A 115343-nucleotide genomic window follows, 5' to 3' on the forward strand; every position below is an offset into this window, starting at 1 on the left:
TTAACATTTTATCCGGTTGAGAAATTTTTTTAGCAAAATTAGGCACCTCTTTTTATTTAATTAGTTTCAATGTGGCATGACATCGTCTTTTAGATTGCCAGACAATCACGCTTTTCATGTAATCCTTATAAATTTTAACATCTTTCCGCTTATTTTACAAAAAAATCTGAGATAAGTGCTATAATGAAGTGGAAAATACGGAAATATAGGGGGATTATGATGGCAAAAAACTATGCGTTAATATGGGATTTAGATTCTATTTATTCAGGCGGAAGTGGCTCTGAAGCTCTGGCTAATGCGCTTTCTGACACAACAAAAGATATCGCGTCATTTAAACAAGCAGTCCAGGATTGGCCGATTCCAGAAAATAACGAGGCGGTCAGTGAATTTTTACTTTTAATCAATCGAAATGCAGAAATCACAAAACAACTGATGAACGCAGCGGCTTTTCTGGAATGTTTATCCTCGGCCGACACGCGTGATTTGAAGGCTGTCGAATTGACCGGTGGCGTATACCAACAATTGGCAGAATTAGAAACTATTGAAAACGAGTGGCATGAGAAATTCGCCTTAATTCCAGACGTTCTATGGGCTTCACTGCTTGCAGAAAACGGCTTGAGCGAAATCGCCTTTGTATTGAATGAAGCGCGCGAAAATCGCAAAGAAAAAAGGAACACGGGAAGAAGAGGCCGTGATTAATGCATTGAATGTGGACGGTTACCGTGGCTGGTCCGATCATTATGATACAGTCGTAGCAACGATTCGTGTCCCTGTTGTCGTCGATGGCGAGGAAAAATTAGTCTCCGCTGGTCAAGCCTTGAACTTATTGAGCCATCCTGATCGTGCCGTTCGTGTCGCTGTATTTGAAGCGTATGGTAAAGCTTGGCAGGAAAAATCACAACTATTCAGCGATACATTGAATCATCTAGCAGGTTTCCGTCTCGCCGTTTATCGGACGCGTAACTGGGACAATGTTCTCGCGGAACCACTTGCAATCAATCGTCTAGACGAGAAAACATTGGCAACGATGTGGAACGTCATCGAAAAACATAAAGCAACGTTCGTTTCATTCTTGAATCGCAAAGCACAACTATTCGGCATCGACAAATTAAGTTTTCATGATGTCTTTGCACCCCTGACACTTGATTCTGAGCCGAAAAAATATACGTACCAAGAAGGCGCAGATTTCATTCTGACGCAATTTGCTAAATTCAGCCCAAAAATGGCTAGTTTTGCGAAACATGCATTTGAACAGCAATGGATTGAGGCAGAAGATCGTGATAATAAGCGGCCTGGTGGCTTCTGTACCGATATTCCACTGGAGAAAGAAAGCCGGATTTTCATGACGTATGACGGCGCTCCTGGAACAGTCGCAACACTAGCACACGAACTGGGCCACGCTTTCCACTCGCACGTTATCCGCGATGAACCTTTCGAAAATACGAATTATGCGATGAACGTAGCTGAAACCGCGTCAACTTTTGCTGAAATGATTATCGCGGACGCTTCCGTTAAAGAAGCCGCTACAAAAGAAGAAAAGATCATTCTATTAGAAGATAAAATCGGACGCAGCATCGCCTTTTTCATGGACATACGCGCTCGTTTCTTATTCGAAACACGTTTTTACGAAGCTCGCAAAGAAGGTCTTGTTTCTGCGGATCGCCTAAATACATTAATGGAAGATGCGCAACGAGAAGCCTTCCAAGATGCATTATCCGAGTACCACCCACAATTCTGGTCTTCCAAATTACATTTTTATATTGCCGACGTGCCGTTTTACAACTTCCCATACACATTTGGCTATTTGTTCTCATTAGGCATTTATCACCAGGCACTCGCAGAAGGAAGCGGCTACGAAGACAAGTACATCGCCTTATTGCAAGACACTGGCGCCATGACAACCGAACAACTCGCTCAAAAACATCTAGGTATCGATTTAACAAAACCCGATTTCTGGGAAGGCGCGCTGGAAATTGCGGTTGGTGACGTCGAAGAATTCCTGAATTTAACAAATGATTTAGTATGACAGCAACGCCCGCTAATCACAAAGCGGGCGTTTTTTCATGACAATTGTTCTACCATTTTCACAACACAAGACGACGAATTCTTTGCCGCTGTCACTAAAAACTCATCAAAAGAAACACTAGCCTCACTATCCGCCACGTCTGAAAGCGCTCGGATAATCAAAAACGGCACGTTAAACTGATGCGCCACCTGTGCAATCGCGCAAGCTTCCATTTCCACCGCTTTTACCTCTGGGAAGAAAGTCGTAATCAATTCCCGTTGATCTGGCCGGTGGATAAAAGAATCCGTCGTCACCACAAGCCCGTAGACCGCCTTGTTCCCCTCTGAGAAGTTTTCTTGGTAGATTTGCTGTGCCAAGCGCATCGCCTCTTCATCGCCCTGATAGAGTGCCGGCATTTGAGGTACTTGCCCGTATGTATAACCAAAAGCCGTTGCATCCACATCCCCATACGCCAAATGATCTGAAATAATCACATCTCCAACTTCCAATTCCGCACCGATACCTCCAGCTGAGCCTGTATTAATGATTAACGAAATATCATAATGATCGCATAAAAGCGTCGTCGATAAGGCCGCATTTACTTTCCCAATGCCAGATTTCAACAAGACAATCTCCTTTCCAACCAACATTCCTGTATAGAAAACAGCTCCTGCTATCGTCGTTTCCTCCAGTCCAACCATCTGTTCCCGTAAAATTGTCACTTCTTCTTCCATTGCACCGATAATTGCTATTTTCCCCATTTCCTATCATTCCTTCCCTTTAAAAAAACTGCGTTCGAAGTGGATAAACCATCCGAAACACAGTCTTATCAGTTTCTTTTATCATTCGTTTTGAGTACTTCTACTTTTGTCGGTTGCCATCCAGCTCCATCGACCCAAGTAACATATACTCGGAAAGCTTTATCTGGATCAGATTTTGTTGAAATCGTTCCAATTGATTGTGTTGCAGGCTCTTCACCGCGACCGACATACCAAATCGTCATGTCACCATTATCAATACCTGTCGCCTCAGAAAATGCGTTCACTTTCTCATCCCAATCCTGACTATCCATTTCATAAGAGTTCACGTGATCGCCTTTTTGTTCCGTCCCAACAGCTTTCCAATCTTTTGTAATGACTTCTGACACATTAGGATCATCGCTGGTCTCCGTCGTTTGCTCTTTCGGTTTCTCGGTGTCCTTCGCTTTCGAGTCATCCTTCTTCGCTTCATCCGCCTTTTGCGTTTGTTCCGTTTTAGGCTTTGTTTCTACTTTATCCGCCGAATCATCAGCTGTTAAAAAAAAAAACAAGCCATAAAACACCAACAATTGCCAAACTCATCAGTATGATTAAAACGTTCAAAGTGATACTCGTTCTTTTATGTTTACTATTTTGCTCAGAGCGTGATGCTTCCACATGATTTTGGGCACTGCGTCGCTGCTCTTCCTTTTGTGTTTTCTTGTCCATATATGCCACCACCTTACCTAGGTCAGCGAAGCGAGAACGGCTTATCTTCGTCGTTAAAGGCTCCGTTCCAGTGCTCACGTACACAAGTACGCTCCGCACCTGGTACTCGCCTTTGCCTAGAATATAAGCCGTTCTCGCTTCGCTGAGGTTTTGCGTTATTTTCTTGTACTGCGTTTGTTTAAGTTTTTATTTCGGCCCATCTTCGGCGCTAAAGGTTCCGTTCCAGTTTTCGCGTACGCAAGTACGCTTCCGCACCTGGTACTCGCCTTTGCCTAGAATATGAACCGTTCTCGCTTCGCTGAGGTTTTGTATTTATTCATTCCAGCATATTATGCGCTGATTTTTGTGATTTTGACGTTCATTTCGCCGCCTGGTGTTTGAATCGATACTTCGTCGCCTTCTTTGCAGCCTAGTAGGGCTTTGGCGATTGGTGAGTCATTGGAAATAAGGCCTTCGAACGGATCTGCTTCCGCGCTTCCTACGATGGTGTAGCTTTCTTCGTCTCCGTTTGGAAGTTCTTTGAAAGTAACGGTGTTTCCAAGTGCTACTTCACCGCTCGTGGCGCTGGCATCAATGATTTGCGCGCTACGAATCATGTTTTCAAGTGTTGTAATGCGGCCCTCTACGAAAGCTTGCTCGTCTTTTGCGGAATCGTACTCGGAGTTTTCCGAAAGATCGCCGAAGCTACGGGCAATTTTAATACGTTCTACTACTTCTTTACGTTTGACAGTTTTTAAATCGTTTAGTTCATTTTCTAATTTCGCTTTACCTTCTAATGTCATTGGAAATACTTTTTCTGTAGCCAAATTCTTTCTCTCCTTCATCTTTATGTTATTTGAAAAGCACGGAAGTTTGTTCTTTTCCGCGCCTCAACATGTATTTACTTTACGCCTGAAAGATTAACACGTTTCTCAGGGAATGTCCAGCAAATTTTTGTCCAATAGTGAAATTTTATCTTAATTCGCATGTAATTACAAGTCGTAGCGTCGCATTATCGGTTCATTTCGAGTATTGTCGCTACTTTTGTCGTCATTAAATCAATGGCAACCTTGTTCTCGCCGCCTTCTGGGATGATAATGTCGGCATATTTTTTCGTGGGTTCGATAAACTTCTGATACATCGGCTTCACCACGCCCAAATACTGTTCAATCACCGATTCCATTGTCCGGCCGCGTTCATTCACATCACGTACCATCCGTCGCAAAATCCGGATATCATCGTCTGTATCAACATAAACCTTGATATCCATTAGGTCACGCAACTTCGGATCTTCCAAAATTAGAATTCCTTCTAAAATGATGACTTCTTTCGGTTCTTGGTGAATAATCTCGCTAGAACGTGTATAAAGTTCATAATCATACACCGGTTTATCGATTGGCTCATAGCGCAATAATTGCTTGATATGACGAATCAAAAGGTCTGTGTCAAAGGCCAAGGGATGGTCATAATTCGTTTTTAAACGCTCCTCAAAAGCCATTTCTGCTTGATCTTTATAGTAAAAATCTTGCTCCAACATCAAAATCGAATGTCCTGTAAAATGATCGTAAATTGCCTTACTCACACTCGTTTTCCCCGAACCACTACCGCCCGTCACGCCCACTACTATCGGCTTTTTCTTCGTCACTTTGCGCCTTCCTTTCTGCGACTAATCGCAAGGCCATCCCCTAAAGGAACGGTCGTCGTAATGAAATCTGGATTTTGCAAAAGCCAATCATTGAATTCCCGCATTTTTCTAGAAACGCGTTGCTTCTGCTGTGCTCGCGGCGAGTCATGTAACGCCAATCCTTTGAAAAGCACATTATCGCTGTAGATCACGCCACCCGGAGCCAATTTGTCGATGTAGACGTTGAAAAATTTAGCGTATTGGGCTTTTGCAGCATCGATGAAAATCGCGTCAAAATTCTCCTTTTCTAGCACAATCGAGCTATCTTCCAAGGCATCCATGAGGAGAACCTCAATCCGGTCCTCTGCGCCAAATGTGTGGACATTGTGCCAAGCTCGGTCATAACGCACTTCATCGCGCTCCATTGTGACAATATGTACATCAGGCAACGCATCTGCCATCCGTAATGCCGAATAACCAATCGCTGTTCCAATTTCCAAAATTCGCTTCGGCTGTTGAATTTGCATAATTTGTAACATAAAATGCATCGAGTCCACTTCCATAATCGGTACTTCGTGTTCCGCTGCATAAGCTTCCAATTCCATGAAGAACGGCTTGCGCTCTGGAATATGTGAAAGCAAATAATTATGAATTAACGTATCGTTCACTGCTCTAATTCCCCTTTAACAGACCAATGATAAGCGCCTGTTCTCAGCCTTCAAGGCCAAAAACAAACGCTTATCGTGTCTATTTATTGATTATTTGTAATATGTTCTTCTTTTAAGTTATTATGCTCTTCTAAACGTTTTGGAAAAATAAACCTGCCCTGTTTTTGTATTCGCTAAGAAGTAAAGATACTCCGTTTTTTCTGGATGCAATGTGGCTTCCATCGATGTTTCTCCACTATTTGAAATCGGGCCTGGTGGCAAGCCTTTATTTTTGTACGTATTGTACGGCGAATCCACTTTTAAATCTTCATACATCGTACGCGATTTATGTTTACCGAGCGCATAAAGCACTGTTGGATCCGTCTGTAGCGGCATGCTTTCTTTCAAGCGATTATAAAAAACACTTGAAATTTTGCTACGATCGACATTTGCCGTTGCTTCTTTTTCAATGAGGGAGGACATCGTTAAGAAATGATGCACCGACATTTTTTTGTTTCGTGAGTTCCGGCTTGTATTTGGCGATATTGGCATCTGTCGCTTTGACCATGTCGCTTACCATCGCTTTAATATCCGTTTTGCCTGTAAATTCATACGTTGCCGGGTATAGATAACCTTCTAGCGGATGCTTGATATTAGCCGCTAACACGTCTCTTGTAACCGTATCTGGATAGGCCGTCATCAATTCATTAACAAACGCTTTATCATCCATTACTTTTAAAATATCTGCTTTTTTCAATTCAGGTTTATAAGCTACCATTCGATCCGCGATTTGATCTAAGGAGTACCCTTCTGGAATCACAAGTCTGGATGGAGCAATCACTTGACCTTTTTTCAATTCATTGACAACTTGCTCAACAGTCATCGATGGACTCAATTTATATTTTCCCGCTTTTAAGTTCGTCTCATTTTTATATTTCACATAGTACGTAAAAATCATACTACTATTAATCACGTTATTTTCTTGAAGAATATCGCCAATTTCCGATACCTTAGAGCCTTTAGGAATATCTACAATAATCGATTCCTTGCTCGATGCATTGACAGCTTGGAGTTGCGAATCCACATAGAAGTAGCCCCCGACAGTCAACACAACCAGTACCGCGGCAACACTTGAAATAATAATCGTGATCATTTTGCTTTTGGATTTTTTCATATCTAAACCTCTTTCATTCGTCTATGCAAAACATTTCCCTATCTATTATAACGGTAATCACTACCATAGTTCAACCACATTCGGCAAAAAATATAAATTCGTGACGTTTTCGACAAATTTAGTTATACTAAGGAAGCATCGTTAAACGGTTCAATCCAAACGAAAGAAGGCTATCTATGTTACATTCCATTATTGAAGCCCTGCAAAATTTCGTCATGACCTTAATCGACCTATTCGGACACTGGGGCATCTTCTGGGCGATGGTCATCGAAAGCGTCTGTATCCCGCTTCCAAGCGAAGTTGTCATGCTATTCGGTGGTTTCATGGCCGAAGCAGGCGACCTGAACTTCTGGCTCGTCGTTATAGCAGGCATCGCAGGAAACCTCGTTGGCTCCCTAATCGCCTACTACATCGGCAAATTTGGCGGCCGAGCCCTCGTTTTAAAATTTGGAAAATACATCTTTCTAAATGTCGGGCATCTGGACCTAGCCGAAAATTGGTTTCAAAAATACGGCGCATCCGCAGTGTTCTTCGGCCGCATCCTGCCCGTCATCCGAACTTTCATATCACTACCAGCCGGCATTGCAAACATGAACATTTGGAAATTTGTCACGTATACGATCTTAGGCTGCATCCCTTGGAATATTTTCCTAACCTACTTAGGCTACAAACTGGGGGCCAATTGGAGCGTGGTCGAACAATATACCCGCCCTATTAGCTATGCCATGCTAGCTCTTCTAGTGGTAATTGTTGTGTGCTTAATCGTGAAGATAGTAAAAAAAACGCAAACCAACGGCATAAAAGAAGAAGCTGGGAATTAGGCACTTAATTGCGCTAACTCCCAGCTTCTTTCGTTTAATCGACAAATTGTACTTCATAAGCAAAACCAGGTTCTTCGAACTAACACCAAACGATGCTATGAAATCGCAGAACCTCAGAGGGCGTAAAAATGCGTAGATGCTAGGCAAAGTCGAGTACCGAAGCGGAACGTACTTTCGTACGTGAGCATCGGAGCACAGACTTTAACGACGCAGATGCGCGTTTTTACGCCCTCTGAAAGATTTATTCGGCGTCTTCGTCTTCTAGGAATGTCGCTAGTACTTCTTCGATCATATCCCATTCTTCTTCTGTTTCCACAGGTTTTAACTCGCCTTGTGTGCCATCTTCGTTTTCAATGAAAGAAGACGCTTGTAATTCGATTTCTTCCTCGTCTTCTGCGCTTTCTGGATAATAAAGGACGTAAGATTTCTCAAACTCATCGGAATTGAACGAGAATAGGACTGCGTAAAGCTCCTCGTTACCGTCTTCGTCTACTACTGTGATATGTTCGTGATCATGTTCATGATTTTCTGTCATAATGGACACCTCTTTTAATTAATTATTTGAATCTAAATAAGACTGCAATATCATAACCGCTGCAAGCTTATCAATGACTTTCTTACGCTTCTTACGGCTAACATCAGCTTCAAGCAACGTCCGTTCCGCTGCAGCAGTGGTCAATCGCTCATCCCATAAAACTACAGGTATTCCAGTGCGATTTTCCAATACTTCCGCATACTTTTCAGATGCTTCTGCACGTTCACCGACCGTATTATTCATATTTTTTGGCCAACCTACTACAATTTTTGTAACATTGTACTCTGCTGCGAGCTCTTTCACGCGATCGTAGCCAAATTGCTTCGCGCGTTCGTTTATCGTGATTGTCTCAATGCCCTGTGCGGTCCAGCCTAGCTCATCACTAATGGCTACACCAACAGTCACCGAGCCAACGTCTAATCCCATTGTTCTCATTTGTCACCAATCTTATTGTTTTTTAGGTACGCCTTTACTAATTCTTCGATAATCTCATCGCGCTCTAGACGGCGGATCAAATTACGAGCATCGTTATGGCGCGGAATATAAGCTGGATCACCAGAGAGCAAATAACCAACAATCTGATTAATCGGGTTATATCCTTTTTCTTCTAGGGCAACATATACTTTCTCCATCAGAATTTTGACATCTTCTTCAATCGAATCGTCGCCAAAACTATAAAACATTGTTTTATCAGAAGCCATTTTGATCAGCACCTCTTTCCCATTGTTATCGCTATTGTCCACATTTCATTTTACACTAAGTCGCGAAAAATAACAAAGAAGATGCTAGACCAATTGTTTAAAGTTTTTTGTTGTCTAATCCTACCATGACTTGTAACGGTAAACGTTAGCGGAGCCAGAAATGATTAATTCCTAGACAAAAGTCTACACCGGAGCGGAGCTTTTAACGACGGAAGTGACCGTTTCTCGCTTCACTGAGCGATTTATTGTTGAAGGGAAACCCATTCTGTTGCATACGCAAGTGCATCTGCTAGTTTTTCTGGGTCTTTTCCGCCTGCTTGGGCTGTGTCTGGGCGTCCGCCACCGTTTCCACCGCAACGTGTCGCGATTTCTTTTAGTAATTTACCTGCGTGGTACCCTTCTTTAATAAGGTCTTCAGAGACAGCTGAGATGAGGCTTACTTTATCGTCATGGGCTGCGCCAAGAACTAAAATGCCGCTTGCTTTTGTTTCTTTCCAGTTGTCCATATATTGGCGTAACTGATTCATGTCTTTCGCGTTTACTTGTTTCGCGATGACTGCTACGCCACCAATATCTTCTGGATTGCTGAAAATATCTGCGCTTGCTGCATTTGCTAGTTTTGAAAGTAGAGATTCGTTTTCGCGTTTTATTTCGCGCATTTCTTGATGCAATTGTTCTACTTTTTGTGGTGCTTCTTTTGGTGTCGTTTTAAGCAAGTGCGCTGTTTCTTTTAGGTAGTGTTCTTGTTGGTTCAGGAAACGGTATGCGGACTCGCCAGTGACTGCTTCAATACGGCGTGTTCCTGCTCCAATGCCGCTTTCGGAAATGATGTTGAAAAGTCCAATTTCGGAGGTGTTGCCTACGTGCAGACCTCCACAAAGTTCGATGCTGTAATCACCGATGCGGACAACGCGTACGACATCGCCGTATTTTTCGCCAAATAGAGCCATCGCGCCAAGTTCTTTCGCTTCTTTGATTGGCATTTCTTTGATATCTACTGCGAGTTGTTCCCAGATTTTGCGGTTAACGATGTGTTCCATTTTTTGCAATTCTGCGTCTGTAATTTGGCCAAAATGAGAGAAGTCAAAACGCAAGCGATTCGGTTCTACGAGCGAGCCGGCTTGGTTGACGTGATCGCCCAGTACGTCTTTTAACGCGCGGTGTAGTAAATGGGTTGCTGTGTGATTTTTCACGACACCGTAGCGGGAAGCTTTGTCTACTTCAAGCGTCACGTGATCGCCTTTGTTTAGACTACCCTCTTCGATACGCACTTCATGGATGTTTTGCTTGTTTGGTGTTTTTTGGACGTTCAATACTGCTGCGCTAAAACCAGATTTCTTAATCGTTCCTTGATCCGCGATTTGACCGCCACTTTCAGCGTAGAACGGTGTTTCTTTAAAAATCACTTGGACTTTATCGCCGCGTGATGCGCTTTCTGCTAAGCCACCGGATTTGATAATATAGAGAACTTCAGTTGCGACAGTCGTTGTTTCATAGCCTAAAAATGCACTTTTTTCAGTCAGGCTTGTTAAAAGCTCGGTTTGGACGCTCATGGATTTAACGTCAGCGCGCGCATTACGAGCACGATCGCGTTGTTTCGTCATTTCTGCTTCAAAGCCAGCGTGATCGACTGTTAAACCATTATCTTCCGCGTATTCTTCGGTCAGCTCCACCGGGAATCCGAATGTATCGTATAATTTGAAAATATCGGCACCGTTCATTTGACCAGAATCTTTTGCTGCCGCCATCATCTCTTCTAGAATCGCCAAACCTTCATTTAGCGTCTCATGGAAGCGCTCTTCTTCGGTGCGCACGATTTTTTTGAATGAATTCGGTTTGTTTTTCTACTTCTGGATAGTAGCTATTCATGATTTTGCCGACTACTGGCACAAGTTTATACATGAACGGCTCGTTGATATTTAAGTTTTTAGCGTAACGAACGGCACGGCGCAGCAAACGACGCAACACGTAGCCGCGGCCTTCGTTGGATGGTAAGGCACTATCACCGATTGCAAAAGCTACTGTACGCACATGGTCAGCGATAACTTTGAATGCTGTATCTGTTGCTGGATCTTGACCATATTTTTCACCAGAAATCGCCTCTACTTCGCGAATGATTGGCATGAATAGGTCTGTTTCGAAGTTCGTAGGCGCGTCTTGAATGATCGAAACCATCCGCTCCAAGCCCATCCCTGTATCAATGTTTTTCTTTGGAAGTGGTGTGTAGGTGCCATCTGCGTTGTGATTGAATTGCGAGAATACTAAGTTCCAAATTTCCAAATAGCGCTCGTTTTCGCCGCCTGGATAGAGTTCTGGATCTGTCGCATCGTTGCCATAAGCCTCCCCACGGTCGTAAAAAAATCTCGCTATCAGGACCACTTGGACCTTCGCCGATATCCCAGAAATTGTCCTCAATCGGCACAATATGATCGTCTGTCAAGCCAACTTTTTCCTTCCAAATCGTCTTCGCTTCTTCGTCTTCTGGATAAACCGTTACGTATAATTTATCAGGGTCAAAGCCAATCCATTGCGGACTCGTCAAAAATTCCCAAGCCCAAACAATCGCTTCTTCTTTAAAATATTCGCCTATTGAAAAATTACCCAGCATTTCGAAAAATGTGTGATGGCGCGCTGTTTTACCAACGTTTTCGATATCGTTTGTGCGGATTGATTTTTGTGCATTGGTAATACGTGGGTTGTCCGGAATCACGCTACCGTCGAAATATTTTTTCAATGTCGCAACACCACTATTAATCCATAGCAAAGATGCATCATTAATCGGCACGAGCGGCGCACTTGGCTCCACTTTATGGCCTTTTTCCTGGAAAAAATCAAGGAACATTTGTCTTACTTCAGCACTTGTTAGTTGTTTCATTTTATTTCCTCCTTTTTGGTTAGCGCGAGTATGAATACAAAACAAAAAGCCTCATATCATCTCGCAATACAGGGACGAATATGTTCGCGGTACCACCCTGTTTGCAATGATATAAGACTTGATCATTACCTCTTTAGAATCCTTAACGCGGGATAAGACGAAAAATAGTCGTAATGTGAGGTAGCACAGAAATCGCTGTCTCGTTTATGTTCTTCCAGCCATAGGAACATTTCTCTTGCAAACGGGCGTGTTTCTTTAAACTCACACTTATTTTTAGTTGTATGATACTTGAAATTATAAAGGATATAGTGGCTTATTGTCAAACTTTATTGAATGGACTTTATACAGCCATACGTTTTATAATGGGTGTATGATAAAAAATAGGGAGAGAAGATGATGAAATTGACGAAATATTGGATTGGTGTGGCTTCTTTGGACCATGTCGAATTAGGCGTGGAAGGTGGATTTTCTCAGTTGTGTCATGGGAAAGAAGCTCCGCTGAAACGGATGAAACCAGGGGATTGGTTGATTTATTATAGTCCGAAACAGGAACTTGATAGCGACGCGAAGTGCCAGTGTTTTACTGCGATTGGGCGTGTGAAGGGCGCGGATATTTATCCATTTGCGATGAGTGAGGCATTTGTGCCCTATCGTAAAGATATTGATTTTTTCCCTGATGCAAAACAAGTGCCTTTACATGCTATAACGCATCTAGAAGCGTGGCAAAAGTATCGTTCTTCTTTGCGTTATGGGCATTTTGAAATCGATAAGGATTTCTTTTTAGTAATTGCGGAGCGGATGGGTTTGCCGATGAAATATGAAACTTCGAAGGGTGTGATGAATGATGGTGAGTGATGTTTTGGTTGTGATTGATTTGCAAAACGGGGTGCATTCGGTGGATTATCCGTTAGCAAATTTGGAGCGTGTGTTGGATGGTGTGAATCAGCGGATTGCGATGTATCGGGATGCAGGGAAACCGGTGATTTTTGTTCAGCATGTGGATGAGGCATTGGTGATTGGAAATGATGCGTGGGCGTTGATGCCGGAATTGGATTGTCGACATGATGATATTTATGTGAATAAGACGCATGCGAATTCGTTTTTTAAGACGGAATTGCCGGCGATTCTTGCTAGTTTAGATGTGGAGAAGATTGAGTTTTGCGGCGCGCAGACGGAATATTGTGTGGATACGACGGTTCGATTTGCGCATGGATTGGGATTTGACAGCTATATGGTGCGCGGATTGCATACGACGGCGGATAGTGATTTGATGGATGCGGAAACGATTATGGCGCATCATGAGTCGCTTTGGGATAAGAGATTTTTGACATTTTTGTGATTAAAAATAAGCCCAATCAGATTCACGAAAGAATCTGATTGGGCTTATTTTATTTACTACCCTTAGACTGTTACCATTTGCTCTTTTACATCAAACTTACCGTTTTTCATCGTGATTTTCACATCGGAAACTTTCGCGATTTCTGGGTCATGCGTTACCATGACAACGCACTTCCCTTCTTTGTGCGCCAAGTCTTGGAATAGCGTCACGACTTCTTTACTCGTGCGTTCGTCGAGATTTCCTGTGGGTTCATCTGCTACGATTAACTCGGTTTCGCAACATAGGGCGCGGGCGATCGATACGCGTTGTTGTTGTCCTCCGCTTAATGTGAGGACTTTTTGGCGTGCCATTTTTTCGTCAATGCCGACTTTTGCGAGCATGTCGAGTGCGAATTGGCGCTTGTCTTTTTGATCTACATGCGTGATTTCCATTGCGGTTGTCACGTTTTGAAGTGCTGTCATGTAAGTCAGTAGGTTATAACTTTGGAACACGATGGAAACGTATTGATTGCGATATTTGTTGAGACCTATTTTTTTCAAGGACAGGCCTTTGTAGAAAATATCGCCGTCTTTTTGTGAATCTAGACCACCAGCGAGGGACAGGAAAGTGGTTTTTCCTGATCCCGAGCTGCCAACGACGGTGTAGAAAACGCCAGTCGCGAAGGTGTAGTTTATTTTATCGAGAATTGGATTATCATTTTGGTGGTAGGAATAGCTTACATCTGAGAATTCGAGAATTTTTGTCATAAAGGTCACGCTCCTATTCTTGTTTTGTTAAGATTGTTTTCGGATTCATACGTAAAATTAGGATGGATGGGAGTAATACGGAGATGAAGGCTATACCAACGCCGATACCGCCCATTTTCAACATATCTTCAAGGCTGACTTGGATATCCAGTGATTTGATTTCTGCTGTGTTGGATGTTAGGGATGAACCGAATCCTTGACCTGGTCCGCCGCCATTTCCGCCTGGCCCACCTTGGTTGCTCGTTGTGGATGTCGATTCGGATGCTGTTGCGTTTTGTTGGGTTAGTAGCTGGTTTCCAACGACTTGTGCTACGTAATGACTGCTCACCGCGGCAATTCCGAATGATAGCACCGCCACCACTAAAATTTCCACGAGGAACTGGCCGATTAGTTTGGAGCGTTTTTCACCGATGGCTAGTAACACGCCCATTTCGTATTTACGTTCGCGAATTTGCATCATAACAAGTAATGCCAAGATAAGTGCTCCCGCAATGGTTACGATATAGACAACGTTTTTCGAGAACGAAGCTACGTTGTTGATAGGTCCGATCATTTGTTGGTACGTCGCGTCATTGGCATCTAATTTGAATGTATCCCAATCCACCGCGCTTACTTTTTTAGCTTCTTTTTCAAAAGCCGTAATGTTTTCTGCGTCATCCATGAAGTAAACCGCGGAATCGACTGTGTCTTTTGCATCGCTGCCTTTGATTGTATTGGCAACTGTATATGGTACGTAAATTGTGTTATAAGGATTTAAGAATGAGAAATTCGCTGCTGCGTCACTTCCTGAATCGCTTGTTTTATAAATACCTTTGATTGTTAATTCTACAGTTGTAGCTTCGTCGCTGGATTGGATTTTAATTTTGTCCCCAACTTTAAGGTCATTGGCTTCTGCTAATGTTTTTTCGATCATGACAACGTTTTTACCGACGTCGCTTGCTGTAATGGCTTTCCCAGATACGAGTTTGTCAGTACCTGCTTTGAATGTCGTTGCTGTCGCGGAATCGAGTACGCCGGAAACTGTTAAGTCTGCTTGAACCATTTGCGGACGGCTAGAGTCGCTGCTATCATCTGCTGGTGCTTTATCGCCTGTTGTCGTTGTTGATGTGGAATCATCTGATTGTGATGTATCGCTCGATGATTTAATTGGATCAAAACCGGATGCTAATGCTTGGGTGTTTGAATAGAGATTGTAACCTGATACGTGATCAAGTGTGGCTAGCTTCTTCGCTGCTGCCACGGATACTGGTGTAGATTCAAACATTTTTGGTTTACTGCTAGTCGTGCTACTGCTTGATGATGAAGATTCTGTTTGCTGCGACTTCATTTGTTTTTCGCGGTCAACGCTTAAGGTCACGTCCCCACCTAGTTCTTGTCTTGCTAGCTCGCTTGCTTTATTTGCCGCGGATTGGATGGTGAATCCGGAAAGAATAAGTACGCACACGATTGTAAAAATAAATAATTGCAAAATGGTTCTTCCTTTTCTTGCTTTCATGCTCAGTAATGCTCGTTTGATAAAATTCATATCGTTTCCTCCATTTCGTCTTGCTCTTTCTATAGATTAGCCTTAAGTTATGAAAAAGTTGTGAACAAACTGTGTGCGGTATTTTAAACTTTTGCTAAAAACATTATTTAACTTGATTTTGTTATGAATATAGTCTAATTTTAAGGGAGAGCTTTAATGAGAGAGAGGCAAAAACGATGAAATTATTAATGATAGAAGATAACGTCAGTGTTTGTACGATGATTGAGATGTTTTTTATGAAGGAAAAGATAGACGCCACGTTTGTGCATGATGGTTTGGAAGGTTTTGAGACATTTGGTAAGGAAGATTGGGATATCGTGATTATCGATTTGATGTTGCCGGGAATGGATGGCATGACGATTTGCCATAAAATTCGTGAGACGAGCGATGTGCCAATTATTATTTTGACGGCGAAGGAATCGGAGTCAGATCAGGTTCTGGGACTTGAAATTGGTGCGGACGATTATGTGACGAAGCCGTTTAGTCCACTCACGTTGATGGCGCGGATCAAGGCTGTGACACGTCGCAAAGGGCAAAACGCTGATGCGACAAAACCTGCGGACGACGATATTTTAGAAACGAAATATTTCAAAATTAGTAAAAAAACTAGGGAAATGTATTTTGAGGGGCGGTTACTCGAGGCTTTGACGCCGAAGGAATTTGATTTGTTATACTTCTTGATGCAGCATCCACGCCAGGTTTTTTCGCGAGAACAGTTATTAGAACAGGTTTGGGGTTACCAATTTTATGGAGATGAGCGTACGGTGGACGTGCATATCAAACGATTGCGGCAGAAAATCGCGACCGAAGACCACCCGTTTCTTCATACCATATGGGGCGTCGGCTATAAATTCGATGAAACGGAATGATACGTATGAAATTTAAATACTTTTATCAGCTTTTTTTGACACAGTTTATTATTTTGTTTATCGCCTGTTTGATGATTGGGTTGCTGATTTCGCATTTTATGAAGGATTATTTGTATGAAGCGCAAGTTTCTGATTTGACGGCGTATGGGGAAGAAATTTCGAAAGATGTGCAAAACATGTCTAGCCATGAAACTGGAAATCCTGTTTTGCAGACGTATCAGCAGATTTTAGGCGTGAAGAATATCCATTACGTGATTTTCGATGACACAGCTGCGATTATATATCCGCAAACGCATCGCCCGCTTCCCCCCGATTTCCATTTAAAAACGGACGAATGGAAGGAGTTGCAGGAAGGCAAGACAGTTTCGACATTGGTGGATACGCGCTTTACTGACCAATTGACGCGCGTGAGTATTCCGATTGAAAAAAATGGCGAATTTGCCGGTGGAATCATGCTCACCTCACCAATTAGTGGCACCGAGAAAGTCATCGGCAAAATTAATTGGTACGTTTTCTACACGATTCTCATTTCGATTACGATCGCCCTGATTTTGAGCGCGATTATTGCAAAACTACAAGTGAACCGCTTCCGCAAGCTAAGTTCGGCGACGAAAGAAGTCATTAAGGGCAATTATAGTGTGCGTTTGAAGGAAAGTTCAATCGATGAGATTGGCGCGCTGGCCGGTGATTTTAACAAGATGACGCAGACGCTGGAAGAATCCGCGATTGAGATTGAGCGCCAAGAAAAGCGCCGCCGCCAGTTTATCGCCGATGTTTCCCATGAAATGCGGACGCCACTCACGACGATTAGCGGTTTGACAGAAGGTTTAGTCAACGATATTATTCCAAAAAGCGAGACAGATCGCTGTATTGCGTTGATTGATACCGAGGCACGGCGCTTGGCAAGGCTTGTGAATGAGAATCTCGATTATGAGCGTATTCGTTCGAATCAGATTCAGCTGCATAAAACGACTTTCGCCGCACATGAATTTTTAGATATTATCAAGGATCAACTGCAACTAACCGCGGAAGATAAAGGCGATAGGATTATTGTTGATACGCGAGAATCCGTTCAAATTTTTGCAGACTACGACCGATTGATGCAAGTTTTCATCAATATCGTGAAAAACAGCATCCAGTTTACCGAAAACGGCACGATTACCCTTTCGGCGAGGCAGGAATATAAAGAAACGATTTTCGAGATTAGCGATACTGGAATTGGCATGGATGAATCCGAAGTCGAGCAGATTTGGGATCGCTTCTACAAAGCCGATATGTCACGGACGAGCACAAAGTTCGGCGAATCCGGCATTGGGCTGTCGATTGTGAAGCAGTTGATTAGCTATCATGATGGTGAGGTCAGCGTGCATAGCATGGCTGGTGAAGGAACTACATTTACGATTAAATTGCCATTTTTTGCGGATAATGACGGTGACAAATAAAAAAGCAAATAGGCTGATTGAGATAATAACTACATTCTCAACCAGCCTATTAATATTTATTAGTCAAATTCCTTTTTTTCGTTTATACTCAACCTAGTCTTGTTTCCTACATCCACGAAATCATATTTAAAGCCATAAAAAAAATGCCAACCTTTTAAGAAATCGCATCTTCAGCCACTTTTTCATTTCAATAATGCTCCTGACTATAATTTTTTATATCAATGTTTACTTTTCCAATAAAAAAACATATCTCTAGATCACAAAACTATTCCAAATCCTATTGGAATAAGTAATGGTTTTGCATGAGTGATTAAAAAGTAAATAACAAAAAAAAACGATAGCAACTGCCCAAATCCATAATCTTATTTCTTGATATGTTTGCGATTTATTATTAATCCTCATATTAAAAGCCTCCTTCCACATACAATTTTACATGATAAATAACTACATTTTGGGAGGTCATAATGTTAATTTCAAGATTAAATTATAAACTTTTAGACATATTTTAATGCGATAAACCAAAATTTTCTCCATAAAAAAAACGCCTCACCTATTTTTCAGGCAAGACGTAATTTCACTATTTCTCATTTCAATTTATCAACCGCTTCTTCCTCGGTAGCAACAAAATAAACTTGACTCCCCTTATTACTCTCATACATATAATCCTTAAAATTCTCACTATACATCGAAAAATCACCAACTATCGCCATTCTCAGCTGATATGTCACTAATTTTTGAAAAGCATCGCCTAGTAATCCTGTTTTGAGATCGAAAAACTCCTCTAAAACAGCGACTTTATCAACGATAATTTTATGATACGCCGTTTCATATTGCACACTCATCACAAAGTCCAACATCGACGCCGTATCTTTTATTATAACCTCATCACTTCTAACCCGAGCAATGCCCTCACTTTCCAATTTCTGAATCTCCATTTTCATGCCCCTTCCAACAGGTAAGACGTAAACTCGGCTTCACACAAATCGAGCGAAAGCGTTTGTATTCCTCAAGTTTGGTGGAAGCCGGAAGCGGAGTGTACGACTGTACATGAGAACCGGAAGTCCGCCAAACTTGAGGAATGCGAACGCTTGTCGCCGATTTACTACGCATATCCAATTATCCCCGCATAAATTGATACGGCGTAATATCATCCATCCCAATCATCGGATTAATATGCATCCAATTCTCCTCCGTTAACAACTTCCGATTACTCACCGTCGCCAGCATTTCTTCCTCACTCAGCAACCGTTCATAAAGCGTCGTATTCCGCTTCTCCTCATCAATCCGCTCGACACCCATCCGAAACGCGTCCTCTTCCCCGCAAATAATCAGAAACTGCTTGCTCCGAGTCACCGCCGTATACAAAATATCGCGCCGCAACATCCGGTAATAACTCCGGACCACTGGCATGATCACAATCGGAAACTCACTGCCCTGCGCCTTATGAATCGAACAACAATACGCGTGTGTCAACTGGCCAAACTCCTGCCGAAAATACTCGACCTCCGTCTGATCAAACTGCACCACAACCATATCCTGCTTCTCCGTATTTTCCTTCGCATAAATAATCGAGACAATCTCGCCAAAATCGCCATTAAAAACGTTTTTCTCCGGCTGATTCACAAGTTGCAACACCCGATCCCCAATTCGAAAAACGATATCGCCAAACTTCACTTCTTTGCGCTTCCCATCCGGGTTCGCATTAAAAATCTCCTGCATTTTGCGATTTAAAACATCGATTCCCGCAGGTCCACGATACATCGGCGCCAACACTTGGATATCCTTCGCGCGAAATCCTTTTTTCTTCGCGTTTTCCACGACCTTCTCCACGACTTCCGCAATCTGGTTCACCGTACAATGGAAAAACGACCGATCCGTACTATTTTTCGTGAACGTCGCTGGTAAAAATCCTTGCCGAATATCATGCGCCAACTCAATAATCGATGATCCGTCTTCCTGCCGATAAATATCCGTCAACTCCACCGTTGGAATCTCATTCGACCGCAACATATCCTTCAAAACTTGGCCCGGTCCAACAGACGGCAACTGATCCTGATCTCCCACTAAAATCACTTGCATGTGCGCTGGCAAAGCCCGAAAAAGCTGATTTGCGAGCCAAATATCAACCATCGACATCTCATCAATAATCAACAATTTCCCTTCAATCGAACGCTCATTATCATCGTCCAACTGCTCCTGCCCATTCATTCCCAACAATCGGTGAATCGTCATCGCAGGCAATCCCGTCGATTCCGTCATCCGTTTCGCCGCACGTCCCGTCGGAGCCGCCAACAAAATCGGCAATTTCTGCCCATCCTTATACGACATCGGGTCCAAATTCACACCATTCAATTCCGCGTAAAGCTCCACGATTCCCTTAATAACCGTCGTTTTCCCCGTACCCGGTCCACCAGTCAAAATCAGCATCGGCGACATCAACGCCTTTTCAAGCGCCACCTTCTGCGTTTCTCCGTAAGAAACACCGATCCGATCCTCTAATTCACCCAGCGCGATATAGAACTCCGATTTTGGAAACAATTCCTCGTATTCCTTTTGTCGCATCATCCGTTTCACGTGCGCTGCAAATCCTGCCTCCGCAAAATAAAGCGATGGTACATACACCCTCGTGTTCTCCGTCATCACTTTCTGATCTTCCTCCAGCGCCAACAACTGCTTCGTCAACTGCTCCTGCTCAATCCGAACCGGCTCACTATTCTCAAGCAGCTGTGTCACCGTCTCCAGCAACACTTCCCGCTCCATAAACACATTTCCCTGCTGCAACGACTCCTGCTCCAACATGTACAAAATCGCCGCCTGCAACCGCGAATAATGATTCCCGCCAAGACCAAGCTTGCGTCCCAGCTCATCCGCACGATTAAACCCAATCCCCTTCACATCTTCAATCAGCTTATAAGGATTATTTTCCAGCACATGCAACGTATCCTGCTTATACGCCTGAAAAATTTTCATCGAGAGTTGCGGACCAAATCCATACTCATTCAAACTCACCATAATATGTTCCAAACCTTGATTCTCACGCAGCGATTCCAGCAAACTTTCCGCCGTCGCAAGCGGCAAACGAGGCACCTCTTGAAGCAATGATGGGTCCGACAAAATCCGACTAATCGCGTCCTCACCTAGCGTATCCACCACACGTTCCGCCGTCTTTTTCCCGATGCCCTTAAAAAGTTCCCCAGATAAATACTGCACCAAACCCTGCTTTGTTTGCGGCATCTCTTTTTTGAACCGATCCGCCTTAAACTGCTGTCCAAACTTCGCATGATCCATCAATTTCCCGTGAAATATGTACACCTCTTGCTCATGAAGGGCAGGAAAAAAGCCCGTCACAACAATATCCTTCTCGTCCCACGTCGTATTCGTATCTTGCACCTGAATCCGCGCAACAGAAAACAAGTTCTCACTGTTATGAAAGATCGTCGACATCACGGTTCCCTTCATGTACAATTCCTCGTTCTCACCAAGCAATCCCAACGTTTCTTGCGTGTCCATTTTCCCACCTCCTCGTCATTTATGTCGTTTCTTACTCGCCACTCGCTTCTAAATCTTGAATCGCCGCCAGCGCATTCGCTGCCAACTCATGATTCTCATCACTCGCCACAGCCTTTTCAAAATACATTTTTCCAATCACTAAATCACCTTGCCAAGCCAAATACGCCGCGCCAATATTGTAAAACGCATCTGCATCATCCGGTTTCAACACGAGCACTCGTTCAAGCGCCCCGATTGCCTCTTCAAACATATCCGATTTTGCGAGCGCGATTCCATATTGGAACGCCGCCTCCACATCATCCGGCGCCAATTCCACTGAACGAAGCAAGTACGGAATAGCGAGTAAATTCTCATCCATCTGCGCAAAGCTCATCCCAATCATGAAATAAACATCCGCCGAATCAAGCCCATTGGCAATCGCCTGTTCAAATTGCTTCGCTGCATCCTGATAGCGCTCCAACACGTAATACAGATTTCCTAAACTATAATACGCCGCCGAAGCCTTACTATCCAGCTCAATTCCCCGCTCAAAAAAGCGCTCTGCCCGTTCAAAATCATCCATCGAAAGCAACACATTTCCGAAATTAATAAAGCCCACCGGATCATTCGGATGCTCTTCAATAACCTCCGTAAAAAGACGTACCGCTGTCTCTAAATCATTTTTTTGCATCGCTTCAATACCCTGTGCATTTTTATCCATCATGCTTTTTCCTCCTATTTTACCGCAACAGCAAGCCAAGTTTTCAGCGCTGTCACCGTTTCTTTTGTCTGTTCTTCCACACTAATCGTGGCTTCCTTATCGCCATTTTGCTTTCCGTAAGCCCCGAATTGTGCATGATTCCCGCCTTTAATCGACACAAAAGTCGTGTTTTCCGGCAAGTATTTCTTATTCTTTTCATATGTATCCCAGTTTAGCACGCCATCCTTTGTTGCCGTAATCGACAGCGCCGAAAATGGAGCTTTTGCAAGCGTTCCCTTCTCATCCGCATAACTCGCTAAAAAGAAAATACCATCCAAATCGTCCATATTTTCATGAGCAAACCGCGCCGCCATCGCACCACCGAGCGAATGCCCACCGACCACAAAATGCTCATCCTCATGACTATCGATAATATCCGCCGCCTTATTCTGCCCAAAAACAGCCAAGTCAAGTGGCATATTCGCAATATACACTTTATAACCCGCATTCGCAAGCCCTTTCGCCATCGGAGCATAACTTAGCGCATCAATAAAAGCACCTGGATAGAAAATCACGCTTTCCTTCACATCTTGATTCATCGGCGTGAACATCAAAAAACCACTATCATCCACGACATCTACTTTTTTCGTCGAATTCCCAGCTTCTTCTGCAAACTGACTCGGTGACGTATTAAGATAAAAATAAGCGCCCCCAATAATCAAAACTAGCACGGCCAACACGATCCATAACGTCTTTTTCATACGAATCCTCTTTTCATCGTTTATCAAAAAAGAGTTCAGGAAATCATCCCCTCCCAAACTCTTTTTCAGTGATTTATCCTACATATTGTAATTGCGCATCTTGCTTATAAATCTCATCAATGGTTCCGCCACCTAAGCACACATCCCCATCATAGAGAACGAGCGCTTGGCCTGGCGTCACCGCACGAGCTGGCTCATCAAACACCACATGCGCCTTATTTCCATCCAACAAATGCACCGTCACACCAACGTCTTCTTGGCGGTAACGGAATTTTGCCGTACAGTGGAAAACGGCTTCAACAGGACGATCCGATACAAAACTCATATCCGTTGCCACGAGCGAATCCGAATAGAGACTATCATGATGGAAACCTTGCTCCACGAACAAGACATTATTCGCCAAATCCTTCCCAACAACAAACCACGGATCACCGTCGCCACCAATGCCTAAGCCATGACGCTGCCCAATCGTATGGTACATCAAACCATCATGTTTGCCCATCACTTTGCCATCCAGCGTCTTCATATCACCAGGTTGCGCCGGCAAATACTCACTCAAAAATTGCTTGAAATTACGTTCTCCGATAAAACAAATCCCCGTGCTATCCTTCTTGCCCGCCGTCGCTAGCCCAGCTTCTTCCGCAATCCGACGCACTTCCGGTTTTTCCATCCCACCAAGCGGGAACATCACCTTCTGAATTTGAGCTTGCGATAATTGGTTCAAAAAGTACGTCTGATCCTTATTCCGATCCACACCACGCAACATTTTGACCTCGTTATCTAGCGTCTCCACACGCGCATAATGCCCAGTCGCCACAAAATCAGCACCCAAACTTTCCGCATGCTCCAAAAACGCCTTAAATTTAATTTCCTTATTACACATTACATCCGGATTCGGCGTCCGACCCAATTTATACTCATCCAAGAAATACGTGAACACCTTGTCCCAATATTCCTTTTCAAAATTAACAGCATAGTACGGAATCCCGATCTGATTTGCCACACGAATAACATCCTCATAATCCTCCGTCGCCGTGCACATACCAAACTCATCCGTATCATCCCAATTTTTCATAAAGATTCCGATAACATCATAGCCCTGCTCTTTTAGCAAATAAGCCGTTACCGACGAGTCCACGCCGCCAGACATACCAACAACTACCCGCGTCTTACTATTATCCATTTTAACTACTCCTCACCTTCACTTACAAAGTCGCTGTACCACTTTTACAATCTCGCTTGCCGCATTCTCGATCTCCTCGTAAGAATTACCAAGGCCAAAACTAATCCGAATCGATTCGCGCACCGCTGGGTGATCCGCGCCAAACAGCGCCACCAAGACATGCGACGGATCCACCGTACCAGCCGTACAAGCCGAACCACTAGAAACCGCGATTCCCACCATATCCAAATTCATCAATAACTGTTCCACCGACACACCCGGAAAGCGAACATTCAAAATATGCGGCAATCCCTTTTCAAGCGAACCATTCACCTCAAAAAGAATTTCACTCTCCGCAAAAGTATCCACGAAAACCTGCTTATACTCCGTAAAATCCGAGCGTTTCTGTTTTCGCGACTCCAAAGAAATCCGCACCGCTTCCGCCATACCACAAATCCCTGGCAAATTCTCCGTACCAGCCCGACGCTTACGCTCCTGCTCCCCGCCATGAAAAGGATACTCCAACTTCGTCCCATTTTTCACATACAAAAAGCCAATCCCACGCGGTCCATTAATCTTATGCGCTGTCACCGTCAACATATCCACACCCAGCTCCGCGACATCCATTTCGAACATCCCAAAAGCCTGCACCGCATCCGTATGAAACAACGCTTGATGCTCCGCCAACCGCTCGCCAATCGCCCGAATCGGTTGCACCGAGCCAATCTCGTTATTCCCATACATAATCGAAACCAAAATCGTCTCGTCCGTAAGCGCCGCGTCAAAATCTTCGAGTGAAATAGCGCCCGTCTGACCCACTGGCAAATACGTCACATCAAAACCTCGCGTTTCCAGAAACCGGCACGTCTCCAAAACCGCCGGATGCTCGATCGCCGTTGTAATAATATGTTTTCCGTGCGCACGATTCGCGTAGGCCGCCCCAATTAGCGCAACATTATCACCCTCCGTGCCACCACTCGTAAACACAATCTCACGCTCATCCGCCCCGATACTCCGCGCCACAATAGCACGCGCCTCATCAAGCGCCTTCCGAGCCTCTCTCCCAGCATAATGAATACTAGAAGGATTTCCATAATTATTCGTAAAACTAGCCAACATCGCCTGCACAACCTCTGGATGAATCGGACTAGTTGCAGCATGATCCAAATACACACGTTCCATCATAAAATCGCTTCTTTCTATATTAAAAACTAGCAATCAGCCTTTAAAAAAATGTTTTTATAACCTACCCTATTTTAGCAAGAAACTGCGCCGAAAGCAAAGAACCAAGATGATTTTGGATTAAAGCGCGTTTAGTTTCGCTGCTTATCTGTACTCTACTGTATTCCGGAGTGTGCAGGTGGGTTATACTTGTTTTGAGTTCATTCCGAGTTTTGTGTTTAAAAAGCACCTGGTGGATTACCTGCTCACTACGTTCGCATGCATATTGAGCGCGTAGGAAAGCAAATTACGCTTTCCTACGCGCTCAACAAAAAGCACCCCATTCAGCGAAACGTCAAAATCACGTTCACAAATGAAGCGCTCGAATCTTATTTTTAATAATAAAGAAACCCCAATCGTACCGTCTTTAATACCATTGTTTGAACCCGCTATTAACAGCAGGTGGGTGCTCTGTCTGACGGTTTACAAGTCCTCGTGAAAAGGCATGTGCGCTGCGCCCGAACTTGGGCTCCCTAGGTAGATCAAATTGTTCGGTTCAATAATATAGGTACCATAACGAATACATTAGGGTTTCTTTATTGACCTAAGAATACCACAAAAAAATGGATATTTCAATTTGGAACACTTAAATGTGTCGAAATTCGTAACTATTTTACACAAGAATGGATAAATAAAGCTAACCTGATATATTTTATGAAATTTTCTTTGTGTTCTTTTTACCCACTGCCATTGGTAAATATTTGTTGAAGAAATAACACAAAGGTACAGAACACAAAAATACAAAAGCTGTTTCCACCACAGAAATCCATAGTGAACGCTCTATTGTTAAAAGCCCCCTCGCAACAAATGTATCTACTATATCAAATCCGTAAACAAAGAAATAATGCGTTGACATGACAACGATAGAGTTCACCCCTATAAACATTAGCATTCGGTAACTAGGAGATCCTTTAAAAATAATAAACAGTGCAAGACAACCAGAGATAGCTGCAATATAAAACCATAAATAATTACCTAGCTGGTTACTATAGACACTAACGCGGCTATTCAGAATGAAACCGAAAATAATATTTAACCCTATACATAATAGAAGCATCGACGTTACTTTAAAATTACTCGAAAAACACCATTCAAATATCTTATTGTCCTTAAGAAGCTGCCCTACATAGTAAAATACCAGCCCATAAAAAAACAATATTGATCCCTAGCGGAAAAACTCCTCCTGCATTGGAAAAAGCATACCCAATCACAAAGCACAGCGCAATATAAAAAGAATTATGTCCTTTTATTCTATCAACTAAAAAATAAATAATTTCAATTAAAAATAATACAATTAAAAACCATAACGGTGAGTTCCACCCCACCAATCCATCTAAATAAAAATAATCAACTACCGACTCAAGTAATGGCCATGACTCGCCGCGAATTATCGAGAGGGCAATGCCAAAAGGCAAAGACAGTGTCGCGAAAAAAAAAGTAAGGAATTAATAACACTGTTGCTTTTTTCTTGACGACCTCCTTAAAAGAATTGTTATTTTTCTTGTATAGATATCCCGATATAAAGAAAAATAGTGGCATATGAAATGAGTATATTATCGTTTCCAACGCAATTGGTATATTCATATGACCCCACACAACCAAAATCATCCCAAAACCTCGTAAGTTATCAATCCAATGTAATCTTTTCAAAGCCATCATCTCACCCTACCTTTATGTTTTTTTTCTTGCTGAAATCCTATCTTGAATAAACATGAATATAATGCTTCCCTCTAGTACAACCTAAGACGACATACTTCTCCGTTATTGTTATCCCCTCCATAGCCGACAACATCTCCTTACCATCAGATCCGTAGAACTTCTCATAAAAATACGTTTTTCTTATTTGAGAATCTTTCGTAAGCGCATTCTTAGAATACCACAAACCGTTATGCCCTAACGCAAGATACAGATGATTATTGTAGTAGCAAGAATCTTGATTTACTTCATCTCCATCTTCTTGAAACCACTCTTGAATAATACAAAATGAGCCATTAAAATCGACATCTGCTTTCCCCTGTTTATACTGCCCCATGCCCAAATCATTAGTACCTTTACCAAGTTGAATTTTTTTAATTTGTTTATTATCGTCTAATATACAGAATGCGATATCACCTCTACCAAGATTCCCATCACCCCAAACAACATTTAGTTTCTTACCCCAGTTATAACCTCCACAATCAATTGTAAGCGCAACTTCTGATATATCAACATACTCCTGATTCCTATATTGACTAACATTTGAAATAATGTGAATCTTAGGCTCTAGCGCATAACTGCCGCTGCCGTTCCCAAAAATTAGCGCCCGAGAATACGGACTATATTCCACAGAATTCATATGTCCAAAATTATGAAAAAAAGTGACCTACTGAATATGCACTTTTACTTGTAAAATCTATTTTAAATCGCTGTACATCTGCCCAACTAGTATTCGTGTCATTTGAAGCCGAAAAACACCATAATTCATCTTCAACAAAACAATGAGAACTACCATAATTACCACTTGAAAAATTAACCTGGAAATTAAATAATTCGCCACTTCCATCCAAGTTACCATTCCCTACACTCATTGCATAGTCTGCTAGATCATTTCTTTCGATAATTCGCAACTCTTTCATAAGTTTTTCTTTTTCATCATTCATCAATTTCATATTATTATTTTTAGACAAGACAATCCGATGATAATTGCTTGTTTCAATAACAAAAGCTGTGCGCCAACCGCTGGACTTACGGAATGACATGTTAGAGTCATATTCGATAACTGTTAATTGAGAATACTCGTCATCCCCTATGTATATAACCGTTCCCGCTTTCAAATACCAAAATCTACTACGTATTCTACTCTCTGAAGTACTCTCTAATCCGTTGGCTGATAAAATTGTTCCATCCGTCCATTCTAATTTTTCAGTAACATACTTATTAGGAATATCTACATTACAAAGCTCATAACGAAAAGGAATGTAAGCTTGTTTTAACTCTTCTATACGAAAAAATGTATACCGCGTTACTTCGATTACAGGAATACTAATCCTAATGTAGCTGCAACCCTTTGGAACTACAACTGTTCCAGCCGCATTTGTTAACCCAACTGCTGGAACATAACTTTCATCATAGAAAATTATACTTGCGCTAGAACTACTGTTCCAGTTTTCTCCTTCTTTCGTAGAAATAAAGTCTAGCGAAGTAATAAATTTTTCATCCTTCTCTATGGTCCCTAGTCCGAAGCTATCCAAAGGAACTCGTAATATACCTTGCGTCATATTATAACTATTAAAAAAATTATTACTAGAATTCATTATAAAGCCTAGTTTTTTTTTGCGCATCTAGTCTTGATTCACAAATAGATAGCTCTAGTTTGTCTGGAGTTACTAATTGTAGCTGAGCAGATACATCGTTGACTAGGCCTACTAAGCTAGAATTGTTCGTGTTTGCAAGAACAATAGCATAATATCTAGTGGATTCAGCCTGGTAGCGTTCTCTTATCCAACCTGTAGTATTTATATACTGCCCTTCCATATCATAGATTAAAATCGTCATTTGAAACTTTTCAAAATTAATTAAATCTATGATCGTACCCGACTCAAGTAGTATCATTTGTGAACGTATTCGATTCGTAGCGGAAACTAAACTGCCACTCGCCGCACTTATAGTACCTATCTCCCATTTTAATGCATCATCCAATACATCTAATCGATTAAAAGTCACGAAAAATTCCTCCATTTTCCTTGAATTTGTATATAATTTTACATTAACAAATATTTAACTAGGAGTCAATAACAACTCAAAAAGTATAGCCCTAAAAAGAACTATACTTCATTTTTATTTCTTATTCTGATTAATCTTCTCATAAACCCCAGCAATTGTCTGCTCATACTTCGATGTCAACTTCGGTTCATAGTACTTCGCTTTCAACAAACGATCCGGCAAATACTGCTGATCCACCCACGCATTTTCATAACTATGTGGGTATTTATAATCTAGCGCTCGACCGAGTTCTTTCGCTCCGGAATAATGCCCATCACGTAAATGATCTGGAACTTCGCCACTTTTTCCGGCTCGAATGTCTGCTAGCGCACTATCAATCGCCATGATAGCAGAGTTGGATTTCGGTGACAAGCAGAGCTCAATAACCGCATTTGCCAAGGGAATACGCGCTTCTGGAAATCCAATTTTTTCAGCAGTTTGAATCGCGGATAACGTGTGTGTCGCAGCCTGTGGATTTGCAAGCCCAACATCTTCATACGCCATCACGAGCATACGCCTGCTTATACTCACCAAATCGCCCGCCTCAATCAGCCTGCCCATGTAATGGAGCGCCGCGTTCACGTCACTGCCTCGCACCGATTTCTGAAACGCGCTCAAAACGTCGTAATGCGCATCGCCATCTTTATCATGCGCTAAACTCTTCCGCTGTAAGCATTCCTCTGCGACTTCTAACGTCACGTGGACTTTTCCATCATCAGGTTCCGAAGAAATCACCGCCAACTCCAATGCATTCAGCGCACTCCGAACATCGCCGTTACTCGCCGTCGCCAAGTGCGTCTTCGCATCCGAATCCAGCACAACGTCGTATGTCCCAAGCCCACGCTCTGAATCTGCAAGCGCCCGATCCATCGTCGTCTCAATATCTTCAACCGAGAGTGGCTTCAATTCAAAAATTTGCGTTCTACTCCTGATCGCCGGGTTAATCGCAATGTACGGATTACTCGTCGTTGCCCCAATCAAAATAATCTGGCCACTCTCTAAATGCGGCAACAGAAAATCTTGTTTTGGCTTATCTAAACGATGTACCTCGTCCAAAAGCAAGATCACCGTTCCGCTCATTTTTGCCTCTGCCGCCACAATCTCTAAATCCTTCTTATTGTTTGTCACCGCGTTCAACATCCGGAAAGCATATTTCGTACTACCTGCAATCGCGCTCGCAATCGAGGTTTTCCCAATGCCAGGCGGTCCATATAAAATCATGGAAGACAATTGTTTTGCCTTTACCATCCGATAAATCACTTTATCCTTACCAACAAGGTGCGTCTGTCCAACGATATCGTCTAGCGACTTCGGCCTCATTCGGTAAGCAAGCGGTTGAATAGCCATATCTCTCCCCCTCTAATCATCTCTTCGTAATTATACCATAAGAGCGTATGTTCTGTTATAAAAATTATCTATTTCATTAGCTTCTTGGCGCTATATACTATATAATTATCCTGATATCGCAATTTGCTGATCATACATAAGCGATTCTTCTTCATTGTACCAGAAAATCGCGACACTATTTGGAGGTTATTATGAAAATCACAACAAAAGGCCGCTATGGCTTAACTATTGTACTCGAATTAACGCGATGCTTCGGACAAGGTCCCATTTCATTACGTTCCATCGCTGAGAAAAAAGGCTTATCCGAACACTACTTAGAACAATTAATCGGCCCGCTTCGTAACGCTGGTATCGTAAAAAGCATCCGCGGCGCACATGGTGGCTATATTCTAGGCGACGAACCCGCAAAAATAACAGCCGGCGACATCATCCGCACGTTGGAAGGCCCTATTGTACTGGTCGAAAGCATTGAAGATGAAGAAGCAGCTCAGCGCGAACTCTGGCTCCGGATTCGTAATGCCGTCAAAGAAGTTTTAGATAGCACGACATTGGAAGATTTAGCGAGCCACGGCGATGATCCGCTATTAGATGGCTATATGTTTTATATTTAAAATCCGGAAGGCTCCTCACATTTTGACGTGAAGAGTCTTTTAGTTTGCCCTTTTTAGCAAGCCTCTTTTACACCCCATGTCACCTATTTTCTCGCAAAAAATTAACTTCAAATAAAAAGAATATTGCAAGTAAAACTCCAAACGCCAGAGAAGAAAGCGCTATTTGTTAGATAATCTAACAAAATTTAAATTTTCAGTTAAAATAACTTGCTTTATTTTCAGTTTGCAGTATTATTATCACATAAACAAAAAACAAATGTTAGATTATCTAACAAAAAGGAGAGTGTCACATGGAAGCAGTATTTATGTTTTTTTGTACCTTGTTAGTTTGGCTGATGACACCGGGGATTGCTTTATTCTATGGTGGGATGGTTCGTCGTAAAAACGTACTAAGCACTGCGATGTATAGCTTTAGCTCGATGGCAATTATCTCTATTCTATGGGTATTCGTTGGATATTCCCTCGCTTTTGCACCAGGTAATGCTTTTATCGGAAGTTTTGATTGGACATTCCTGCATAGCGTTGGTTTCGATGCTAATGCGACATACTCCGATGCGATTCCACACACTTTATTCATGATGTTCCAAATGACATTTGCTATTTTGACAGTAGCTATCATTTCTGGCGCTTTTGCGGAACGGATGAATTTTGCGGCATACTTAATTTTCATTATTTTATGGTCATTGCTTGTTTATTCTCCTGTTGCTCACTGGGTTTGGGCTGATGGCGGTTGGTTACGTGAACTCGGCGCGCTTGATTTTGCTGGCGGGAATGTGGTTCATATTAGTTCTGGTATTACAGGGCTCGTGCTTGCGATTGTGCTTGGGCGTCGTAAGGAAGCAGAGAATTCCTCCCCACATAATTTGCCACTCGCTTTAATTGGTGGTATATTAGTCTGGTTCGGTTGGTATGGATTCAATGTTGGTAGCGCGCTAACAATCGATAATGTCGCAATGGCAGCGTTTGTCAACACCAATTCGGCCGCTGCTGCCGGGATTATCGGTTGGGTCGCTGTCGAATGGCTGATTAACAAAAAGCCGACGATGCTCGGCACGATTTCCGGCGCGATTGCAGGCCTTGTCTCGATTACGCCCGCAGCTGGGTTCGTCACGGTTGGCAGTGCTTTACTGATCGGTTTCCTCGGCGGCGCGATTTGTTTCTGGGCGGTGTTCTGGTTAAAAGGCAAGTTGAAATACGATGATGCACTTGATGCTTTCGGTTTGCACGGTATCGGCGGAATTTGGGGCGGCATTGCGACAGGCCTTTTCGCTACTACAAAAATTAACAAACTCGGCGCAGACGGTCTTTTTTACGGAAATGCAGGTCTGCTTGGTAAACAACTCATCGCTATCGGTTCCACGGTCGTTTTCGTTGCGATTGCTACCATCATCATTATCTATGTTATCAAAATATTCCTACCAATCAGAGTGGATGAAGATCAAGAATACAAAGGGCTTGATTTAACGCTTCACGCGCGAAAAAGCCTATCATGATTAAGGGGTGGTTCTATTGTCAAACTTAACAAAAATCGAAATTATTACACGTCCAAATCGTTTTTACGAATTCCAAAAAGCGCTCGCAGAAATCGGCGTTAGCGGCCTCACAGTCACGAAGGCGCTCGGAACTGGTCTGGAAAAAGGCTTAATCGAGCTGTACCGCGGCAAAAAGAAAGAAAATAACGTCCACGAACGGATGAAAATCGAGATTGTTGTCAGCACCGTTCCTGTTGAAGCTGTTTTAGAAGTCGTAAAAAACACATTGCGCACTGGCGAACCCGGCGACGGCAAAGTTTTCATTTACCCTGTGGCTGAAGTCATCAAAATCAGTACCGGCGAGCGCGGTGTTGACGCTTTACAAGATCATCCGAAAGAAAAATAGCCTCTAAAATGAGATGCGGATAAATAAAACGGAAGTAATTCTAAAAATACAATGAGAAATCGCGTTTTCCCCTTCCCGAAATGAAAAACAGAGCTTATAATAAAGAAGTAGCTAAATTGGATGTTTTTTTATATATGAAGGAGAGATAGACAAAGATGCGAAAGATCCCCTTTTTTACAATTATCGCGATTGTTTTTTTAGCAGGCGGTTACTATTTTCTGCAAAACTCCGCTTCTCCAATAGATGTTTCTTTTAATTTTCTAGTCACACAAAAGAATGATGACAATTCCATTTCAGGAAACATCGAAGGAGCAGGTAGCAAAAAGATTAAGCTGGACCTTGACGAGTCACAATGGGATTCGGTGAAAGTCGGTAATCGCTATGCTGTAGAGGCTAGATTTTACGACAAGCATGAAGTGAGCAGCAAGGAAAAGAAAACATTAGAAGGTCCGTTTTGGTCGAATGAAACCAATACCGGAATCTTAGCGAACGATGTTGAGGTCACGATGATTGATACGTCCTCAACGAATTAAATCAGAACTGTAGGCAAAACGCTGAACTAGCGGCGCCTATGGTTTTTTTATGCACAAAAATAGGATTTCCCACATGAAATAACGTGAGAAATCCTATTTCCTTACTCTGCTTTTTTCGCCTCAATCGCAAGTTCTAGTTCAGCCAATTGTGCCGCACTAACCTCACTTGGCGCATTCGTCAACGGATCTGCCGCGCTTCCTGTTTTAGGGAAGGCAATCGTGTCGCGCAAATTATTCCGTCCAGCAAGAATCATGATAATCCGGTCCAAGCCAAGCGCAATTCCACCATGTGGCGGCGTTCCAAATTCCAATGCTTCTAGCAAGAAACCAAATTGTTCTGTCGCCTCTTCATCTGTGAAACCAAGCGCGCGGAACATTTGTTGCTGCATTTCTTTTTTATAAATACGGAGCGAGCCCCCACCAATCTCATAACCATTCAAAACGATATCATACGCTTCTGCCATCGCTTTTTCTGGCGCTGTTTCAAGCAATGACGCGTCTTGTGGCATCGTGAATGGATGGTGAGCCGAAACAAAACGTCCTGCTTCTTCGTCGTATTCGAATAATGGCCAATCCGTCACCCATAAAAATGCCAATTCGTTTTGGTCAATCAAATCGAGCTCTTGGCCAAGTTTCGAGCGTAACGCACCGAGTGCTGCCGCGACAACTTCTGCTTTATCGGCAACAAATAGTAATAAATCGCCAACTTCCGCATCTAAATCGCCTGCCACCGCCGCTTGATTTTCTGGTGTGAAGAATTTTGCAATCGGTCCTTTGAAACCGTCCTCTTCCACTTTCATCCAAGCAAGACCTTTCGCACCGTACCTGCCAACGAACTCGCCTAGCGCATCAATATCTTTACGCGAATAGTTCGCCGCTGCACCTTTTGCGTTAATCGCTTTTACTTCGCCACCGCTTTCGATTGCGTTTGTGAACACTTTAAAATCAACATTTGCCACGGCTTCTGCCATGTTTTTTAATTCTAAGCCGAAACGTACATCCGGCTTATCGCTTCCGAAACGATCCATTGCTTCTGCGTATGTCATGTGCGGGAACGGCTTCTCGATTTTAATACCCTTCGTCGCCTCAACGACTGCTACCAACATTTCTTCCGTAATTTCTTGAATCTCCTCTTTCGTCAGGAAACTCGTCTCTAAATCGATTTGGGTAAACTCCGGTTGACGATCCCCACGCAAATCTTCATCGCGGAAACAACGAACCACTTGGTAATATTTATCGAAACCAGCAGACATCAACAACTGCTTCAAAATTTGTGGTGATTGTGGTAACGCATAGAAATTACCTGGATAGACACGACTCGGCACTAAATAATCACGCGCACCCTCTGGCGTACTCTTTGTCAAATAAGGCGTTTCAATATCGAAAAAGCCCATTTGATCTAATTTTTGACGGAATGTTTTCGTTGCCGTATGGCGCATCTGGAAAATCTCGTTCATCTCCGGACGACGCAAATCCAAATAGCGATATTTCAAGCGCAATTCATCCGATACATTCACACCATCTTCAATATAAAACGGCGGTGTTTTCGAAGCATTCAACACTTCAATTTCCTCCGCTAAAACTTCAATCCGGCCTGTCGCTAACTTGTCGTTTATCGCACCCTCGCTTCTCGCCGCAACCGTTCCAACAACCGTCACAACGAACTCATTACGAACCGATTCTGCAATCGCCAGCGCATCCGCTGAAAAATCGGGATTAAAAACAACTTGGACGATTCCTTCACGATCGCGCAAATCGATAAAAATAAGCCCTCCCAAGTCACGACGTTTTTGTACCCAGCCGTGCAATGTTACTTTTTCCCCAATATGTTTTTCCGTGACATCGCCACAATACAGTGTTCTTTTCTTCATTTGTTTTCCCCCTCTAATTGCTCACGCGCGGTCTGTAAACCAGCCGTCACAGCCGCCAAATCGATTTCCGTTTGCTCGCCCGTTTTCATGTTTTTCAACTTGCAGATACCACTTTCGAGTTCTGTATCACCTAAAATCATCGTGAACCGCGCATTTTTGCGATCAGCATCTTTTAATTGACCTTTCATTTTGCGACCCATATAATCTTTTTCCACGCTAAAACCGTTGAACCGCAACTCGTTCACGATCGTCACAGCCTTCACCTCAGCAGTTTCCGTCGCCGTAATGACGTAGCAATCTAGTTCACGCGCCACAGGAAGTTCGATTCCTTCCACATCAAGCGCCGCGAATAAACGCTCCACGCCAAGACCGAAGCCAACACCTGGCGTTTCCGGTCCATCAAACTCTTGCACCAAACCATGGTAACGACCGCCACCACAAAGTGTGGATTTCGCGCCGAAACCTTCTGCCGTACTCATGATTTCAAACGTCGTATGATTGTAATAATCCAAGCCACGAACCAGCGTCGGATCAACCGTACACGAGATACCTAACGCGTCCAAATACGTCTTCACTTTCGCAAAATAAGCGGTTGATTCCTCATTCAAAAACTCCAATATCGATGGCGCCGTCGCAATAAGCGGATGAGCATGATCGACTTTACAATCCAAGATGCGCAAGGGATTCTTGTGTAAACGCACTTGACAATCTGCGCAAAACTCATCAATTTGCGGTTCAAAATGAGCAACCAAGGCTTCTTTGTGCTTCAAACGACTTTCTTTGTCGCCTAAACTATTGATGACAAGTTCGATATTTTGTAGTCCTAGTTCTTTATAAAACGACATCGCAAGCGAAATAATCTCCGCATCAATTGCAGGATCGTTACTTCCAAGCGCCTCGAGCCCCATTTGCGTAAACTGGCGTTGTCTCGCGCCTTGCGGACGTTCGTAGCGGAACATTGGACCGGTGTAATACAGCTTCACTGGTTGGTTTACTTGTCCGAATAGTTTATGTTCAACAAACGCGCGCACAACGGATGCGGTTCCTTCTGGACGGAGCGTTAAACTTCTATTTTTCTTATCTTGAAACGTGTACATCTCTTTTGAAACGATGTCTGTTGTATCGCCTACGCCACGTTGGAATAATTCTGTATGCTCAAAAATCGGTGTCCGAATTTCTTTGTATTGAAATCTCTCACAAATCGATTGAAAAACGCGCTCTACATAATGCCATTTCTCTACTTCTCCTGGTAAAATATCGCGTGTTCCTCTTGGCAATTTCATCTGCATGCCTTATCCCTCCTTAAAATTACGATAGTATCGTTGGTTCTGGCGTTTTTTGTGTTACCGAATCGGTAACACAAAAAAACCCCCGCCCTTGTCTTAACTAAATAAAACAAGGGACGAGAGTTAACCCGTGGTACCACCCTAAATTGAGGAACAAAAAAGCTCCTCCACTCAAAACAGTTAACGCCTGTCAACGTTCTTACTTACTCAGCGAACATTCGCCTTTTAGCAAGAAGCCTCTGGAGTGTCTTTCTAACAGTTTAACTGCGATAGGTTTTACAGCCTAGGAACCTATCTCTCTATACCAGCAAACTCCTGTTATACTTTTCTCCGTCATCGGTCATCTATTAATTACCCTTAAGACTACTAGAATTTGCCTCGAAAGTCAATAAGGTTTTGAAAAATAATCGCGAAATTGTAGGTTTAATGTTTCATAATGCCTTGTTTTGTGATAATCTTTTTATAGTAGATATTTATTAGGGGTATAGGTGGTGTCCATTGATGAAAAATAAGTTCCTGTTTATAACCGTGCTCTCGTTCTTACTTATCGGAGCCGGCATCTTGTCTACAATCGCGATGGCAAATGCAAACACGGTGCAAGTGAAAGCAGAAGTTCTAAACGTCAGAAGCGGACCAGGACTCGCATTCGACGTCACATCTCAAGTCAGAAAAAATGAAATCCTAAACGTTATTGATGAGGAAAATAAGTGGTATAAAGTTCGTCTCGCAAACGGGCAAAGTGGTTACGTGGCAAGCTGGCTCGTGAAAAATATCGATGTCAGTGCTTCCAGTAACAGTCTCGCCACTATCACAAGCGATGGTAGCCTGAATGTTCGAAGCAAACCGTCCACAAACAGCACCATTCTGGGAACTTTAAAAGGCGGCGATCAAATCACCGTTACCAGTCAATCCAATGGTTGGACGCAAATTCAGTACCAAGGTCAAACCGCGTGGGTCAATTCGACGTACATTAAGATGCAAGAATCCGCGACTAAAGAATCAAAAAGCAATTTGCAAACCGTCACCATCCGATCTAACGGCACGAATATCCGTTCAGGTCCAGGTCGTAACAATAATACCATTGAAAAAGCTGATTCCGGGACCGTCTATAATATCGATGGCGTGCAAGGCGATTGGTACCAAGTCACAACATCATCCGGCGCACAAGGTTACGTAGCGAACTGGGTTGTTGATGTTTCGACCTCCAAAACCAAAAGCGCACCGAAATCCAAAACAACATCACTTGCCGAGGCAACAATCGTTATTGATCCAGGACACGGAGGCAACGATCCAGGCGCCAAAGGCCAAAACGGTACCGTAGAGAAGAAAGCCACATTAAAAACTGCCCAAGCCGTGGCTAAACGCCTAGAACAAAGCGGTGCAAAAGTTATTTTAACAAGAGACAGCGACGAATACGTTTCCCTGAAAGATCGTGCGCGAAAAGCAGAGAAATACAACGCAGACGCCTTCATCTCACTTCATTTTGATTCCGTAGAGGACGCAAGCGATGCGAGTGTCAATGGACAAACAACCTACTACTATAAAAATAAAGACCAAAGCTTGGCCGAAAGCATCAACGCGAGTCTAGCAAACAACCTATCCAGCAAAAACCGCGGCACACGCTCCGGCGACTTCTACGTACTACGTGAAAACACCCAGCCGTCCGTATTGCTTGAACTAGGTTACCTAAGCTCAAGCATCGACGAAGAAAAAATGAACTCCAACAGTTTCCGCGAAGACGTCGCCGATTCGATTTTCGAGGGGCTGAGCGGGTATTTTAAAAACTAGGTGCCGAACGGGCTCGTTAGCTCCGAAAAAATTTGTTAGGGACCGCAGGGATCGAATGCTCCCTTCGCTCGCACTCATATTGATACTCTAAGGAACCAAAATACGATTCCTAAGACTATCAACAATTTCCGAGAGTCTGGCTCTTGAAGCCCAATTCGGAGATGCAAAACAAAAAAAATGCTAGGACAAGATCCCAAATCTTGTCCTAGCATTTTTTATTACCTTCCCTATTTCCCCATCAACTCCTGCGAATCCAAAATAATCGTCACCGGACCGTGGTTCACAATACGCACATCCATCATCGCACCGAAAACCCCAGTCTCCACAACAATCCCTTCAGCCGCAAGCAGTTTGTTAAACAAATCATACAAATCCGATGCCGCATCAGGAGCCGCCGAATTCGTAAAACTCGGACGCCTTCCCTTTTTCACATCGGCATACAGCGTGAATTGCGAGACGCTAAGAATCGCACCTCCAAAATCTTGAATCGACAAATTCATTTTATCCTCATTATCTTCAAAAATGCGCAATCCGACAATTTTCTTCACCATATACTTCACATCTTCTTCTGTATCGCCATGCGTGAAACCAACGAGCAGACAAAGCCCGCCAGCGATTTCTCCCACATTTTCATCGTCAATCGTTACACTTGCCTCGAAACAGCGCTGCGCCACAACTCGCATACTAGATTCCCCCAGTCAGTCTCAATTCATTAAACGTCTAACCGTGTAGACATCAGGAACTTGCTTGATTTTATCAACAACGCGTTGCAAATGATTAATATTATGAATTTGAAGCGTCAGAACGAGCGTCGCCATTTTATTATTATCGACTTTTGCGTTAACGCCGTTAATATTGCTTGTCAGGCTGTTCACGACTTGTAAGATATCATTCAGCATACCGTTGCGATTATAACCAAACACCTCAATATCGACGTTGTAGTCGGTTTTAGCAGTCATATCCGCATCTTCCCAATCCACGTCAATCAATCGTTCGGTATCTGGGCCATTGACATTCGGACAATCTTTCCGGTGAATCGAAATTCCGCGCCCTTTTGTGATGTAGCCAACAATTTCGTCCCCTGGTACTGGATTACAACAGCGCGATAAACGGATGAGTAAATTACCGACACCTTGCACCACGACGCCTGCATTATGCTTGATTTTAAGGCGTTCATTATTGCTGTCCGTCGGGTTTTTCGGTTTCGCTTCGATCTTGTTTAATAGCTTCTCTGTTTGCTCCTCCAGTTCCCGCTCGCGACGCTCTTTCTCCGTCAAACGATTCGCAACTTGAAGCGCGGTGATGCCATTGTAACCAACCGCCGCAAATAAATCATCTTCATGACTAAAATTCAAACGTTCGGCAAGTTTATTGATGTTCTCCGTCGTCATCACTTTCTTCGGCTCGAAATCAAGTTGACGTAACTCTTTTTCAACCATATCGTGGCCTTTTTCGACATTCTCTTCCTTCGCTTGGCGTTTGAAGAACTGACGAATCTTATTTTTCGCTTGCGACGTCTGCACAAGTTTCAACCAATCACGACTTGGCCCGTACGAATGTTTTGACGTCAAAATTTCAATGATATCACCTGTTTTTAATTTATAATCAAGCGTGACAATTTTGCCATTAATTTTGGCGCCAATCGTCTTGTTCCCAATTTCAGTATGGATTCGATAAGCAAAATCAAGCGGCACAGAACCGTTTGGTAGCTCGAACACGTCTCCTTTTGGGGTGAACACATAGACAACATCGGTGAACAAGTCGAGTTTCAGCGATTCCATAAATTCTTCGGCATTTTCCGACTCATTTTGATATTCAATGATTTCGCGGAACCAGCTCATTTTATTGTCGAAAGATGTCTTCGAATTGATAACTTTGCCTTCTTTGTAAGCCCAATGCGCCGCAACCCCGTACTCGGCAATTTGGTGCATTTCCAGCGTCCGAATCTGCACTTCTAGCGGCTCGCCTTGTGGACCAATCACCGTCGTATGAAGCGACTGATACATGTTCGATTTTGGCATCGCAATATAGTCTTTAAAGCGCCCTGGCATCGGCTTCCAACGCGTATGGATGATCCCAAGAACCGCATAACAATCCTTGATACTATCCACTAAAATCCGAACTGCCAGCAAATCGTAAATTTCGTTAAACTGCTTGTGCTGCTCCGACATTTTGCGATAAATCGAATAAATATGTTTTGGCCTACCAGAAATATCCGCCTTAATATGAAGTTCATCCAAATTCTCATTCACGCCTTCAATAACATCGCGTAAATAACGCTCCCGCTCTTCCCGTTTCTGCTTCATCAAATGCACAATGCGGTAATATTGCTGCGGATTCAAATAGCGCAATGCTGTATCCTCAAGCTCCCATTTCACACGAGAAATCCCCAAACGATGCGCAATCGGTGCAAAAATTTCTAACGTTTCATTCGCGATACGGCGCTGTTTCTCCACCGGTAAATGCTTCAAGGTACGCATATTGTGCAGTCTATCCGCCAATTTCACGAGCATAACACGAATATCTTGCGCCATCGCGATGAACATTTTACGGTGATTCTCCGCTTGTTGCTCTTCATGCGATTTGTATTTAATTTTCCCAAGTTTCGTAACACCGTCGACAATCATTGCGATTTCTGGGCTAAACGCCTCTTCTAAATCCTGCAACGTAATCGGCGTATCTTCTACAACATCGTGCAAAAATCCAGAAGCAACAGTAGCCGGATCCATCTCTAGCTCCACTAAAATTCCTGCCACTTGAATAGGGTGAATAATGTAAGGTTCCCCCGATTTCCGGAATTGATCCTTGTGTGCCTCACGTGCGTAATCACACGCTTTTTTGACAAGTGCAAGATGCTCCTCATTCATGTAATGAGAAGCCATTTCAATTACTTGATCCGCTGTTAAATTTTGTTCTTTAGCCATAATGTCCCCACACCCTTTTCATCCACGCTATCTATAAAGTATGTAAAAGCACCCACGAATGAGTGCTTTTTAAAATTATTCTTATTTGATATTATAACATGTTTTACACGACTCACAAAGTAATTTTGTTGCCTAAGCCTGAAAAAACGCTTTTTTCGAAAATAGCTCTAGAAATCCATCAAAATCAGGCGGTCATATCCTTCTAATTTCTTATGACCCTCAAGTTCGGTTAGTTCGATTAAGAAAGCACAACCAGCCACAACGCCACCGAGTTCTTCGACAAGTTTAATCGTTGCTTCAATCGTACCACCTGTTGCTAGCAAATCGTCCGTAATAAGCACGCGTTGCCCAGGTTTAATGGCATCTCTATGCATCGATAATTTATTCGTGCCATACTCTAAATCGTATTCCATATCCACTGTTTCACGCGGCAATTTATTCGGTTTACGAACTGGTGCAAAGCCAATACCAAGCGAATAAGCAACCGGACATCCGATGATGAAACCACGCGCTTCAGGTCCGACAATAACATCAACGCTTAATTTTTTTGCATATTCTACAATTTGGTCCGTCGCAAATTTGTAAGCCTCACCATGACTCATCAATGGTGTGATATCTTTAAAAACAATACCTTCTTTTGGCCAATCATTGACAATCGCTACATAACTTCTCAATTCTTCTAAGTTCATTTTACTGTTTCCTCCAAAATTGAATTCCCCTTCGAATTCATTAGCTTCTCCATCCAATCATACAATTCGTTGTAATTGGAATAGAGTAATTTCTGTTCCATCGCAATACGGTATTCCCGAGCTTTATAAACAGCTGAGTCCTCCAGATTACGCTTTTCCCCAATTTCATTCAATCGAATCACGCCATCCTCTATTGTAGCAAAATTTAGATCAAAAAACACGCGTGAACATAAAATCAACTTGATCATCCGTCCAACTAAACTGCTTACAAAGGCGTGACATGTTTTGAGCAAGCGGGAAAGGTTGGTGTTTTTTAAGCACTGCATAGAGTTGTGCGAAATGTTCGCGACTAGGCATCGACGCAATCGCATTCCCATTTTTGGCTTCTACATGCAAATAAATTCGGTCCGCCGACGTATTCGTAACCAGCGCCTCAAGCAAGGCCACATCATCCGGCATATCCGCAAAAATAAGATCTTTCGTCGCTGCGTCCGTGCAGTCACCGATCGACTGTATTTGCGCACAAACAAGATTCGCATTCGCCGCTAACAGTTTTTCCCGCGTCCCCTTTTGGAAACACACGAATACTTTATCCGCCATGCCATCCGTTTGCAGTAACTTCTCCCATTCCGCGCGACTTCTGACATCAAACAATTGCCAATGTCCGATTTTCAAATCCACAATGCGGAGTTGCGGTTTACGCATATTATTCCATTCATTGATAGATAGCTCGCCAACCACGTCCACTTTTGCCATTGGAGAAATTTTTTTCAACGAGCTCGCCAGTTCCAAAACCAACCGCATCCATCGAAGCACCCGAATCCGCTGTAATAGCCGTTTTCAAATGATTCTTGTCCGTGCCAATTCGCTTCGTGCCGTTCAATCGGACGCCTTCGAACGCAAAAACTGGTTTTGGATTATCCGTCCCAAATGGTGCTAATTTGTTCAACTGCGCGATAAAATCAATCGTCACCGTCTCCACCGGAATCGCCTCTTCCACGCGCAAAATGGACACAAAATCCTCTGGCGTCAACGTTTCCCGAGCTAGCTTCGATAAATTATCCCGCAACGTCGCCACATCAGTCGCGTCAAGCGTCATACCAGCCGCCATTGGGTGACCACCAAACGCCTTTAAAAGCTCCTGATTCGCGTCCAGCGCTTGGTATAAATGGAACGCCTCAATACTCCGTCCAGAGCCTTTCGCAATACCCGCGACCTCATCGATACCGAGCACAATCACAGGTCGTGCGTAACGATCCACCAAACGCGAAGCCACAATCCCAACAACACCAGGATTCCAGCCGGCTTTTCCGATGACAAGTACTTCATTTCCTTCACCAAGAAACTCCGCTTCAATCATCGCAATCGCTTCCTCCGCAATCTGCGCCACAATCGTTTGCCGCTCCTTATTCGCCTCATCGATTTCCTCCGCCAAGAAAACCGCCTCTTCCGGATCTTCCGTAAGCAACAACTCAGCCGCCGAATCCGCAGGGCCTAACCGACCAACCGCATTTAAGCGCGGTGCAATCATGAAGCCAATCGTCTCTTCTGTCGCTTCAGGAAGTTTGGCACTAGCCAGTTTTGCCAAAGCTGACACACCAATATTCGCATTCTCACGCAAAATTCGCAATCCTTTTTGCACAAATAAGCGGTTTTCATCCGTCAGCGAAACCAAATCAGCCACCGTCCCAATCGCCACTAAGTCCAGCAATTCCGTCGGTTCCTCTCCCAACAACGCGTGAGCCAGCTTGTAAGCCACGCCAACACCCGCTAAATCAGGAAACGGGTAATTAGACTCCGGATGACGCGGATGGATCACAGCGACCGCCTGAGGCATCATTTCCTTCGCCTCATGATGATCCGTCACAATAACATCCAGACCAATCTCCTTTGCATGCGCCATCACATCGAGCGCCGAAATCCCATTATCCACCGTAATCAGCAAATCAACACCCGAATCCTTCGCCTGCGTAAAAGCCGCCACATTCGGTCCATATCCTTCTGTAAACCGATTCGGAATATAAAAATCTGCATTCGCGCCAAGCTTGCGCAACGTTTTCAGCAAGACCGTCACACTCGTCACACCGTCCGCATCATAGTCCCCATACACAAGAATCTGCTCCCCGGCATCAATCGCCCGCTTAATCCGGTCCACCGCAAGCCCCATCTCCGCAAACAAAAACGGATCATACGCCTCATACTTATCCGGATTTAAAAATTTATCCAATTGACCAGCAGTCGTGACCTTGCGACGCGCAAATAACTCCGCCATCGGTAGCGTGCACTTCAGTTCATCAGCAACCTGTTGCATCGCCGTCGCATCCGCCGTCTCCACTTGCCATTTATATTTAGAATGAATCATGATTTACCACCCCTCAACCCTACCCATTATACAGAAAAAACAACAAAAAGACCACCCAACCGGATGGCCTTTTATCAATATCTTTTATACAGTCGGTTTCGGCGCCTCATCTGGAACTTCTACTTCCGAAACTTTCACTTTACGCGATTTTTCCGCAGCTAGTGTACGTTCCAATTCTTTCTTTGCAGCCTCAAGCGTCTTGATTTGCTTCTTCATCGCATTCACGCGCACAATATTCAAACAGAAGAAAATCAAACCACCAACCAAAACGGACCCCAAAATAACCAAGATAAGCGGCCACTCCACTTTCGCAAATAAGAAATTCACTTGTACCGAATCAACATTCACAATCGCGAAAATTGCAATAATAATAGCTAACACAATCCCAACAATCACTTGCCATTGAACTTTCATCTCAAAAACCTCCTTCATTCTCTTATAAAATACCCACAAGATCACGAGTTCAATCCCATTTAGGCTTATTCATAAAGCAACGCCAAATTTTTCAAATCACGCGAACCCAGCTGTATATCAATGATTGACGCTAACTCAAAGTGAATCTCACCATACGATTCCGCATCATCATCCAAATCCTCCATCACAATATGCTCCTTCACGACATGACGCACATAGCCATTCAACGACTCGCGCTCCTCATCCTGATCCAGAAATACCGAAATCGCGATTTTCTGATCCATCGCAAGCGTCAGTACATTCACCAACAAATTCCCAAACGTGCTCACCGCAAATTCCTCGTGCCGCTCCTGATTCAAAAGATACAACCGCTCCGCTCGCTTAGCACTCTGACCACCATTATCCACCCGAAAAACCACATCGAGCCTAGCAATCAAGTAACCAGATGCCCTCGCCTGCGTGCTAACAATCTGCATCACCACATAATCCTTCGTCACTGACTGCACAAAACCACCATAACGCTCATCTTTACTCGTCATATCATTATAAATATACACAATCGTCTGCGCTTTCATCGCGTTTTTCAACACACGACACAAAATCTCTCTGTCCATCAAAATCTCCTCATTTCTTTCAAATCATCTGAGGACGAGCGATTTTCCTATTTCTTCACATACCTTCTTTTATGCATCCTAAATCCTCCTAAAACGAAAATACCCAAATCGCACAATAAACCAGCGCCAAACCACCAGTAATCAGTAACGATTTCATGACATACCAAGCAAAATTCCGATGACAATAATCACCACGCCGAAAACAATCGAGATTAAAAAACGAATCCCAGCCATCAAAGTCAGGTCCACCGCCATCTTGCCAGTTCTCATGCCACCTTTTCGAATAAAACAACCCGAGCACAAAAAGCCCCACACCGATTGCTATCACAACTATCTGCCAAATCATGTTCCCATCGTACTCCTTATTCTCAATAAAAAATGCCGAATGCCTACCCCACCTGAATTTTACGTCTCAGATAAGATACACATTCGGCATTAGACGCGTTAGCTAAGTCTTGCCGAAAATCCGCTTATCACAGATTATACGACTGGTTGGTCCGTTCTTGCGCGTTTCTTTTTCTTCTGCGTATTAATAACGCCTTTTTTCTTCAACTCACGTTTCTTGAATACGAACCACAATTGCATTGCCATGAAGATGGATGAGAACACACTAGATACTAATCCAACTAATAGCGCAATCGAGAAGTTCAGGATTGACTCATTACCAAAGATAATAAGCGCGATAACCGTGAATAGTACAGTCAAAATCGTATTGATCGAACGGATAAAGGTCTGGCGTAAACCATGATTAACCGCAAACGCGATATCCTCTGGTTTTTTGAAGCGTCCCATTTTGAAGGAAACATCCCGAATCCTATCCGCCGTAACAATCGTATCATTGATGGAGTAACCGATAACGGTCAGCACCGCCGCAATAAATGTCAGATCGACCTCCAGCCGGAAGATACTAAAGAAGATGAAGATCATGAAGGCATCAAATAGTAACGACAGAATCGTCGCGATACCCATTGACAACTCGAAACGAAACGCGATATAAACCACAATCAGTAACGAGGCAATAGCAAGCGCCCACAGTCCATCTTTCGCAAGTTCCTGTCCAACAGTCGGCGTTACCGTACTAATATTCGGATCCGTCCCGTACGCTTTCTTGAAATGCGTTTTAAACTTCGCGATTTCGTCCTGCGACAAGGCACCCTTATAACTAATAACGGCCGTCTTATTATTATTTTGGAAATTGATATCATTAGAAGGCATATCAATCTCTTTCAAATCCTTATTAATTTGCTCCTCCGTCAGCGCCTGTGTCGAAGTGACCTCCGCACGCGTACCACTCGCAAAATCAATACCTAGATTCAACTTGAACACCGATAAAATCACAATCCCAATCACAACAATGACTGCAAAAGTAGTTAAGAACGCACGATGATGTTTGACGAAATCATACTTATCAAAATGCGTTTTCAAATCGAATGTTTGTTTACCTTCATGTAAATCATGAATATCTTTACGACGAACCGCAAACAATCCTGGTTTATTATTCAGCACATTACTGCTTACAAGAAGTCCCATAAGCGCTCTTGAACCCCAAACAGCAGTCAAGAAACTCACTAGAATACTGATAATCAATACCGTCGCGAAACCTTTAATCGAGCTTGACCCGAAGTAGAAAAGAACCCCAGCAACGATCAGCGTCGAAATGTTTCCATCAAAGATAGCTCTGAAGGATTCTTTCCCACCTGTATCGAAGGCTGTTTTCGTGGATTTACCAACCTTGAGTTCTTCCCTTATCCGCTCGTAGGTAATAACGTTGGCATCGACCGCCATACCAATACCGAGAATTAATCCGGCAATACCTGGTAGTGTAAGGGTTGCATTTAATAATCCTAAAATGAGTAGCACAATGTACGTATACGCCACCAAAGTAATAGAAGCTACAACACCTGGTAAACGATATACAGCCATCATGAAGATAAAGATAGCAATAACACCAACAAGTCCGGCTACAACGGTTTCAGCCAATGCATCTTGACCAAATTGTGCGCCGACAGAAGTAGAGTAAACCTCCGTTAATTTAACAGGAAGTGCCCCAGAGTTCAGCAAGTTCGCTAATTCTTTCGCAGAATCCATCGTAAAACTACCCGAAATTTCTACTTTCTTCGTGTCTAATTCACGATCTACGTTTGGCGCAGAAAGGAATGCTGGTTTTTCTTTGACAAGTTCTGTTTTGTATTTTAGACCTTCTTTCCAGTCCAACCAAATAACTAACTGATTATCTGGCGCTTTTGCAGCAATCGTTTTGGTTACGTTAGCAAATTTATCTTTGCTCTTCATTTCCAACGTAACGATTGCTTGGTTTTTGTCGTTTGTTACAGCTTTAGCGCTGCCTGGTACAAGATCACTACCGTCCATCATCAGCTTGTCATTAGCATCACGGAATGACAAAACAGCTTGTGTCGATAGGATTTTTCGTGCTTCTGTTTGATCCGTTACCCCTGCGAGTTGAACCCGAATACGGTTTCCGCCCTCAATCGTGATAACTGGTTCTGTAACCCCTAATGTATTAATACGTTGATCCAATGTTGCCACTGTTTCTTTCAGTGTTTCATTGGTTACTTTGCTTTTCCCGTCAGCAGGCTCTACTTGGTAAAGAACCTCGAAACCACCTTGCAGATCGAGACCAAGATTAATTTTATCTAGAACAGGTTTTGCAGTAAAAATAACTGTTCCAAAAAATAATTGCTACGATCAGGAAAAATGTAATTATTTTACTTTTCTTTATCATTTCTTTCTAATTCCTCCCTCATCTACTAACAACAGACACCTTTGTAGGCGCCATTACGCTATGTAGAATGCTACTCTTGACCTTCCGTTAGTTGCAGCGAAATATCTTCCTTCTCCGCTTCCTCTGGCGGTCCCATGGTAATAAAGTCCATTAATGATGCTATCTTCATTTGTAAAATGTCGTGAATGCGCTGATGCAAACGCGGGTCCTCTTGATCCTTCCAAACAACTTCAACCAAAAAAAGACCAAATATGTTCCGCTTTGATTTCACGGTATCCCATAAGTTTAAAATCTTCTACACGAATTAAAATTGCTGTTTCTAACTGGTCGTACCACTCTTTGTCGGATCTCATCCTCATTCTCACACCTTCTTTTTCAAACAACATAGATTCATTTTATCTAATTATGAAGTAAATGGGAAGCATAATCTTCGAAAAAGCCAAATCTTTATTTCTAAACTGGTCACAAAATGATTGCATTACCTTCAAAAAACTCATTTTTCTTTGCTTAACGATATTTCTATATACCCATTTATCTACAAGAAAAAACAAGCCAGTACAAGGATTTTAATCCACGGCTTGTTTTTCAAAAAGAAAACTTATTTTTTCTCCGTATCTACTTCCGTTGTTGTTACTTCTTCAACTTCCGCTTCTACTACTTCTTCCTCAACTGCATCTGCTTTCGCTAAAACAGTACGGACTGCATTGCGATCAAAAGTTAGTTCGCTACCAGCACAATCAAGCACAATATTACCATCTTCAATTGCTACAACTGTTCCATGCAATCCTCCGATAGTAATGATTTTATCGCCTTTAGATAGACCGCTTTGCATTGATGTTACTTCTTTTTGACGTTTTTGTTGTGGACGGATAAGCAAGAAGTAGAACAATACGATCATTAATAATAACGGTATTAACATTGCCATGTGTTTATTCAGCTCCTTTCGTTTTTATTCTATATTAGAAATTTTTCGCATTCGGGCCATTAAGACCATACTGCTCAAAAAATTCTTCCCGGAAATCAGCAAGGCGGTCATTCATGATGGCACCGCGGACTTGCTCCATTAAGTTTAACAGAAAATGTAGATTATGATAAGTAGTAAGCCTAATTCCAAAAGTTTCATCACAACGAATCAAATGACGAATGTAGGCGCGCGAGTAATTTTTGCACGTATAGCAATCACACACTTCATCGATTGGACGGAAATCACGCGCAAATTTGGCGTTTCGAACAACCAACCGACCTTTACTTGTCATACATGTCCCATTTCTCGCAATACGCGTTGGAAGCACGCAATCAAACATATCAATTCCGCGAATCACGCCATCAATCAACGCGTCAGGCGACCCAACACCCATCAAATAACGCGGTTTATTCGCTGGTAATAATGGTGTCGTATACTCCAACACTTCATTCATAATATCTTTTGGCTCCCCAACGGACAATCCGCCAATCGAATAACCAGGGAAATCCATTGATACAAGATCACGCGCACTTTGCTCACGTAAATCTTTGTACGAACCACCCTGCACAATCCCAAAAAGTCCTTGGTCATGTGGACGCGCGTGCGCTTTCAAACCACGTTCTGCCCAACGAGACGTACGCTCAATCGATTTTTTCATGTAGTCATGCGTCGCTGGATATGGCGGACATTCGTCAAACGACATCATAATATCTGACCCGAGCGAGTTCTGAATTTGAATCGCTTTTTCAGGTGAAAGGAACAATTTATCCCCATTCAAATGATTGCGGAAATGCACGCCTTCTTCCTTGATATCACGCATATCGCTCAAGCTAAACACTTGGTAACCGCCAGAATCCGTCAAAATTGCCTGATCCCAGTTCATAAATTTGTGAAGACCACCTGCTTCTTCAATCAAATCCTCGCCTGGGCGTAACCACAAGTGATACGTATTACTCAAAATAATGCCAGAACCCATTGCTTTTAGTTCCTCTGGAGACATCGTTTTAACAGTTGCAAGCGTCCCCACGGGCATAAACATTGGCGTATCAAAAGAACCGTGCGGCGTGTGAATTTTGCCGAGACGGGCGCCTGTTTGCTTATCAGTTTTTATTAGTTCATAGGTAATCGCAGCCATTTTCTACCTCTTTCTATTTAGGATATCCAAATCATAGCATATCTAAAAAAGCACTGAAAAACAAGTCTTTTCTAGTAAAAAAATAAATTAAGCGTAAATAAACATCGCATCGCCGAAACTAAAGAAGCGATATTCCTGCGCAACCGCGTGTTCATAAGCCGCCATAATTTTTTCGCGATCCGAAAGCGCACTCACCAACATAATAAGCGTCGACTTCGGTAAATGGAAATTCGTAATTAAAGCATCCACTGCTTTAAACGTGTAACCTGGCGCAATAAAAATCTCCGTCCAGCCACTATCTTCTTGCAATTTTCCATCAAATTTCGACGCAATGGTTTCCAATGTCCGAATCGATGTCGTCCCAACCGCTACCACTTTTCCGCCAGCCGCTTTCACATCATTTAATTCTCGCGCTGCTTCCGCCGTCAAACGGTAAAATTCCGAATGCATTTTGTGATTCGCCGTATCTTCCACATCCACTGGTCGGAACGTTCCCAACCCAACATGAAGCGTCAAAAAAACTACCCTCACACCTTTCGCGCGCACCTGATCCAGCAATTCTTCCGTGAAATGCAAACCAGCTGTTGGCGCCGCCGCAGAACCATTTTCACGTGCAAAAACAGTTTGGTAGCGATCCTGATCCGCCAACTGCTCCTTGATGTACGGAGGCAAAGGCATCTCGCCCAAACGCTCTAATATCTCATAAAAAATACCACTATACTCAAATTGCAAAATACGGCCACCATGTTCCAATTCTTCCAAACAAACCGCGGAAAGTTCGCCGTCACCAAACACAATACGCATCCCTTTACGAATCCGTTTTGCCGGTTTAACAAGCGTTTCCCAAGCATCGCCTTCCGTTTGTTTCAATAACAAAACTTCAATGTGCGCGCCCGTTTCCGCCTTTTCCCCATGGAGTCGTGCAGGCAAAACACGCGTATCATTCAAAACAAGCGCGTCACCCGCATGCAAATGCTCCAAAATTGCAGGAAAATGCTTGTCCTTGATAGCGCCCGTTTCCTTGTTCAATAACATCAAGCGACTAGACGTCCGATCAAGCAATGGCGTCTGCGCGATTAATTCCTCTGGTAATTCAAAATCAAAATCCTCTACTCTCATTCCGACACACCTTTTCATTCACTTTTCGTTAATCCTAAATGCTCATAAGCCGCGTCCGTCACCAGTCTCCCGCGTGGCGTCCGCTGTAAAAAGCCAATCTGTAACAAATAGGGTTCTTGCATATCTTCAATCGTTTCGCGTTCCTCGCCAATACTCGCCGCAATCGTATCCAAACCAACCGGTCCGCCACGAAACGAGCCAATAATCGTCGCAAGCAACCGCTGATCAATCGTATCTAACCCTCGCGGATCTACTTGCAAAAGCGTCAACGCCTCACGCGCCAAACTTTCCGTCACCAAACCATCACTACGAACCTGCGCAAAATCACGCACCCGTTTTAGCAATCGATTCGCAATCCGAGGCGTCCCACGCGACCGTCTCGCAATCTCCACCGCGCCATATTTCTCCACTTCCGTATCCAAAATATCGGCCGTCCGCGTCACAATCTCCGTCAACTGCTCCTCCGAATAAAATTCCAAATGATCAATCACGCCAAAACGATCACGCAAAGGCGCCGATAACTGCCCAGCACGCGTCGTCGCCCCAATCAACGTAAACGGTGGCAAATCTAAACGTACCGAACGCGCCGTAGGACCCGTCCCAATCACAATATCCAAGCAATAATCCTCCATCGCCGGATATAGAATCTCCTCAATCGAGCGGTTCAATCGATGAATCTCATCAATAAACAAAACATCACCCGGCTCAAGCGTCGTCAAAATCGTCGCCAAGTCCCCAGGTCGCTCAATCGCAGGACCACTCGTCGTACGCATCGCCGTCCCCATTTCATTCGCAATCACCATCGCAAGCGTCGTCTTCCCAAGCCCCGGTGGCCCGTACAAAAGCACATGATCCAGCGCCTCTTCCCGCTGTTTCGCCGCCTCAATAAAAACCGCTAAATTATGCTTCACTTTTTCTTGCCCAATATATTGCGCTAAGGTCTGTGGGCGGAGACTTTTCTCGAAGGAAACTTCTTCTTGATTCACGTTTTCACCAGAAATGATGCGGTCTTCCATATCACATTCCCCTTCCTTACTTCGTCATGAGTTGCAACGCCAATTTAATATAATCATTGCTCGTCAACACTTCTTTTTCCAATTTCGGCAGTACTTTTTTGAGCTCCCGCGTACTATAACCAAGCGCCTCGAGTGCCAAAACGGCTTCCTCAAGCGCTGGCGGTAAACCATCGGAAATGTCCTTCGTCGCCTTCTGAACCGTAATCTGATCCGCCGCCACATCCGCAAGCTTCCCTTTTAAATCCAAAATAATCTGGCGCGCCGTCTTTTTCCCGACACTCGGAAACTTCGTCAAATACACATCGTCCTCCGCTTCAATCGCCGAAATAAGTGGTACAGGATCGCCAGCAGCAATGATCGCCAGCGCGCTTTTCGGTCCAATTCCAGACACGCCGAGTAATTTCTTAAATAAATACCGCTCCTCCGATGTCTGAAAACCAAACAAGGAAATATTATCCTCGCGCACATGTTGATATAAATAAACCTTGGTCTCCTTACCCTCTAAACTCGAGAAAGAAAAAGGATTCCCAGTAATAATTTGATAACCAATGTGACCCGTCTCAATCACAATATACTCCGGAGAAATATCCGTTACCGTACCTTTTATATATTCATACAAAGAAAATGCCCCTCCATCTAAAAATAAATTCACTCCCTCCATGATAGCATAAAAAAGAACATTTGTACTACCACAAATCATTGTTTCCAACATTTAATCCCGTTCCAACTTGCCGCCAACCAGGAAAACGCATACAATAAAAAAGACGAGGTGATAATCATGTCAGAAAAAACAATCGTAACAACCCTGAAAAAATTACTAAATATAATCGCATCCACCGGCAGCCCCGCAAACACATCCATGACCAACCATCACGTCAATCAAAAACTAAAACAGTTAAAAAAAAGAAGAAAAAATAAAAAAACGGCTTATCGATATCCGTCTAAACGTTAAAGACAGATACTGATAAACCGTTCTTTTTTATCCCAAATGCGTAATATTCTCCGCAATCACCGCGGCAGAAGCATCAAATTGCTCCTGTTCCAACTCGTTCAATGATAACTCAATAATTTCCTTGACGCCATCCTGCGCTAGAACAGCCGGAACTCCAATCGCAATACCACGTTTCCCGTATTCCCCATCGAGCACACAAGAAACCGCCAACGCCCGGTGACTACCGCTAAAAATATTGCGGCAAATTTCCACAATCGTCCCAGCAATACCATATTCGGTACATCCTTTTTGATGATAAATCTCAAAACCAGTATCCCGCGCACGGTCGCCGATTTCCTTCAAATCAAATTCGGTTCCAAACTTCTCCTTGCTGTAAGCGTTGATGGACTTCCCGTACACCGACGAATGTGACCAAACAGGGAACTGTGAATCACCGTGTTCCCCGAGTACAAAAGCATCAATACTCTGCGGCGCCACGTCCAGCTGCTCCGATAACAAACGGCGCAACCTCGTCGTATCCAGCCAAACACCCGTACCAAGCACCCGATGCCTCGGCAAACCTGAAAGTTGCCACACCTGATACGTAATAATATCTACCGGATTCGCCGCCACTAAGAAAATGCCCTCAAAACCATTCGCCATCATGTCTGGAACGATATTCGCAATAATCCGCGATGTACTTTTCAGCTCATCCAATCTCGTTTGCCCTTCTTTCAAGGCACCCGCTGTCACTGTGATGACCGCGATATCGATATCACGACAGTCCTTCGCCTCTCGTACGCTTATTTTCATCATGCCATGCGTAAAAGCCGCCGCATCCGCTAAATCCTTGCGATGGCCCTCTACACGCTCCGTATTTAAGTCAACGAGAACTAACTCCTCACAAATATTCTGATTCACAAAAGCATGCGCTGCCGCCGAACCAACATTTCCAGCACCGATAATCATCACTTTTCTAGGTTTCAAATTAACCATTCCTTCCTCACACAATTCTTGCCCCCATTTTACACAGAAACAAGCAGAAAGGAAAGTAATCGATTTTACTATTTCTGCACAGCTTGCAACATTTCCATCTGCGGCGTGCTAGATCCAACAACCACATCCTGCAATTGATACACGAAATAACTGCTTAATCCCAATAATAACGTTCCTAAAACCGCACCAGTCACAACTAATTTTTTCATATTCATCCGCTCCATTCGTCTTATTTATAAACCCATTCTATCAATAAAACAAACGACTTTCCCGCGATTCAGATGACATCAACCTTACAATTTTGACACAAAAAAACGGAGGCTGGGCATACCAAAAGTAAATCGGCGAAAAGCGTTTGTATTCAAGAAGTTTGGCGGACTCCTGAATACAAACGCTTTCGCTCGATTTGTGTAAAGTAAGATTTACGTCCTACCCAGAAGAAGGATTCGCGATATCTTGCTTATTTTGTGTAAAACTAAGTCTATATAGGCTTCTACTAGTTAAAAATCTTCATATGGCGGTTTACGAGACACGCACATAATACCCGAAATGAGTAATAACGCGCCTGGAACAATCCATAAAAGTTGAATCAAAATAAATCCAACTCCTCCGACGATGATCAATCCAATCCCCCAAGCTTTCGGGTTCGACTTAATCATACACGCCGCAACAATGGCAAATCCAGACATAAAAAAACACTAAAACGCCAATGCCTATCATGCCGACACTAAAAAGTCCTCCTAATGCATCTTCTGGCATAATTGCGACAATACCAACCACAAAGAAACCAAATACAATCGTTACTATGGATGCAATCACACCCGTAATCCCGCCAATTAACCCTAATACAAATTCTGCTGTTCTAGTCATTAAATTCTCCTTCTCATTCATGAATTTAAAAGCCTGAAGCCTCTAAAACAAGATTACACTAATATCCGAGCGCTGTAAAGCACATCAAAACCCGTCCGCATTCGTATAAACTTCCTGCACATCATCGTCGTCCTCTAACGCATCGATCATCCGCTCAAATTGCTCCTTTTTATCATCTGAGACTTCATTTACAACTTGAGGAATCATCGACAATGCAGCCGTCGCAAACGCATACCCAGCTTCACTAAGCGCATCCTTCACATCCGTAAAAGCAGCAGCCTCCGTATAAACCTCAAAAGCCCCCTCGCTCGTCTCCACGTCATCTACTCCAGCCTCAATTGCCTCTAGCATAAACGTATCCTCATCCACTTCCAAGCCCTCACGCTCAATCACAATATACCCTTTGCGATCAAACATATAAGCAACACTTCCCGTCTCGCCAAGACTGCCATCATTCTTATTAAACGCCACACGCACATTCGTCGACGTCCGATTCCGATTATCCGTCAGCGTATGTACCAAGACCGCGATGCCACCAGGTCCATAACCCTCATACGTAATCTCATCATAATGTTCTCCGCTCGTATTTCCAGCCGCCTTGTCAATCGCCCGCTTAATATTATCATTCGGCATATTCACAGCTTTCGCCTTATCTACCACAAGTCGCAACGATGCATTCGTAGCAACATCCGCTCCGCCTTTCGCCGCCACAAAAATCTCCTTCGCTAACTTTTGAAAAACTTTTGCCCGTTTGGAGTCCTGCGCATTTTTCCGTCCTTGAATATTCTTCCACTTCGAATGTCCCGCCATAATCCCACTACACTCCCTTAAACGTATTACTTAAAAGTCTAGCCTAGTTCTCATGAAACTTCAATGAAAACGTTAGACAAAAAATCACGCGTAACCGATTTTATCTGGTTAAGCGTGATTCTACATGTATTATTTCATTTTCACAGGAAGGCGGTACACATGGTACGTTCCCAATTCCCGTGTTTTTCCACCAAGCAAAGCGATCTCTTCCAACGCATTTTGGACTAATTTCGCCTCGCCATCAGAAAGTAAATCAATCAAAAAGAAATACTCCCCAAGCGATGTTTTTAACGGTCGAGATTCAATTTTACTCATATCAATATTGCGCCAAGCGAACGTTGCCAGCACTTTATGAAGCGCCCCCGGCATGTTATTCGGTAAAATAACGCTGACCGAAGTCTTTTCTTCTTCACGATCAGGCAAAGCAATGCTCACTGGATTTCGACTTAAAACGACAAACCGCGTCTGATTTAACTCGATATCCTGCGCGTTTTCTTGAACGATTGTAAGTCCATACTCGTCAGCCGCCATATAAGGCGCGATAGCCGCAACAAGCTCATCAGGATGCTTACTTACCCATTCCGCAGCATAAGCCGTTGAAGGGGTCGTCTCGCGCTCCACACCATACAACTCGGTTTGCAAGAACGTATGGCACTGCGCAATCGCTTGAGGATGCGACATCACCTTTTGGACAGAGTGCCAGGTATCTTTATTATTTGGGTGAACCATGAGATGTTGCGCAATTGGGACGACAATCTCCGCCACAATCGGCACGCTCGAAATATGAAATAAATAATCCAACGTGATATTAACCGTTCCTTCAAGCGTATTCTCAATCGGAACAACCGCCACATCCACTTTTCCCTTCTCAATCGCCATAATGCAATCAGGAATCGTTGCATAAGCGACCGCTTCCCCATTCGGAAAAGCACTAATCGCCGCTGAGTGCGTGAACGTCGCAACTGGCCCCAAATAACCAACCTTCATAAAAATGCCACCCCTTTATTAATCGATGAATTCAAACTCGAAGTCGAACAGACGAATCGTTTCGCCATCTTTCGCACCACGTTTACGAAGCGCATCATCGACACCCATCGCACGCAATTGACGAGAGAAACGTTGAATCGAAGCATCACGCTCAAAATTTGTCATCGCAAATAGTCGTTCTAATTTCTCACCGCTAAGCACATACGTACCATCTGGATCACGCGTAATTTCGAAATCAGGCGCCTCTGCTTGATATTTATAAAGAACCGTATCCTCTTCTTCTTTTTCCAGCAACTCATCTAGCGGGAATTCCGCCGTCGTTTCTAGTTTATCTGCAATCGTAAGCAACAACGGATTCAGACCCGTTTGTGTCACAGCCGAAATCGGAAAAATTGGAATCTCTTCTTTTAACTTCTCTTTGAAAATTTCTAACTGTTCGTCAGCGCCTTCTATGTCCATTTTGTTAGCAACAATCAGCTGTGGACGCTCCATCAAACGTAAATTATATTGCTCTAGCTCACTATTAATCGCTAAATAATCATCATACGGATCGCGACCTTCTGAAGCAGACATATCAATCACATGCACAATAACACGCGTCCGCTCAATGTGACGCAAGAATTGATGACCCAGCCAACGCCTTGACTAGCACCTTCAATCAAACCAGGTAAATCCGCCATAACAAAGCTACGACCATCGCCTGTGTCAACCATTCCTAAATTCGGCACAATCGTTGTAAAGTGGTACGCCGCAATCTTCGGACGAGCAGCAGAGACAACAGATAGCAATGTCGATTTACCAACACTTGGAAAACCTACCAAACCAACATCCGCCAATACTTTCAATTCTAGTTGGATCGAACGTTCTTGTCCTGGTTCCCCATTTTCCGATAGTTCCGGAGCTGGATTCGCCGACGTCGCAAAACGTTTATTTCCACGTCCTCCACGACCAGCTTTTGCAATCACAGCCTGCTGGCCATGCGCCACTAAATCCGCGATAACTTCCCCAGTATCCACATCCGATACAACCGTTCCTTGTGGTACTTTAATAACTAAATCATCCGCGCCACGTCCATGCATACTTTTACTCATACCATGTTCGCCACGCTCCGCTTTAAAACGACGCTGATAACGGAAGTCAATCAATGTACGTAAACCCTCGTCTACTTCAAAAATAACATCGCCACCATTACCACCGTCACCACCAGCTGGCCCACCATTTGGAACAAACTTCTCACGACGAAATGCAACCATTCCATCTCCACCATCACCAGCTCTTACATATATCTTAACTTGATCTATAAACATAATCATTCTCCCGTCCAATTTTATATCATCTGTTCATTATAACGAACTTTACTTGCATAGTCATCCTTTTTCGAAATTTTTTTATAGTTTGGGGGAATTTTGTGTATAGAAAGAGCCTAAACCATCTTTACAGGTTTAGACTCTTCTTTCATATATGGCGTCATGTTTGGCGCCTCCGGATCCGGCTTTGTTGTGGTTCTTGGAAAGCGTCTTTTGCTTTTTTAGAACCTCAATATGCAGTAGAACGTAGTGAAACTGCCTTCCTTTAGGCATGGGCCGTTTCAGCACTTCTTATTTAAAAGCTTGTGCCGCTTTCACTGCCTTCTTCCAGCCGCCATATAATGCAGCGCGCTCTTCTTCCTTCATCTGAACTTCGAATTTCTTATCCAATTTCCAATGTCTCTTAATCTCATTCTTATCTTTCCAAACACCAACTGCTAATCCCGCTAGGAAGGCAGCGCCGAGTACGGTTGTTTCGCGATTTTCTGGGCGTTCTACTGGCACGTCCAAAATATCTGCTTGGAACTGCATTAAGAAATCATTCGCACATGCTCCGCCATCCACATGTAGCAACTTCAGCTCGATACCTGAATCTTTTTCCATCGCATCCAATACGTCTTTCGTTTGGTACGCCAACGATTCCAGTGTCGCACGGATGAACTGCTCTTTCTCCGTTCCGCGAGTTAGACCAAATACTGCGCCGCGCACGTCAGAATCCCAATATGGCGCTCCTAAACCTACGAACGCAGGTACAACATAAACACCATCAGATGACTCAATCCGAGACGCGTAATTTTCCGAATCTCCAGAATGACGTAACATCCGCATGCCGTCACGCAACCACTGAATCGCAGAACCCGCAACGAAAATACTTCCTTCTAGCGCATATTCGACTTTTCCGTCAATGCCCCACGCAAGCGTTGTCAGCAGACCAGTATCCGATTTAACCGCCTTATCTCCTGTATTCATTAACAAGAAGCAACCCGTGCCATACGTATTTTTCGCCTCGCCTTTTTCAAAGCAACCTTGTCCAAATAACGCCGCTTGTTGGTCACCCGCAATACCTGCAACTGGAACCTCTTCGCCAAAGAAATGATACGGTACGGTCGTGCCATAAACTTCCGAGGATTGGCGAACTTCCGGCAACATCACTTTTGGAATGTCCAACATCTCAAGCAATTCATCGTCCCACTGCAAATCATAAATATTGTATAACAACGTCCGGGAAGCATTCGAATAATCCGTCACATGCGCTTTCCCACCAGTCAATTTCCAAACCAACCACGTATCAATGGTTCCGAATAATAGCTCACCATTTTCCGCACGCTCCTGCGCACCATCCACGTGATCTAAAATCCAACGAGCTTTCGTTCCCGCAAAATAGGCATCAATCAGTAATCCCGTTTTGTCGCGAACGATATCATTGTAACCGTCCTCTTTCAGCTGATTACAAATATCCGCCGTTTGACGAGATTGCCAAACAATTGCATTATAAATCGGATTACCCGACTCTTTCTCCCAAACCACCGTCGTTTCACGCTGATTCGTAATACCAATTCCAGCAATGTCCTTCGACGAAATATTTGTTTTTAAAAGTACGCCCGCGATGACCGCTAAAATCGACGCCCAGATTTCATTCGCATTATGCTCTACCCAACCCGGCTTCGGAAAAATTTGCTCAAATTCCTTCTGCTCCACACCGATAATCTCGCCCGTCTCATCCACAATCATCGCTCTGGAACTCGTCGTACCTTGATCTAACGCTAAAATATATTTTTTCTCCATCTAAAATTCCCCCTTCAAAATAAGTATGTCATTTTTTCTAATTTTGTCACGCTTTTTGCTTTTTATCAAGTTGCATGGTGAATAATAAAATCACAAGAAATAAAGCAGCGAACACCCACAGCCAAATTCCAAAATCATCATTAATAATTGCATTGTAACCTAATCCACCCAGCGCCCCGCCGACAATCGGCCCTAAAACCGGAACCCAAGAATACGCCCAGTCAGATCCACCTTTTCCAGCAATCGGCCAAACAAAATGCGCGATACGAGGACCAAGGTCACGAGCCGGATTAATCGCATAACCGGTCGTTCCACCGAGTGACATCCCGATAACCACAATCAGCCCGCCGACAACCAGTGGATTCAAACCATCTGAAAAACTATTAGCCCCAATCGATAGAAGCCCAAAAATCAGAATGAAAGTACCCAATGCCTCACCGAAAAAATTCGATGTATAATGACGAATCGCTGGTGCCGTAGAGAACACGCCTAATTTTGTAGGCTTATCTTCTGTTTTTGCCCAATGTGGATAATAATGAAGCCATACCAGCGTTGCGCCAATAAATGCACCGATAAACTGCGCAGATATGTATGGAAAAACATCCGCCCAAGGAAATTTACCCGCTAAAGCCATACCAATCGTTACCGCCGGATTTAAGTGAGCCAAACTCATGTAACCGGACACATACACACCCATTGTAACTGCTAATCCCCAAGCAATCGTGATGACAATCCAACCACCCGATTCCGCTTTGGACCCTTTCAGCGAAACGCCTGCAACCACGCCTCCACCAAATAACACTAGGATCATCGTACCCAGTAATTCTCCTAAAAATTGTGTGCCAATACTTGTGTCCATTTATTCCAACTCCTTTTGATTTTTTGGTCTAGACACCGCAACATAACACGCCCCTTGTTACTTATAGCCCGTAAACCTTTTCTTCATTTATTTCAAAAAAAGAATGACAACCAAAACTAAGCACTGCATAAAAGCAGACTTATAGACGTTTTGATTGTCATCTCTTCTCCTGACAAATTTATTAACTTAAAGCTATTAAACCATATCAAGAAAACGCTGTCAACCCTTTCGCCCCATAAGCTCGCTTGTGTTCTATTGCACTTGTCTATGGACTATACCCTAACATCTAGAGTGGATAAACATAGCTTTTGTGAAAAAATAACGAAAATATGGTTTGGAAGTATCGCCTAGCAATGGGATTGGGTTGGGAGTTGGGTTATGGCCTTTCGATTTTATGTAGCGTATAAGCACTGCCTTATAGTCATTATAGATTAATCGCTCCCAAAAAAAAAAAGAGACCCCTCAAAGAAGGATCTCTCGGCATATTATGCTTCTTGTGCTACTGGATAAACACTAACTTTTTTCTTGTCGCGACCCATACGTTCAAAACGTACAATGCCGTCTGCTTTAGCGAAAAGAGTATCGTCGCCGCCGCGTCCAACGTTAGTTCCAGGATAAATTTTTGTCCCACGTTGACGGTAAAGGATAGACCCACCAGTCACGAATTGGCCATCAGCGCGTTTAGCACCTAAGCGTTTCGACTCGGAGTCACGTCCATTGGATGTAGAACCACCGCCTTTTTTATGGGCAAAATGTTGAATATCAAATTTTAACATGAAAATTCCACCTCCTACTTTTTGGAGTTAATCGTAATATAATCAGGATAGCTATACGCTAAAGATATCAATTGATGCTCCATGCCTTCTAGCAATATTTGAACATCCTCACTAGCTCCTAATTCTTCAGGGACAGAATAATAAAGATAACCATCATCTTCTTCCATCACAGGTTTGACTCCCATTCTTTCACTAATCGCATTAACCATGCCAAAAGCAATTGATGTAGCCCCTGCACACACTAAATCAGCACCTTGTTCAGCAAAATTTGCGTGTCCATCCATCTCAAAAGCAACGATTCGTTCCTCATGCCGAATAAAATCTACATGAATCATACGTATCATCCCCTTTACAAATTAAGCGTTGATCGCATCAATCGTTAATTTTGTATAAGGTTGACGATGACCTTGTTTTTTGTGATAGTTCTTTTTAGGCTTATATTTGAAAACAGTCAATTTCTTAGCGCGACCTTGTTTTTCAACTTTAGCTGTAACAGTTGCGCCTTCCACGAATGGGCCCCAACTTTAACAGCGTCACCACCAACAAAAACGACTTTGTCAAATGTCACCACGTCACCAACTTCACCTGCTAATTTCTCAACATAGATCTCTTGGCCAGCTTCAACTTTAACTTGTTTTCCACCTGTTTCAATAATTGCGTACATACTTGCACCTCCTCATATACTTAGACTCGCCATCATGAGGGGATTGTTAAAAACAATACTTGGCCCTATTCTGAGCGGTTGTAGCATGGTGCGCTACAAACATAACATTAGAATGATACCATAGAAAGAAAGCCTGTGTCAACAACTATTGTCAATGCTCCACTTGTGATATCCGATAAAATGGCCGCACTTCATCCGCAATCATCCAATCAATATCTCCATCAAACGAAATTTCATCCAAAAAGGCATCCATCACATCCATCGTTACCGTCACAGCCACATAGGACGGATCACTTGCAAAAACACCTCTAAGCTCCCGCTCCATCTGATAAATAAGCGTTTGAACAGAGGAAACATACCCACTCCCCTCACACGTAGGACAAGCGCACTGCATTTCCTCGATAAGCGATTTCTGTCGTTTGCGCCGCGTCAATTGCATCAAGCCATTCTCAGAAAGTCCCTCCACTCGAACCGTTGTTGCATCTAGGGCAGCTACTTCCTGCATTTGTTCCCGCAATCTATCTAACTGAACACGACTCATCCCGCCGATAAAGTCAATAAGAATAAAGCCACTCATATTTCGCAATTTCATTTGACGACCAATTTCCCCAATGACCGCCAGATTAATGTCAAACGCGACCTCATCTACTTCCTTTTTCGATTTATAATTACCAGAGTTCACATCAATCACCCACATGGCCTCGGTTTTCTCAATCACGATAGATGCCCCGTTCTTTAAAAAGACCGCCGGACGTAGCAATCGATTTATCGCAACTTCCAGGTTGTAGGCAGAGAATATCCCGCCTTTTTCACGAAAAAGCGATACATCAGAAAAATGCACCTGCAAATCATGATAAAGTACAGCATCATCACAAATAATTTCTGCTTTATCATTCACAAGAGGATTACTACGCAACATAGTTGGAATACTAACCATCGCCTCATGAATCTTTCTATTAGACCCTTTAGCCCGCACCATAATCTCTTCCATTTCGCTCCTAGCTTGTAGGATATCTTCTTTAATTTTTTCAGGGCTAACATCGACTGAAGCTGAGCGCAGAATAACACCTTCATTATCCAATAATAGCGGGGATACAAGTTGCTGTAACCGATCTTTATCTATTTCTTTTATTTTCTTAGAAATTGCTAAAAATGGCTTCCCGTAGCTATACACCACAGAACCACAAGATACTTCAATCATACCTGTAAGTAGCGGTGCTTTTGTCGCGTTTCCTTCCCGTTTTACTTGCACCATTAATTTTAGACCCTCATGTAAGCGGTATGCCTCTGGAATATCCTGCAAATGAATAAAAGCATTCTCTTTATAGCCAATATTCACAAATGCAGCATTGATTTTCTGGTTTATTTTTGTAACAGTTCCCAAATAAATATCCGATACTTGAGGCTCTGTAGTTGGTCTAATAATCTCCAAACCCACCAATACTTTCTCTTCTAAAAAAGCCACCCTTTTTTTCTTTCCCCATAGCGCTAATAACAATTCTCAATGCCATGCCTCCCAGACACAATATTTTTTTATGTTTCTATACCAGACTGCAAGGGACGTTCTAGATACTCCATACTTATCTGCTAGCGTTTGTTGGTCAAAATCCTTTAATTCTGGATATCGATTCGCAATAACCGCATATTCCGCAGCACCGACAATCGATTTGTAATCCACATTCTTTTTAAACGTAATTGGATACACATCAACAAAGGTTCGCAATAACGCCTGTATTTCTCCACTAATTTTAACATCATAGCGTGCCATTGCTAATTGCGCGTACGTGAATACTTCTGGCATATCGAACATAATCTGCTTTGATTCCATTGTAGTTTCTTCCATTGAAGCACTAATTGTCTTCTCCCAAGCTAATATCTCATTCTTCTTAACACTATATGCTGAACCAAGCTCTCCTATAAACCGTTGCCTATCTGCTGGCAATAAAAACATATAACTAGCCGTGGCGACAACCGCTCTTATTTCGTCATCTGATAACCTTTCTACATTAGTCATCACGTGATTAATAATCTCAAAACTAGTCTGCTCCTCTTGTTTTTCAATAGGCAAAGGATTCCTATCTCCATACTGTTCCATAATCCGACGTGTATCCTCTAGTTTCCATCCATCCATAATAATTCCTCCTGTAGCAAAAAAGCTGGTTATTAACGAGAGACATCAACGTCTCCATTAATAAATCCAACTTTTATTATCTGTCTAATCAATTACCGCCAAATAAGGTTTTTAAGCGGCTAAAAAATCCATGTTTCTGTTCATCAATCGACATCAACGGAATAGACTCACCTAATAGTCTACGAGCGATATTTCTATACCCGATGCTTGCTTTGTTACCTGCTTGCATAGTGACTGGTTCACCACTATTAGAAGAACGAATAACCTCATCATCATCAATAATTATTCCAATCAGCTCGATAGATAAATGTGTCGTTATTTCGTCAATATCCATGACATCACCATTTCGCATCATCTGTGTCCGAATACGATTAATAATCAGTTTAGGCGCCTCAATTTCCTCTTGTTCTAACAAACCAATAATCCTATCTGCATCACGTACAGCCGATATTTCCGGCGTTGTCACAACTAATGCACGATCTGCGCCAGCAACCGCATTCTTATACCCCTGCTCAATCCCAGCCGGGCAATCAATAAGGATGAAATCATAGTCCGGCTTCATTTGCGCGATTAACTCTTTCATCTGTTGACCTGTAACAGCACTCTTATCCGTTGTTTGCGCTGCCGGTAGTAAAAATAGCAAATCCTCAAAACGCTTATCCTTAATAACCGCCTGATGCAATTTACAACGACCTTCCACAACGTCTACAAGATCATAAATAATCCGATTTTCTAAACCTAAAATAACATCGAGATTTCGAAGTCCGATATCCATATCGACTAAGCACACTTTCTTGCCTTGCAATGCAAGCGCTGTACCAAGGTTGGCTGTTGTAGTCGTCTTACCAACGCCACCTTTTCCTGAAGTTATAACTATAGCCTCACCCATGATTATTGCCCTCCTTGAAAATTAGAAATTTCTGGTCTAATTTTTCTTAAAATGTGTAAGCTATCAATCGCCAGCTCACCTTTATCATCTATATATGCAGTCAAAATATTTTCTTCCACTCGACCTTTATTTTCCTCGGCATCAAACCCGCGAATCTCGCCAGCAATTCTAATCTGCGACGGATACTGGAACTTCCCAGTAACAACTGCTTTCAAATCCCCTTCAAAGCCCGCATGAATAATTCCTTTTACATTCCCAAGAATAAAAATATTCCCTGTCGCGCGGATAGAACCGCCCGGATTAACATCTCCCACAAGTAACAGGTCACCTGGTACATTAATTATTTGACCAGATCGCACAACTGTAGCTAGCGAAAAAATTTGCTCTTCTTCTTTCCATTTTTTCGCATCTTGCTTACTCATGACATTACTTGTAAATCCGCTAACTTCCATTGCGCTATTTTCTTTAATAATAGCCATGATGCTCTTTTCTTCATCTTCTGTAAAGAGGCGATTTCCTATATGTACTTGAACAGCCAACTTTTGATTCTGGGATACTATTTTTTGCTGTTCCTTAAGGCGTTGCATTAAACCTTCTTCCAGTTCGACAATACTGGCTACATCGCTAAAAAAAAATGCTAATGCCATCTTTCGTCCCTTTTATTTGGACATACTTTTTCAACTTACCTTCACCTCACAGCTCATATATTTAGTATATATTAGGATACAAAAGATACTCTCCATCATAATTAATATCAGTCTGTAAGTTGCTTCTTGGTAAGCAAGAATACTCTCTGAATGCCTACTACAATACAAGCAAACAGACTGATACCGACTTTCATCCCATCTTACTTCCCATCACTTCTCTTTAATTTCAATAGAAAACCTCTGAATGGGAAATACACAACCAAAAAAAAAGGCTAAATTTAATAAAATTGTTGTCCATAGACGTCGATCCACAAAAGTAGCTAGTGCCATATCCGTTCCACCAATCAGAACATAAAAGCCGTATACCAAGCACTCTGTAAGTATTACATTAAATACAACTACAAGCCCTACCAAAATGATATTATTCTGAAGAACCTTCATGAATTTGTCCGTTAGATACACGACTAAAGGGAAGATGGCGAAGTAGATTCCTAAAATACCCGTGTAATAAATATCGAATACCATTCCAAGTACAAAGGCATAAATTAACGTAACATTTCTACTATAAAACGTAGCCATCAATACGAGCATTACAATGAGAAAGTGAGGGATAAAGAATCGTTGTTCGCCAAAAAATGATTGACTAAACAACATACTAGAAACACCCTCCAAAATAAAAACCGCGATTGCAATAAGTGGCATTCCAACTACTTTTCTCATATTCATCAGGAGCCTGCCCCTTCCGAATCGTCACCCTCCAATGTACGTTTCAATACAATGACATGACTCAAATCGTATAGATCAGCACCTGGCTTCACAAGTGCAGTCTGAGATAATCCCATCTTATCCGTTTCAACTTTTTCAATCGTCCCAATAAAAATGTCTGATGGAAAAATTCCGCCTAAACCGGATGTAACTACTTTTTCACCCTTAGTGAATTTTTGGTCTACTGGCAACTGTTTCATTTCTAACAACCTTTGCTCAGCATCATAACCATTAATAATACCATATGCAGCAGCTTTTCCTTGTACTATAGCAGAAATCCGATTCCTGTCATCCGTCGAACTAAGTAATTTTACTGTGGATGATTTTGCACCAGTCTTTGTAATTTTCCCAATCATTCCCTCGGGAGTACGAACTGCCATATTAGGCTTCACACCATCAACAGAACCTTTATCAATTTGGACCTGTGTATTCCAATTGTCTGGGTTTCTTGAAATGACTGTTGCATTGATTGGTTCATAATCACTAAGATCTGCTTCAATATCTAATGATTTTTTTAGCTCTGCGTTTTCTTTACTTAAATCTGATACTTTACTTTCAAGTTGTGCCAATTCTTCTAAACGTTTTTTTTAGATGCTCGTTCTCAGTGTATGTGTTTTTTAAGTCTTTCGCATTATCAAAAAAACTTGCAACAAAGCCAACCGGTTTGGAGACGATGTTTTCCCCAAACCCCGCAACATCTTTCACAAATTGCTCTGGCCATGAAGCTTTACTTTTCCCACTCAGTGAATATCCTACCAATGCTACTAAAACGATAATGGATATCAACAAGATAATTAAACGTTTATTTAAGAAAAACTGTGGCATAATGAACACCTCATCTCGTCAATCCTCTTCTTTACAATAATGCAATAGGTCCCAAAAACCCACCAAAATATAAATGAGTTACATTAGTTCATTTTTTTTCTTTTTTGTACAAATCCATATTTTCTAATGATTTACCTGTTCCAATTGCAACACAATCAAGCGGATTTTCAGCAATAATCACCGGCATTTTCGTTTCTTCCGCAATAACTGAATCTAAATTACGAAGAAGCGCTCCACCACCAGTTAAAACAATTCCTTTATCCATGATATCAGCAGACAGCTCAGGAGGAGTATTCTCTAATGTACTCTTCACCGCGTCGATAATAGAAGCTACAGTGTCTGCTAATGCCTCACTGATTTCTTCAGGCGAAATCTCGATTGTTTTTGGTAGACCCGTCACTAAATCTCGACCACGAATACTAAAAGCTTCCAAGCCAAGGTTAACAGGATCCGCAGAGCCAATCTCCATTTTTATTGTTTCCGCAGTACGGTCACCGATTAACAAATTATATTTTTTGCGGATAAAATTGATAATCGCATCATCCATATCGTCTCCAGCAGTTCGTTCTGAACGGCTAGTTACGATGCCACCAAGCGAAATGACAGCAACTTCTGTAGTTCCGCCACCGATATCTACAACCATGCTACCAGTTGGATCCCATACAGGTAAGCCAGCACCAATTGCAGCTGCAAATGGCTCTTCAATTGTGTATGCTTCCTTTGCTCCAGCTTGACGTGTAGCATCTGTAACAGCGCGCTTTTCAACGCCAGTTATTCCAGATGGAACACAAATCATGACACGTGGTTTGCTTGCACTTGCACCCTTACTCGCCTTTTGAATATAATATTTCATCATCGCTGCTGTTGTATCATAATCAGCAATAACGCCATCTTTCATTGGACGAATAGCAACAATATTTCCTGGTGTTCTCCCAATCATATTCTTCGCTTCGCTACCAACTGCAACAATTTCTTGTGTATCTTTCTTCATTGCTACAACAGATGGTTCCCTTAAAACAATACTTTTACCTTTCATGTATACTAAAGTATTTGCCGTTCCTAAGTCGATTCCAATATCTTTATTACCAAATCCAAACATTTATTAATCTCCTTTTCTCTTCTTAATTATCACTTTGTCCATGCTTGCTGTCTCTCTATTAACTTAATTAGTTTTTAAATTCCCAGCCCCAAAGTATTGTCTTTTAATAATCAGGTATGCTGATATCCCTTGATGTTTTATGTAAAAACAGATACACACAAACAACCATCTTATTATAACATAACTAAGAAGAACAGACATTAATTTTTGATGAGATACTTGAAATATTTATCTTTTCTTTAGAAATAGCCTTCTTGCTTCAAACTTGTGAAGGTATTACTACCAATAATAATGTGATCAATTAATGGAATTCCTAGTAAATCTCCCGCTTTTTTTTAATTGCTTTGTCACGGTAATGTCTTGACTTGACGGGCTTGCATCACCTGAAGGATGGTTGTGAAAACACATAACACTTGCCGCAGAATATTTCATCGCCTGTTTGAATATTTCTCTTGGATGAACAACGCTACTATTCAGACTTCCAATAAAAATCGTTTCTCGGTGAAGTACTCTATTTCTTGTACTTAAAAATACGCAGTGAAAGTGTTCTTGTGATAACAAACTCATTTCTTGCATCACTAAGTCTGCACCATCCTGTGGGCCTCTGATTATTGGACATGAATTTGTCTTTTGTTGCCCCATACGCTTACTGATTTCAATTGCTGCTAATACTTTCGCAGCTTTCGCAAGACCAATCCCATTCATTTCCATCAATTCCTGTAATGTAGCCTCTCTCATATCTGCTATCTCTGAATATTTTGCGATTACTTTGTTAGCCAAATCTACGACAGATTCTGTCCTACTACCTGTTTCAAGGATAATCGCGAATAATTCAATATTAGATAAACTGGATACCCCTTTTTTCTGAAGTCGTTCGCGAGGCTTTTCTGTGTCAGACATTTCTCTTATAAACATATGCTCTCCTCCTTTTCACTGATGCAGAACAAACTTCCAGAAATAATCGTTTACAAATGGAGATAGTAAAAAACCAAACAGTATAAACGGAACAAAAGGGATTCGTTTCTTTCTGATTCCCTGCTGAAAAATAGCGACCAGACTCATTAGAATCGCTCCTGAAAATACCGCTATGATAAAAATGAATATAGCCTCTTTCAAAACTCAAAAAAAAAGCAAAGCAGTATTAATAATTTTATATCCCCAAAACCAAATCCTTTTCTAACAAATAAATAGATTCCTATGAACACAATTATACCTAAAATTAATTGGTATGTGTGCTGTAAAAGAAGCGTGAAATCGACATACCCATAGTAACTAGCACAACTAATGAAATAAAGAAATAAAATCAAATTGGGTATATGAAGATAGAATATATCACTTACGTATAGGATTAGTAGTAATGAAAATATAAAAATATACAGATAAAACGAATTCTCAAGACCATATACTTTATACAAAATACAGACAAATATAGGTGCCAATATTTCTACAATAAAATAACTCCAACTCATAGATTGATTACAGCATCCTGTGCGCCCTTTGAGCAGGATAAAAGATACAACAGGTAGCAAATGAATGGTCAATAGCTTCTCTCCACAATAATCACATTCCGAAGATATCCTGCGTAAAAACGGCTTTCGCAAAGGATAGTTCATCCCTACAACATGTAAAAAAGATGCCAATACTAAACTATATACAGTCAAAATAAAATAAATCATGATACACCTCCAACTTCTTGGACATAAATATAGCATGATAAGATTTTACTGTCATATTGCCAAAAAAAGTTTTTTTGTATGGAATAGCACTCTAAATAAACGGATTTCTGCTAAGGAGAAAAAGGGATTTCTGCAAGAAGAAGTAGCCAAAAACATTTTTTTTATGCAATTTACATCTAGTCAAAATAGATATAAAATGACAAAAAGACCCTTAACAAGGATCTTTCTGAACACAATTTGTATTAAGAATTAAGTAGCGTCTTTCTAACTTCAGAAATAAAATAGAGAGAACCAGTAATTAGAATGACTTCTTCTTCCTCACTTTCCATCCAGCTATTTAAAATATTCTCCCAGTTTTCAACGGAGGTGATATTATTTGTAATAGCAATTTGTTTTATATCATTTTTTGTAAGTGCCCTAGGGTAATCGAATGTAGTAATGTAAATCTGCACATTTTCGATATCGTTTAACAAAGAAATCATTCTACGAACTCTTTATCTTTCATGGCTGTAAAAAGAACTTTTACAGGGACACCTTCGAATTTCTGAGCCGAGTCAACCAATACGCGCATCCCTTCTAGGTTATGCGCGCCATCTAAAAATACAATAGGCTTATTGTGTATTTGTTCCATCCGCCCAGGCCATTTAGTTATCTTTAACCCCATTTTAATCGTTTCATCTGAAATAATAAACTGCTTCGCCTGAAGTAACTCTGCTGTTTTTATGGCGACCGCAGCATTATTTAACTGATGATCACCCATTAACCCAACATCTATATCTTCTATTTCTCGATTTGTTATTCGGTAAGTAAATAACTCATCTGCCTGCTTCTGGACAAAAAAAATGAGTGTCTAATTGATAGATGTCCGACTCAAATTCATTGGCCTTCCCTTCATATAGCACGCGTATTTCTGGCTGTATTACACCACTAACAATCGGCACATGCTTTTTGAAAATACCTGCTTTTTCCATAGCGATACTTTGAATCGAATTACCTAAAAACTCCATATGATCCATACCAATCGTTGTAATCACAGAAACTAGCGGTGTAATCACATTTGTGGAATCTAGTCTACCACCTAGGCCAACTTCGACCAGACCAATATCGATAGAGTCATACTCAGCAAAGTAAAGAAACATCATAACCGTAATAATTTCAAATTCAGATGGATGACCCATCTCCGTTAGCGCAAGCTCATCAGCCAAAGGTTTTATTCTATCGCAAAGTACGATAATCTCCTCATCCTTAATGGGCACACCATTGACACTAATCCGTTCGTTAAATGCCTCAATATAAGGTGAAGTGAATGTGCCAACTTTATATCCAGATTGCTCCAATATATTGCGAAGAAATGTTAGTGTAGATCCTTTTCCGTTTGTTCCTGCGATGTGGACCCACTTATTTCTCTTTTCAGGATTGCCTAGTCTAGCGAGCATCCATTCCATCCGCATAAGGCCTGGCTTAATTCCCATACGTAACGTTCCATGAACCCACTCTAAAGCCTTTGTATAGCTTTGAAAATGCATATGTGCCATCCCCCTTTATACTAAAAACTAGACCTCCTGAAAAATAAGGACACAGAAGGGCTGAAGTAGTTCTTTTAATTATTTTTCAATGAATTGATTCTTTCTTCGACTAATAATTTTTTCTCCGTGTAGTCTTTTTCTTTCGCTCGCTCTTCTTCAATAACATTTGCCGGTGCTTTTGCCATGAATTTTTCATTTGATAGCTTACCTTGAACGCGTGACACTTCTTTTCTCCATTTGGACAGCTCTTTTTCTAACCGTACAATCTCTTCATCCATGTTGATGAGACCTTCTAGTGGCAAATATATCTCTGCTCCTGATACTACCGCTGTCATTGCTGTTTTTGAAGGTTCTATATCAAAAGAAATCGTCGTTGTTTCAGGATTACAGAAGCGTTCAATATAAGAAATATTTTTCTCCAAGATAGCTTTATGTGTTTCTGTTTTTGGTTTTAGTTGCAATTCGATTTGTTTGCTCAACGGAGTGTTTACTTCTGCTCGAATGTTACGGACTGCTCGAATAACTTCCACCAGTAACTTCATCGACTCTGCGGCTTCTTTATCTATTTGCTCTTTATTTACTCTTGGCCAGTCTGCAATGGTGATAGACGCTCCTTTGTGAGGTAAGTTTTGCCAAATTTCCTCAGTTACGAATGGCATGAACGGGTGCAATAATCTCATCGTATTGTCTAAAACGTATGCCAGAACAGATCTGGTCGTTTGTTTCGCCTCTAAGTTGTCACCATATAAGGATATTTTAGCGATTTCGATATACCAGTCACAAAACTCATCCCAAATAAAGTTATAAAGTGTACGGCCTATTTCACCAAACTCATATTTTTCGGCCAAATTAGTCACCGCTTCAATCGTTTCATTAAGTCGCGTTAATATCCACTTATCACTCACTTCTGTAACATTTGATAAATCGACGGACTCATATTTCATGCCTTCCATGTTCATCAAAGCAAAACGGGAAGCATTCCAAATTTTATTAATGAAGTTCCAAGTCGATTCCACTTTTTCAAAACTGAATTTCAAATCTTGACCTGGCGCCGTTCCTGTAGATAAGGTGTAACGTAAAGAATCTGCACCATATTTCTCTACTACTTCTATTGGATCGACACCATTTCCAAGTGATTTAGACATCTTCTTACCATCTGCATCTCTGACTAAACCGTGTATCAACGTATCTTTAAATGGCCTAACATCCGTAAATTCTACTGACTGGAAGATCATTCTAGACACCCAGAAAAAGATAATATCATAACCAGTTACAAGCGTACTAGTTGGGAAAAATTTCTTGAAATCAGGATTTTCTTCATCAGGCCATCCCATTGTTGAAAAAGGCCACAATGCAGAACTAAACCATGTATCAAGTACATCTTCATCTTGATTCCAGTTCTCAATATCTGCAGGAGCCTTCTCTCCTACATAGAGTTCACCAGTTTCTTTATGGTACCATGCTGGGATTCTATGTCCCCACCATAACTGACGAGAAATGCACCAATCATGAATATTTTCCATCCAAGATAAATAGGTTTTTTCGAAACGATCGGGAATGAAATTTACTTTTTCATCTGGATTTTCTTGTAACTTCACTGCTTGTTCTGCTAGTGGCTGCATTTTCACAAACCATTGCATGGATAAATAAGGTTCAACGACAGCTCCAGTACGTTCTGAATGCCCCACGGAATGAAGATGTGGCTCTTGTTTAATGAATAGACCTAGCTCTTTAAAATCTTCAATAATAGCTTTTCTCGCTTCAAAACGGTCCATACCGTTATATTTTCCAGATGCTTCGTTCATTGTTGCATCCTCATTCATCACAATAACGCGTGGCAAATCATGGCGATTACCAACTTCGAAATCATTAGGATCATGTGCTGGAGTAATTTTTACAACGCCTGATCCGAATTCTCGTTCCACGTAGTCGTCTGCAACGATTGGAATTTCTCTTCCGATGATTGGAAGTGTGATAGTTTTTCCAATGAACGATTGGTAACGCTCGTCTTTAGGATGAACGGCAACTGCTGTGTCTCCAGGAATCGTCTCAGGTCTTGTCGTTGCGACCTCAAGGAAACCAGAACCATCTGTTAGTGGATATTTCAAATGGTAAAATTGTCCTTCCACGTCTTGATGGATAACCTCGATATCTGATAGGGCCGTTTTGGCAACAGGATCCCAGTTAATGATGTATTGACCACGATAAATCAAATCTTTCTCGTAAAGGGAAACAAAGACTTTTTTCACGGCATTGGATAAGCCTTCATCTAGTGTAAATCTTTCTCTAGAATAGTCTAAACCTAAGCCAATTTTCTTCCACTGCTCTCTAATAAAAGTAGCATACTCTTCTTTCCAATCCCAAGCCTTTGATATGAAATTTTCTCGGCCTAGATCATAGCGTGAGATATCGTTTTCGCGCAACTTAGCTTCAACTTTCGCTTGTGTGGCTATGCCCGCATGATCCATTCCTGGTAGATAAAGTGTGTCGTATCCTTGCATCCGCTTCATGCGCGTTAGAATATCTTGTAATGTCGTATCCCATGCGTGACCTAAATGTAATTTTCCAGTGACATTGGGCGGCGGGATAACAACGGAGTATGCAGGTTTATCATTTTTACCATCTGCTTTAAAAAAACGCTTGTTCAATCCACCAGTCATATCTATTTTTCTCGATATCTTGCGGATTATATTTCGTTGGCATATTCAATTCAGTCATTATTTTTCCCCCTATAAATTGATTTTCAGCATTTTTAAAGCACAAAAAAAACTCCTCTCATCCATAAAGGACGAAAAGAGTAATTTCCGCGGTACCACCTTTTTACCGTACACAAAAACGGCACTTCATTAATTTAACGAGAGAAAGTTTCCCGATATCCCTTACTCTTTTTCAGGGATACTGCTCAGAGGCTACGTTCAAATACTTTTCTTAGAGACTTCCACCAACCGTCTCCTCTCTGTAGAAAGAAAAATATTTTACTCTTCCTCATCCTTGCATTTACGAATATTTAGATTGGATTTATTGTATCAAATAAACGCAGAAACGTCAACGTAGTGCTTTCATAGATGCTTCTATTGCTTCCAGTGTTTTTGAGATTTCTACGTCTGTGTGTTCTGTTGAGATAAACAATCCTTCATATTGAGAAGGCGGCAGAAAAATACCGTTATTAAGCATTTCTCGGTAGTAGTTGGAGAAGTAGGTCAAATCAGATGTTTTTGCCGTGTCATAGTTTGTTACTTTCTGATCCGTGAAGAAAAAGCCGAACATAGAGCCCGCTCTGTTGATAGAAAGCGGAACCTCGTATTGTTTAGATAATAATTCTAGGCCTTCTTCAAGCTGATCTATCAAAGTTCTAAACGCATCATAGTGATGTGGTGTTAATTGTTTTAGTGTTGCATAGCCTGCATTCATCGCTACCGGGTTTCCCGATAGGGTTCCTGCTTGATAAATAGAGCCTGCTGGGGCAATTTGTTCCATAATTTCTTTTTTTTCCACCATAAGCACCAACTGGGAGCCCACCGCCGATTACTTTTCCAAGACAAGTAATATCAGGTGTGACCACATAAAGACCTTGCGCACTATAAAAATCAACGCGGAAACCTGTCATGACTTCATCAAAAATAAGCAGGCTTTCATATTGGGTCGTCACTTCACGCAGACCTTCTAGGAATCCTTCAATTGGAGGTACAACACCCATATTTCCTGCTACCGGCTCAACAATAACGGCAGCGATCTCTGCGCCATATTTTTCGAAGACGAACTTTACGCTTTCTAAGTCATTATATGGGACTGCTATGGTGTCTGCAGCAAGCCCTGGCGTGACCCCTGGAGAATCTGGTAAACCAAGTGTTGCAACGCCTGATCCGGCTTTTATTAGCAAAGAGTCGCCGTGACCGTGATAGCTTCCTTCAAATTTGACTATCTTATTTCTTTTTGTGTAGCCTCTTGCTAATCGAATAGCACTCATCGTTGCTTCTGTCCCAGAGGATACCATGCGAACCATCTCTACAGAAGGTACGCGTTCCACGACAAGTTTGGCAAGTTCGGTTTCGATCTCGGTTGGGGTTCCGAAACTCGTCCCTTTCATAGCGGCGTCTGTGACTGCTTTTATAACCCCTTCGTTCGCGTGGCCTAGAATTAACGGCCCCCAAGATAGGACGTAATCGATATATTTATTGCCATCAATATCTGTTAAATAAGCGCCTTTTCCATGCTCCATAAAAACAGGATTTGCATTGACTGATTTGAAGGCACGAACTGGGCTATTAACACCACCTGGCAACACTTTTTCAGCTTCTTTAAAAAGCTTTGATTGAGTTTGTATATTTATTCATTTAAGCATCTCCTTTTAAATAGAGGGCAACGTCTTTGGCGAAATACGTAATAATTAGACTCACACCGGCACGCTTCATACTCGTCAGCATTTCCATAACAATTCGTTCTTCATCGATCCAACCGTTGGCGCTCGCTGCTTTCACCATCGCGTACTCACCACTTACATTATACGCCACGACGGGAAGATTCGTTTGGTTGCGTACATCTCGAATAATATCTAAATAAGAAAGTGAGGGTTTGACAATCAGAAAATCGGCGCCTTCTCGTTCATCACTCTTTGCTTCACGAAGCGCTTCAAGTCTGTTAGCGGGATCCATTTGGTAAGATTTGCGATCACCAAATTGAGGCGCACTGTTTGCTGCATCACGAAAAGGACCGTAAAAGGCTGAGGCATATTTCACAGCATAGGACATAATTGGGATATCTTGATAGCCTGCTTCATCTAGCCCTTCACGAATAACTTGTACAAAACCATCCATCATATTGGAAGGCGCAATGATATCCGCACCAGCTTTTGCCTGACTAACTGCTGTTTGTTTAAGTAACTCTAGCGATGCATCGTTTTTCACTTCACCATTTTCAATCACGCCGCAATGTCCATGATCTGTAAATTCACAAAGACATGTATCCGCGATAACAATCATTTCAGGAGCTATGTCTTTCACTAATCGTGTAGCTTCTTGGACGATACCGTGATCGTGATATGCTCCCGTTCCTACATCGTCTTTATCATCGGGAAGTCCGAACAAGATAATCGCTTTTATACCCAACTTGGTGAGCTCTGCAATTTCAGATTCCAATTCAGGTAAGGGAAATTGGAATACGCCAGGCATGGAACTCACTTCTGTTTTGGCCTCATTGCCTTCTTTTACAAAAATAGGATAAATCAGATCGTCGGTGTGTAGAACCGTTTCGCGAACAAGGTCCCGTATCGTTGCACTACTACGCAACCGCCGATGTCTATCAAAATTTGGACTCATAGTCATAACTCTCCTTCAATTAATAATTCACATATTTGTTGCATTGTATAATTACCTGGCTCATATGTGACCAAAAAACCAGATTTTATGATTGCCTCGGTTGTTACTGGGCCGATGGATGCGATTTTCAAAGTTGCGGTATCTCCAGCGTAGCTTTTTAGAAAATGGCGCCACGCGGAAGGACTTGCAAATATTGCGATATCAATTGGCCGGAAATTCATAACCGATTGCAACTGATTGGTAGCTTTTTCGGGAAAAACAGTTTCATAAATCACGCGTTCGGTCACTGAATGTCCAGATTGAGCAAAGCGTTTCGCAATTTCATCACGCGCAATGCTACTTTTGGGTAGAAAAACATGTTGCGATATCAAGCCAAGCGCTAGCCATTCCTCAATAAATACGTCCGTTGTAAATAATGCCGGCTGAAAATGAGGCGAATAGCCATATAATGCAAGTTCATCGCCTGTCTTTTCACCAATCACAGCTATCTTTATTTTTTCAGGGATTACCTCTTGTTGTTCAAAAAAAATAACGAACTGTATTCGCACTGGTAAACACAATCCAATCATATTCGTCCAACAGCACATCACATGTGTGTGTCCTAGTCTCAATCATTGGAACTGCCGAAACATAAAATCCTGCGCTTTCCAAAACATCCTGCCATGGCTCATTTTTTCCAGCTTCACGCGTTAATAAAACGTGTTTAGCCATTATCTCTTAATCCTTGAATAATCTCCTTAGCACCGAGTTTGATAAGCTGATCCGCCACACTTAAACCAAGCGCTTTCGGGTCCTCTCCCTGTTCTGTAATTTGATAAAATAAATGACCATCGACAGAACTAACAAGTCCTTTTAATTCCAAAGAACCATCTTTTATAGTGGCATGACCAGCAATTGGAATTTCACAACCACCATCTAATGCTTTTAAAAGCGTGCGCTCTGCTGTTACTGTAAGATTTGTTTCCGGATCGTTCAGTATCGCGAGCATTTCTTTGACAAGGGTATCATCTGCGCGACATTCAATCGCAAGCGCTCCCTGTCCAACAGCGGGCAGACAAATCGATTCATCTAAGAAAATATAGCCTTGCTCCAGCTTATCCAGCCAATCCATACGTTTCAATCCAGCGACGGCTAACACGATTGCGTCAAAATCCTCTTCCTGCAATTTTCTAAGTCTCGTATCGATGTTTCCACGAATAGGTTGTATCGTTAAATCAGGCCGTACATGTAATAATTGCGCGGCACGTCTCAAACTACTCGTTCCAACGACAGCGCCATTAGCTAGGCTTTCCAAACTATCCCCTTGCTTAAAAATAAGGCAATCCAGTGGGTTTTCACGCTTTGGAATCGCACCAATCATTAGTCCTTCCGCTAGTTCTGACGGAACATCTTTCATACTATGTACAGCGAAATCAATTCGCTTTTCGATCAGCGCATCTTCTACTTCCGATACAAAAAGACCTTTGCCTCCAACTTTGCTCAATGTGACATCCAAAATACGATCGCCTTTCGTCACAATTTCCTCAATCTCAAAACTTATTTCTGGAAATCGTTCTTGAAGTTTCGCAATCACCCATTTTGTCTGTGTTAAAGCTAGCTGGCTACGTCTTGAACCAACAATAATTTTTCGAGTCATGCTTTTTCACCAACTTTTTCTTTAGTTACTTCTACTGTGTCTTCTGCTTTTGCTTTTTGAAGGTCAAATATATTTTGGAAAACCTCAATATCATGTACAGCGTCTGAACTTATTGCCATCTCTTTTAATTCAGAAATTGGATGTTTCAGCAGCTGATTAATAATACTCTTCATGTGCTTACCAACAATGACCTGTTCACGATCTGTTAGGTTCGGCAATTTATTCGACAAACTTTGCATCGTTTCTGCCTGTAGCACCAGCGCTTTTTCACGTAAATCTTTAATGATTGGAACGACGCCAAGCTGTTTCTCCCATTCGTAAAAATTCACGCAAGCTTCTTCAATTTGTTCTTCTATTTCGATGACCATCGCTTGCCTTTGTTGCGTGTTTTCTTGGATAACGTCACCTAAGTCGTCAATGTCGAACAAAGTCACATTGGGAATGTCTGCACATGTCGCTTCAACGTTTCGCGGTAAAGCGATATCTACAATGATAAGCGCTTTTTTACGCTCAGATAGCATATTTCGGGTGATGATTGGCGTCGTCGCTGATGTGGAGGTAATGACAATATCTGCATGCTTCAGTTGTTCGCTCAAGCTAGCGTAATCCGACCACTGGATACCTAACTTTTCTGCCACATCTTCCGCGCGCGCGCTCGTTCTATTTAACAATGTGACATCAGCTATTTTAGCTCCCAGCATATTTTGAATCGCCAGCATGCCCATTTTCCCAGCGCCGACAATGACTGTTTTCTTATTTGTAAAATCCACACATGCTTTTTTCACGACTTCCACCGCGGCATAACTAATAGACACGGCATTTTCATTGATTTTCATCGTATGGTGTACGTTTTTGGCGAAATGAACGGACTCGCGGAATAATTGATTTAAAATTGTCCCCGTTGTTCCGCTTGCTTGTGCACTTGTAAAAGCATCCTTGACCTGGCCAAGAATCTGCGTTTCACCGATAATCAAAGAATCCAAGCCACTCGTGACGCGGTACAAGTGCTTCACGGCCTCTTCTTCTTCAAAAAACAGCAAATAAGGCTCCAAAATTTGCATATCCATTTGGAACCAATTGGCTAAGAAACGCTTGATATAGTATCTTCCTGTATGGATTTGATCCACCACAGCAAAAATTTCAGTACGGTTACATGTCGATATAATAACATTTTCTAAAATGCTTTTTTCTTGATGCAAGGAAACCAATGCCATTTCCTCTTCTTCTGGATTGAAAGCTAGCCGTTCTCGTATTTCGATTGGCGCGCTTGTATGATTTAGACCGACAGAGAGAATGTACATCAATAAGCCCCCTTTTACATTAATAAATTCAAGCTTCATTCTATCACTTTTTAGAACAAGCGCCAACTTGTTCGCTTGTGAATAATCGCAAAGACTTACTGCATTGCTTCTTCAATTAATTTCCAAGCTTCTTCTTTGCCCATCTTTGTTTCAGACGAAAACATCACAAAACCATCTTCTGGATCGAAGTCTAGCGCTTCCTTGACTATTTTCATGTTTTTGTGCCATTTGCTACGTGGAATTTTATCTGCTTTTGTAGCGATAACGATGGCAGGAATCTGATAGTACTTCAAAAATTCATACATGTTCCGGTCATCTTCGGTTGGCTTATGACGTAAATCTACAATCTGAATCACCGCTTTTAATGGTGTTCTACTCGTCATGTAAGTTTCAATCATCTCGCCCCATTTTTTTTCGCTCTTTCTTAGAAACTTTTGCGAAACCATACCCTGGAACATCCACGAAGAAAAAGGAATCTTCAATTTTATAAAAGTTCAATGTTTGCGTTTTACCTGGTTTTTGTGAGATCCGAGCCATACTTTTGCGTCGAATCATCGTATTAATGAAAGAAGATTTCCCGACATTCGAACGACCTGCGAGCGCAAACTCTGGCAAACCGCCTTCTGGATACTGCTCTTTCCAAACAGCGCTTATTACAAGTTCTACATTATTTATATTCATAGTTTCCACCTTTATCTAAAATGATCTTTTTTAAGTATAACGGAATTATGCAAATTAAGCAAAAAGGCTCTCCGCTGATGGGAGAACCTTCCTTAAAAAACTAGATTTGAGATACTTCTGCTTGTATGCGTGCGATGAATTCGTCTAGTGGTAATGTTTCTGAATCTTTCTCGCCGTATTTACGTACGTTGACTGTGTTATTTTCTACTTCTTGATCACCAATAACAAGCGCATACGGGATTTTCTTTGTTTGTGCTTCGCGAATCTTATAACCAAGTTTTTCATTGCGTTCGTCAACTTCTACACGGAAACCAGCGTACATCAATTTATCTTTGAGCGCTTTGCTGTAATCCATATGTGCGTCGATACTAACCGGGATAAGCTCCATTTGGATCGGTGCCAACCATGTTGGGAATGCGCCTTTATATTCCTCAATCAAGTAAGCAACGAAGCGCTCCATTGTTGATACAACGCCACGGTGAATCACGACTGGACGATGTTTTTCGCCATCTTCGCCGATATAAGTTAAGTCAAAGCGTTCTGGAAGTAGGAAATCGAGTTGGACAGTAGACAATGTTTCGTCTTTGCCGATTGCAGTTTTAACCATAACGTCAAGTTTTGGTCCGTAGAATGCTGCTTCGCCGTCTGCTTCATAATAATCCAAGCCCATGTCGTCCATCGCATCTTTCAACATTCCTTGCGCTTTTTCCCACATTGCGTCGTCATCGAAATATTTTTCTGTGTTTTCTGGATCGCGATAACTTAAACGGAAACTATAATCTGTAATTGCGAAATCTTTGTACACGGCTAAAATAAGTTCGACTACGCGTTTGAATTCGTCTTGAATTTGGTCTGGACGAACAAATACGTGCGCATCGTTTAGAGTCATTCCGCGAACCCGTTGCAAGCCTGATAAAGCGCCACTCATTTCATAACGGTGCATCATGCCAAGTTCTGCGATGCGAATCGGTAATTCGCGATAACTGTGAATGTCATTTTTGTATATCATCATGTGATGCGGGCAGTTCATCGGACGGAGCACAAGCTCTTCGTTATCCATTTTCATGGTTGGGAACATGTCTTCATGATAGTGATCCCAGTGACCACTTGTTTTGTACAGCTCCACGTTCGCCATAATCGGAGTGTACACGTGGTTGTAGCCTAGGCGTTCCTCTTTATCAACAATGTAACGCTCAATCACGCGGCGGATTGTCGCGCCTTTTGGAAGCCACAGCGGCAAGCCTTGTCCAACTTCTTGACTATTGGCAAACAACTCCAGCTCTTTACCAAGTTTGCGGTGATCACGCTCTTTCGCTTCTTGTTGCATACGTAGAAATTCTTTCAAACCATTTTTATCGAAAAAGGCTGTACCGTAAATGCGTTGCAACATTTTGTTATTGCTATCGCCGCGCCAGTAAGCACCAGCCACGCTTAGCAATTGGAATACTTGGATTTTGCCGGTAGATGGGACATGCACACCACGACATAGGTCGAAAAATTCGCCTTGTGTGTAGATAGTCACTGTTTCATCTGCAGGAATCGCTTCGATAAGCTCTAATTTATAATTGTCACCGATTGCTTTGAAACGCTTGATTGCTTCATCACGGGAAACTTCTTCACGAGTAATCGGCAAATTTTCACGAATGATGTTTTGCATTTCTTTTTCGATAACCGGGAAAGTTTCTTCGCTGATTGCCACTTCTGTATCGATGTCGTAATAGAAACCAGAATCGATGGCTGGACCTACTCCAAAAGTCACATCCGGATATAGACGTTTAAGCGCTTGAGCTAGTAAATGCGCGGAACTATGTCGCAAAATTTGCAATGCATCTTCGTGATCTGGAGTCACAATTTCGATTTTTGAATCCTCAAGAATCGGTGTTACTAAGTCGACCAATGTTCCGTTCACTTTACCTGCTAGTGCCTTTTTCTTCAGGCCTGGGCTGATGGATGCGGCGATATCTGCTGTGGAAACGCCTGCCTCAAATTCTTTTACTGCACCATCTGGAAATGTAATTTTCATTTTCTTCGACTCCTTCTTCCAATTTTTTAGACGAAACGCGGACTTTTTTCAAGCGCATTCTAACTTTTTGGGGAACAAAAAAACCCATCCCTAGCTTATGCAAGGGACGAGTCTTTCAACACGTGGTTCCACCCAAGATTCAAGAATTCCGAAAAATTCTACTCTTGTCACAGTTAACGGTGTGATCCGTCTCAAACTACTACTGGGAATACCCAATTTCGAATGAAAAGTTCAAAGGGGGTCACTTTACTGGCTAATTAGGAGGGTCTCAGCAATGCCTCCTTCTCTGTGAATCAGACGCGAGTAAAATGTTGTCCTTATCAATACTTGTTTCATCATTACCTGTATTATAAATCGGATTGGACAAAATGGCAAGCTTTAGTACTAAAGAATTTAATAGCGCCTGTTTCTGCCGTCTAATTCTACTTCTTTCGATAAGTAACGAATTCGCTCCATAATCCGGCGAGCTTTCATGCGTTCTTCCGTGCCATTATTCGAGAACATCAAGTGGTTTTCTAGATGCTCCATACTGTAATTGGACGAGAAAAATGTCGGCAATTCTTCTTGCATCCGGAACTGTAAAATGGCTCCGAGTACTTCATCACGCGTCCATGTCGTCATGGATTCAGCGCCAATATCGTCTAACATCAAAATATCGGTTTCTTTCGCGAATTGGATTTTCTCACCGACGCTATTATCCGCTATCGATTGCTTGATTTCACGCATAAATTCTGGTAGATATACGAGCGTTGTTGAGATTCCTTTTAGAGCTAGATCTTTTGCCATGGCGCCGAGTAAATATGATTTTCCAGTTCCAAAACTTCCATGAATATAAAGGCCCTTTTGCATACCTGTAGCACCTTTTTCATAGGTACTTAAAAATTCACCCGCTGCTAAAAATGCCGCACTTCGCGACTCATTATCGATAGAAAAATCATCCAATGTCGCCTCCATAACCTGTTTTGGCATGTAGAGAGACCGGATGCGTTTTTCTATCGCGCGCTGACGGTCTGCCTGAATTTTCTCTTCGGTCGGGTAGTACGTGACAGTAATATAATCGCCATTCAAGCTAAGTCGCGGTGCATAACCTGGCATCAACGTATCTTCTTTCTGTTGATACTTCTCGTGCTCCGTCATAAATTCGTAGAGCTTAGATAAGTTCTGATTAATGATTTGTTCGTTTAGCTCTGATTGATGCTCGTTTAGAAACTGCTTCACCGGCCCATAAGCAAAAACTTGTTGCTTCAATGTTTCATATTGCTTTTCAAAATCGCGACCTTGGAAAAGTTGGCCCAGCGTTCTTTCGATTTTATCCATCTTCGTCACCTACCTTCTTTTAAGCGTTTTTTCATCTCTTCGACTTGTTTGTCAAGCGTCGATTTTTCACGGACCGTCATTTCTTTCTCGACTGGTTGCACTTCTTCCTTGTCAAACCAATCTGGCAAAATTTCTTTGCGACCCGTCTGATTGAATTTACGGTTGTTATTGCGATAATTAGTAGGAGGTTTCTGCGTACCTTCTTCTTGTAGTTTTTTATATTTTTCATGCTCAGCCCAAGCCATTTCCATCGCTTCTTTGGCCGTCTGTACTTTTTTGCGTTTCCAGTGAGCTGCGATAGTCATCATGTAGTTTTTGGAAATTTTACCATCTAATCGAAGCAAAACATATTCAATCAATACGTTCATGACTGGAATCGGTAAATTTTGTTGCGCCAAGACTTCATCAATGACTTTGAGGTCCGTCTCTGCGGGCACTGCCCCATCGCTAATATCGACCATCAATTGATACGGCGTCACGTTTTCTAAATAATAAGCGAGCGCTTCTGTATCCGTCGCACCTTCTTGTGGCTGAGAATCCTGTAACGCGGCTTTCGGCTCTGTTTTTGCTTTTAATTCTGGCAAACGATTATTCTGTAACTGATAGCCATCGCGTACAATTTTGCGCAAATAATCTAAATCCAGCGAACCATCGGCTTGCACCGCTCGATACAAATAGTGCACCATATCGAGCTCTTCCACCGCATAAATCGCGTGTAACTTCAAAATACAGGCACGAACTTCTTCCGTCACCGCATTTCGCGATAACATTGTTGGCGATAAACTTTGAAGCATCACCGCAAAATCAAATGCCTTATCATCAAGCGTGACGCCTCGTGATACCGCGCGCCCAACAGGTTCGCCGTTTGCAACTGTACTCACCGGCAAATCGCTCCCACTAAACGTCTCAAATACATCTTGAAATGAACGCGTCACCTCATCGAAACCTTCTTCGGGCATCGGCTCATCGGAAAAAAAGCGACGTAATCGTTGGTACTGTGCGTTTCCAATTTTGCTATATAAATAAATGTTCAGTAAGCCATCGGAAAAAAATTGCTCGGGAGAAAGCGGTGCTGCCATTTCATATATGTAATGTCGGGATTCGCCGGTTGTTTGCACGAAACTTCGCAACAAGCCGAGTCCCTCTAATTTCAACCGAGCTTGGAAGAGGTTCGCTAGGCTGATTCCGAGCAGATTTAGCAATTGGGTATGACTATGACTCTCGGACCAAAGACGGTTTTCCTCCACCTCTGTGACAAGCGTGTCGTAGAGCGCCAAACATTCTGCTCCCATTAGCGGCTGATATAAAAAAAGTCATAATTTTGCGGTCTTTCTCCGATAAAACCCCATTTGCCTTCACTTGATAGCTATCGACCGGCTGTAACTCCATCCAAAATTCTGCCACTCTACTTCACCTTTCTTACTCCTGTTTTGTCTTATTCATTAAATCTTTGAGTTCATCTACAAAAACGCTAATATCTTTGAACTGGCGGTATACAGAGGCAAATCGCACATAGGCAACCTCATCTAAAACAGCCAATTTATCCATTAATTTTTCCCCAATCAAATGCGAAGATACTTCACTTTCACCGATGCTTCGTAATTCGCGTTCGACTGCGTTCACAACGTCTTCCAGCTGCTCCACAGAAACTGGTCGTTTTTCACATGCACGAATGAGACCACGTAATATTTTCTCTCTGGCAAATTCTTCGCGAACACCATCTTTTTTGACGACGATGAGCGGGCTTTCTTCTACCTTTTCGAATGTTGTGAAGCGAAAGCCGCACGTTTCGCATTCTCTGCGACGTCGAATGGAATTGCCATCATCCGCCGGTCTTGAATCCACAACGCGTGAGCTATTGCCTTTACAAGATGGACATTTCATTGTCATCCACTCCTATTTTATGTGATTACTTTTCCCTAGTATACCACGACTACCGCCAAAGCTTCTACTTTGAAAAGGTGCGGATCAGCGCGCTTACTTGTTGTTCTGTTTCGGCTAAACTTTGCGAATTATCAATCACAATATCTGCCAGCTTTATTTTTTCAGATAGCGGTAATTGACTGGTGATTCTAGCTTGCGCCTCGCTTTTCGTTAAATTATTCCGCCTCATCAAGCGCTCTAATTGCGTCTGTTCGTCCACAAAAACAACCACGACCGTATCTACCATTTCTTGCAGCTTACTTTCTATCAAAAGTGGAATATCAAAAACGATAATCTCGTGTCCAGCGGCTATCCATCGATCTCGCTCAACCAGCATCCAACGTCTGACAAGCGGGTGCACAATCGCATTTAGTGCCTCTCGTTTCTCGCTGTCATGAAAAATAATGCTGCCCAACTTCTGCCGATCAAGCTCCCCGTCCTCTTGAAAAACCTCCGCGCCAAAAGTGGCTCTGATTTGCTTCGCGCCTTCTGTGCCGGCCTCGACAACTTTCCTAGCAGCGATATCCGCGTCAACGATCGGAAAACCTGCATCGTGAAGCATTTGACTAACCGTACTTTTCCCACTCGCAATTCCACCTGTCAAACCGATAATATAAGCCATCCGCATCACCTATTTCTGACATGTCGGGCAAAAATGCGTGCCCCTGCCGTTCAGTTTGATTTTCACGATTGGCGTGCCGCATACAGGACACGGATTATCTTTTTCGCCGTAGACTTGCAGTTTATCCTGGTAACCGCCAATCTTTCCTTGCGAATTCACGTACGTACGAATGGTTGAGCCGCCAAGCGCTACCGCCTCTGCCATAATTGATTTTGTGCTTTCGTAGAGTCGCGTAATTTCTGCTGGCTTTAGTGTGTTCGCAGGACGTTCTGGAAGCACTCTCGCTTGGAAACAAATCTCGTCTGCGTAAATATTCCCAATGCCTGCGACAAGGCTCTGGTCCAATAACACTGTTTTGACGGCGCGACCTGATTTTTTTTAACTTCGTCGCAAAAGCGGTTTTTTCGAACGTTGCGGAAAGTGGTTCTGGTCCGAGTTTTTGAATGGATTTTGTGAGTCCTTCTTGCCCTTTTAATACGAGTTCCATCGTGCCAAATTTGCGGACGTCGAGATAGCGCAGTTCTGTGTTATCCGTGAAATGGAACGTGACGTGTGTGTGCTTGTCCACCGGATCTGTCGCATTATTGAGACGGTATTTGCCCTCCATGCGCAAATGCGATAAAAGCGTGCCGTCCGTTGTGTCAATCAGCAGAAATTTGCCGCGACGACGAACGGCTTCTATTTTTTGCCCAATCATATTGCCAACAAATTGTTCTGCCGGCATGCCGACGATCATCTTTGGAACGCCGACGATAACTTGATCGATTTCTTTTCCTATAACAAGTTCGGCGAGTGTTGCCCGAACATTTTCTACTTCTGGTAATTCTGGCATGATTTTAACCCCTTACTTCTGTTATTTCGCGTCGTACCATGTATTTCCGAAAGAACTATCGACTTTTAGCGGCACAGAGAGCTCTACAGCATTCTCCATCACATCTGGAACAATTTCTTCGAGTTTCGCGATTTCGCTTTCTGGTGCTTCAAAAATGAGCTCATCATGTACTTGGAGTAGCAAGCGCGCTTCGAGTTTCTCCGAGATAAGACGGTCGTTCATGAGAATCATCGCTTTTTTGATAATATCGGCGGCACTCCCTTGAATCGGCGTGTTCATCGCGGTTCTTTCGGCAAATCCGCGAACGTTGAAGTTGCGACTCGTGATTTCAGGAATATAACGGCGACGGTGCAAAATCGTTTCCACATAACCCTTTTCCTTCGCAGAACGCACAATTTCTTCCATGTACTCTTTTACACCAGGATAGCTCGCAAAATAACGATCGATAAAATCGCGTGCGTCTTTTCGAGTGATACCCAAATTCTGTGACAAACCGTAATCACTAATACCATACACGATGCCAAAATTAACGGCCTTCGCTTGGCGGCGCATCAATGAATCGACTTCTTCCTGCTCCACGTGGAAAACGTCCATCGCTGTTTTGGTATGGATATCATAATCGTGTTTGAAGGCATATTGTAGGTTTTCATCTTCTGAAATATGCGCCAAAACGCGTAATTCAACTTGCGAATAATCCGCAGAAAAAATCTTCCAACCAGGTTCAGATGGGACAAAGACTTGACGAATTTTGCGTCCTTCTTCCAAACGAATCGGGATATTTTGCAGATTAGGGTCAACAGAACTCAAACGACCTGTTTGCGCCAGTGTCTGGTTAAAGCGCGTGTAAACTTTTTGTGTATCTTGATGCGTCACTTTTAGCAATCCTTCGATGTAGGTTGATTGAAGCTTGCCAAGTTGACGGTACATGAGAATGCTTTCAATGATTGGATGTGAGCCTGCCAATTTTTCCAAAACGTCAGCGGATGTAGAATAGCCTGTTTTCGTTTTCTTTTCTGCTGGGAGTCCTAGATTTTCGAATAGGATAACGCCTAGTTGTTTCGGCGAGTTGATATTAAACTCCGAGCCCGCATAGTCATGAATCGTTTTTTCAAGTTCGCTTAACCGGCCTGCCAACTCAACTTTCATAGCTTCTAGACGTGCCGTGTCCACTTTGACGCCATACATTTCCATTTTCGCTAAGACCTTGGATAGCGGTAATTCGAGGTCTTCAAATAAGCCTAACTGCTCATTGTTTTCGAGTTCCGTACGCATTTTTTTTCTCTAATTCTGAAACTGCGACAACCTTACGCGCCAAATGTTCCGCAACGATTGCTTCTTCTGGAATCGCGCGTTTTGCCCCTTTTCCGTACACTAATTCATCCGTTTTCACCGCGTCGAAATCGTGGCTGAATGCTACACTCGCAAAGTCTCCAATCGTGTCGGACGGGTTGAGTAAGTAAGAAGCTAGCATAATATCGAATTCGATGCCATCGACCGCAATATCAAATTTGGAAAGTCCAACAATGGTTTTCTTCGCATCATATACGACTTTCTCTTTTTTAGGTTCTTCCAGCCACGTTTTCAGCGCTGGAGACTTCGTGAGCGCATCCGCATTCGCGAAAAATGTGCCCGCTTCCGAATGAAAAGCCATCCCGATAAAAGGCGCCGTATGGTAGTTATCGTTATCCAATTCGACATAAATCGCGGTTTTATCGCTCAGATGTGCGGCCGTAATCTCATCTACTATTTCAAACGAGAGACTTTCCATCTCTTTCTCAGGTTCGCTTGATTCCCCCTGTATATTTTTTAAAAGTGTCGCAAAACCAAGTTCTTTCAGTAGTGGCACCACTTTTTCTGTATCATAGCCAGTGTATTTCAGATCCGCGACTTTGATTTCTAGCGGCGAATCCGTGTTAATCGTCGCCAATTCTTTACTCATGATTGCTGATTCCTTATTATCCATTATTTTTTCTTGTAGCTTTTTACCAGAAATCTGATCAGCGTTGGCTAGTACTTCTTCCACCGTACCAAATTGGTGTAGTAATTTTAATGCCGTTTTCTCACCGACACCAGGAATTCCAGGAATATTATCGGAAGCATCGCCCATTAAGCCCTTCATATCAATGATTTGCTCCGGCGTAAGATCATATTTTTCTTTCAAACTCGCCGGTGTATTTTGCTCCATGTCCGTGATACCTTTTTTCGTAATATACACCGTCGTTTTATCGCTCGCAAGCTGGGTTAAATCGCGATCTCCCGTAATCACAACGACCTCTAGCCCATCTTTTTCGGCGTGTTTTGTAATCGTTCCAATAATATCATCCGCCTCGTAATTCGGCAGTTCATAGCGCGGAATCGAATACGCATCCAACAACTCACGAATAAACGGAAACTGCTCAGACAGCTCACTTGGCGTCTTCTGGCGTCCACCTTTATACTCTTTATACTGACTATGTCGAAAAGTCGTTTTCCCCGCATCAAAAGCCACCAATACGTGGTCCGGTTGCTCTTTTTCCAACACATTCATAATCATCATCGCAAAACCATATACAGCATTCGTGTACACACCTTTATCATTACTCAAAAGCGGCAATGCGTAAAAGGCACGATTCGCGATACTATTTCCATCAATTAGTACAAGTTTATTCACAGGGATTCCTCCTCAAAATTTAGCGCTCATTATGTCCATTTTAACATAGAAACACTGAATGCGCCTTTATTCAGACACACAAAAAAACCATGTTTTGAAACAGGAGTCACACATTCTCTCCCACTTCAAAACACGGTATCATGTATCGCTTAAAAATTACGAATCAAGGCATCTGCAAACTCAGAACATTTCACTTCTGTCGCGCCGTCCATTAAACGTGCGAAATCGTAAGTAACCGTTTTGTCAGCGATTGTTTTCTCCATCGATTTAATAATCAAAGCTGCCGCCTCGCCCCATCCGATATGCTCAAGAAGCAACGTCCCAGAAAGAATAACCGAGGACGGATTTACTTTGTCAAGGTTCGCGTATTTCGGAGCCGTACCATGTGTCGCCTCAAAAATGGCATGTCCTGTCAAATAGTTAATATTCGCACCAGGCGCAATACCAATACCGCCAACTTGAGCCGCCAACGCGTCGGAAATATAATCCCCATTCAAGTTCATTGTCGCCACAACGTCAAATTCTGCTGGACGTGTTAAAATCTGTTGCAAGAAAATATCCGCAATCGAATCTTTGACTAAGATTTTGCCTGCTGCAAGTGCCGCGTCTTGCTTCGCATCAGCCGCATCAACACCGTCTGCTTCCACGATACGATCATACTCAGACCAAGTAAAGACTTTATCGCCAAATTCGCGCTCTGCAAGGTCATAGCCCCACGTTTTAAACGCGCCTTCTGTGAACTTCATAATATTTCCTTTATGCACAAGTGTTAATGATTTGCGGTTTTCTTTTATCGCGTACTCAATCGCCGCACGAACTAAACGCTCTGTTCCTTCTTTAGAAACTGGTTTCACGCCAATTCCAGATGTTTCAGGGAAACGAATTTTATTTACACCAAATTCATCGCGCAAGAAAGCAATCAATTTCTTCGCTTCATCACTGCCTTCTTTAAACTCAATCCCAGCATAAATATCCTCTGTATTCTCACGGAAAATGACCATATCTGTATCCTCAGGACGCTTCACCGGAGAAGGAACCCCTGTAAAATAGCGAACTGGACGCAGACATACGTATAAATCCAATTCTTGACGTAGCGCCACGTTTAGCGAACGAATCCCACCACCGATTGGCGTTGTAAGTGGTCCTTTAATCGCGATTAAGTATTCATCAATTGTATCGAGTGTTGCTTGTGGTAGCCATTCCCCCGTTTGTTTGAATGCTTTTTCACCTGCCAGAACCTCTCGCCAATCGATTTTTTTCTCGCCATTATATGCTTTTTCAACAGCCGCATCGAGTACGCGCTTAGACGCACGCCAAATGTCTGGACCTGTGCCATCGCCTTCGATAAACGGAATCACTGGATTATTTGGCGTTTTTAAAACACCATCTACTACTTGAATTTTTTCACCTTGTGTCAAATTAATTTCCCCCTCGTAATTTTTAGTCCCGTTCTGTGACAGGAATATAGTCTCTTGAATCTGGGCCCACATAAATAGCACGCGGACGAATCAAGCGGTTATCGCGGTATTGTTCAAAGATATGCGCCAACCAACCAGATACGCGACTCATCGCAAAAACGAGCGTAAACAAGTCGTGATCGATATTAAGCGCGTGATAGACAGATGCCGAATAAAAATCGACATTTGGTTTCAAGTGTTTAAATTCCCAAACTGCCTCTTCTACTTCCGCCGAAATATCGTAGTATTCTGGTTCGCCTTTTTTCTCTGTAAGCTTACGAGCCATCTCTTTCAAATGCATCGCACGCGGGTCGCCACCTTGATAAACACGGTGTCCAAAGCCCATAATCTTCTCTTTGTTATCGATCTTATTTTGGATATATTCGCGCGCATGACCTTGTTCTTTAATTTCTTCAATCATATCGATCACTCGCTCATTCGCACCACCATGAAGCGGTCCTTTAAGCGCACCAATCGCAGCGGTTACGCCAGAATAAACATCGGATAACGTCGCCACACAAACACGCGCAGTAAACGTAGATGCGTTGAACTCATGATCGGCATGCAACACAAGCGCCTTATTCATCGCTTCGATTTCCAAATAAGTCGCATCTTCGCCAGTCAACATATATAAAAAGTTCGCTGCCATGCTCAAATCATCGCGCGGCGGAATCGGATCCAAACCACGACGAATCCGTGAAAATGCTGCCACAATCGTCGGCATCTTCGCCTGCAAACGAATCCCTTTACGGTAAACAGCCTCCCCGTCATCCATCTCCGCTTCCGTATCAAAAACGCCGAGCATCGAAACCGTAGTCCGCAAAACGCTCATCGGATGTAATTTTTGGTGATGCTGTAAGCGCAAACTCGTAATAATCGTCTCTGAAACCGCCATATTTTCACGAATTTCGCCCGTAAATTTCGCCAAATCTTCCGCATTCGGCAAGCGTAAATGCCACAGTAAATAAATAACCTCTTCAAATGTCGCATTACTCTCCATCAGATCATCAATGCCATAACCAACATATGTCAGCATGTCATCTAAAATAGAACTAATCGACGTCTCCGCAACATATACATTCTCCAAACCTCTTGAAACCGTCATTATTTTTCCCCCTAACAATATAAAATTTAGCGTTATCTGCTATGTAATTGTCTTTTTTGATAATTTACTTAAATAAAGCTACACCTTGCATAAGCACATAGGCAATTCCTGCTGCAATGACTGGTCCTGCCGCAACCCCACGGAATAGTACCACAGCTAAAATCGTACCAAAAACAAGTGAAACCGTCACTTGTGGGTCTACCGCCATATAACCGACGCCCTTTTTTTGCCAAGATAGAAACAGCGATCCCCGCTAGCAAGCCAATCCAACCAGCCGCTGATTTAAAGGAATCGATTAAGTCTTTAAAACCAATTTGTCCCGTCGCAATTGGAATCAGGATTGCAACCGTAATCACCGTTACGCCCCAATTTATTCCTCGCGATTGAATCGTTTCCATAATTCTGCCATCCACATGGAAAAGTTTCAGCAAAATCACAACGGCAACCGCAATGATTAACGAGTTATTTTTTGCTAGTAATCCAAGTCCGAGAAATAGTAGTAAAAATAGCATACTTTCTGTAAACAAAAAGAACAAACCTTTCCTTCTGAGAAAACGTCAGATTAGTTGTATTATAACACATCTGCACCCCTTGATGTAAAGCGATACTTATTGTATATCTGAAAATAGATAAGAAAAGTCAATGACCTGTTATTTCATGTCGAAATAGGTAAAGTTACCTTGGCTCATTCGGCGTTCTATCCACCGATTGATACGTGGTTTTATCCATGAGCGTATGAGTGGTAGGAATAGGAGAAGTCCGCAGATAGATGTGATAATGCCTGGGATAACGAGTAGGAATCCAGCCAAGAGCAGGCAAACCGTGTCTAGTAGATATGGTGAGATTGTTTTTCCTTCGTGCATGTTTTGAGTGAGTCCGCGCCATAAGCGTTTGACGATGAATACGCCGAATACTGTGGAGGCGATTTGGATGAAGAGTAATGGCCAGAAGCCAATCCATTGGAATAGGAGGATGTAGGTGAGCAGTTCGATTACGCCGTATGCCGCCCAGTAGTAGATTATTTTTTTTCAAAATGGTGACCTCCTTTGTGTGGTTTCTTTTTATTATAACGTAATTTTGGAGAAATGAGAAAGATTAGAAAAACCAGATCGGCATCCGGGTTAGGGATTGTGATCTGGTTTTGTGTTTTTAGTTTAGAGTAGCTCGTGACTTGCGCCTTCGGATCCAGCTTTGTTGTGGTTCTTGAATTGCTTTTTAGAACCTCAATATGCAGTTGAATGCAATGAAGCTGCCTTCCTTGGGTTGCGTCGTGACTCGCGCCTCCGGATCCAGCTTCGAAAGCCAGACCCTCGAAATTTTCGTGCCCTCCGCAAAAACCAAGAACAGGTTTTCACTGCGGCCCCTAACAAATAAAAGGTTGTCAGTCTCGCATTGCTCAACTGCCTATTGATTCACTAAATCAAACCAAACAACGGTTTGAAAGTTCATCAACATAACGGGCTTCCTCAGCTTTTCTATTAATGAGTCGCCGTTTTACCATTGTAAACATTACCTTGGCGTGCGTCGACAGTCACTGTTTCGCCGTCTTTGACAAGGTCTGTTGCGTTTGTTGCGCCTACGATTACTGGAATTCCTAGTGTGATTCCAACAACGGCTGCGTGGCTAGTTAGGCCGCCTTCTTCTACAACTACTGCTGCACTCTTCTCGAATGCTGGCAACATTTCTTTGTCTGTCGTTTTCACAACAAGAATGCCACCTTCTATAGCTTTTTCTAATGCTTCTTTATTCGATTTAGCAACAACTGCTTGACCGATAACGGAAGTCGAACCAATTCCGTGACCTGATACTGCTTTGTCGCCGATTAATTGAATTTTCATTAGGTTGGTTGTACCGGATTCTGTAACTGGAACACCGGCAGTGATGATGATTAGGTCGCCTTGTTTTGCAAGTCCTGATGCTAGGGATTCTTTTACTGCAAGGTCGAACATGTCATCTGTATTTGCAATTGGTTCTGCTAGACGTGGGTATACGCCCCATACTAGCGAAAGTCCGCGACATACGCGTTCGTTGAATGTTACTGCTAGGATATGTGATTTTGGACGGTATTTCGAGATCATGCGTGCTGTGTGACCACTTTGCGTTGTTGCAACGATTGTGTGTACGTTCAAATTGCGCGCTGTGTGACCAACTGCTTGACCAATGGCTTCTGTCATATCAGAATTTTGGTGCGCTTTTAAGGCAAATTTATCTTGAGCTACTAGGGCTTCTTCCGCACGTAACGCAATTTTAGTCATCATTTGTACGGATTCTACTGGATAGTCCCCAGCTGCTGTTTCACCGGAAAGCATGATTGCATCTGTACCATCAAAAATGGCATTGGCTACATCACTTGCTTCTGCGCGAGTTGGGCGCGGGTTGCGTTGCATAGAATCTAACATTTGTGTTGCTGTAATAACCGGTTTTGCAAGCTTATTACATTTTTTGATTAGTTGTTTTTGTACAATCGGAACCTCTTCAGCAGGAATTTCAACGCCTAGGTCACCACGAGCAACCATTAGACCTTGAGATACTTGTAGGATTTCGTCGATATTGTCAACGCCCTCTTGGTTCTCAATCTTAGGAATAATTTGAACGTGTGTTGCATTGTTTTCTTCTAGAATTTTTGTGATTTCAAGAACGTCTGTTGCGCGACGAACGAATGATGCCGCGATAAAGTCGATTCCTTGTTCTAGACCGAAACGGATATCGTTCGCATCTTTTTCTGTAATACCAGGTAGGTTAATCGATACGTTTGGCACGTTCACGCCTTTTTTTATTTTTAAGTACGCCTGGGTTTTGAACATATGTTACTAGTTCACGGTTTGCAGCGTCTTTTTCGATAACTTCAAGACCAATTAGGCCGTCATCTAAAAGAATTGTTGAACCGATTTCTACGTCATCAAATAGTTCTGTGTATGTTACGGAGAATTTTTCTTTTGTTCCAAGGACTTCTTCCATTGCTACACGAACAGTGTCCCCTTTTGCAAATTCTAATTTCCCATTTTCCATGTTATTTGTGCGGATTTCAGGGCCTTTTGTATCAAGTAAAATCGCTACTTCTGTTCCCGTAATTTTGACAGCTTCACGAATATTTTTGATACGCGCGCCGTGCTCTTCATAATCACCATGTGAAAAATTAAGACGACATACGTTCATACCTGATTCGATTAATTGTACTAATGTTTCTACCGTTTCACTTGCAGGTCCAATCGTACAAACAATTTTAGTTTTTTTCATCTTTTATACTCCTCCTAAGAATACCTATTCATTCATTACTTATTATAAACGCATCCGCCCTATTTTACCAGTAACTTCACTAGCGTACAAGGGTTTTGTGAATTTATGCGCATGTTGACAAGACTTTCTATTCTTTTTTAGGCACGCTTTTATGTAGCCAGTTTTCATGCCTATTTTCATTTTAATCCGTAGGAAGAGGCTTCTAAGTTATGCAAAACTAGAAACCTCTATCGTTGTATTAAATGGATAGGATTGTTGCTAAATCAAACATTTCTTTATCAATCACGTGTTTTTGGTTTCAAAACTTCCGTGATATCATTTTCGACGATTTTATTATTTTGGATACCGACAGCAAGACCACCACGGTTTTCCATTAATAAATCGACAGCACGCGCGCCTAAACGACTTGCCAATACGCGGTCAAATGCAGTTGGGCTACCGCCACGTTGAACGTGTCCTAGAACCGTTACACGAGCATGATAATCGCCAAACTCAGCTAATTGGGTTGCGAATTCGTTACCGGAAATAACGCCTTCTGCAACGACGATGATACTATGTTTTTTACCACGAGCAAGTCCTTTATTCAAGCGTTCGACAACATCTTCCATCACAAAATTATGCTCAGGAACGATAATAGCTTCCGCGCCTCCTGCTAGACCAGACCAAAGTGCGATATCACCAGCATCGCGGCCCATTACTTCAATGATAAATGTACGTTCATGACTTGTTGCCGTGTCACGAATTTTATCCAATGCGTCAAGCACTGTGTTTAAAGCCGTGTCAAAACCGATTGTAAAATCAGTACCAGAAATATCATTATCGATTGTTCCTGGAATACCAACTGTAGGGAAGCCACGTTTCGTTAAGGCTTCAGCTCCGTGATAAGAACCGTCTCCACCAATAACGACAAGGCCTTCAATACCGAATTTCTTCAACTGTTCGATGCCTTTTAGTTGACCTTCTTCTGTCGCAAATTCAGGATAGCGCGCCGAATAAAGGAACGTTCCTCCGCGATGTAAAAGATCTCCTACAGAACCTAAATCCAATTTATGAATATCTCCGTTTACTAGACCTAAAAAGCCGTAATCGATACCATAAACTTCTAGCCCTTCATAAATACCTTTACGAACAACGGCACGAGCCGCAGCGTTCATTCCTGGTGCATCTCCACCACTTGTTAAAACTGCAATACGTTTCATCAAAATCCCACCTCAAACAATGAATATATTTTTTCATCACATGGTTACATTCTACATCACTTTTCCTAAAAATGAAAGCAGGAATCTAGTTCTTTTTTCATGTTTTGTGAAACTTTTCATTAAATACACCCGCGAATCGTGTATACCAATTGCTTTTTATTAGGAATTGGTATTGGTTTATTACCCGTTGGTGGAGTAGACCAAACATCATATAACATTGAACATGATAAGCATCTCGACACCTTCCTGTAGCTAAACCTAAAAATAAAAGGCATTAAAATACTCACCAACACCGGTTGACTCGTACTTTAATACCTTTTCCTTATCATCTATAACTCTTCATAAACACCGATTTTCTTAAACTTCTCATACCGTTGATCCGCTAATTGCTCGCCGTCAAGTGCTGACAACGAATTCAAACTTTTGCGAATGACAGCAGAAATAAGTGCGGCTTGTTCTTCCACGTTGCGATGGGCACCACCGCGTATTTCAGGGATAATACCGTCTGTGATACCTAGCTCAAATAAGTCTGTTGCCGTTATTTTCATCGACTCTGCGGCTTGTTTGGCAAGTCCTGCGTCTTTCCAGAGAATGGCTGCAGCGCCTTCTGGTGAAATAACGGAAAATACGGCATTTTCTAACATGTAGATTTGGTTGCCGACGCCAAGCGCCAAGGCACCGCCACTTCCACCTTCACCAATCACAATCGAAATAATCGGTACAGTCATATCGCTCATCTCATAAAGGTTACGCGCAATCGCTTCGCTTTGTCCGCGTTCTTCTGCGGCGCGACCTGGATAGGCACCTTTCGTATCGATGAAACAGATAATCGGGCGTCCAAATTTATTGGCTTGTTTCATTAGTCGCAAGGCCTTACGGAAGCCTTCTGGGTGCGGCATTCCGAAATTACGATGCAGATTATCTTTTGTATCTTTTCCGCGTTGATGACCAATAACTGTGACAGGTGTACCGTTAAATGTCGCCACACCAGCTACAATTGCTGCGTCATCGCCGAAATAACGATCGCCGTGCAACTCCATAAACTGGTCGAACACGAACGGAATATAATCTAGTGTCGTCGGGCGTTCTGGGTGACGCGCTACTTGGAATTTATCCCATGCAGACATGTTGCCGTAAATCGCGTCCTCTAGCTTACCAAGACGGATTTCCAACTTCACAATTTCCTTCGACAAATCGACATCGGATTTTTCATTGTATTCTTTGAGATCGGCAATTTTTGTTTGTAATTCTAAAATCGGTTTTTCAAATTCTAGCTCATTTGCCATCTGCCGAATCCTCCTTTTTTGTATGGATATCTAAGAGGAATCGTAGTGTTTCGCGCATTTCAAGACGTGATACGACTTCATCAAGCTGGCCGTGCTTTAATAAGAATTCCGCTGTTTGGAAGTCCTCGGGTAAATCTTCACGAACCGTTTGCTCGATAACACGACGTCCTGCAAAGCCGATCATTGCCCCCGGTTCTGCAAAATTATAATCACCGAGTGACGCGAAACTTGCGGAAACGCCTCCTGTTGTGGGATGCGTCATGATGGAAATCGCTAATCCTCCGTGATTGCTGAATCGTTTGAAGGCGGCCGATGTTTTCGCCATTTGCATTAATGAGACCATACCTTCTTGCATTCGAGCGCCCCCTGATGCTGTAAATATCACAAAAGGAACGCCTAATTCGTCGGCTTTTTCCACGGCACGCAATATTTTTTCTCCAACAACAGAGCCCATGCTGGCCATCCGGAATCTAGAATCCATCACGGCTACCACCAATGGCAGTGTCTCAATCGTTGCGGTTCCAGTCAAAATAGCTTCGTTCAAGTCCGTTTTTTTTCTTATCTTTCACAATTCGATCCATATAATCTTCAAACCCAAGCGGATTTGCGGTCGTTAAATTGCCATCCAGCTCTGAAAACGAGCCCTCGTCTACTAAATATGCGATTCTTTCTTGAGCCCCTAGCGAATGATGATAGCCACAATAGCTACAAACCTTCAAGTTCTTCTGTAATTCTTTGGAGTACATAATTTTCTTGCATGAAGGACATTTGGTCATGATACCTTCTGGAACATCGGGCTTGGAGCCGTCTGAAGGAATCGTTGCATATTTTCTTTTCTTTGGTTTTGTAAATAAATCTCCTAACAAAGGATGAACCCCCTTTTGAAACAATCTCTTTTCTAGTCAGACTTCAATTATTTTTTGTCCACTTTCCATAGTAGCATTTTTTTGGCGTATTTGTCTTATCTAAATTTTTCTATATTAGTACAACTGATGTAGCTATGAGTCGTTGCCAATGATTCAGCCTCATTACTATATCATATTTTTTTTTGTTTTTTTAAAAGGCTAACGAATGATCAAATTGCCTTCGCCTAGAAGTTCTGTGATTTCTTTCGCCGTTTCAGAGCTTCCATTAATGCTAAACTTTGGCTGTAGTTGTGTGGTTTTCTTCGTTGTTTCATCGTGCAAAATAACACTGATATCCCCGCGATTAGCTAGCAAAATCGACTTTAATTGTTCCCATTGGCTTGCTTCCTTAATACGTAAAAAAGCGCGTTTTGGAACTTCGATGTCTTTTACATTCTCTGCTTTATTGATGACAAGTTGTAATTCCCCGTTTCGCTGGTCTACTTTGGCTTGAAGTAGTATAATAAGCCCTTTTTCGGCTAGTTCTGTGTATTTTCGATAGGTTTCTGGGAACATGACTGCACTTATTTCGCGGCTGTCATCACTGATTGTAAGGAAGCACATCGACTCGCCTTTTTTCGTACGGATTGTTTTGATATCGTGAATATAGGCCGCAATTTTGTAGATTTTACCGACTTTGATTTGTGATAAGGGCGTTATTTCAAGTAGTTTTAATTTATCATGATAGAACGTGACGGGATGCGCCGAAACATATTGCCCGACATATTCTTTTTTCTTTTTTCTAGTTTTTCGTCAATTGGAAGTGGACTGGCTTCGCGGTATTTCGGCTTCATTTTGCGGAACAATTCGTCATCGGTTGTGAACAGATTGATTCCTTTTTCATCGTCGCCAAGCAAACTAACATATTGTAGTGCCGCGTCCATCGAAGCGATATATGTGGCACGGTCTTTACCAAATTCATCGAAACACCCCGCGTAAATAAGCGCCTCTAATACTTGCTTCGTTAGCTGTTTTTGAGGCATTCGCTCGCAAAAATCAAAGAAATCCTTGAACGGCGCTCCTTTTCGTTCGTTGACTATCGCAAGAACGAATTTACTTGGAACCTTACGAATGACGCGTAAACTGAATCTAATCGCGTCGTCCTCCACTTGAAAATGATAGTAGCTGCTATTGATCGATGGTCCGCTCATTTTGATGCCGTAGTTTTTTGCTTCCGTGATATATTGGCTTATTTTATCGTCGTTTCCAATGACTGCGCTCAGAAGTGAGGCCATGAATGCGGCTGGATAATTGGCTTTTAGGTAAGCTAGTTGGAACGCGATTTTGGAATAGGCAACCGCGTGACTTCTATTGAAACCGTAGTTGGCAAACCGGACAATGAGATCGTAAACTTCATCCGCACTTGCTTGTGTGTAGCCTTTTTTGACTGCACCTGAAACGAAATGTATCCGTTCTTCTTCTAGGACATCCGCTTTTTTCTTGCTGACAGCCCGGCGAAGTAAATCGGCCTCACCGAGCGAAAAACCTGCCATGGCAGAGGCGACTTGGATAATCTGTTCTTGGTAAACGATGATACCGTAAGTAACACCTAGAATCGGCTCCAAATCTGGATGCGGATAGACAATGTCTTGCTTCCCATGTTTCCGAGCAATAAAAGTATCAATTTGTTCCATCGGGCCTGGACGATAAAGCGCATTTGTCGCGACAATATCTTCAAATGAAGTCGGTCGCAAATGCTTCAATACACGCCTGATCCCATCTGATTCAAACTGGAAAATCCCAGTCGTATCTCCTTTTTGGAAAATTTGGAGCGTTTTAGCATCGTCGAGCGGGATGTCTTGCAACGTTAGTTCTGTGTCACGAATATAATTGACGTTTTTCAGCGTCCGATCCAGTAATGTTAAATTGCGAAGTCCTAAGAAATCCATTTTTAGAAGTCCGATTTTTTCGAGATCACCCATGGCAAATTGCGTCAGAAGCGCGTCTCCACTCCCTTTTTTGTAAGGCGATTTGATCAACGAGTGGTTCGTCACTAATAACGACTCCCGCGGCATGTGTGGAAATGTGGCGCGGCAAGCCTTCGATTTCAGTTGCTATTTCCCAAATAAGTTGGTTTTGCTCGGAGCTGATGATGTGTCGTTGCAATGCGGTCGATTGTTCGTATGCCCTGGTTAGCGTCATACCGAGTTCACGTGAAATGAGTTTCGACCAGTCGGATAATTGCACAGAATTCAAGCCAAAAGTCCGCGCCGTGTCTCGTACCGCAGCTTTGGCCGCCAATGTTCCGAATGTGCCAATTTGAGCGACGTGTTGCGTGCCATATTTACTAACTACATAAGAAATAACTTCATCTCGACGATTGTCAGGGAAATCCAAGTCAATATCTGGCATACTGATACGTTCTGGATTCAGAAATCGCTCAAATAGTAACTGATATTGAATCGGGTCCACATCTGTAATCTGTAGGACGTAGGAAACTAAAGAACCCGCCGCCGAGCCCCGTCCTGGTCCTGTTAAAATGCCGTTTTCTCGCGAATATTTCATGACATCCCAAACAATGAGGAAATAATCGGAAAAACCCATATCCTGAATGACTTTCAGCTCGTAATCCAAGCGCTCCCAATAGGTTACATCAGGATTCACGACACGGATTTTCAGCGCGTCATAGCATAAATCTTTCAAAACGGCTCCTGCCTCAAAACCTTCTGCCAGCGGAAATTTAGGCAACAAATGTTGATCCATCGCAATTTCCACGTGGCACATATCCGCAATTTTAGACGTTAAAGCCAATGCTCCCTGCTCAAACGGGGTTGTAAACAGACTTTCCATATCCTCTGGCGCAGCAAAATAAGCCCCTCCAGCAAGCGGTAAATTGTGCCATGATACAGTTTCATTATCACGAATCGCACGCAAAATCTCTGTGCTGCGAACTCCTTTAGGTTCTAAATATTGCACGTTTTTCGTGGCAACAGCAGGAATTTGCTCCGCTTCGCAAAAATCACGAACCGCCTCATAATGTGGATTTTCCTTTTGTAGCGTCATATAAAAGCCGAATTCACCAGCGATTTCCTGCCATTTTGCAACAACTAAACGCGCATCTTCGTGTAAACCTTGGCGAATCAAGCGTTCGATTTCTCCGGCTTCACCAGGCGAGAATAGCAGCAAGCCATCTCGATACGATTCTAGCCACTTTATAGGTAGTTTTTGCTCCTCACGCGTTTCGATGGCACTTGAAATTTTGAGTAAGTTGCGGTAGCCTTGTGTCGTTTTTGCGAGCAGGAGTAGTTCGTAAGTCTCGAGCGGTTGTGTCACGCCTTCCACTGAAATCGTCATCCCGATAAGCGGTTTAATCCCCGCAGCATGGCACTTTTGATAAAATTCGATGACGCCGTACATCACATTATGGTCGGTAATCGCGACTGCTGGATAATGAAATTGTTGCGCTTTCTCAATAATCCCGTCAATAGCTGCCGTACTTGATAGCAAATCATACGCACTAGCCACCTGTAAATGAACAAATCCCATTATCCATGTCTCCTCTCTGAACGATATTCTCCATTCTATTATATCGGTTATCCTCCGAAAAAGAAACCATATGTTCGCTTTTATTTATCCACCTCATAATTTTTGACAGCCTTTTGCAAGTTTGCCTTTATTTCTAGGCGCAGCGATTCAGGCGCCATGACTCGCACATCCGATCCAAACGATAATAAGAAGGAATACAACCAATCTGTTTTCGGAATTTTCATTTTCACTTCGATGCGACCAGAGACCATCTGCAAAATTTCTGCTGGAAAAATCGCTAATAGTCGATAATATACGGACATACCGAACTCAATCGAAGTTACCTTTTTGACTACGAAGAATATGCCCCTGATGGCTCGATTCGAATTTACATTGGACTAAACGCATAGAAAAAGAGCAGTACGCCAAATTTGGTTTACTGCTCTTTTCATTAATCACATAATGCTTCTAATTTTGCCACCATTTCTGGGATTTCTGACTCCGATTCAAGCGTCGCGCCAGATGCTAAAGGATGCCCCCCGCCACGATATTCCTTTGCCAAACCATTGATAACAGGACCTTTTGATCGTAAACGAGCTCGGATAATATCGCCATCTTCTATGAATAATATCCACGCTTTAATCCCAATAACGCTATCAATCCGATTCACCAACTGCGCTGCATCGCGCGCGGTGACGTCAAATTGCTCCAGCAAATCTCGATTAATATAAATATGAGCCGCTCCATTTACCGCCATCTGGAAATTTTGCAAAATATAGCCTGATAATTTAACCGCATTCAGTGGTGTCTCGTACATTTTTGTAAAAATTTCTGTCCGATCAAATGGGAACACAACAAGGTCCGCCGCATAACGCAATGTTTTCGGCGTCGTATTCGGGAACAAGAACCGCCCAGTATCCCCGACAATTCCAGCGTACAACAACCGCGCCGCCTTCTCGTTCAGCGTCAACTCTTTCGGAAACGCCTCCACAAGTGCCGTAATCATCTCACTACAAGACGAAGCCGCCGTATCGACCCAGCTATAATCACCATACGCATCGTCATTCGGATGGTGATCAATCTTCACAAGCTCTTTGCCAAGCGTATAGCGCGCGTCATCAATCCGCTCCGTGTTCGCCGTATCACAAACAATCACAAGCGCACCATCGTAAACCGAATCCTCAATTACATCCACTTTCCCAAGAAAATCAAGCGACGGTTCACCTTCACCAACACAAAAAAATTTGCTTATCCGGAAAATTACCTTCTAAAACAGCCGCGAGTCCCATTTGCGAACCATACGCATCCGGATCTGGCCGCACATGCCGATGAATAATAATCGTCTCATATTTCTTAATTACATCTAAAATTGCTTTTTTCATCCTATTTCCACCAATCCTTAACGTTCCATCATTTGGCAAGCCACAATCGCTTTACCCACTAAAATACCTTCCAAATACAGCTCGATATCAATTTTCCCCGCCTTACGCCCAATCTCCAAAATCCGCGGTTTAATCACAATCGTTGCATCCATTTGTACCGGTTTCAAAAAGTAAATCGAAATATTTTCAATCGCCACATTGCGTTTCTTCAAAGAAAACAGTTTTTGCTGCACAGCATCACACACAATCTGCGTAAAAACGCCATAAGAAAGCGTCCCAATATTGTTCGTCATCTGCGGCGTCACCGTAAATTGAAAATCCAGTTCTGATACATCATCTGTCGTTTTCTCAATCAACTGATTCGTAATCGTATCATCAATCGTCTCCCCAATTTGCGGCTGCCGCTGAATCATTTGCAGCGACTTCAAAATATCCTGCCGACTCACAATCCCAATCAGCGTCAAATCATCCTTCACAACCGGAATAACCTCGATACCTTCCCAGATCATCATATGCGAGACGGAAGCCACGCTCATTTTTGGGCCAACCGTCAGCGGATTTTTCGTCATCACCCGCTCGATGGACAGCGACAAATTCTTATCAATCACGTCTTTACTCGTAATCATCCCCGACAACCGCATCGCCTTATTCACCACAGGAAAACGGCTGTGCCCCGTCGACGTTTCTTTCTTATACCAATCCTCCACCCGATCCGACGTGTTCAAAAAAGCTGTCTTCTCAAGCGGTGTCAAAATATCCTCCACAAACACGACTTCCTTCTTAATCAACTGGTCAAAAATTGCGCGGTTAATCATCGTTCCAACCGTAAACGTATCATACGTCGTCGACAAAATCGGCAATTCCTTCTCGTCCGCCAATTTCTTCACCGAATCCACCGTATCAAAACCACCCGTGATTAAAACTGCCGCACCACGTTCCAACGCCAATTCCTGCGCATCGACCCGATTTCCGACAATCACCAAGTTTCCCGCATCCGTATAGCGCTCCATCGCCTCCACCGTCATCGCCCCAATCACAAACTTATTCAGCGACTTATGAAGCCCCGCACGGCCACCGAGCACTTGTCCATCAATCATATTCACAATTTCCGCATACGTCAGCTTCTCGATACTATCCTTTTGCTTCCGCTCAATCCGAATCGTCCCGACACGCTTAATCGTACTAACAAAGCCAACAATTTCCGCATCCTTAATCGCCCTGTAAGCCGTCCCCTCACTGACATGCAAGTTTTTCGCGATTTTCCGAACCGAAATTTTCTCGCCCACCGCAAGCTCTTCAATATATTTCAAAATCTGCTCATGCTTTGTCGCCAAGCCACTCACCCATTCCCTCTAAATTGTCATCGACGCGCCAATATCCAGCACTTTCCCACGCAATTCCGTATTCAAACTCGCCACAAACGCGTGCGGATCCTGCGCAATAAGCGGAAACGTATTATAATGCATCGGCACAACCACTTTCGCCTGCAAAAATTCCGCCGCGATCGCCGCATCCTCTGGCCCCATTGTAAAATTATCCCCAATCGGCAAAAACGCCACATCAAGCTCGTTCAACTGCCCAATCAATTTCATATCCGAGAACAATCCCGTATCGCCAGCATGATAAATCGACTTCCCATCCATCGTCAACACGAATCCAGTTGGCAAGCCCAAATTAATAATTTTGCCATCTTGCACTGTCGACGAACCATGAAACGCCTGCGTCAATTTCACCGTGCCAAAATCAAACGGACGCTTTCCACCAATATGTAGCGGCGCCAAATTCTCCACACCTTGCATATTTAAAAACGTTGCCAATTCCACATTCGCAATCACCGTTGCACCTGAGTGCTGCGCAATCGCCACCGTATCCCCAACATGATCGTCGTGCCCGTGCGTCACAATAATATAATCCGGTTTCTCATCCTCCATCACCAAATCACACTGCGGATTCCCCGAAATAAACGGATCCACAAGAATCGTTACATCCTCTGTTACCACTTTAATACAAGATTGACCATGAAATGAAATTTTCATATTTTGACTTCCCTTCTGTATTGTACTAGTTTCATTATACTCTATACTATAACAGTATTTCAAAACATTTAATTTCTGCGCGATTTCGTGTTATGATAAAGTGGACGAAACACGGAAAGAAGGATGACTGATGGAAAAAAATATTGATATTCTGCAAGACTGGCTAAAAGAGCAAGGAGCGGAGGTTGCGTTCATCACTGACCCTGAAAACATCGCCTATTTCACCGGCTATCATAGCGATCCACACGAACGCGTTTTAGGCCTCGCTGTATTTCCCGAAGCAGCACCGTTTCTTTTCACACCTGGTCTTGAAGTAGAAGACGTAAAAAATAGCGATTGGTCACATAATGCATACGGTTACAGCGATATCGAGAACCCATGGGAAATCATCGTAACAGAGATTACAAAACGCACACCCGCCGTGAAAAAATTTGCCATCGAGAAATCCCATATGAGCGTAGACCGCTTCGAAATCTTATCCAAATACTTAACTGATGCGACGTTCATCTCAATTGAAGAAAAAATCCAGATGATCCGCCTCATCAAAACACCAGAAGAACTGGCCATCCTAAAAGAAGCCGCACTGCTCGCCGATTATGCCGTCCAAGTAGGTGTTGACGAAATCGCAGAAGGCAAAACCGAGGCCGAAATCGTGGCAAAAATAGAGTACGAAATGAAGAAAAAAAGGCGTAACCGCAATGTCCTTTTCAACGATGGTTCTAACCGGCACGAACGGCGCTCTGCCACACGGTACACCCGGCGACACTAAAATAAAAAAAAGGCGACCTTGTCCTCTTTGACCTAGGCGTTGTCCACAAAGGCTACTGCTCTGACATCACGCGCACCGTGGCATATGGCGAAATCAGCGCAGAACAAGAAAAAAATCTACAACACCGTGCTAAAAGCCCAACTCGCAGCCATCGATAAAGTAAAAGCTGGCGTTCCCGCAAAAGAAGTGGACCTTACAGCTCGAAACATCATCAAAGACGCAGGCTACGGCGACTACTTCCCACATCGACTCGGCCATGGACTAGGCGCAAGCGTCCATGAATTCCCATCAATCACGGAAACAAACGAGATGGCGCTACAAGAAAATATGGTCTTCACCATCGAACCCGGCATTTACGTCCCAGGCGTTGCAGGCGTGCGGATTGAAGATGATATCGTGGTGACGAAAGACGGTTATGAAGTGCTAACCGAGTTTCCGAAAGAATTGACGTATATAAAATAACCAGAGAAGTAGTTCAGCCACCAGCCGGACTACTTCTCTTTATATTTACGTAACCTCTCCCCAAGCGTCCCTGTATGCAACTCAAACAAATGGTTATCAAAATCATAAAAATAAATCGAATTCGCCTCACCATCCACCCTTGGACGCCCTGCTTTGATCTCCAATCCTAACGCTACAATCTTCTCCAAATAAGCCTCATAATCCGCATCATTAATCTTAAACGCAATATGGTTATACGTCCTACTCGGCAAACTATCCCCTTCCATGATCGCAATCCATAAATCCCCGATTAAGAAAATTTTTCCCGTGACAACGAAAATGTATCATCCCCACTCGAATAAACCCCCTTCGCATCAAAAATCCGTTCAAAAAACATAGTCGCCTTCTCCAAATCCCTTACAATGAACGTTATATGGCTCAAACCTTCCAATAAAATCACCTCTCCTCTATACTATAAAACTTCTCCCCTTTGAGCAACAAACTTCCCAATCCCAACAAATCGCCGTACAATAAAAATAAAAACGAGGTGACACCAAAATGAACCTAACATTTACACCAGCAGCCATTTCCCGTGTCCGGGCACTTCGCCAAAACCTTCCCGGCGATCTCTATCTGTACTATTTAACAGAAGGGTGCGGCTGCGAAAACAGCGGAATTTTCACATTGAAATTAGCCACCGAGACAACACCCGAAGACATCGCGTTCACATCCAATCTCGGTCCCATCCTAATCGCGCGCTGGACAGCTATTTTCCTAGAAGAACAACTAAAAATCGACTTCGACTCCAAATCCAATGCTCTTATCCTAAAAAGCGACAGCCAGTTCTACAATCGCAATCTCCTACTCATGGACGCTGACAATAACTTCGTGTATACACCAAAAAACGAGCAGTAACCTCCACAAGAGATTTCTGCTCGTTTTCCTTATATCCGCTTAAGCCAGTGCTTCTTCCACTGCTTTATATTCATATCCCAAATCATCTGCAACGGCTTTGTACGTCACATAACCACCAATCGTATTCACACCTTTATACAGCGATAGATTTCCAAGAACCGCATCAGCAAGCCCTTTGTTCGCCAGTGTCAATCCGAATTGCAAGGTCGCATTGGTCAGCGCAATGGTCGATGTACGTGGCACGGCACCCGGCATATTCGCCACCGCATAATGCACAACACCATGTTTTTCATATGTCGGATTATCATGCGTCGTCACACGATCCGTTGTTTCAAAAATACCACCTTGGTCAATCGCGATATCCACGATAACCGCACCTGGTTTCATCTCCTTTACAAGCGATTCTTTCACAAGTTTCGGAGCACGCGCACCAGGAATCAATACCGCACCGACAACCAAGTCAGCTTTTTTCACAGCCGTTTCGATATTAAAGGAGTTACTCATCAACGTCGTAATTTGATTGCCAAAAATATCATCTAATTCGCGTAAACGATGCAAGTTCAGATCGAGAATCGTCACGTTTGCGCCAAGTCCAATCGCCACTTTTGCCGCGTTTGTTCCTGCCATTCCGCCACCAATAATGACCACTTCGCCACGTTCCACACCTGGCACACCACTAAGTAAAATACCACGACCACCATTATTTCTTTGCAAAAATTGCGTCCCAATCTGCGCTGCCATACGACCAGCAACCTCACTCATTGGGCTAAGTAATGGTAATGTACGATCATCCAGTTCCACCGTTTCATAGGCAACACTATTTACTTTGTTATCCGTAAGCGCTTGGCAAGTTCTGGTTCGTTCGCTAAATGTAAGTACGTGAACAACAGCAATCCTTCGCGGAAATAACCGTATTCAGATGCAATCGGTTCCTTCACTTTCACAACCATATCCGCCGCCCAAGCCTCAGCCGCTGTTCCCACAATCGTCGCACCTGCCGCAACGTAATCCTCATCGTGAAAAGCTGAACCTATACCTGCATTCGTCTCTACTAGTACTTTATGACCTGATTGAACGTACGATAAAACACTAGCCGGCGTCATCGCTACCCGATTTTCGTTATTCTTAATTTCTTTTGGAACACCAATTAACATAAGAATCTCCCCTTTTAAGTATATTAGCCCACAAAGTATGCGCTTACATATACACAATAACACATATGACCCGAATTGTAAAAATATACGGGTTAAAAAAAATTTGCAATGCTTTTAATGGTTGTTTTCGCGAAAAAAGGGTACAATAACAGTATAAATAGATTTTCCAAAGTGTTGCAAAAATTGTCTCCCGTGAAAGTCCCGCCAAACCCCAGCGTGTCGACAAATGCTTAGATCCTAGGCAAAGTCGAGCACTGGAGCGGAGCATACTCAGGTATGTGAGCACCGGCGCGCAGACTTTAACGACGGAGATGAGCGTTTGTCGACACGCTGGGCAGGAGGGATTTAGAATGTTACAACAATATAGTAGAGTTTTAGTAGCAGTTGACGGGTCTAAAGAAGCAGAAAGTGCATTTCAGAAAGCTATTCAAGTTGCAAAAAGAAATGAAGGGTCACTAGGACTTGTTCACGTTATTGATACACGTGCCTTCTCATCCGTTGCTAACTACGACACTTCCATGGCCGATAAAGCCACAGAATACGCGGACGAATTGTTAAATGGTTACAAAGACGATGCATTAAAACAAGGAGTTACCAATGTAGAGACGTATATCGAATACGGTTCACCAAAAACAGCCATTACAAAAGAAGCTGCCAAAGCCTTCAAAGCCGACCTTATCATGTGTGGTGCGACTGGTCTAAACGCAGTAGAACGCTTACTTATCGGTAGTGTTTCGGAGTACATTATCCGCCACTCCCCTTGCGACGTACTTGTCGTAAGAAATGAAGATCCGGTTTACAAAGACTAATCGCATAAATCAAAAAAAGTAGATTTCCTTTTGACAGGAAATCTACTTTTTTATCTTGTCTTATCCACGTTCTGCGCGAATAACTTCCACATCACGTGCAATCATCAACTCTTCATTTGTCGGAATGATGATAACTTTAACTGGAGAATGCGGGTAGTTAAGGAATGCTTCCACGCCACGAACTTGGTTTAAAGCTGGATCCCAGTAAACGCCCATGAACTCAAGACCACGAAGCACGCGCTCACGAATGTACGAACTGTTTTCACCGATTCCGGCTGTGAAGATAATCGCGTCAACACCGTTCATACGAGCAGCATACGAACCGATGTATTTATGAATACCATCAACAAAAACGTCAAGCGCTAGTTCAGCGCGATCATTTCCTTTTGCGGCTTCGCTTTCTAAATCACGAAGGTCACTTGAAATACCTGATACGCCAAGCATACCTGATTCTTTATTCAACACGTCAAGCACTTGTTCCGCAGACTTTCCTGTTTTCTCCATAATAAATGGCACGAGCGCAGGATCGATATTACCTGAACGAGTTCCCATCGAAACACCAGCAAGCGGCGTGAAGCCCATCGATGTATCCATTGATTTACCGCCTTCAATCGCAGCAATACTTGCACCGTTTCCTAAGTGACATGTGATCAGACGCAATTCTTCTTGTGGACGACCAAGCAAGTCAGATGCACGTTCTGTCACATATTTATGACTCGTACCGTGGAAACCATATTTACGAATACCATAATCTTCATAGTAGTTATACGGTAAGCTATAAAGGTAACTTGATTGTGGCATCGTTTGGTGGAATGCTGTATCAAAAACGGCTACAGATACAATATCAGGCAAAACTTTACGGAAAGCGCGGATACCAGTAACGTTCGCTGGATTATGAAGTGGCGCAAGTTCCGATAATGCCTCGATGTCTGTGATAACTTGATCTGTGATGGAAACAGATTCCGTGAATTTTTCGCCGCCGTGAACAACACGGTGACCAACACCCGTAATCTCATCATATGATTTAATAATGTTATGTGAAATTAATTTGTCTAGTAACATTTGGACCGCGACTTCGTGATCCGGGATGTCCGTTACTTCTTTGATTTTTTCATCGCCAACAGAGATTGTGAAAATCGAATCTTTCAAACCAATACGTTCTACGATTCCTGCTGTAATAACAGTTTCTGATGGCATATCATATAGTTGGAATTTTAGTGACGAGCTCCCAGCGTTAATTGCAATTGTTTTTTCCATGTTTATTTCATCCATTCCCTTCAACTACTTGTTTTCGTTAAACCAGTTTTCAATTTTTGCCAATATGTTTGCCGTCGCCCTTGGATCGGTCAAACTCGGCAGGTTCGCGAGCAATACTTCTTTTGGCGGCTGCAAATCATCTGCCCCTTTTTGCAATATCAGAATACTTTTCCGAGCTCCCTCAGATGCAAAAAGTGTCTCCGGCAATTGCAGAATTCCTTGAATGTGACCATGTTTTTTAATGAACCTGTCCACCTTCGCGAAATCCTCCGTTCCAAACATCGCACTCGGCACGAGGAAAAATAAGTATCCTCCTGCTTTCGTGTACCGCATACCTTGCTCAATAAATAAGAAATGCGCAAAAGAATGACCATCATCGCGGCTTAGCTCGAACTCTTTCGCACGCGTATCGTCTGGATAATACCCAACCGGCAAGTCACTCACAACAACATCGACCGGATCAACAAGCAAGTTGCCCAGGCCATCTTGATGTAAAAGTTGGATTGGTTGGCGCTCCAAATCAGCACCGACGTAAGCAAGCGAAATGAGCAAATCATCGACATCAACGCCAGTAGCATCGAGCTCCAATTTACCTTCCAATTGATTGACAATCGTTGCAATTAAGTTACCTGTCCCACACGCTGGGTCAAGTAAACGGATTTGTTTCTTACCAGCAAAAGCCTTGTCTACCAAGTAACCCATAATGAATCCAATGGAGTCCGGCGTCATTTGATGATTGACTTGAATGCCGTGCTTCATACCTTTTAAGAGTGCAAGTTGATAACTCTTACGGATATCTTCTTTTGCAAACTCCTCCAACTGAACAGAACCATACCGCTCTTCCAGATTCAGTGTTGCCTCAGCAGAAAGTTCATCCTTTTGAAGTACCTCTTTCTGAAATAAATTCTCTCCTGTCTCATAGACGGCCTCCAGATAACTCATTTCGAGCTCGTTCTGAATAATAATGGCTGTATCATCGAGAACACGGAATAATTCCTCAACTGTTGCATTTGTCAAAAGTGAACACCTCGAATTCCTTCATTTCTAACACCAATTAAATATTATACAGCATTTCCAGTCAAGATGATAGCATTTTACACTATCAAAAAACAAGATTTGTAGCAAAATGAGCAAGCGCTTTATTTTTGTGGATTTTCCGTATGTATTGTTTGTTGTTATAGTGCTTGGCCCAATATTCACTATAACAGAAAAACTAGCAAACCCAGATGGATTCACTAGCTAATTCGTTCTTATTTCGCTTCTTTTGCCTTCGCAATTGCTGTTTCGTAGTCTGGATGATTTGTTCCTTCGCCAACATATTCCGCGTGAACCACTTTATTATTGCTGTCCAGCACGAATACCGAGCGGGCGAGCAGACGCAATTCTTTCATCACAACACCGTACGCCTCACCGAAAGAAAGGTCACGATGATCAGAAAGTGTAATCACATTAGGAAGTCCTTCTGCTGCACACCATTTCTTTTGCGCGAACGGTAAATCTACAGAAATCGTAAGTATCGCTGTATTTTCTAAACCAGACGCCTCTTCATTGAACTTGCGTGTTTGTTGCGAGCACACGCCTGTATCAATCGACGGAATCACGCTGATTATTTTCACTTTGCCATCGTAATCGCTTAATGTAACCGGCTCCAGACCTTGATTTAAAACCGTGAAATCTGGTGCTGTGTCACCAACTTTTACTTCTTTCCCAATCAATGTCATCGGGGTTCCCTTAAATGTAACTTCTGCCATATTGAATTGCCTCCTTTGATTTGTATCTACGCCTTCTATTCTACCGAAGTGTCGGGTGATGTACTATTTTTTTGCCTATAGTAAAGCGCTTTCCAATATGTCCAAGCCTCTAAATACGCCGCCAAGTCCTCTGGATGATGCAAAAGACAGCGCGCAATCCGAATGTATAACCCGATTAAAACCGGACCATAGAGCTCCCCCGCAATCTCACTATCGAAAAATAACAAAGCATCCTGCAACGTCTCCTCATCCAGACTATCTGGTGAAGAACAAAACGCAAAAATAAGATCGTAAATCGGCGGCCCAAAAAGATGAAGTGGATCAATAACGCCACACAACTGCCCGTCTTGAAACAGAAAATTATGTACACCACAATCACCATGTAACAGATACAAACGCTCGCGTGGCTGATTCCGGACCACTTGCATAATGAGCACCGCATCTTCATTTGGTAAATGCTGACCAATAATAGCCTCAGCACCCATGATTTCTTGTTGTAAAAACTCCTGCCATGTAAGCTTTTCATGCCAACCCCAACCACGTATAATCGGCTTATATTCATTGATTAAGCCTACCGTCAAATCCTGCAACATCTTCGCTTTTTCGGGCCGCGCACCTAATGTATCCCCTTTCATAAACATATACACTAAATAATCTTTCGTGGCGTACATCAACCTTGCCAACAAGGCATTCTCCTCATAAAACCGCAGAAATGTTGCTTCCCAATAAATCAGATTCGCGTCATTTCCCTTCACAACATAGGATTTGCCGTCTTCACATTGTATTTTAGCAACCACACTCGATGTCCCACCACTCAAATAATCCCACGTGATAATTTCCGAACCTAGCACATTTTCTCGCAGCAATTCACCGATAATTGATTTCATATCCATTAAACCCACTCACTCCCTTCCAAAAAGGACTTACAAGCCAAGCCCGTAAGTCCCCATTTTACATACTACTTCCAATCTTTATCTAATTTCAAGTACCCTTCATGCACAACGGCCGTGCTTTCCAGCAAATCCGCAATTCCTTGTTTTTTCGGCGTAAAGGCACAGACAACGTATAGTCCCCAAACAACGGACGTTACAAAACGCAAGGCCCCTTCACGAAAAAACACCGTTCCCCACGTTAACTTCTCTGTTTTCAATGACACGACGCGAATTCCAAAAATCATTTTTCCGAGCGTCTGTCCCCAAAGCTTCGTCATCACAATAAAATAAGCAAGAAAAACGAGCGTTACAAGCGCGCCGTAAATCGCGAAAAATGAGCCGTCCATCTTCCAATTTGCTAATCTGAAAACCGGGCTGATCAAGATTCCCGACACCGCCGTCGTCACGAGCAAGTCAACGAGGTACGCCATAAAACGAATCCAGAATCCCGCATAATATTGTGATGGAAAACCGCTTTGTTCTTCTTTTGGAGGCTCATATTTAAACACTGGACGCTCCGTGTGTTGCAACGTTTCCTGTTCCATTCGAACTCCTCCTTTATTTTCCATACAAGTACATCAGACGCGGCGCTTCCATCATGTTCATTAGCTGTAACGCTTGATGTGCCTCACTTTTTTGACCAACGATTTGGCTAACTGATGTGGAGAAGATCGATGCAAAACCACCACCGCTCGAATCATATTCAAATACTTCTGCACCTTTCAAATCTTGCTCTTTTTTCAAAGCATCCAATGCATTTTCTTCATATCCGAAAGCGTCGATTAAGCCATTTGCCTTCGCTTGGCGACCATCGTAAATCCGGCCGTCTGCAATTTTACGAACTTCGGCTTCTGTCATGTGACGACCTTGCGCGACAACTTTCACGAATTCACCGTAAGAATCATCAATCATCGACTGCATAATCGCTTTTTCTTCTGCCGTCATTGGCCGTGACGAACTCATGATATCCTTGAATTCCCCACTTTTAATCGTATTATCCGAAATTCCGACTTTCTTCATCAATTCGCTAAAATCATAGCCCTGCATAATGACACCAATCGAACCCGTCAGTGTTTCAGGGCTCGCAAAAATTTTGTCAGCTGGCGCAGAAACGTAATAACCACCTGATGCTGCCATGCTGCCGAACGAAACATAAACCGGCAACTTCTTCTCTTTCTTAATCTGTAAAATTTTATCGCGAATTTGAGCGGATTCCACAACGCCACCACCTGGTGAATTCACGTTTAGGATAACTCCTGCGACTGTGTCATCATCGCGAATCCA

84 protein-coding genes, 1 other RNA gene, 29 pseudogenes and 4 other annotated features (1 of these 118 running past the window's edge) are annotated in these 115343 nt (G+C 42.7%); of the genes and pseudogenes, 15 read left to right on the forward strand and 99 right to left on the reverse strand.

Annotated elements, in window-relative coordinates; all coding sequences use genetic code 11:
• The first annotated feature begins 219 nt into the window (after positions 1–219).
• Positions 220–2026: pseudogene (locus PCORN_RS07910) on the forward strand (M3 family oligoendopeptidase).
• Positions 2027–2061: 35 nt separating this feature from the next.
• On the opposite strand, the gene mtnN reads toward PCORN_RS07910, so the two are convergent.
• The 6 genes and pseudogenes from mtnN to mltG all read right to left on the reverse strand — a co-directional run bounded on the left by mtnN (position 2062) and on the right by mltG (position 6895).
• Positions 2062–2766 (reverse strand): 5'-methylthioadenosine/S-adenosylhomocysteine nucleosidase, encoded by a 705-nt coding sequence (mtnN, locus tag PCORN_RS07915; RefSeq protein WP_036079208.1) that lies wholly within the window; start codon positions 2764–2766, stop codon positions 2062–2064.
• A gap of 68 nt (positions 2767–2834) precedes the next feature.
• Positions 2835–3471 (reverse strand): annotated as a pseudogene (locus tag PCORN_RS07920) (YrrS family protein).
• A gap of 329 nt (positions 3472–3800) precedes the next feature.
• The gene (gene greA, locus PCORN_RS07925; RefSeq protein ID WP_036079210.1) at positions 3801–4277 is read right to left on the reverse strand and encodes a transcription elongation factor GreA; all 477 of its coding nucleotides are present in this window, start codon (positions 4275–4277) and stop codon (positions 3801–3803) included.
• A 185-nt stretch (positions 4278–4462) separates the two neighbouring features.
• The gene (gene udk / locus PCORN_RS07930; protein WP_036079211.1) at positions 4463–5095 is read right to left on the reverse strand and encodes a uridine kinase; all 633 of its coding nucleotides are present in this window, start codon (positions 5093–5095) and stop codon (positions 4463–4465) included.
• Positions 5092–5742: an O-methyltransferase gene (locus tag PCORN_RS07935; RefSeq protein WP_036079213.1), complete on the reverse strand. Its 651-nt coding sequence runs from the start codon at positions 5740–5742 to the stop codon at positions 5092–5094. The genes udk and PCORN_RS07935 overlap by 4 nt, the downstream gene beginning before the upstream one ends.
• An 83-nt stretch (positions 5743–5825) precedes the next feature.
• Positions 5826–6895, reverse strand: a pseudogene (mltG, locus tag PCORN_RS07940) (endolytic transglycosylase MltG).
• Between the two features lie 176 nt (positions 6896–7071).
• On the opposite strand from mltG, the gene PCORN_RS07945 reads away from it, so the two are divergent.
• Positions 7072–7716, forward strand: coding sequence for a DedA family protein (locus tag PCORN_RS07945; protein ID WP_036079220.1), 645 nt, complete (start codon positions 7072–7074; stop codon positions 7714–7716).
• A gap of 241 nt (positions 7717–7957) precedes the next feature.
• On the opposite strand, the gene PCORN_RS07950 is transcribed toward PCORN_RS07945, so the two are convergent.
• The 4 genes and pseudogenes from PCORN_RS07950 to alaS all read right to left on the reverse strand — a co-directional run bounded on the left by PCORN_RS07950 (position 7958) and on the right by alaS (position 11827).
• Positions 7958–8251, reverse strand: coding sequence for a DUF1292 domain-containing protein (locus PCORN_RS07950; RefSeq protein ID WP_036079223.1), 294 nt, complete (start codon positions 8249–8251; stop codon positions 7958–7960).
• An 18-nt stretch (positions 8252–8269) separates the two neighbouring features.
• A complete protein-coding gene (ruvX, locus tag PCORN_RS07955; RefSeq protein WP_036079225.1) occupies positions 8270–8686 on the reverse strand; it encodes a Holliday junction resolvase RuvX in 417 nt (138 codons plus the stop codon).
• On the reverse strand, positions 8683–8952 hold the full coding sequence (locus PCORN_RS07960) for an IreB family regulatory phosphoprotein (RefSeq protein ID WP_036079227.1): 270 nt from the start codon (positions 8950–8952) through the stop codon (positions 8683–8685). Before PCORN_RS07960 ends, ruvX begins: the two co-directional genes overlap by 4 nt.
• Positions 8953–9194: 242 nt before the next feature.
• A pseudogene (alaS, locus tag PCORN_RS07965) lies at positions 9195–11827 on the reverse strand (alanine--tRNA ligase).
• A gap of 393 nt (positions 11828–12220) precedes the next feature.
• On the opposite strand from alaS, the gene PCORN_RS07970 reads away from it, so the two are divergent.
• Both PCORN_RS07970 and PCORN_RS07975 read left to right on the forward strand, forming a co-directional pair.
• Positions 12221–12682, forward strand: a complete 462-nt coding sequence (locus PCORN_RS07970; protein WP_206537433.1) for an EVE domain-containing protein — start codon at positions 12221–12223, stop codon at positions 12680–12682.
• Positions 12669–13166: a cysteine hydrolase family protein gene (locus PCORN_RS07975; RefSeq protein WP_241433122.1), complete on the forward strand. Its 498-nt coding sequence runs from the start codon at positions 12669–12671 to the stop codon at positions 13164–13166. The genes PCORN_RS07970 and PCORN_RS07975 overlap by 14 nt, the downstream gene beginning before the upstream one ends.
• 62 nt (positions 13167–13228) lie before the next feature.
• Here PCORN_RS07975 and PCORN_RS07980 read toward each other — a convergent pair whose 3' ends face one another.
• Both PCORN_RS07980 and PCORN_RS07985 read right to left on the reverse strand, forming a co-directional pair.
• Complete coding sequence (locus tag PCORN_RS07980; protein ID WP_036079228.1) at positions 13229–13912, reverse strand: ABC transporter ATP-binding protein; 684 nt, start codon at positions 13910–13912, stop codon at positions 13229–13231.
• Between the two features lie 13 nt (positions 13913–13925).
• Complete coding sequence (locus PCORN_RS07985; RefSeq protein ID WP_036079229.1) at positions 13926–15437, reverse strand: ABC transporter permease; 1512 nt, start codon at positions 15435–15437, stop codon at positions 13926–13928.
• Positions 15438–15613: 176 nt separating this feature from the next.
• Between PCORN_RS07985 and pieR the strand changes: the two genes are divergently transcribed.
• Positions 15614–16306 (forward strand): two component system response regulator PieR, encoded by a 693-nt coding sequence (gene pieR / locus PCORN_RS07990; protein ID WP_036079230.1) that lies wholly within the window; start codon positions 15614–15616, stop codon positions 16304–16306.
• Positions 16303–17748, forward strand: a complete 1446-nt coding sequence (gene pieS / locus PCORN_RS07995) for a two component system sensor histidine kinase PieS (RefSeq protein ID WP_036079231.1) — start codon at positions 16303–16305, stop codon at positions 17746–17748. The genes pieR and pieS overlap by 4 nt, the downstream gene beginning before the upstream one ends.
• 584 nt (positions 17749–18332) lie before the next feature.
• Here pieS and PCORN_RS08000 read toward each other — a convergent pair.
• The 13 genes from PCORN_RS08000 to PCORN_RS08055 form a co-directional block, all read right to left on the reverse strand.
• Entirely contained in the window at positions 18333–18683 is a 351-nt protein-coding gene (locus PCORN_RS08000; protein WP_036079234.1) for a DUF4180 domain-containing protein, read from the reverse strand.
• A 181-nt stretch (positions 18684–18864) separates the two neighbouring features.
• Positions 18865–21258 (reverse strand): SF1B family DNA helicase RecD2, encoded by a 2394-nt coding sequence (gene recD2 / locus PCORN_RS08005; protein ID WP_036079236.1) that lies wholly within the window; start codon positions 21256–21258, stop codon positions 18865–18867.
• A 31-nt stretch (positions 21259–21289) separates the two neighbouring features.
• Positions 21290–21958: a tetratricopeptide repeat protein gene (locus PCORN_RS08010; protein WP_036079735.1), complete on the reverse strand. Its 669-nt coding sequence runs from the start codon at positions 21956–21958 to the stop codon at positions 21290–21292.
• Positions 21959–21972: 14 nt separating this feature from the next.
• Positions 21973–22698 carry an alpha/beta hydrolase gene (locus PCORN_RS08015; RefSeq protein WP_036079238.1) on the reverse strand — a complete coding sequence of 242 codons (726 nt, stop codon included), beginning with the start codon at positions 22696–22698 and terminating at the stop codon, positions 21973–21975.
• Positions 22699–22771: 73 nt separating this feature from the next.
• Entirely contained in the window at positions 22772–23881 is a 1110-nt protein-coding gene (mnmA, locus tag PCORN_RS08020; protein ID WP_036079240.1) for a tRNA 2-thiouridine(34) synthase MnmA, read from the reverse strand.
• An 18-nt stretch (positions 23882–23899) separates the two neighbouring features.
• A complete protein-coding gene (locus tag PCORN_RS08025; protein WP_036079244.1) occupies positions 23900–25045 on the reverse strand; it encodes a cysteine desulfurase family protein in 1146 nt (381 codons plus the stop codon).
• A 381-nt stretch (positions 25046–25426) separates the two neighbouring features.
• A non-coding RNA gene (gene ssrS, locus PCORN_RS17845) (6S RNA) lies at positions 25427–25616 on the reverse strand.
• Positions 25617–26190: 574 nt separating this feature from the next.
• Positions 26191–26496 carry a hypothetical protein gene (locus tag PCORN_RS19310; protein WP_159102554.1) on the reverse strand — a complete coding sequence of 102 codons (306 nt, stop codon included), beginning with the start codon at positions 26494–26496 and terminating at the stop codon, positions 26191–26193.
• A complete protein-coding gene (locus PCORN_RS21290) occupies positions 26441–26740 on the reverse strand; it encodes an acyltransferase family protein (protein WP_036079249.1) in 300 nt (99 codons plus the stop codon). Before PCORN_RS21290 ends, PCORN_RS19310 begins: the two co-directional genes overlap by 56 nt.
• A gap of 37 nt (positions 26741–26777) precedes the next feature.
• The gene (locus tag PCORN_RS08040) at positions 26778–27416 is read right to left on the reverse strand and encodes a hypothetical protein (RefSeq protein WP_036079251.1); all 639 of its coding nucleotides are present in this window, start codon (positions 27414–27416) and stop codon (positions 26778–26780) included.
• A 10-nt stretch (positions 27417–27426) separates the two neighbouring features.
• Positions 27427–28401 (reverse strand): hypothetical protein, encoded by a 975-nt coding sequence (locus tag PCORN_RS08045; protein ID WP_149024291.1) that lies wholly within the window; start codon positions 28399–28401, stop codon positions 27427–27429.
• A complete protein-coding gene (locus PCORN_RS08050; RefSeq protein WP_036079253.1) occupies positions 28364–28783 on the reverse strand; it encodes a hypothetical protein in 420 nt (139 codons plus the stop codon). Before PCORN_RS08050 ends, PCORN_RS08045 begins: the two co-directional genes overlap by 38 nt.
• 114 nt (positions 28784–28897) lie before the next feature.
• Positions 28898–30169: a replication-associated recombination protein A gene (locus PCORN_RS08055; RefSeq protein WP_036079254.1), complete on the reverse strand. Its 1272-nt coding sequence runs from the start codon at positions 30167–30169 to the stop codon at positions 28898–28900.
• A gap of 191 nt (positions 30170–30360) precedes the next feature.
• On the opposite strand from PCORN_RS08055, the gene cymR reads away from it, so the two are divergent.
• From cymR to PCORN_RS08075, 4 genes are all read left to right on the forward strand, one after another.
• A complete protein-coding gene (gene cymR / locus PCORN_RS08060) occupies positions 30361–30780 on the forward strand; it encodes a cysteine metabolism transcriptional regulator CymR (protein ID WP_036061761.1) in 420 nt (139 codons plus the stop codon).
• A 290-nt stretch (positions 30781–31070) separates the two neighbouring features.
• The gene (locus tag PCORN_RS08065) at positions 31071–32273 is read left to right on the forward strand and encodes an ammonium transporter (protein WP_036079255.1); all 1203 of its coding nucleotides are present in this window, start codon (positions 31071–31073) and stop codon (positions 32271–32273) included.
• A 16-nt stretch (positions 32274–32289) separates the two neighbouring features.
• Complete coding sequence (locus tag PCORN_RS08070; RefSeq protein WP_036079256.1) at positions 32290–32658, forward strand: P-II family nitrogen regulator; 369 nt, start codon at positions 32290–32292, stop codon at positions 32656–32658.
• A 155-nt stretch (positions 32659–32813) separates the two neighbouring features.
• Positions 32814–33191 (forward strand): hypothetical protein, encoded by a 378-nt coding sequence (locus PCORN_RS08075; protein WP_036079257.1) that lies wholly within the window; start codon positions 32814–32816, stop codon positions 33189–33191.
• A gap of 101 nt (positions 33192–33292) precedes the next feature.
• On the opposite strand, the gene aspS is transcribed toward PCORN_RS08075, so the two are convergent.
• Both aspS and hisS read right to left on the reverse strand, forming a co-directional pair.
• Positions 33293–35062, reverse strand: coding sequence for an aspartate--tRNA ligase (gene aspS, locus PCORN_RS08080; protein WP_036079259.1), 1770 nt, complete (start codon positions 35060–35062; stop codon positions 33293–33295).
• Positions 35059–36351, reverse strand: coding sequence for a histidine--tRNA ligase (gene hisS / locus PCORN_RS08085; protein ID WP_036079261.1), 1293 nt, complete (start codon positions 36349–36351; stop codon positions 35059–35061). Before hisS ends, aspS begins: the two co-directional genes overlap by 4 nt.
• A gap of 106 nt (positions 36352–36457) precedes the next feature.
• Positions 36458–36694: a binding site (T-box leader), on the reverse strand.
• A 155-nt stretch (positions 36695–36849) separates the two neighbouring features.
• Between hisS and PCORN_RS08090 the strand changes: the two genes are divergently transcribed.
• Positions 36850–38136 carry an N-acetylmuramoyl-L-alanine amidase family protein gene (locus PCORN_RS08090; protein WP_036079263.1) on the forward strand — a complete coding sequence of 429 codons (1287 nt, stop codon included), beginning with the start codon at positions 36850–36852 and terminating at the stop codon, positions 38134–38136.
• Positions 38137–38363: 227 nt separating this feature from the next.
• Here PCORN_RS08090 and dtd read toward each other — a convergent pair whose 3' ends face one another.
• From dtd to ruvA, 14 genes and pseudogenes are all read right to left on the reverse strand, one after another.
• Positions 38364–38819: a D-aminoacyl-tRNA deacylase gene (gene dtd, locus PCORN_RS08095; protein WP_036079265.1), complete on the reverse strand. Its 456-nt coding sequence runs from the start codon at positions 38817–38819 to the stop codon at positions 38364–38366.
• Positions 38820–38840: 21 nt separating this feature from the next.
• Positions 38841–41060 (reverse strand): RelA/SpoT family protein, encoded by a 2220-nt coding sequence (locus PCORN_RS08100; protein WP_036079267.1) that lies wholly within the window; start codon positions 41058–41060, stop codon positions 38841–38843.
• A gap of 167 nt (positions 41061–41227) precedes the next feature.
• On the reverse strand, positions 41228–41749 hold the full coding sequence (locus PCORN_RS08105) for an adenine phosphoribosyltransferase (RefSeq protein WP_036079269.1): 522 nt from the start codon (positions 41747–41749) through the stop codon (positions 41228–41230).
• Positions 41746–44111 (reverse strand): annotated as a pseudogene (gene recJ / locus PCORN_RS08110) (single-stranded-DNA-specific exonuclease RecJ). The gene PCORN_RS08105 and the pseudogene recJ overlap by 4 nt, the downstream one beginning before the upstream one ends.
• An 84-nt stretch (positions 44112–44195) precedes the next feature.
• Positions 44196–44525, reverse strand: coding sequence for a LapA family protein (locus PCORN_RS08115; RefSeq protein ID WP_036079270.1), 330 nt, complete (start codon positions 44523–44525; stop codon positions 44196–44198).
• A 65-nt stretch (positions 44526–44590) separates the two neighbouring features.
• Positions 44591–45139 (reverse strand): hypothetical protein, encoded by a 549-nt coding sequence (locus PCORN_RS08120; protein ID WP_036079271.1) that lies wholly within the window; start codon positions 45137–45139, stop codon positions 44591–44593.
• A gap of 88 nt (positions 45140–45227) precedes the next feature.
• Positions 45228–45485, reverse strand: a complete 258-nt coding sequence (locus PCORN_RS08125; RefSeq protein WP_036079272.1) for a hypothetical protein — start codon at positions 45483–45485, stop codon at positions 45228–45230.
• A 134-nt stretch (positions 45486–45619) separates the two neighbouring features.
• Positions 45620–47882 (reverse strand): annotated as a pseudogene (gene secDF / locus PCORN_RS08130) (protein translocase subunit SecDF).
• A 70-nt stretch (positions 47883–47952) separates the two neighbouring features.
• A pseudogene (locus PCORN_RS08135) lies at positions 47953–48235 on the reverse strand (post-transcriptional regulator).
• Positions 48236–48480: 245 nt separating this feature from the next.
• On the reverse strand, positions 48481–48807 hold the full coding sequence (yajC, locus tag PCORN_RS08140; RefSeq protein ID WP_051999329.1) for a preprotein translocase subunit YajC: 327 nt from the start codon (positions 48805–48807) through the stop codon (positions 48481–48483).
• Positions 48808–48841: 34 nt separating this feature from the next.
• Entirely contained in the window at positions 48842–49981 is a 1140-nt protein-coding gene (gene tgt / locus PCORN_RS08145; RefSeq protein WP_036079273.1) for a tRNA guanosine(34) transglycosylase Tgt, read from the reverse strand.
• A gap of 87 nt (positions 49982–50068) precedes the next feature.
• Positions 50069–51100, reverse strand: coding sequence for a tRNA preQ1(34) S-adenosylmethionine ribosyltransferase-isomerase QueA (gene queA, locus PCORN_RS08150; protein WP_036079274.1), 1032 nt, complete (start codon positions 51098–51100; stop codon positions 50069–50071).
• Between the two features lie 14 nt (positions 51101–51114).
• Complete coding sequence (gene ruvB, locus PCORN_RS08155; protein ID WP_036079276.1) at positions 51115–52116, reverse strand: Holliday junction branch migration DNA helicase RuvB; 1002 nt, start codon at positions 52114–52116, stop codon at positions 51115–51117.
• Between the two features lie 16 nt (positions 52117–52132).
• On the reverse strand, positions 52133–52735 hold the full coding sequence (ruvA, locus tag PCORN_RS08160; RefSeq protein ID WP_036079740.1) for a Holliday junction branch migration protein RuvA: 603 nt from the start codon (positions 52733–52735) through the stop codon (positions 52133–52135).
• Between the two features lie 159 nt (positions 52736–52894).
• Between ruvA and PCORN_RS19315 the strand changes: the two genes are divergently transcribed.
• Positions 52895–53068: a hypothetical protein gene (locus PCORN_RS19315; protein WP_159102556.1), complete on the forward strand. Its 174-nt coding sequence runs from the start codon at positions 52895–52897 to the stop codon at positions 53066–53068.
• Positions 53069–53095: 27 nt separating this feature from the next.
• Here the strand turns inward: PCORN_RS19315 and PCORN_RS08165 are convergent, their stop codons facing one another.
• The 50 genes and pseudogenes from PCORN_RS08165 to PCORN_RS08400 all read right to left on the reverse strand — a co-directional run bounded on the left by PCORN_RS08165 (position 53096) and on the right by PCORN_RS08400 (position 106031).
• Positions 53096–54034, reverse strand: a complete 939-nt coding sequence (locus tag PCORN_RS08165) for an L-lactate dehydrogenase (protein WP_036079743.1) — start codon at positions 54032–54034, stop codon at positions 53096–53098.
• A gap of 77 nt (positions 54035–54111) precedes the next feature.
• Positions 54112–54252: a hypothetical protein gene (locus PCORN_RS19320; RefSeq protein ID WP_159102557.1), complete on the reverse strand. Its 141-nt coding sequence runs from the start codon at positions 54250–54252 to the stop codon at positions 54112–54114.
• Between the two features lie 291 nt (positions 54253–54543).
• On the reverse strand, positions 54544–54702 hold the full coding sequence (locus tag PCORN_RS19800; protein WP_206537434.1) for a hypothetical protein: 159 nt from the start codon (positions 54700–54702) through the stop codon (positions 54544–54546).
• Positions 54695–54913: a hypothetical protein gene (locus tag PCORN_RS08175; RefSeq protein WP_036079277.1), complete on the reverse strand. Its 219-nt coding sequence runs from the start codon at positions 54911–54913 to the stop codon at positions 54695–54697. The genes PCORN_RS19800 and PCORN_RS08175 overlap by 8 nt, the downstream gene beginning before the upstream one ends.
• Positions 54914–54997: 84 nt before the next feature.
• Positions 54998–55723: a YebC/PmpR family DNA-binding transcriptional regulator gene (locus tag PCORN_RS08180; protein ID WP_036079279.1), complete on the reverse strand. Its 726-nt coding sequence runs from the start codon at positions 55721–55723 to the stop codon at positions 54998–55000.
• A gap of 129 nt (positions 55724–55852) precedes the next feature.
• Positions 55853–56710 (reverse strand): prephenate dehydratase, encoded by an 858-nt coding sequence (pheA, locus tag PCORN_RS08185; RefSeq protein WP_036079282.1) that lies wholly within the window; start codon positions 56708–56710, stop codon positions 55853–55855.
• Positions 56711–56728: 18 nt separating this feature from the next.
• Positions 56729–58017, reverse strand: a pseudogene (obgE, locus tag PCORN_RS08190) (GTPase ObgE).
• 291 nt (positions 58018–58308) lie between these two features.
• A complete protein-coding gene (glpK, locus tag PCORN_RS08195; protein ID WP_036079285.1) occupies positions 58309–59802 on the reverse strand; it encodes a glycerol kinase GlpK in 1494 nt (497 codons plus the stop codon).
• A gap of 46 nt (positions 59803–59848) precedes the next feature.
• Positions 59849–60661 (reverse strand): MIP/aquaporin family protein, encoded by an 813-nt coding sequence (locus PCORN_RS08200; RefSeq protein WP_036079293.1) that lies wholly within the window; start codon positions 60659–60661, stop codon positions 59849–59851.
• A gap of 485 nt (positions 60662–61146) precedes the next feature.
• Positions 61147–61437, reverse strand: a complete 291-nt coding sequence (rpmA, locus tag PCORN_RS08205) for a 50S ribosomal protein L27 (RefSeq protein WP_036066768.1) — start codon at positions 61435–61437, stop codon at positions 61147–61149.
• Between the two features lie 14 nt (positions 61438–61451).
• Positions 61452–61772 (reverse strand): ribosomal-processing cysteine protease Prp, encoded by a 321-nt coding sequence (locus PCORN_RS08210; protein WP_036079295.1) that lies wholly within the window; start codon positions 61770–61772, stop codon positions 61452–61454.
• Positions 61773–61793: 21 nt separating this feature from the next.
• Positions 61794–62101, reverse strand: a pseudogene (gene rplU, locus PCORN_RS08215) (50S ribosomal protein L21).
• Positions 62102–62113: 12 nt separating this feature from the next.
• Positions 62114–62191: a sequence feature (ribosomal protein L21 leader region), on the reverse strand.
• Between the two features lie 61 nt (positions 62192–62252).
• A complete protein-coding gene (locus PCORN_RS08220; RefSeq protein ID WP_159102558.1) occupies positions 62253–63566 on the reverse strand; it encodes a ribonuclease E/G in 1314 nt (437 codons plus the stop codon).
• A gap of 36 nt (positions 63567–63602) precedes the next feature.
• Positions 63603–64232: a hypothetical protein gene (locus PCORN_RS08225; RefSeq protein WP_036079298.1), complete on the reverse strand. Its 630-nt coding sequence runs from the start codon at positions 64230–64232 to the stop codon at positions 63603–63605.
• Between the two features lie 88 nt (positions 64233–64320).
• Positions 64321–65121 (reverse strand): septum site-determining protein MinD, encoded by an 801-nt coding sequence (minD, locus tag PCORN_RS08230; RefSeq protein WP_036079301.1) that lies wholly within the window; start codon positions 65119–65121, stop codon positions 64321–64323.
• Between the two features lie 2 nt (positions 65122–65123).
• Positions 65124–65802: pseudogene (gene minC / locus PCORN_RS08235) on the reverse strand (septum site-determining protein MinC).
• Positions 65803–65968: 166 nt separating this feature from the next.
• Positions 65969–66494: pseudogene (mreD, locus tag PCORN_RS08240) on the reverse strand (rod shape-determining protein MreD).
• Positions 66494–67358: pseudogene (gene mreC / locus PCORN_RS08245) on the reverse strand (rod shape-determining protein MreC). Before mreC ends, mreD begins: the two co-directional pseudogenes overlap by 1 nt.
• 88 nt (positions 67359–67446) lie before the next feature.
• On the reverse strand, positions 67447–68457 hold the full coding sequence (locus PCORN_RS08250) for a rod shape-determining protein (RefSeq protein WP_036079305.1): 1011 nt from the start codon (positions 68455–68457) through the stop codon (positions 67447–67449).
• A 239-nt stretch (positions 68458–68696) separates the two neighbouring features.
• Positions 68697–69372, reverse strand: a pseudogene (radC, locus tag PCORN_RS08255) (RadC family protein).
• Positions 69373–69569: 197 nt separating this feature from the next.
• Positions 69570–70169, reverse strand: a complete 600-nt coding sequence (locus PCORN_RS21295) for a prepilin peptidase (RefSeq protein ID WP_077913831.1) — start codon at positions 70167–70169, stop codon at positions 69570–69572.
• 206 nt (positions 70170–70375) lie between these two features.
• A pseudogene (locus tag PCORN_RS08270) lies at positions 70376–71659 on the reverse strand (bifunctional folylpolyglutamate synthase/dihydrofolate synthase).
• Positions 71660–71733: 74 nt separating this feature from the next.
• Positions 71734–74377 (reverse strand): annotated as a pseudogene (locus PCORN_RS08275) (valine--tRNA ligase).
• A 63-nt stretch (positions 74378–74440) separates the two neighbouring features.
• Positions 74441–74660, reverse strand: a binding site (T-box leader).
• A 44-nt stretch (positions 74661–74704) separates the two neighbouring features.
• Positions 74705–75989 (reverse strand): annotated as a pseudogene (gene hemL / locus PCORN_RS08280) (glutamate-1-semialdehyde 2,1-aminomutase).
• Between the two features lie 4 nt (positions 75990–75993).
• On the reverse strand, positions 75994–76974 hold the full coding sequence (hemB, locus tag PCORN_RS08285) for a porphobilinogen synthase (RefSeq protein WP_036079310.1): 981 nt from the start codon (positions 76972–76974) through the stop codon (positions 75994–75996).
• Between the two features lie 2 nt (positions 76975–76976).
• A complete protein-coding gene (locus PCORN_RS08290) occupies positions 76977–77522 on the reverse strand; it encodes a uroporphyrinogen-III synthase (RefSeq protein ID WP_159102559.1) in 546 nt (181 codons plus the stop codon).
• Complete coding sequence (locus PCORN_RS20785; protein ID WP_051999332.1) at positions 77494–77685, reverse strand: uroporphyrinogen-III synthase; 192 nt, start codon at positions 77683–77685, stop codon at positions 77494–77496. Before PCORN_RS20785 ends, PCORN_RS08290 begins: the two co-directional genes overlap by 29 nt.
• Positions 77678–78610 (reverse strand): hydroxymethylbilane synthase, encoded by a 933-nt coding sequence (hemC, locus tag PCORN_RS08295; protein WP_036079314.1) that lies wholly within the window; start codon positions 78608–78610, stop codon positions 77678–77680. Before hemC ends, PCORN_RS20785 begins: the two co-directional genes overlap by 8 nt.
• On the reverse strand, positions 78607–79911 hold the full coding sequence (gene hemA, locus PCORN_RS08300) for a glutamyl-tRNA reductase (RefSeq protein ID WP_036079325.1): 1305 nt from the start codon (positions 79909–79911) through the stop codon (positions 78607–78609). Before hemA ends, hemC begins: the two co-directional genes overlap by 4 nt.
• Positions 79912–80006: 95 nt before the next feature.
• A pseudogene (gene yihA, locus PCORN_RS08305) lies at positions 80007–80592 on the reverse strand (ribosome biogenesis GTP-binding protein YihA/YsxC).
• A 100-nt stretch (positions 80593–80692) separates the two neighbouring features.
• Positions 80693–82615 carry a threonine--tRNA ligase gene (gene thrS / locus PCORN_RS08310; RefSeq protein ID WP_036079329.1) on the reverse strand — a complete coding sequence of 641 codons (1923 nt, stop codon included), beginning with the start codon at positions 82613–82615 and terminating at the stop codon, positions 80693–80695.
• A gap of 99 nt (positions 82616–82714) precedes the next feature.
• Positions 82715–82948, reverse strand: a binding site (T-box leader).
• Positions 82949–83008: 60 nt separating this feature from the next.
• Positions 83009–83932 (reverse strand): primosomal protein DnaI, encoded by a 924-nt coding sequence (gene dnaI / locus PCORN_RS08315; RefSeq protein WP_036079331.1) that lies wholly within the window; start codon positions 83930–83932, stop codon positions 83009–83011.
• Between the two features lie 5 nt (positions 83933–83937).
• Positions 83938–85336: pseudogene (locus PCORN_RS08320) on the reverse strand (replication initiation and membrane attachment family protein).
• A gap of 15 nt (positions 85337–85351) precedes the next feature.
• Positions 85352–85816, reverse strand: a complete 465-nt coding sequence (nrdR, locus tag PCORN_RS08325; protein WP_036079334.1) for a transcriptional regulator NrdR — start codon at positions 85814–85816, stop codon at positions 85352–85354.
• 64 nt (positions 85817–85880) lie between these two features.
• On the reverse strand, positions 85881–86477 hold the full coding sequence (gene coaE / locus PCORN_RS08330; RefSeq protein ID WP_036079337.1) for a dephospho-CoA kinase: 597 nt from the start codon (positions 86475–86477) through the stop codon (positions 85881–85883).
• Positions 86478–86486: 9 nt separating this feature from the next.
• Positions 86487–87309, reverse strand: a pseudogene (mutM, locus tag PCORN_RS08335) (DNA-formamidopyrimidine glycosylase).
• 21 nt (positions 87310–87330) lie between these two features.
• Positions 87331–89959: pseudogene (gene polA, locus PCORN_RS08340) on the reverse strand (DNA polymerase I).
• 149 nt (positions 89960–90108) lie between these two features.
• Positions 90109–91377 carry an NADP-dependent isocitrate dehydrogenase gene (gene icd, locus PCORN_RS08345; protein WP_036079339.1) on the reverse strand — a complete coding sequence of 423 codons (1269 nt, stop codon included), beginning with the start codon at positions 91375–91377 and terminating at the stop codon, positions 90109–90111.
• Positions 91378–91399: 22 nt separating this feature from the next.
• Positions 91400–92521, reverse strand: a complete 1122-nt coding sequence (citZ, locus tag PCORN_RS08350; RefSeq protein WP_036079341.1) for a citrate synthase — start codon at positions 92519–92521, stop codon at positions 91400–91402.
• Between the two features lie 64 nt (positions 92522–92585).
• A pseudogene (locus PCORN_RS08355) lies at positions 92586–93048 on the reverse strand (DUF441 domain-containing protein).
• Positions 93049–93171: 123 nt separating this feature from the next.
• Positions 93172–93543: an FxsA family protein gene (locus PCORN_RS18360; RefSeq protein WP_077913834.1), complete on the reverse strand. Its 372-nt coding sequence runs from the start codon at positions 93541–93543 to the stop codon at positions 93172–93174.
• A 456-nt stretch (positions 93544–93999) separates the two neighbouring features.
• Positions 94000–95758, reverse strand: a pseudogene (gene pyk / locus PCORN_RS08360) (pyruvate kinase).
• A 238-nt stretch (positions 95759–95996) separates the two neighbouring features.
• Positions 95997–96957 (reverse strand): annotated as a pseudogene (gene pfkA, locus PCORN_RS08365) (6-phosphofructokinase).
• A gap of 329 nt (positions 96958–97286) precedes the next feature.
• On the reverse strand, positions 97287–98243 hold the full coding sequence (locus PCORN_RS08370) for an acetyl-CoA carboxylase carboxyltransferase subunit alpha (protein WP_036079344.1): 957 nt from the start codon (positions 98241–98243) through the stop codon (positions 97287–97289).
• Positions 98233–99109, reverse strand: a pseudogene (accD, locus tag PCORN_RS08375) (acetyl-CoA carboxylase, carboxyltransferase subunit beta). Before accD ends, PCORN_RS08370 begins: the two are co-directional and overlap by 11 nt.
• 198 nt (positions 99110–99307) lie before the next feature.
• A pseudogene (dnaE, locus tag PCORN_RS08380) lies at positions 99308–102634 on the reverse strand (DNA polymerase III subunit alpha).
• A gap of 80 nt (positions 102635–102714) precedes the next feature.
• Positions 102715–102936: a WYL domain-containing protein gene (locus PCORN_RS08385; protein WP_036079346.1), complete on the reverse strand. Its 222-nt coding sequence runs from the start codon at positions 102934–102936 to the stop codon at positions 102715–102717.
• Positions 102937–103064: 128 nt separating this feature from the next.
• A pseudogene (locus PCORN_RS08390) lies at positions 103065–103995 on the reverse strand (DHH family phosphoesterase).
• 17 nt (positions 103996–104012) lie between these two features.
• Entirely contained in the window at positions 104013–105329 is a 1317-nt protein-coding gene (ytoI, locus tag PCORN_RS08395; RefSeq protein WP_036079755.1) for a CBS-HotDog domain-containing transcription factor YtoI, read from the reverse strand.
• Positions 105330–105347: 18 nt separating this feature from the next.
• Complete coding sequence (locus PCORN_RS08400; protein WP_036079348.1) at positions 105348–106031, reverse strand: metal-dependent hydrolase; 684 nt, start codon at positions 106029–106031, stop codon at positions 105348–105350.
• Between the two features lie 130 nt (positions 106032–106161).
• Between PCORN_RS08400 and PCORN_RS08405 the strand changes: the two are divergent.
• A pseudogene (locus PCORN_RS08405) lies at positions 106162–107262 on the forward strand (M24 family metallopeptidase).
• A gap of 29 nt (positions 107263–107291) precedes the next feature.
• Here PCORN_RS08405 and fosX read toward each other — a convergent pair.
• A pseudogene (gene fosX, locus PCORN_RS08410) lies at positions 107292–107638 on the reverse strand (FosX/FosE/FosI family fosfomycin resistance hydrolase).
• Positions 107639–107799: 161 nt separating this feature from the next.
• On the opposite strand from fosX, the gene PCORN_RS08415 reads away from it, so the two are divergent.
• Complete coding sequence (locus PCORN_RS08415) at positions 107800–108156, forward strand: iron-sulfur cluster biosynthesis family protein (protein ID WP_036079350.1); 357 nt, start codon at positions 107800–107802, stop codon at positions 108154–108156.
• 39 nt (positions 108157–108195) lie between these two features.
• Here the strand turns inward: PCORN_RS08415 and ald are convergent.
• Positions 108196–109310 (reverse strand): annotated as a pseudogene (ald, locus tag PCORN_RS08420) (alanine dehydrogenase).
• A 350-nt stretch (positions 109311–109660) separates the two neighbouring features.
• Between ald and PCORN_RS08425 the strand changes: the two are divergent.
• Positions 109661–110119, forward strand: coding sequence for a universal stress protein (locus tag PCORN_RS08425; protein WP_036066705.1), 459 nt, complete (start codon positions 109661–109663; stop codon positions 110117–110119).
• Positions 110120–110179: 60 nt separating this feature from the next.
• Here the strand turns inward: PCORN_RS08425 and PCORN_RS08430 are convergent, their stop codons facing one another.
• The 6 genes from PCORN_RS08430 to sppA form a co-directional block, all read right to left on the reverse strand.
• A complete protein-coding gene (locus PCORN_RS08430; RefSeq protein ID WP_036079353.1) occupies positions 110180–111376 on the reverse strand; it encodes an acetate kinase in 1197 nt (398 codons plus the stop codon).
• 24 nt (positions 111377–111400) lie between these two features.
• Positions 111401–112393 carry a class I SAM-dependent methyltransferase gene (locus PCORN_RS08435; RefSeq protein ID WP_036079355.1) on the reverse strand — a complete coding sequence of 331 codons (993 nt, stop codon included), beginning with the start codon at positions 112391–112393 and terminating at the stop codon, positions 111401–111403.
• Between the two features lie 233 nt (positions 112394–112626).
• The gene (gene tpx, locus PCORN_RS08440) at positions 112627–113127 is read right to left on the reverse strand and encodes a thiol peroxidase (protein WP_036079358.1); all 501 of its coding nucleotides are present in this window, start codon (positions 113125–113127) and stop codon (positions 112627–112629) included.
• Between the two features lie 35 nt (positions 113128–113162).
• Positions 113163–114020 (reverse strand): phosphotransferase, encoded by an 858-nt coding sequence (locus PCORN_RS08445; RefSeq protein ID WP_051999333.1) that lies wholly within the window; start codon positions 114018–114020, stop codon positions 113163–113165.
• A 65-nt stretch (positions 114021–114085) separates the two neighbouring features.
• Positions 114086–114604 carry an RDD family protein gene (locus PCORN_RS08450; RefSeq protein WP_036079360.1) on the reverse strand — a complete coding sequence of 173 codons (519 nt, stop codon included), beginning with the start codon at positions 114602–114604 and terminating at the stop codon, positions 114086–114088.
• Between the two features lie 13 nt (positions 114605–114617).
• On the reverse strand, positions 114618–115343 hold the 3' portion of the coding sequence (gene sppA / locus PCORN_RS08455; protein ID WP_036079362.1) for a signal peptide peptidase SppA. The gene runs 297 nt beyond the window's last position; 726 of the gene's 1023 nt are visible here — the last part of the coding sequence; the start codon falls outside the window, past its right edge; its stop codon occupies positions 114618–114620.

The organism is Listeria cornellensis FSL F6-0969 (assembly GCF_000525855.1).
Classification (GTDB): domain Bacteria; phylum Bacillota; class Bacilli; order Lactobacillales; family Listeriaceae; genus Listeria_A; species Listeria_A cornellensis.

What these genes read in the sequence shown, in the direction of transcription:
- mtnN (WP_036079208.1), bottom strand. Translation starts at nt 2,766, where the DNA reads ATGGGGAAAATAGCAATTATCGGTGCAATGGAAGAAGAAGTGACAATT.
- PCORN_RS07945 (WP_036079220.1), top strand. Translation starts at nt 7,072, where the DNA reads ATGTTACATTCCATTATTGAAGCCCTGCAAAATTTCGTCATGACCTTA.
- PCORN_RS07950 (WP_036079223.1), bottom strand. Translation starts at nt 8,251, where the DNA reads ATGACAGAAAATCATGAACATGATCACGAACATATCACAGTAGTAGAC.
- ruvX (WP_036079225.1), bottom strand. Translation starts at nt 8,686, where the DNA reads ATGAGAACAATGGGATTAGACGTTGGCTCGGTGACTGTTGGTGTAGCC.
- PCORN_RS07960 (WP_036079227.1), bottom strand. Translation starts at nt 8,952, where the DNA reads ATGGCTTCTGATAAAACAATGTTTTATAGTTTTGGCGACGATTCGATT.
- PCORN_RS07970 (WP_206537433.1), top strand. Translation starts at nt 12,221, where the DNA reads ATGATGAAATTGACGAAATATTGGATTGGTGTGGCTTCTTTGGACCAT.
- PCORN_RS07975 (WP_241433122.1), top strand. Translation starts at nt 12,669, where the DNA reads ATGATGGTGAGTGATGTTTTGGTTGTGATTGATTTGCAAAACGGGGTG.
- PCORN_RS07980 (WP_036079228.1), bottom strand. Translation starts at nt 13,912, where the DNA reads ATGACAAAAATTCTCGAATTCTCAGATGTAAGCTATTCCTACCACCAA.
- PCORN_RS07985 (WP_036079229.1), bottom strand. Translation starts at nt 15,437, where the DNA reads ATGAATTTTATCAAACGAGCATTACTGAGCATGAAAGCAAGAAAAGGA.
- pieR (WP_036079230.1), top strand. Translation starts at nt 15,614, where the DNA reads ATGAAATTATTAATGATAGAAGATAACGTCAGTGTTTGTACGATGATT.
- pieS (WP_036079231.1), top strand. Translation starts at nt 16,303, where the DNA reads ATGATACGTATGAAATTTAAATACTTTTATCAGCTTTTTTTGACACAG.
- PCORN_RS08000 (WP_036079234.1), bottom strand. Translation starts at nt 18,683, where the DNA reads ATGGAGATTCAGAAATTGGAAAGTGAGGGCATTGCTCGGGTTAGAAGT.
- recD2 (WP_036079236.1), bottom strand. Translation starts at nt 21,258, where the DNA reads ATGGACACGCAAGAAACGTTGGGATTGCTTGGTGAGAACGAGGAATTG.
- PCORN_RS08010 (WP_036079735.1), bottom strand. Translation starts at nt 21,958, where the DNA reads ATGGATAAAAATGCACAGGGTATTGAAGCGATGCAAAAAAATGATTTA.
- PCORN_RS08015 (WP_036079238.1), bottom strand. Translation starts at nt 22,698, where the DNA reads ATGAAAAAGACGTTATGGATCGTGTTGGCCGTGCTAGTTTTGATTATT.
- mnmA (WP_036079240.1), bottom strand. Translation starts at nt 23,881, where the DNA reads ATGGATAATAGTAAGACGCGGGTAGTTGTTGGTATGTCTGGCGGCGTG.
- PCORN_RS08025 (WP_036079244.1), bottom strand. Translation starts at nt 25,045, where the DNA reads ATGATGGAACGTGTGTATTTGGATCATGCTGCAACTAGTCCGATTCAT.
- PCORN_RS21290 (WP_036079249.1), bottom strand. Translation starts at nt 26,740, where the DNA reads ATGATGGCTTTGAAAAGATTACATTGGATTGATAACTTACGAGGTTTT.
- PCORN_RS08040 (WP_036079251.1), bottom strand. Translation starts at nt 27,416, where the DNA reads ATGAATTCTGTGGAATATAGTCCGTATTCTCGGGCGCTAATTTTTGGG.
- PCORN_RS08045 (WP_149024291.1), bottom strand. Translation starts at nt 28,401, where the DNA reads ATGCGCAAAAAAAAACTAGGCTTTATAATGAATTCTAGTAATAATTTT.
- PCORN_RS08055 (WP_036079254.1), bottom strand. Translation starts at nt 30,169, where the DNA reads ATGGCTATTCAACCGCTTGCTTACCGAATGAGGCCGAAGTCGCTAGAC.
- cymR (WP_036061761.1), top strand. Translation starts at nt 30,361, where the DNA reads ATGAAAATCACAACAAAAGGCCGCTATGGCTTAACTATTGTACTCGAA.
- PCORN_RS08065 (WP_036079255.1), top strand. Translation starts at nt 31,071, where the DNA reads ATGGAAGCAGTATTTATGTTTTTTTGTACCTTGTTAGTTTGGCTGATG.
- PCORN_RS08075 (WP_036079257.1), top strand. Translation starts at nt 32,814, where the DNA reads ATGCGAAAGATCCCCTTTTTTACAATTATCGCGATTGTTTTTTTAGCA.
- aspS (WP_036079259.1), bottom strand. Translation starts at nt 35,062, where the DNA reads ATGAAGAAAAGAACACTGTATTGTGGCGATGTCACGGAAAAACATATT.
- hisS (WP_036079261.1), bottom strand. Translation starts at nt 36,351, where the DNA reads ATGCAGATGAAATTGCCAAGAGGAACACGCGATATTTTACCAGGAGAA.
- PCORN_RS08090 (WP_036079263.1), top strand. Translation starts at nt 36,850, where the DNA reads ATGAAAAATAAGTTCCTGTTTATAACCGTGCTCTCGTTCTTACTTATC.
- dtd (WP_036079265.1), bottom strand. Translation starts at nt 38,819, where the DNA reads ATGCGAGTTGTGGCGCAGCGCTGTTTCGAGGCAAGTGTAACGATTGAC.
- PCORN_RS08100 (WP_036079267.1), bottom strand. Translation starts at nt 41,060, where the DNA reads ATGGCTAAAGAACAAAATTTAACAGCGGATCAAGTAATTGAAATGGCT.
- PCORN_RS08105 (WP_036079269.1), bottom strand. Translation starts at nt 41,749, where the DNA reads ATGAACTTAGAAGAATTGAGAAGTTATGTAGCGATTGTCAATGATTGG.
- PCORN_RS08115 (WP_036079270.1), bottom strand. Translation starts at nt 44,525, where the DNA reads ATGAAAGTTCAATGGCAAGTGATTGTTGGGATTGTGTTAGCTATTATT.
- PCORN_RS08120 (WP_036079271.1), bottom strand. Translation starts at nt 45,139, where the DNA reads ATGGACAGAGAGATTTTGTGTCGTGTGTTGAAAAACGCGATGAAAGCG.
- PCORN_RS08125 (WP_036079272.1), bottom strand. Translation starts at nt 45,485, where the DNA reads ATGATTTGGCAGATAGTTGTGATAGCAATCGGTGTGGGGCTTTTTGTG.
- yajC (WP_051999329.1), bottom strand. Translation starts at nt 48,807, where the DNA reads ATGGCAATGTTAATACCGTTATTATTAATGATCGTATTGTTCTACTTC.
- tgt (WP_036079273.1), bottom strand. Translation starts at nt 49,981, where the DNA reads ATGGCTGCGATTACCTATGAACTAATAAAAACTGATAAGCAAACAGGC.
- queA (WP_036079274.1), bottom strand. Translation starts at nt 51,100, where the DNA reads ATGAGAGTAGAGGATTTTGATTTTGAATTACCAGAGGAATTAATCGCG.
- ruvB (WP_036079276.1), bottom strand. Translation starts at nt 52,116, where the DNA reads ATGGAAGACCGCATCATTTCTGGTGAAAACGTGAATCAAGAAGAAGTT.
- PCORN_RS19315 (WP_159102556.1), top strand. Translation starts at nt 52,895, where the DNA reads ATGTCAGAAAAAACAATCGTAACAACCCTGAAAAAATTACTAAATATA.
- PCORN_RS19320 (WP_159102557.1), bottom strand. Translation starts at nt 54,252, where the DNA reads ATGAAAAAATTAGTTGTGACTGGTGCGGTTTTAGGAACGTTATTATTG.
- PCORN_RS19800 (WP_206537434.1), bottom strand. Translation starts at nt 54,702, where the DNA reads ATGATTAAGTCGAACCCGAAAGCTTGGGGGATTGGATTGATCATCGTC.
- PCORN_RS08175 (WP_036079277.1), bottom strand. Translation starts at nt 54,913, where the DNA reads ATGACTAGAACAGCAGAATTTGTATTAGGGTTAATTGGCGGGATTACG.
- PCORN_RS08180 (WP_036079279.1), bottom strand. Translation starts at nt 55,723, where the DNA reads ATGGCGGGACATTCGAAGTGGAAGAATATTCAAGGACGGAAAAATGCG.
- pheA (WP_036079282.1), bottom strand. Translation starts at nt 56,710, where the DNA reads ATGAAGGTTGGTTATTTGGGGCCAGTTGCGACGTTCACGCACTCAGCG.
- glpK (WP_036079285.1), bottom strand. Translation starts at nt 59,802, where the DNA reads ATGGAGAAAAAATATATTTTAGCGTTAGATCAAGGTACGACGAGTTCC.
- PCORN_RS08200 (WP_036079293.1), bottom strand. Translation starts at nt 60,661, where the DNA reads ATGGACACAAGTATTGGCACACAATTTTTAGGAGAATTACTGGGTACG.
- rpmA (WP_036066768.1), bottom strand. Translation starts at nt 61,437, where the DNA reads ATGTTAAAATTTGATATTCAACATTTTGCCCATAAAAAAGGCGGTGGT.
- PCORN_RS08210 (WP_036079295.1), bottom strand. Translation starts at nt 61,772, where the DNA reads ATGATTCATGTAGATTTTATTCGGCATGAGGAACGAATCGTTGCTTTT.
- PCORN_RS08225 (WP_036079298.1), bottom strand. Translation starts at nt 64,232, where the DNA reads ATGGATGGATGGAAACTAGAGGATACACGTCGGATTATGGAACAGTAT.
- minD (WP_036079301.1), bottom strand. Translation starts at nt 65,121, where the DNA reads ATGGGTGAGGCTATAGTTATAACTTCAGGAAAAGGTGGCGTTGGTAAG.
- PCORN_RS08250 (WP_036079305.1), bottom strand. Translation starts at nt 68,457, where the DNA reads ATGTTTGGATTTGGTAATAAAGATATTGGAATCGACTTAGGAACGGCA.
- PCORN_RS21295 (WP_077913831.1), bottom strand. Translation starts at nt 70,169, where the DNA reads ATGCTATATTTATGTCCAAGAAGTTGGAGGTGTATCATGATTTATTTT.
- hemB (WP_036079310.1), bottom strand. Translation starts at nt 76,974, where the DNA reads ATGAGTCCAAATTTTGATAGACATCGGCGGTTGCGTAGTAGTGCAACG.
- PCORN_RS20785 (WP_051999332.1), bottom strand. Translation starts at nt 77,685, where the DNA reads ATGGCTAAACACGTTTTATTAACGCGTGAAGCTGGAAAAAATGAGCCA.
- hemC (WP_036079314.1), bottom strand. Translation starts at nt 78,610, where the DNA reads ATGACTCGAAAAATTATTGTTGGTTCAAGACGTAGCCAGCTAGCTTTA.
- hemA (WP_036079325.1), bottom strand. Translation starts at nt 79,911, where the DNA reads ATGTACATTCTCTCTGTCGGTCTAAATCATACAAGCGCGCCAATCGAA.
- thrS (WP_036079329.1), bottom strand. Translation starts at nt 82,615, where the DNA reads ATGAAAATTACATTTCCAGATGGTGCAGTAAAAGAATTTGAGGCAGGC.
- dnaI (WP_036079331.1), bottom strand. Translation starts at nt 83,932, where the DNA reads ATGGATAAAATCGAAAGAACGCTGGGCCAACTTTTCCAAGGTCGCGAT.
- nrdR (WP_036079334.1), bottom strand. Translation starts at nt 85,816, where the DNA reads ATGAAATGTCCATCTTGTAAAGGCAATAGCTCACGCGTTGTGGATTCA.
- coaE (WP_036079337.1), bottom strand. Translation starts at nt 86,477, where the DNA reads ATGGCTTATATTATCGGTTTGACAGGTGGAATTGCGAGTGGGAAAAGT.
- citZ (WP_036079341.1), bottom strand. Translation starts at nt 92,521, where the DNA reads ATGACGGTTTCAAGAGGTTTGGAGAATGTATATGTTGCGGAGACGTCG.
- PCORN_RS08370 (WP_036079344.1), bottom strand. Translation starts at nt 98,243, where the DNA reads ATGGCAAATGAGCTAGAATTTGAAAAACCGATTTTAGAATTACAAACA.
- PCORN_RS08385 (WP_036079346.1), bottom strand. Translation starts at nt 102,936, where the DNA reads ATGTCCGTATATTATCGACTATTAGCGATTTTTCCAGCAGAAATTTTG.
- PCORN_RS08400 (WP_036079348.1), bottom strand. Translation starts at nt 106,031, where the DNA reads ATGAAAATTTCATTTCATGGTCAATCTTGTATTAAAGTGGTAACAGAG.
- PCORN_RS08415 (WP_036079350.1), top strand. Translation starts at nt 107,800, where the DNA reads ATGAACCTAACATTTACACCAGCAGCCATTTCCCGTGTCCGGGCACTT.
- PCORN_RS08425 (WP_036066705.1), top strand. Translation starts at nt 109,661, where the DNA reads ATGTTACAACAATATAGTAGAGTTTTAGTAGCAGTTGACGGGTCTAAA.
- PCORN_RS08430 (WP_036079353.1), bottom strand. Translation starts at nt 111,376, where the DNA reads ATGGAAAAAACAATTGCAATTAACGCTGGGAGCTCGTCACTAAAATTC.
- tpx (WP_036079358.1), bottom strand. Translation starts at nt 113,127, where the DNA reads ATGGCAGAAGTTACATTTAAGGGAACCCCGATGACATTGATTGGGAAA.
- PCORN_RS08445 (WP_051999333.1), bottom strand. Translation starts at nt 114,020, where the DNA reads ATGGATATGAAATCAATTATCGGTGAATTGCTGCGAGAAAATGTGCTA.
- PCORN_RS08450 (WP_036079360.1), bottom strand. Translation starts at nt 114,604, where the DNA reads ATGGAACAGGAAACGTTGCAACACACGGAGCGTCCAGTGTTTAAATAT.